Origin of the sequence: Limosilactobacillus urinaemulieris (assembly GCF_014838745.1) — a bacterium.
GTDB lineage: Bacteria > Bacillota > Bacilli > Lactobacillales > Lactobacillaceae > Limosilactobacillus > Limosilactobacillus urinaemulieris.
Window position 1 is genome coordinate 1 of sequence record NZ_JABUXR010000009.1, and the last position, 87,447, is coordinate 87,447.

General features: G+C 41.6%; 67 protein-coding genes, 3 pseudogenes, 1 riboswitch and 2 other annotated features. Of the genes and pseudogenes, 10 read left to right on the top strand and 60 right to left on the bottom strand.

Translation table 11 applies throughout. The features are described 5' to 3' along the window. Nucleotides 1–523 precede the first annotated feature (523 nt). The 14 genes from tyrS to purC form a co-directional block, all read right to left on the bottom strand. Nucleotides 524–1,777 carry a tyrosine--tRNA ligase gene (gene tyrS, locus HUK45_RS05550; RefSeq protein ID WP_191911475.1) on the bottom strand — a complete coding sequence of 418 codons (1,254 nt, stop codon included), beginning with the start codon at nt 1,775–1,777 and terminating at the stop codon, nt 524–526. A gap of 55 nt (nt 1,778–1,832) precedes the next feature. Then, nucleotides 1,833–2,035: a binding site (T-box leader), on the bottom strand. Nucleotides 2,036–2,130: 95 nt separating this feature from the next. Next, entirely contained in the window at nt 2,131–3,135 is a 1,005-nt protein-coding gene (locus HUK45_RS05555) for a hypothetical protein (protein ID WP_191911476.1), read from the bottom strand. A gap of 200 nt (nt 3,136–3,335) precedes the next feature. Next, nucleotides 3,336–3,884 carry a folate family ECF transporter S component gene (locus HUK45_RS05560; RefSeq protein ID WP_191911477.1) on the bottom strand — a complete coding sequence of 183 codons (549 nt, stop codon included), beginning with the start codon at nt 3,882–3,884 and terminating at the stop codon, nt 3,336–3,338. Nucleotides 3,885–3,942: 58 nt separating this feature from the next. Beyond that, nucleotides 3,943–4,036, bottom strand: a riboswitch (THF riboswitch). Between the two features lie 189 nt (nt 4,037–4,225). After that, nucleotides 4,226–4,654, bottom strand: a complete 429-nt coding sequence (locus HUK45_RS05565; RefSeq protein WP_191911478.1) for a hypothetical protein — start codon at nt 4,652–4,654, stop codon at nt 4,226–4,228. Nucleotides 4,655–4,991: 337 nt separating this feature from the next. Next, on the bottom strand, nt 4,992–5,678 hold the full coding sequence (locus HUK45_RS05570; protein ID WP_191911479.1) for a 2,3-diphosphoglycerate-dependent phosphoglycerate mutase: 687 nt from the start codon (nt 5,676–5,678) through the stop codon (nt 4,992–4,994). Nucleotides 5,679–5,809: 131 nt separating this feature from the next. Next, nucleotides 5,810–7,066 (bottom strand): phosphoribosylamine--glycine ligase, encoded by a 1,257-nt coding sequence (gene purD / locus HUK45_RS05575; protein WP_191911480.1) that lies wholly within the window; start codon nt 7,064–7,066, stop codon nt 5,810–5,812. 386 nt (nt 7,067–7,452) lie between these two features. Next, nucleotides 7,453–8,991 carry a bifunctional phosphoribosylaminoimidazolecarboxamide formyltransferase/IMP cyclohydrolase gene (gene purH, locus HUK45_RS05580; RefSeq protein WP_235972038.1) on the bottom strand — a complete coding sequence of 513 codons (1,539 nt, stop codon included), beginning with the start codon at nt 8,989–8,991 and terminating at the stop codon, nt 7,453–7,455. A gap of 3 nt (nt 8,992–8,994) precedes the next feature. Then, on the bottom strand, nt 8,995–9,573 hold the full coding sequence (purN, locus tag HUK45_RS09570) for a phosphoribosylglycinamide formyltransferase (RefSeq protein ID WP_235972040.1): 579 nt from the start codon (nt 9,571–9,573) through the stop codon (nt 8,995–8,997). A 9-nt stretch (nt 9,574–9,582) separates the two neighbouring features. Further along, a complete protein-coding gene (purM, locus tag HUK45_RS05585; protein WP_191911481.1) occupies nt 9,583–10,620 on the bottom strand; it encodes a phosphoribosylformylglycinamidine cyclo-ligase in 1,038 nt (345 codons plus the stop codon). Continuing rightward, on the bottom strand, nt 10,617–12,080 hold the full coding sequence (gene purF / locus HUK45_RS05590; protein WP_191911482.1) for an amidophosphoribosyltransferase: 1,464 nt from the start codon (nt 12,078–12,080) through the stop codon (nt 10,617–10,619). Before purF ends, purM begins: the two co-directional genes overlap by 4 nt. Then, complete coding sequence (gene purL, locus HUK45_RS05595) at nt 12,056–14,284, bottom strand: phosphoribosylformylglycinamidine synthase subunit PurL (RefSeq protein WP_191911483.1); 2,229 nt, start codon at nt 14,282–14,284, stop codon at nt 12,056–12,058. The genes purF and purL overlap by 25 nt, the downstream gene beginning before the upstream one ends. A 3-nt stretch (nt 14,285–14,287) precedes the next feature. Next, complete coding sequence (gene purQ, locus HUK45_RS05600; protein ID WP_191911484.1) at nt 14,288–14,968, bottom strand: phosphoribosylformylglycinamidine synthase subunit PurQ; 681 nt, start codon at nt 14,966–14,968, stop codon at nt 14,288–14,290. After that, nucleotides 14,969–15,217 (bottom strand): phosphoribosylformylglycinamidine synthase subunit PurS, encoded by a 249-nt coding sequence (gene purS, locus HUK45_RS05605; RefSeq protein WP_191911485.1) that lies wholly within the window; start codon nt 15,215–15,217, stop codon nt 14,969–14,971. Continuing rightward, on the bottom strand, nt 15,218–15,937 hold the full coding sequence (gene purC, locus HUK45_RS05610; protein WP_191911486.1) for a phosphoribosylaminoimidazolesuccinocarboxamide synthase: 720 nt from the start codon (nt 15,935–15,937) through the stop codon (nt 15,218–15,220). It abuts the gene before it with no gap. 295 nt (nt 15,938–16,232) lie between these two features. Next, nucleotides 16,233–16,483 (top strand) — a binding site (T-box leader). Between the two features lie 85 nt (nt 16,484–16,568). On the opposite strand from purC, the gene HUK45_RS05615 reads away from it, so the two are divergent. Genes HUK45_RS05615 through HUK45_RS05625 form a run of 3 tightly spaced genes read left to right on the top strand, consistent with a single transcriptional unit; the run spans nt 16,569 to nt 19,990 of the window. Further along, nucleotides 16,569–17,441 (top strand): homoserine O-acetyltransferase/O-succinyltransferase family protein, encoded by an 873-nt coding sequence (locus tag HUK45_RS05615; protein WP_191911487.1) that lies wholly within the window; start codon nt 16,569–16,571, stop codon nt 17,439–17,441. After that, complete coding sequence (locus tag HUK45_RS05620; RefSeq protein WP_191911488.1) at nt 17,438–18,727, top strand: O-acetylhomoserine aminocarboxypropyltransferase/cysteine synthase family protein; 1,290 nt, start codon at nt 17,438–17,440, stop codon at nt 18,725–18,727. Before HUK45_RS05615 ends, HUK45_RS05620 begins: the two co-directional genes overlap by 4 nt. 21 nt (nt 18,728–18,748) lie before the next feature. Next, nucleotides 18,749–19,990, top strand: a complete 1,242-nt coding sequence (locus HUK45_RS05625; protein ID WP_191911489.1) for a homoserine dehydrogenase — start codon at nt 18,749–18,751, stop codon at nt 19,988–19,990. Between the two features lie 62 nt (nt 19,991–20,052). On the opposite strand, the gene HUK45_RS05630 is transcribed toward HUK45_RS05625, so the two are convergent. Next, nucleotides 20,053–20,799 carry an alpha/beta hydrolase family protein gene (locus tag HUK45_RS05630; protein WP_191911490.1) on the bottom strand — a complete coding sequence of 249 codons (747 nt, stop codon included), beginning with the start codon at nt 20,797–20,799 and terminating at the stop codon, nt 20,053–20,055. 69 nt (nt 20,800–20,868) lie between these two features. Between HUK45_RS05630 and HUK45_RS05635 the strand changes: the two genes are divergently transcribed. Beyond that, the gene (locus tag HUK45_RS05635; RefSeq protein WP_191911491.1) at nt 20,869–21,621 is read left to right on the top strand and encodes an NADPH-dependent oxidoreductase; all 753 of its coding nucleotides are present in this window, start codon (nt 20,869–20,871) and stop codon (nt 21,619–21,621) included. 72 nt (nt 21,622–21,693) lie between these two features. Here the strand turns inward: HUK45_RS05635 and purB are convergent, their stop codons facing one another. The 4 genes from purB to HUK45_RS05655 form a co-directional block, all read right to left on the bottom strand. Then, nucleotides 21,694–22,989, bottom strand: coding sequence for an adenylosuccinate lyase (gene purB, locus HUK45_RS05640; RefSeq protein WP_191911492.1), 1,296 nt, complete (start codon nt 22,987–22,989; stop codon nt 21,694–21,696). A 57-nt stretch (nt 22,990–23,046) separates the two neighbouring features. Then, nucleotides 23,047–24,162 (bottom strand): 5-(carboxyamino)imidazole ribonucleotide synthase, encoded by a 1,116-nt coding sequence (gene purK, locus HUK45_RS05645; protein ID WP_191911535.1) that lies wholly within the window; start codon nt 24,160–24,162, stop codon nt 23,047–23,049. Between the two features lies 1 nt (nt 24,163). Further along, the gene (gene purE / locus HUK45_RS05650; protein ID WP_191911493.1) at nt 24,164–24,649 is read right to left on the bottom strand and encodes a 5-(carboxyamino)imidazole ribonucleotide mutase; all 486 of its coding nucleotides are present in this window, start codon (nt 24,647–24,649) and stop codon (nt 24,164–24,166) included. A gap of 402 nt (nt 24,650–25,051) precedes the next feature. Continuing rightward, entirely contained in the window at nt 25,052–26,224 is a 1,173-nt protein-coding gene (locus tag HUK45_RS05655) for an SAM-dependent methyltransferase (RefSeq protein WP_191911494.1), read from the bottom strand. 137 nt (nt 26,225–26,361) lie between these two features. On the opposite strand from HUK45_RS05655, the gene HUK45_RS05660 reads away from it, so the two are divergent. Both HUK45_RS05660 and pyrE read left to right on the top strand, forming a co-directional pair. Further along, entirely contained in the window at nt 26,362–27,417 is a 1,056-nt protein-coding gene (locus HUK45_RS05660) for an AI-2E family transporter (protein WP_191911495.1), read from the top strand. Between the two features lie 243 nt (nt 27,418–27,660). Further along, entirely contained in the window at nt 27,661–28,311 is a 651-nt protein-coding gene (pyrE, locus tag HUK45_RS05665) for an orotate phosphoribosyltransferase (RefSeq protein WP_191911496.1), read from the top strand. Between the two features lie 192 nt (nt 28,312–28,503). Here the strand turns inward: pyrE and HUK45_RS05670 are convergent, their stop codons facing one another. The 16 genes and pseudogenes from HUK45_RS05670 to rsmG form a co-directional block, all read right to left on the bottom strand. Next, on the bottom strand, nt 28,504–28,863 hold the full coding sequence (locus tag HUK45_RS05670) for an AzlD domain-containing protein (protein WP_191911497.1): 360 nt from the start codon (nt 28,861–28,863) through the stop codon (nt 28,504–28,506). A 15-nt stretch (nt 28,864–28,878) separates the two neighbouring features. Further along, a complete protein-coding gene (locus HUK45_RS05675) occupies nt 28,879–29,760 on the bottom strand; it encodes an AzlC family ABC transporter permease (RefSeq protein ID WP_191911498.1) in 882 nt (293 codons plus the stop codon). Nucleotides 29,761–29,897: 137 nt separating this feature from the next. Then, nucleotides 29,898–31,040 (bottom strand): sensor histidine kinase, encoded by a 1,143-nt coding sequence (locus HUK45_RS05680; RefSeq protein ID WP_191911499.1) that lies wholly within the window; start codon nt 31,038–31,040, stop codon nt 29,898–29,900. Nucleotides 31,041–31,073: 33 nt separating this feature from the next. Continuing rightward, entirely contained in the window at nt 31,074–31,763 is a 690-nt protein-coding gene (croR, locus tag HUK45_RS05685) for a response regulator transcription factor CroR (RefSeq protein ID WP_191911500.1), read from the bottom strand. 235 nt (nt 31,764–31,998) lie between these two features. Further along, entirely contained in the window at nt 31,999–33,036 is a 1,038-nt protein-coding gene (locus tag HUK45_RS05690) for an LCP family protein (protein WP_191911501.1), read from the bottom strand. Between the two features lie 80 nt (nt 33,037–33,116). Further along, on the bottom strand, nt 33,117–33,572 hold the full coding sequence (locus tag HUK45_RS05695; protein ID WP_191911502.1) for a DUF441 domain-containing protein: 456 nt from the start codon (nt 33,570–33,572) through the stop codon (nt 33,117–33,119). A 324-nt stretch (nt 33,573–33,896) separates the two neighbouring features. After that, nucleotides 33,897–35,039, bottom strand: coding sequence for an IMP dehydrogenase (gene guaB / locus HUK45_RS05700; protein ID WP_191911503.1), 1,143 nt, complete (start codon nt 35,037–35,039; stop codon nt 33,897–33,899). A gap of 217 nt (nt 35,040–35,256) precedes the next feature. After that, a pseudogene (locus tag HUK45_RS05705) lies at nt 35,257–36,450 on the bottom strand (phosphopentomutase). A gap of 17 nt (nt 36,451–36,467) precedes the next feature. Beyond that, nucleotides 36,468–37,139 (bottom strand): deoxyribose-phosphate aldolase, encoded by a 672-nt coding sequence (deoC, locus tag HUK45_RS05710; RefSeq protein WP_191911536.1) that lies wholly within the window; start codon nt 37,137–37,139, stop codon nt 36,468–36,470. Between the two features lie 114 nt (nt 37,140–37,253). Continuing rightward, nucleotides 37,254–38,021: a DUF1129 domain-containing protein gene (locus HUK45_RS05715; protein ID WP_191911504.1), complete on the bottom strand. Its 768-nt coding sequence runs from the start codon at nt 38,019–38,021 to the stop codon at nt 37,254–37,256. Nucleotides 38,022–38,376: 355 nt separating this feature from the next. Then, entirely contained in the window at nt 38,377–39,474 is a 1,098-nt protein-coding gene (gene ychF, locus HUK45_RS05720) for a redox-regulated ATPase YchF (protein ID WP_191911505.1), read from the bottom strand. A gap of 37 nt (nt 39,475–39,511) precedes the next feature. Next, nucleotides 39,512–39,712, bottom strand: a complete 201-nt coding sequence (locus HUK45_RS05725) for a DUF951 domain-containing protein (protein ID WP_003716214.1) — start codon at nt 39,710–39,712, stop codon at nt 39,512–39,514. Between the two features lie 15 nt (nt 39,713–39,727). Beyond that, on the bottom strand, nt 39,728–40,615 hold the full coding sequence (locus HUK45_RS05730) for a ParB/RepB/Spo0J family partition protein (protein WP_191911506.1): 888 nt from the start codon (nt 40,613–40,615) through the stop codon (nt 39,728–39,730). Next, on the bottom strand, nt 40,602–41,372 hold the full coding sequence (locus tag HUK45_RS05735) for a ParA family protein (protein WP_191911507.1): 771 nt from the start codon (nt 41,370–41,372) through the stop codon (nt 40,602–40,604). Before HUK45_RS05735 ends, HUK45_RS05730 begins: the two co-directional genes overlap by 14 nt. An 11-nt stretch (nt 41,373–41,383) precedes the next feature. After that, complete coding sequence (locus HUK45_RS05740; RefSeq protein ID WP_191911508.1) at nt 41,384–42,358, bottom strand: nucleoid occlusion protein; 975 nt, start codon at nt 42,356–42,358, stop codon at nt 41,384–41,386. 18 nt (nt 42,359–42,376) lie between these two features. Next, nucleotides 42,377–43,102 (bottom strand): 16S rRNA (guanine(527)-N(7))-methyltransferase RsmG, encoded by a 726-nt coding sequence (rsmG, locus tag HUK45_RS05745; RefSeq protein WP_191911509.1) that lies wholly within the window; start codon nt 43,100–43,102, stop codon nt 42,377–42,379. Nucleotides 43,103–43,530: 428 nt separating this feature from the next. Between rsmG and HUK45_RS05750 the strand changes: the two genes are divergently transcribed. Next, nucleotides 43,531–44,514 (top strand): aldo/keto reductase, encoded by a 984-nt coding sequence (locus HUK45_RS05750; RefSeq protein ID WP_191911510.1) that lies wholly within the window; start codon nt 43,531–43,533, stop codon nt 44,512–44,514. 75 nt (nt 44,515–44,589) lie between these two features. Here the strand turns inward: HUK45_RS05750 and HUK45_RS05755 are convergent, their stop codons facing one another. The 15 genes from HUK45_RS05755 to HUK45_RS05825 form a co-directional block, all read right to left on the bottom strand. Continuing rightward, nucleotides 44,590–45,621, bottom strand: coding sequence for a hypothetical protein (locus HUK45_RS05755; protein ID WP_191911511.1), 1,032 nt, complete (start codon nt 45,619–45,621; stop codon nt 44,590–44,592). A gap of 165 nt (nt 45,622–45,786) precedes the next feature. Next, a complete protein-coding gene (locus HUK45_RS05760; RefSeq protein WP_191911512.1) occupies nt 45,787–51,006 on the bottom strand; it encodes a mucin-binding protein in 5,220 nt (1,739 codons plus the stop codon). 338 nt (nt 51,007–51,344) lie between these two features. Continuing rightward, a complete protein-coding gene (locus HUK45_RS05765) occupies nt 51,345–51,644 on the bottom strand; it encodes a YSIRK-type signal peptide-containing protein (RefSeq protein ID WP_191911513.1) in 300 nt (99 codons plus the stop codon). Between the two features lie 355 nt (nt 51,645–51,999). Beyond that, nucleotides 52,000–53,112 carry a PTS transporter subunit IIC gene (locus HUK45_RS05770; RefSeq protein WP_191911514.1) on the bottom strand — a complete coding sequence of 371 codons (1,113 nt, stop codon included), beginning with the start codon at nt 53,110–53,112 and terminating at the stop codon, nt 52,000–52,002. Nucleotides 53,113–53,926: 814 nt separating this feature from the next. Further along, a complete protein-coding gene (locus HUK45_RS05775) occupies nt 53,927–55,267 on the bottom strand; it encodes an amino acid permease (protein WP_191911515.1) in 1,341 nt (446 codons plus the stop codon). Between the two features lie 747 nt (nt 55,268–56,014). Continuing rightward, nucleotides 56,015–56,713, bottom strand: a complete 699-nt coding sequence (locus HUK45_RS05780; RefSeq protein ID WP_191911516.1) for an amino acid ABC transporter ATP-binding protein — start codon at nt 56,711–56,713, stop codon at nt 56,015–56,017. A gap of 1 nt (nt 56,714) precedes the next feature. After that, nucleotides 56,715–58,175 (bottom strand): ABC transporter substrate-binding protein/permease, encoded by a 1,461-nt coding sequence (locus HUK45_RS05785; RefSeq protein WP_191911517.1) that lies wholly within the window; start codon nt 58,173–58,175, stop codon nt 56,715–56,717. A gap of 334 nt (nt 58,176–58,509) precedes the next feature. Beyond that, the gene (locus HUK45_RS05790; protein WP_191911518.1) at nt 58,510–59,352 is read right to left on the bottom strand and encodes an Rpn family recombination-promoting nuclease/putative transposase; all 843 of its coding nucleotides are present in this window, start codon (nt 59,350–59,352) and stop codon (nt 58,510–58,512) included. 309 nt (nt 59,353–59,661) lie between these two features. Further along, complete coding sequence (gene serS, locus HUK45_RS05795) at nt 59,662–60,957, bottom strand: serine--tRNA ligase (RefSeq protein ID WP_191911519.1); 1,296 nt, start codon at nt 60,955–60,957, stop codon at nt 59,662–59,664. Between the two features lie 297 nt (nt 60,958–61,254). Next, the gene (locus HUK45_RS05800) at nt 61,255–61,725 is read right to left on the bottom strand and encodes a mucin-binding protein (protein ID WP_191911520.1); all 471 of its coding nucleotides are present in this window, start codon (nt 61,723–61,725) and stop codon (nt 61,255–61,257) included. 229 nt (nt 61,726–61,954) lie between these two features. Next, a complete protein-coding gene (locus tag HUK45_RS05805; protein ID WP_191911521.1) occupies nt 61,955–64,234 on the bottom strand; it encodes an SEC10/PgrA surface exclusion domain-containing protein in 2,280 nt (759 codons plus the stop codon). Nucleotides 64,235–64,378: 144 nt separating this feature from the next. Next, nucleotides 64,379–65,143 carry a hypothetical protein gene (locus HUK45_RS05810; protein WP_191911522.1) on the bottom strand — a complete coding sequence of 255 codons (765 nt, stop codon included), beginning with the start codon at nt 65,141–65,143 and terminating at the stop codon, nt 64,379–64,381. Nucleotides 65,144–65,390: 247 nt separating this feature from the next. After that, nucleotides 65,391–66,311, bottom strand: a complete 921-nt coding sequence (locus HUK45_RS05815; protein WP_191911523.1) for an FAD:protein FMN transferase — start codon at nt 66,309–66,311, stop codon at nt 65,391–65,393. After that, on the bottom strand, nt 66,304–67,548 hold the full coding sequence (locus tag HUK45_RS05820) for an NAD(P)H-dependent oxidoreductase (RefSeq protein ID WP_191911537.1): 1,245 nt from the start codon (nt 67,546–67,548) through the stop codon (nt 66,304–66,306). Before HUK45_RS05820 ends, HUK45_RS05815 begins: the two co-directional genes overlap by 8 nt. Before the next feature lie 2 nt (nt 67,549–67,550). After that, complete coding sequence (locus tag HUK45_RS05825; protein ID WP_191911538.1) at nt 67,551–68,117, bottom strand: NADPH-dependent FMN reductase; 567 nt, start codon at nt 68,115–68,117, stop codon at nt 67,551–67,553. Nucleotides 68,118–68,382: 265 nt separating this feature from the next. On the opposite strand from HUK45_RS05825, the pseudogene rlmD reads away from it, so the two are divergent. Then, nucleotides 68,383–69,763, top strand: a pseudogene (gene rlmD, locus HUK45_RS05830) (23S rRNA (uracil(1939)-C(5))-methyltransferase RlmD). Nucleotides 69,764–70,037: 274 nt separating this feature from the next. On the opposite strand, the gene HUK45_RS05835 reads toward rlmD, so the two are convergent. The 3 genes and pseudogenes from HUK45_RS05835 to asp1 all read right to left on the bottom strand — a co-directional run bounded on the left by HUK45_RS05835 (nt 70,038) and on the right by asp1 (nt 78,001). Then, nucleotides 70,038–74,585, bottom strand: coding sequence for a mucin-binding protein (locus HUK45_RS05835; protein ID WP_191911524.1), 4,548 nt, complete (start codon nt 74,583–74,585; stop codon nt 70,038–70,040). A 379-nt stretch (nt 74,586–74,964) separates the two neighbouring features. Then, on the bottom strand, nt 74,965–76,458 hold the full coding sequence (locus tag HUK45_RS05840; protein ID WP_191911525.1) for a glycosyltransferase: 1,494 nt from the start codon (nt 76,456–76,458) through the stop codon (nt 74,965–74,967). Beyond that, nucleotides 76,458–78,001 (bottom strand): annotated as a pseudogene (gene asp1, locus HUK45_RS05845) (accessory Sec system glycosyltransferase Asp1). Before asp1 ends, HUK45_RS05840 begins: the two are co-directional and overlap by 1 nt. Nucleotides 78,002–78,121: 120 nt before the next feature. On the opposite strand from asp1, the gene HUK45_RS05850 reads away from it, so the two are divergent. After that, on the top strand, nt 78,122–78,523 hold the full coding sequence (locus HUK45_RS05850; RefSeq protein ID WP_191911526.1) for a hypothetical protein: 402 nt from the start codon (nt 78,122–78,124) through the stop codon (nt 78,521–78,523). A 60-nt stretch (nt 78,524–78,583) separates the two neighbouring features. On the opposite strand, the gene pyrF is transcribed toward HUK45_RS05850, so the two are convergent. From pyrF to HUK45_RS05870, 4 genes are all read right to left on the bottom strand, one after another. Then, on the bottom strand, nt 78,584–79,321 hold the full coding sequence (gene pyrF, locus HUK45_RS05855) for an orotidine-5'-phosphate decarboxylase (RefSeq protein ID WP_191911527.1): 738 nt from the start codon (nt 79,319–79,321) through the stop codon (nt 78,584–78,586). Nucleotides 79,322–79,436: 115 nt separating this feature from the next. After that, nucleotides 79,437–79,976 carry a bifunctional pyr operon transcriptional regulator/uracil phosphoribosyltransferase PyrR gene (gene pyrR, locus HUK45_RS05860; RefSeq protein WP_191911528.1) on the bottom strand — a complete coding sequence of 180 codons (540 nt, stop codon included), beginning with the start codon at nt 79,974–79,976 and terminating at the stop codon, nt 79,437–79,439. A 173-nt stretch (nt 79,977–80,149) separates the two neighbouring features. Continuing rightward, complete coding sequence (locus HUK45_RS05865; protein WP_206683786.1) at nt 80,150–80,956, bottom strand: DUF5011/hyalin repeat domain-containing protein; 807 nt, start codon at nt 80,954–80,956, stop codon at nt 80,150–80,152. Nucleotides 80,957–81,376: 420 nt separating this feature from the next. Further along, complete coding sequence (locus HUK45_RS05870) at nt 81,377–82,666, bottom strand: adenylosuccinate synthase (protein WP_191911530.1); 1,290 nt, start codon at nt 82,664–82,666, stop codon at nt 81,377–81,379. 200 nt (nt 82,667–82,866) lie between these two features. Here HUK45_RS05870 and HUK45_RS05875 point away from each other — a divergent pair, with 200 nt between their 5' ends. Next, the gene (locus HUK45_RS05875; protein ID WP_191911531.1) at nt 82,867–83,841 is read left to right on the top strand and encodes a GMP reductase; all 975 of its coding nucleotides are present in this window, start codon (nt 82,867–82,869) and stop codon (nt 83,839–83,841) included. Between the two features lie 332 nt (nt 83,842–84,173). Here the strand turns inward: HUK45_RS05875 and HUK45_RS05880 are convergent, their stop codons facing one another. From HUK45_RS05880 to HUK45_RS05890, 3 genes are all read right to left on the bottom strand, one after another. Further along, complete coding sequence (locus tag HUK45_RS05880) at nt 84,174–84,830, bottom strand: nitroreductase (RefSeq protein ID WP_191911532.1); 657 nt, start codon at nt 84,828–84,830, stop codon at nt 84,174–84,176. Between the two features lie 72 nt (nt 84,831–84,902). Next, complete coding sequence (locus HUK45_RS05885; RefSeq protein WP_191911533.1) at nt 84,903–86,054, bottom strand: M20/M25/M40 family metallo-hydrolase; 1,152 nt, start codon at nt 86,052–86,054, stop codon at nt 84,903–84,905. A 47-nt stretch (nt 86,055–86,101) separates the two neighbouring features. Then, nucleotides 86,102–87,259: a 2-hydroxycarboxylate transporter family protein gene (locus HUK45_RS05890; RefSeq protein ID WP_191911534.1), complete on the bottom strand. Its 1,158-nt coding sequence runs from the start codon at nt 87,257–87,259 to the stop codon at nt 86,102–86,104. Nucleotides 87,260–87,447: the final 188 nt, after the last annotated feature.

Sequence of the window (87,447 nt, forward strand, 5' to 3'; positions counted from 1 at the left end):
CTCTAATTCAAATTAATTAAGCGAATTGACTTCGCAAATGTTTTGCTTCAAATCATTATGATTGAAGACCCTACACATTTGATTCGTCGAAACTTTGTTCAGTTTTCAAAGGTCTACCTTAACCGTCACCTAAGTGACAGTTAACATTAATGATTATATCAGATGTCATTTTAGATGTCAATGATTAATTTCAATATTTTTCAAATTAGCTCATCGGTCATCCTCAACAGACAACTTTTATAATATATCATCTTGTTAAGAGCGAGTCAACATGTTTATTGAAATAAAAACAATTAATCAGATAAACAAATAACTTCTTGCATCTCTCAACAGGAACTATACTATACCTTCTTTTTATTTCTTCGTCAACAACAAATATGAAGAACTATTCATTTGTGCTTTGCTAATTCGAACATTAAATTTGAATTAGCAAATATAGTTAGCAAGTTTCAAAACAAAGTAAAAGAGTGCCCGCCGTTTTTTTGGCAAAAGCACTCATAAACTGAACAATTTATTTTTTAAATTATTTTACCCGAACCAAGAAGTAACGTTTCTTTCCGCGACGAACGATCACAAACTTGCCATCAAAGTGACTGCTTGGATCGATCTCTGCATCAACATCAGTTACCTTTTCACCATTAATATGGATAGCACCATTTTCAACATCTTGTCGTGCTTGACGACGTGATGGTTCAATCTTGGTGTCATCAACCAACCACAAAATGATATTCTTCTTTTCATTAGCTACTTCTACTGAAGGGACATCCTTGAAAGCTTGTTCAATTTCCTCAGTAGTTAAGTCAGCAACATCTCCAGAGAACAATGCCTTAGTAATCCGTTGAGCTTCGGCCAATCCTTCTTCGCCATGAACGAACTTAGTAACTTCTTCAGCTAAGCGCCGTTGAGCTTCTCGCTTCCATGGTTCTTTTTGAACTTTCTCGGCTAAATCATCAATTTCATCTTTAGATAAGAAGGTAAAGTATTTGAGGTATTTAACAACGTCACGATCATCCTGGTTAATCCAGAACTGGTAGAATTCGTATGGTGAAGTCTTCTTTGGATCAAGCCAAATAGCACCACCAGCAGTTTTCCCGAATTTTGTTCCGTCAGCCTTTAACATCAACGGAATGGTCAGCCCGTATACCTTTGCGTCCGGTCCTTCTACCTTATGAATCAAATCAATTCCGGCAGTAATATTCCCCCATTGGTCTGACCCACCAATTTCAAGCTGCACGCTATTATTTTGGTAAAGGTGCAGGAAGTCTACCGCTTGAAGAATTTGGTAAGTAAACTCAGTAAAGGAAATCCCTGAGTCAAGTCGACTTGCAACAACTTCCTTGTTTAGCATTGTATTAACGTTAAAGAGCTTCCCAAAATCACGTAAAAAGTCAATCATGGTAAAGTCCTTCAGCCAAGTATAGTTATCAACAATCGTAAAATTCTCAGTACTGAAAAGCTTCTTCATTTGTTCGGTAAGAGCCTTCTTATTGTGCTCTAACTGTGATTCAGTTTGAAGGGTCCGTTCTGTTTTCCGTCCAGATGGATCACCAATTGCACCAGTTCCACCACCAATAATAATAACTGGGTGATGCCCTGCTAACTGGAATCGTTTAAGAATCATGAAGGGAATTAAGTGGCCAATATGAAGACTATCCCCTGTCGGATCAGTTCCACAGTACAGACCAATGTTCTTGTTTTCAGTTAATTCCTTTAGTGCTTCTTTATCAGTGGTTTGGTTAATGGCACCACGCCACTCAAGTTCATCAATAATGCTCATCGTATTGCCTCCTATATCATGTTTCAGATCAAAAAATCCCCAACTCCATATTGAAGTCAGGGACGATTTACCGCGTTACCACCTTGAATTGCAACTACTAATCCAGTAATTGCCTCTCTAGTCGATAACGAGACGATCCGTTCAAAATTGAAAAGCTCCGTAAGTGTAATTCGTTAGCCAACCGCATTAAACTTTCAGCAACCGTTTAATCTCTAATCTACTAGTTGGCAAACTACTAAATTACATCAACGCCTTTATTATTGCCGTCATTGTACCTAGAGAGTTAGTACTTTGTCAAGATAAAAAGGAAGCCACCGAATCTATTTCTTTCGTGACTTCTCTTTAACTAACAATTATTTATTTTCTTGTTTCTTCTTATCCTGCTTTTGTTTAGCTTTCTTTACCTTTTTCTTTGGTGTATAAACTTCATGAACATAAGCTTCACCAGTTAATTCAGCAACTGGCTTAAACGTGTCAGCAAAGTCTTCATCCAAGTTAGCGGTTTTCTTTGCTTCTTCATAGTAAAGGGCCCCACTGGCAAAAATCACTGGCAAGTAAGCAGCAAAGCCAAGAATCATTAACAACAAGCCAATGTATATCAACGCGTAAGTGGCGGTATAAATACCCCAGTATGCTAAAGCACCAAAAATGACTTCCCAAACAACCATTGGGATAAAGATTACTACAAGCATGATCAATAGGTAGTTCCACTTGCGCCCGCCCATAAACCGTCGACTAGCAGTTAGGGCATGGCACATTGATTGACCAAGGAATTGTGGCTGACGATCACGGTAAAGGAAATTAGCTTGAGAATATTCAATTCCCTTCCATGCCATTACAATGTCGTTCAGTATCCGGCAAACAATTACTAATGCTTGGTTTTTAGCAACTAATCCGCCAATAATATCTAATGGCAAGCTCCACAGGAATACAAACAAGCCAGTGTAAAGAATGATCCGCCATAATTGATTCTTCCGCAAGTGTTTATAGTGCATCCATACTGAGCCAGCACTGACAATTTGTTCAGGGTGGCGAACCTTATCCTGATAAGTAAATTGTGCGGCCGTGGTAAAGAATGAATAGAAGAATGACAATGCCACTAAAATCACAATTGCAAGAAGCAATTCAAGCAAAGCCAATCCAATTGCAGCAGGTGATGCCATCCCGTACATAATCATCATGGCCATCCCCATTGAACTTAATATCCCCTGGGCAAAATAACCAACAATAAATGATAATGCGAGGAAAATAATCATCACTCCGCCAAGTGGCCACATTGAAGTTTGGTAATGTGGCTTAACTAGTTCCTTCAGATCATGAATGAACTGTTTTAAGGATAAATGATAACGTTTCTTCATTTAATACTCTCTCCAATTATTTCAGAATATATTTTTCATCATAACACAAAACGAACAAAGCTCAATTTTCATGGTGCTTTTTTCATAAAAAATTCAAAAAGTGCTCACCATCACAGTCAGCAAGCCGATTAATGATGGTCAGCACTCTAAATTATCTTCTATTAAAATCTTCGTCAAGATTCACCAAATTGCTACAGGAGTTATACCCTCAAATTAATCTTGCTCAATCGCTTCAAAATAAGGAAAACAATAATCCCTTCTAAAGGCCAAGTAATGACTTCTTTAGGCAATCGGATAAGCAAAAGCGCCCAGAATGTTTTTCCAGTACTTCCGGTATTTAAGCTCATAATGTAAAGCCAAAGCGTTGTAAAGATAACATTAGTTACTAAAATTTGGAAGAACTCATAAATTAGTGCCCGTTGCCAAGTAACTTTCTGGTTATACAGGAACATCCCCGCTAGTACACCAGAAACAAAGGCTGAGAAGGTAAATCCCGGAAAAAAGGCGGTTCCAGAATTAAGAATGGTGTTACTAATAATATCATTAACCACCATGGCCCAGCCACCAATCCACGGCCCTAAGTAATAACCAATCAAGGCCGTCGCAATAAAGCCAAAGCCAAATTTAAGAATTGTTGGATCACCAATTGAGATTTTCTCTAAAACAACCTCAAGAGCAATCAGCATTCCGGCAAGAGTTAGCCGCTTAGTAGTAAACCTCGGACCAGCAAAAGATAAAATTGATGACATCTCAATCCACTCCCTACTTAAAATTTATTCTGTTAGGGAACACATTGACAGGTGTCTCTGTGGTGAATGCGAAATTATCAAGCAGCTAATGCTTCCTTCCAGCGTTCACATTCCGTTCCGCTGGACAATAACTCGGTAATTCCTACCCTAACATCCAATAATATATCTCAATCACGGATAATATTCAATATATTTAGCAATATTATATGGAAAATACGCAATCATCAATTACAATCAATCGTCGTCGCTCGTATTTAACTTTATAAAGTAATAAAACACCGCGATTGATTCAAACTAAACCAATCGTGGTGGAATAAAATCTTAATTATATCTGACTAAAATTAATCGTTGAACTTTCCAGCACTCTTTAAAATTTCCTGAGCCTTTTCAAGGTAGTGGTGTTCAGCACGGAATGCCTTAATCTTACCGCCCTTACTCTCGTCTAAGCCGTCAAGTTGCTTTTCTAGTTCATCAAAGCCCTTCTTAAGATCTTTGATAACTGGTTCTTCATCTTCCATGTAAATGTAGTGATTCTCAGCAGGATCCTTATGTCCTTCACCTGCAACACGTTCGAGCTTATCGCTATCCTTGTCTACTTTTTGAGCGTGCTTAAGAATTGACTTGATATCCTTAATCGTTTCATGTTGAGCAGTACGATGCTTTTCGTTATCTACACTATCTTCAATCTTAGTTAAGTGTCCTTCAGCATCCGCAACCTTTTTAGCAATCCGATCTAATGCCTTTAATTGACGTTTTGCATAATCAGCCATAATAATAACCTCCTGATAAATATTTATTTACACTATTATTATATTTTTAATAATAGCGTTATGCAATTAATAGCACTTATTATTTTATGCTCATTGAAATAGTGATTAATATTTTTATCAGCATTTATTATATTAACTGAAAGATCGCACTTTGATTTTGTATCAAGGGGTTGTGACATAAGTCTTATTACTTAGATAAAACACGAACAGCGCAGTACACAAGTGAGCTCCAGTGTTCGGTAAGATCCGAACTCTGGAGCTCTATTTGTGCTTGCGGGGGCGTGAAGACGAAGTCATAAATGACTTCTGTCACGCTCCCCATTAAAAATATTTATTTTTAGTATTTTTCTTTGCTCAAAACGTTAAGCTTCTCGTCAAAGTCGTAGACAACTGGTTGACCAGTAGCCATTTCAAGGTTCATGATGTCATCATCAGAAATATTTTCGATGTACTTGCTCAAAGCACGAAGAGAATTACCGTGAGCTGCAATGATAACGTTCTTGCCATCAAGAAGCTTTGGAGCAATCTCATCTTGCCACAAAGGAATTACCCGTTCCAAGGTAACCTTTAAGTTTTCACCACCAGGAACTGTTCGTGGATCCAAGTTAGCGTAACGACGATCGTGTAATGCTGAACCTTCATCATCAGCAGTCAGCAATGGAGGTAAAACATCGTATGAACGACGCCAAATGTGAACTTGTTCATCACCGTACTTTTCAGCAGTAGCCTTCTTGTTAAGACCTTGTAAAGCACCATAGTGACGTTCGTTCAAGCGCCAAGTCTTGATTTCAGGAATCCAAAGTTGGTCACATTCTTCAAGAGCATAGTGCAATGTCTTGATCGCACGCTTCAATACTGAAGTGTATGCATAGTCAAATTGAATACCATGTTCCTTAAGGGCCTTACCAGCGTTCTTAGCTTGTTCAACACCCTTTTCGCTCAAATCAACATCAATCCAACCAGTGAACTTGTTAGCAAGGTTCCATTCACTTTGGCCGTGACGAATTAAAACTAGTTTTGCCATGTTTTAATGACCTCTTTCTTCTTAAAAATCGCTATACTACTATACAGCATTACCTAATCATTTTAATCCAAACATTGAAAAAATCCAATAGGTGAAGCAGTGATCTTGTGAAATTAATCGCGATTATCGTTTCATAATCCAGCCTTTGCACCAATATCATGACGATAAAAGCATTCCGGTTGGTTTAGCTTTTCTAAATACGTATAAACACGATCATGAGCTTCCTGAAGCGTTTCTGCTTGAGCAAGAACCATTAATAACCGTCCTCCCGCGCCTCGTAAATGACTAAGCGTCCCCGTCACATTAGCATAGTCAATTTCCACTTCGCTACTCTCAGGGAAGGAACCTAATTCTTGGTCATGAATTGGTTTCTGTGGGTAGCCTTGGGAGGCCAAAACAACACCAAAACTAGCGTCAGCGCTCTCATTAATCACCGGTAAAGGCTGATCATTAATTGCTGCATCAACAAGTTGATAAAGATCTGTATCTAAGCGTGGAAGAATCACCTGAGTTTCCGGATCACCAAGACGAACGTTATATTCGATCACCTTTGGTCCATCTGCAGTCAGCATCAGTCCAATATAAAGGACACCATGATAATGGTATTCACCCTTCACTAACCCATCAACCGTTGGCTTAACCACTTCATCAATCATTCGTTGGCGATCAGTTGCCGATAACTGTGGGAGCGGACTATATGCCCCCATTCCTCCAGTATTTGGGCCCCGGTCACCGTCATAGGCACGTTTATGATCTTGTGCCATTGGTAAGATCCGGTAATGACCATTGCTGATTACCACAAACATCGAATATTCAGGGCCATCCAAACATTCTTCGAGAACTATCCGGGCTTGGCCTGAAGCAAACATTTCTTTAATTGTTTGGACCGCAGCATTGTGATCCTGAGCAATTACAACTCCTTTGCCTCCAGCAAGACCATTTTCTTTAATAACAACCGGATAGCCAAATTGATCCACATGTTCAAGAATGGCCGTTTGGTCACGATAGGAAGCATGCTTAGCAGTTGGGACGCCATAATTATTCATAAAGTTCAAAGCGTAATCCTTTGATCCTTCTAATTGCGCTGCTCGAGCATCAGGACCAAAGATCTTCAATCCAGCTGCACGAAAGTCATCTACAATACCATCAACCAGGCAATCCTCAGGTCCCACAAACGTCCATTTAATATCATGATCCTTTGCAAATTTGATCAAACTGGCAAAGTCATTTTCGGCAATCGCCACTGGCTCAACACCCACGCTTGGCATCCCCACATTTCCCGGTGCACAGTAAACATGGTTGACATTAGCACTTTCCTTCAGCTTTTTGGCAATCGCAAATTCGCGACCTCCTTCGCCAATCACTAATAAATTAACTTTTTGCCCCATGATTTCCTCCTGAATTTGATGTTAGATAATCATTTTTGTTGCTGACTTGTGTTTGGGCAGCAGAGTCAAGATCTGCGCAGTAGCTGATTGACTTCTTTCATCAACAAGTTGATAGCAAGAAGTCTAATCAACCTTGCAGACGAAAACAAGTTTTCTGGTTCACCCCTTCACCGTGACCGCAATCTCCGCCTAACCTTCTACTGCAACATGGTCAAGATCTGCTTGCCAGGGACATGCTAGAGCTAACGCAAGTCCTCTGCTGGCTCGCACTCTAATAAACGTGCTCAGCCTAACCTTCCTCGAGCTAACAACCTCCACCTCCGACGACAAGACGTCGTTCGGTGGAGGAATCGTTAGCCACCGGAAGGTTTTAACGGCTTCGCACTCTAGTGTCTAAAATGCCTTACCCCGGTAGTAACCATGGCGATACCGTATTTGTTGGCCATCTCAATTGATTCTTGATCACGGATGGATCCGCCTGGTTGAACAACTGCTTTAATCCCGTGCTTACCAGCGTATTCAACACAATCACCGAACGGGAAGAATGCATCTGAAGCCATTACGGTTCGTTCATCAATATCATCCCCCGCGTGCTTAACAGCAATTTTGAGAGAATCAATCCGGTTCGGTTGGCCTTCACCAACGCCAAGCGTCCGTTCATCATTTGCGAGGACAATTGCATTTGATTTAGCATGTTTAACTGCCTTCCAGGCAAACATCAGTGTCTTTAATTGTTCTTCAGTTGGTTGAACATCAGTTACGCATTTCCAGTCGTGATAGTCTTCTTCGAGGGTATCCTGTTCTTGCATTAACATCCCACCCATTACAGAAACAACTTCATGCTTGGTTGGTTCATCCTTCTTACTGAAATCAAGACTGAGCAAACGAATATTTTTCTTCCTTGCCAAAATTTCGTACGCATCATCATCAAAACCTGGTGCAATCACGATTTCAAGGAAGATCTTGTGCATCTTTTGGGCAGTTGCTAAATCAACTTTTCGGTTTAACGCAATCACTCCACCGAAAATTGAAACAGTATCTGCAGCATAGGCACGATCCCAAGCTTGTTCTAGGTTCTCACCCCGACCAATACCACATGGGTTCATGTGTTTCATGGCAACGACTGTTGGTTCATCAAATTCCCGAATGCAACGAAGAGCTTCATCTGCATCCTTAATATTATTGTAGGAAAGTTTCTTTCCGTGAAGCTGCTTAGCAGACAAAATCGAGAATGATTTTGGTAGTGCATCTTGGTATAGCCAAGCTTTTTGGTGGCTATTTTCACCATAACGCATCGTTTCTTTCAAGTCCCACGTCAGAGTTAACTTTTCAGGATCTTCTAGGCCATTTTCTTTAGTTAGGTATTGAGAAATCAACGCGTCGTAAGCGGCAGTGTGGCGAAAGGCCTTGGCAGCTAACTTTGAACGGGTTTCTAATGTTGTCGTACCGTTTTCCTTAAGTTCACCTAATACCCGATCATAGTCGTTCCGGTCAACAACGATTGTAACGTCACGGTAATTCTTGGCTGCTGAACGAACCATGCTTGGACCACCAATATCAATATTTTCAATTGCATCCGCAAGCTTTACGTCTGGCTTTTCAATCGTCTCCTTAAATGGGTAGAGGTTTACACAGACAAGATCAATTGGCGTAATGTTAAGTTTTTCAAGAGTCTTCATATGTTCTGGTAATTCACGACGAGCCAGTAGCCCTCCATGAACATATGGGTTTAATGTTTTTACCCGACCATCCAGGATTTCAGGAAAATGAGTAACATCTTCAATACTGATCGTCTTAATTCCTGCATCGTCCAAAACTTTCTTTGTACCACCAGTAGAAACAATTTCAAAGTCGTTTTCTACCAGTCCCTTAACAAAGGGAATCAAATTTGTCTTATCAGATACGCTTACCAATGCTCGTTTCATAGGTTAATTCTCCTTCTCTAACTCTGTCAAAACTTGTTTTACTGCTTCGGGATATAACTGATGTTCAGTCTCATGAACCCGTTCTTCCAACGTTTCTACAGTATCGCTATGCAAAATCGGTACGTGCCGTTGGGCAATAATTGGTCCAGAATCTAACCCAGCATCGATATAGTGAACAGTTACCCCTGTCTGTTTTCGCTGGTCATTAAATGCCCGCTCAATTGAATGTAATCCTGGGTACTCTGGCAACCATGCCGGATGAAGGTTGATGATCCGATGATCATATTGGTCCAGGATTGTTGGACCAACTACCCTTAAGTAACCGGCCAAAGCAATAAAGTCAATTTGATACTTTTTCAACAACTGTAAAAGCTGTTCTTCGTACTCTTCCTTCCCACCACAGGATTTCACCGTGAAACTTTCGGCAGGAACATCAAGGCGCTGTGCCCGTTTCATTACCGGTGCATCTGGATGGTTGCAAAAGAGTAGCGATAATTCACCAGGAATATCACCGCTTTGAAAATGCTTTGCTAGCACTTCAAAGTTTGTTCCGTTCCCGGAAGCGAAAATGGCAACTCTCATTTTCAAATCTCACTTAATTTCAATCTTTTCAGCATTTTCAGGACGTTGACGCAGCTGACCAATTTGGTAACTTGCCTCGCCTGCTTCTTTTAACTTTTCTTGAACTCGTTCAACATTAGTAGGATCAACTGCCAACACTAAGCCAATCCCCATGTTGAATGTTTGGAAACAATCTGCCAGTGGTAACTGACCAAGCTGTTGTAAGTAATCAAAGACTGGCAATGTCGGCCACGACTTGTGATCGATTGCCGCCTGCAATTGATCATTAATCATTCGGGGAACATTCTCGATCAATCCGCCACCGGTAATATGACTTACCCCTTTAATCATTTTTTGATGAATTAAAGGAAGCACCTGACGGACATAAATCCGGGTTGGTTTTAAAATGGCCTCGCCAACCGTTTCACCATGAAGAGCTTCTGGTTTCTCGTCAAGTTGAACATCATGATCCTTAAAAAGGATCTGACGAACAAGGGAAAAGCCGTTCGAGTGGATCCCACTAGATGGTAATCCCAGAAGGACATCCCCCACTTGTGGTTGAGCCGTGGTTAGAAGTTCTTCTTTCTCTACGGCTCCAGTCACCGTTCCCGCTAAATCGTATTCATCTTCCGCGTACATATCCGGCATTTCAGCCGTTTCACCACCAATTAACGCCGCACCGGCATCACGACATCCCGCAGCAACACCGCTGACAATCTCTGCCATTTTTTCAGGCTGGTTATGACCGGTAGCAATGTAGTCCAAGAAAAATAATGGTTCCGCCCCTTGAGCCAGGACGTCATTAGCACACATCGCAACCACGTCAATACCAATTGTGTCATGTTTCCCCATTTGTTGAGCAATCATGAGTTTGGTCCCAACGCCATCCGTCCCCGAAACAAGAACCGGATGTTTCATGTGTAACCCTCCCAAGTCAAACATCCCACCGAAACTGCCAATACCACTAATGACACCTGGGCGATCAGTTGATTTAACAGCCGCTTTAATCCGCTTAACTAATTCGTATCCGGCATTTACATTAACACCGGCTTCTTGATAGCGATTCATGATCCCAGTTCCTTTCGTGCCCGTTTTTCTTGTTCATTTAGTGACTTCAAGTATCCTTCTTCATAATCGTAAAGCGGGGTTGGGTAATCGCCATTAAAGTAAGCTACCGTTAAGCCCCCATATGGTGCATCCCCCGCATCTGGAATATTGATTGCTTTAATCAAATTCTCAATACTCAGGAAGTGAAGGGAATCAGCACCGATCAATTCCTTCATTGTTGAAATCGAATAATGAGCTGCCATTAACTCTGATCGCGTTGAAATGTCAATCCCGTAAAAACACGGAAATTTAAATGGCGGCGAAGCAATCAGCATATGGACTTCTTTTGCTCCCGCATGGCGAAGCATTTTAATAATCTGTTTAGAAGTGGTTCCCCGAACAAGCGAATCATCGACTACAATTACTCGTTTACCAGCAACAACCCCGCGAACGGCAGATAGTTTTAGATGAACGCCCTGTTCACGAAGGGCCTGCGTTGGCTGGATGAATGTCCGAGCAACATATTGGCTCTTAATTAAACCCATTTCGTACGGTAACCCGGACTCTTCCGCATAACCTGACGCTGCAGATAGCGATGAGTTAGGAACGCCGATAACCATATCTGCTTCAATCGGGTATTGCTTTGCCAGTAACCTTCCCATCTGTTTACGGGCGTTATGAACTGTTACGCCGTGGATAATTGAATCAGGGCGAGCAAAGTAAATATATTCCATTGAGCAAATTGCCAATTGAGTATCCGTTGTGTAGTGATCTATATGGAGCCCATCGCGATCAATTACAATCAGTTCTCCTGGTTGAACATCTCGAATAAATTTAGCGTTAACAATGTCTAAGGCACACGTTTCACTAGCCACTACGTAAGCACCATTTTCTAATTGACCAATACATAAAGGACGGATTCCGTTTGGATCTAGTGCTGCAATTAACCTGTCTTTTTGTAGCAAGAGAAAGGCAAAGCCTCCATGGACAATGTTCAAGCTCTTTTTTAAAGCCGGAAGAAACCCTGCTTTAATATATTTTCGAATTAGATGAATCAGAATTTCAGTATCGGAATCTGATTGAAAAACTGCGCCATCATCCTCAAGTTGACGTCGTAATGTAACGGCATTAGTTAAATTCCCGTTATGGGCTAACGCAACGTCACCATCGTGGAAGTGGAATAAAAAGGGTTGGACATTGGCGATTGAATTATGACCACTCGTACCATAACGGACATGACCAATTGCTGCGTCACCAACTAGTCGTTTTAATTCATTCGGGTTAGCGAATACCTTGGCTAAAAGCCCCCGATCACGATGCTGGTAAAGTTCTTTTGAATCGGTCGAAACGATTCCGGCACCTTCCTGACCACGATGTTGAAGAGTATGGAGGCCATAGTATGTTAACTGACTTGCATCTTGAGCGCCAAAGATACCAAAGACACCACATTCTTCATTTAATCCTTTGATTTCAGCTGGCATGGGATCGCCTCCTCCCACAATTTTTGTAGTTCAGCAACGTTTTGATTGATCTCAGCATCTTGTAAGTGCGCTTCAAGCCAATGGGTATTAGTGATTTCCCCAACTAGCAGTGCATCCGCGCCCATCATTTTTTCAAAAGCAGCCGTCTTGGCAGTAGGGACTGTTACAACAAACCGTCCCGGAGTTTCGCTAAATAGTTGAGCAGCTGTCAGGTGACGAATATCAATATTCATCCCCAAATCAGTCTTAAATAACGTTTCCGCAAGGCCAACTCCAAGACCACCTTCGCTTAGATCATGAGCACTTGCAACATTTCCCTGCTGCATTGCGGTAAGAAGACGCATCATGTAGTCATGAACGTGTTCCATATCAAATGAGTTAAGGACACCATTAATATCACCGGTAAGCATCTTTTGAATTTCTGTACCCGCAAAGTCATTCCCGGTTTTGCCAACAAGGTATACCTTGTCGCCAGCATGCTGAACAAATGATGGAATAACATGTTGAATATCCTTAATTAGCCCAACCATCCCAACCATTGGTGTTGGGTGAATGGCTTTTCCATTATTCTCGTTATATAGCGAAACGTTCCCTGAAATAACCGGCGTATCAAATACCCGGCAAGCATCAGCCATTCCCTTAACAGATTGGTGGAGCTCCCAGAAAATTTCAGGATCATTTGGGTCACCATAGTTCAAACAGTCGGTAATTCCTAATGGCTCGGCACCGCTAGCCACAATGTTAGCTGCCGCCTCAACAAGGGCGATTTGACCCCCAATTTCTGGGCTCAAGTAGACGAAGCGGCCGTTCCCATCGGTTGTCATCGAAAGGCCTTTATGGGTTCCGCGAACACGTAAAACACCGGCATCGCTTCCGGGACCAACCACCGTGCTTGTCCGTACCTGCGAGTCATATTGTTGATAAAAAATACTCTTATCCGCGATTGTTGATTGCTGAAGAAGACTCCGTAATGTCTGTTCAGCATCATCAATAGTTGGTACCCAGGCGGTTTGCTTTTCTGCTGCTGAAATCCGTGCTGGTTTCTTTTCTTCACTAGCTTCTTCCAATACATCATCAGTCAAACTAGAAACAGGAATATTGCAGACTTCTTGCCCATCATGGTAGAGAACGTAATCGTGGCCGGCAGTAATCCGACCAATCGTCACTGCTTCTAAGTCATAAAAGTCAAAGATCTTTTTAACGTCTTCTTCATGGCCTTTATTTACACAGAGGAGCATCCGTTCTTGAGATTCACTTAACATAATTTCGTAAGCTGACATATTTGGTTCACGTTGAGGAACGAGGTCAAGGTTTAACTCCATGCCGCTTTGTCCTTCAGATGCCATTTCGGCACTTGAAGAAACAATTCCAGCTGCTCCCATATCCTGAATACCAACTAGCCAGTCAGGGTGCTTAGTGATTACTTCCAGACAAGCTTCTAAAAGGAGTTTTTCCATGAAAGGATCACCAACTTGAACCGCAGACCGCTGGGTAGCATTCTCATCACTAAAATCAGCAGATGCAAAGGTTGCCCCATGAATTCCATCACGACCGGTTTGGGCGCCGACATACATTACCGCATTACCAATTCCAGCCGCCTTCCCTTTCTGAAGATCCTTCTGGTCCATCAAACCCACACTCATCGCATTACATAAAAGATTTCCTTGGTAGCACGGGTCAAAAGTCGTTTCACCGGCAATTGTTGGGATTCCCATACAGTTACCGTAATCACCAATTCCCCGTACTGTTCCATCAACCTTCATTCGCATTTTGGGATCAGTTAGTTCACCAAAATGGAGAGAATCAAGTGAGGCAACTGGTCGAGCACCCATACTGAAAATGTCACGAAGAATTCCCCCAACCCCGGTAGCAGCACCTTGGTATGGCTCTACCGTAGTTGGGTGGTTATGACTCTCCGCCTTAAAAACTACCGCTTGACCGTCATCAATATCAATAACTCCTGCACCTTCACCAGGGCCTTGTAAAACACGGGAATTTTTATTCGGAAAAAGTCTTAAAACAGGTTTTGATTTTTTATAAGAGCAGTGTTCACTCCACATTGCGGAAAATAATCCGGTTTCGGTATAGTTTGGCAATCTGCCAAGAAGCTTTTCGCTAATGTAGTTATATTCATCTTCGCTCAGACTCCAGTCAAGGTATGGCTTTTGTTTTTTAATTTCTTCAGGGGTCATTGCCTGTTCCATTGTCTATTCCTCCACCTTTACGTTTCCATTTGCCAGTAATGATTTGAATAACCGCAGTCCGTCAGTATTACCAAGAAGCGCTTCAACAGCTCGCTCTGGGTGAGGCATCATTCCCAAAACATTCCCCCGTTTATTAGTAATTCCAGCGATGTTCCGTAGACTGCCGTTCGGGTTTTCTTCAGCATAGCGAAAAACAACCTGGTGATTCTTTTCAAGGCGGTCAAGCGTCTCTTCATCTGCGAAGTAGCTTCCGTCAGCATGAGCAATCGGTAAAGCAATTCGTTCGTGCTTTTCATATTGCCGAGTAAAGTTCGTTTCGTTATTAACCACTTCCAAGGGAACGGTTTTGCAGACGAATTTTTGACTGTCATTTCGTTTTAGTGCCCCAGGAAGAAGGCCAACTTCTGTTAAAATCTGAAAGCCATTGCAGGTTCCAAAGACTAGTTTCCCTTCTTCTGCCATCTTGATAACTGCCGGCATAATATTAGTAAAGCGAGCAATTGCCCCCGCTCTTAAGTAATCACCATAGGAGAAGCCTCCTGGTAACATCACCGCATCAAAACCCGCTAAACTCTTTTCTCGATGTGAAACATATTCCACATCAGCATGACAAACAGAGTGGAGTGCTTCATAGAGGTCAATATCACAGTTAGAACCAGGAAAAACAATCACCGCGATCTTCATTTAATCTTCCTCCATCACTTGGTACTTATAGGTTTCCATATTGAAGTTAACTAGAAGTTGATCCGCAATCTCCTCAATTGTTTTTTCAACTACTTTCCCAGTTCCCTCAACAGTTACATCGAAGAATTTACCAACCTGAACATCCTTCACTTCATCATGGCCCAAAGTATGAATTGCATCTTTAATAGTCTCCCCTTGAGGATCGAAAACCGATTGCTTATAGGTAACGAAAATTCGTACTTTTGTCATTTACTTATCCTCCGCAATAACATCTGTCAACCGCGCTAATACTTGGTCATAGGTTTGGGTTAAATCAGCTAACTTCCGCCGATAAACATCCTTATCCATGTGCTGATCAGTCTTAATATCCCACAACCGGCAATTATCAGGTGAGAATTCATCTGCCAGGATAATCTCGCCATTACTTAATCGACCGAACTCTAACTTAAAGTCAACTAGTTGCATTCCTGCTTTTTCAAAAAGCGGTGTCAACAGACCGTTAACTTCTCGACAAATGCTCCACATTTTTTCGAGTTCGGCATGGGTAGCAATTTCCAACGCAATCGTTGCCGATTCGTTAATAAATGGGTCATCTAATTCATCATTCTTATAAAAAGTTTCCTCAACCGGTTCTGGAAGCTTCTTTCCTTCATCTAGGCCATACCGACTAGCAAAGTGTCCCGCAACCACATTTCGGGTAACAAATTCTAGGGGAAACATCGAACATTTCTTAACCAAGTCCTCATTAGCTGACAATTTTTTGATAAAGTGAGTCTCAATCCCATGCTTGATCAAATATTGAAAAACCAAGCTAGAAATGGCATTAGCAGCCTCACCTTTCCCAGCAAAGTGCTCTTTCTTTTTCCCGTTCAGCGCAGTCGCTTGGTCCATATATACAACCCGCAATACTTCCGGATCGTCTGTTTGCCACATTTGTTTTGCTTTTCCGGTATAAAGTAACTTTTCCATTTCTAACCAAGGCTCCTTTTTTGTAAAAGACGAACTTTAAAAAGACTATTTAAGATTTTATTCGTTAAAATCTGTCATTAATATACTCTCGGCGATAGTAAATTGTCAATACAATTTACTAACTTTATATCTATTTTTCTTAATATAGTTCGTGTTTAACACTGCTTTTTTATAAAATTAACCTAATTCACCTCGCCGTCCATCGTTAATCATCCCCAAATAAATATTTTAAATTTCTCAAGATAATTATTGACTTTTTGAAAATTAAGATTAAACTAATAAACGATTAAATTATGATTAGGCTTTGAAGAGAAGAGTAGTACCGCGTCGTTTCTACAGAGAGTCCTTACTTGGTGAAAAAGGATATTCGGCAATAGTATGAAGATGAGCTCTGAGTCATCTAACTTGGTCGTTCCCGGCTAGGTTAGACGGATAGCAACCGTTACATTGCGGAGTATTCACGTCTTATAATGAGTACTTAACGAGGTTGTTATTGCAAGATAACAATAAACTCAGGGTGGTACCGCGAAAGCTTTCGTCCCATAGTTCTATTTGAACAACTGGGATGAAAGCTTTTTTTATTAAAATCTAATCTCCCCTAATCACATCACCTAAGAAAGGAGAATCAGTAATGACAGCAAATGAAAAAAATGGTTTCTTGCTCAGCAGCGGTCACTGGCAAAATCATTACCTCAACAATCCAGTATCAATCGTGGTGGTTAACCTAATGCCAACCAAGGAGACAACCGAACGTCAATTTCTTGAAAGTTTCAATAGGTTAACTCAAGATGTTGAACTTACCTTTCTTTATCCAGCAACTCACCATTTTAAAAGTGTTTCTTTCTCAACGATCACTAAGGCTTACGTTAGCTTAGCAGAAATTGAGAATTACTCGTTCGACGGCTTAATCATTACTGGTGCTCCCGTTGAACAGCTCGCTTTTCAGCAAGTTGATTATTGGGAAGAATTTCGCACAATCTGTGACTGGGCAGAACGCCATACCAAGCAAAGTTTGCTAGAATGCTGGGCTGCTCTTGGTGGTCTCTATAATGACTATCAAATTAATAAGCACCAGTTACCACGGAAAATTTTCGGGATCTATCAAGCAACAGAAATCAACAGGTGTAATCAATTAGCGGAGCACCTTACTAACCAGCAATTAGTCATTCCCCAATCACGCCACTCCAATCCCAACATTGATCCGAAGAGTCTTCCTGATGATCTTCAAATTGTTGCCGAAAATAATGAGATTGGTCCTTTAATCTATCACTCTCCCGGCAAACACCGTACTTACATTACAGGCCATCCGGAATATGAAGCAGATACGCTGGCACAGGAATATTACCGTGATCTAAAAAAGCGGTTGCCTATTCAGGAACCGCATAATTACTTCACTAACCGAAACACCGGTGAAATTAAATATTCATGGCAAAAATCAAGTACACAAATCTATCAAAATTGGTTAGACACATTTACACAACAGAAAGTAGGTACATTAGTATGAGTAATCAAGAACAATCACCAAAATACCATTTCGAAACCCTCCAAGTTCATGCTGGTCAAACCGTAGACGAGACCGGTGCTCGCGCGGTGCCAATTTACCAAACAACTTCTTACGTCTTCAAAGACGCTAAACAAGCCGCTGACCGATTCTCCTTAAAGGAACCCGGAAATATTTATACCCGGTTAACAAACCCGACCACTGATGTTGTTGACCGTCGAGTAGCTGCATTAGAGAACGGGACAGCTGGAATCACTTTGGCAACTGGTTCAGCAGCAATCACTGCCGCCATCCTAAACATTGCCCAACAAGGCGATGAAATTGTTTCCGCAAGTACGATTTACGGTGGAACTTATAACCTCTTTGCCGTTACCCTTCCTAAATTAGGAATTAAAACTCGCTTTGTCGATCCTGACGATCCAGCAAACTTTGAAAAACAGATTAATGAGCATACTAAAGCCCTGTATGTCGAAAGTATTGGGAATCCCGGAATTAACCTAGTTGACTTTAAGGCGATCGCTAAAATCGCCCATCAGCACGGAATTCTCTTCATCGTTGACAATACTTTTGGAACTCCCTACCTCGTTAAGCCGCTTGACCTTGGTGCAGACATTGTTGTTCATTCCGCAACTAAATTTATCGGTGGTCACGGGACAACGATGGGTGGTGTCATTGTAGAAAACGGGAAGTTTGATTACCGAGCAAGCGGTCGTTATCCCGGCTTTACCACGCCGAATGCGCAATATGATGGTCTTATTTTTGCCGACCTCGCTCCAGCGGCATTTACAACTAAGGTTCGTGCCGAAACAGCACGGGATCTTGGGGCAACAATCAGCCCATTCAACTCCTTCCTTCTCCTTCAAGGGCTCGAATCACTCTCACTCCGGGTTGAACGCCACGTTGCCAATACCCGGAAGATTGTCAACTTCCTAAACAATCATCCAAAAGTTGCTTGGATCAACTACCCAGAATTAGCAGATAGTCCATATAAGCCATTAGCAAATGAATACTTTCCTCATGGTGTCGGCTCAATTTTCACCCTTGGTCTCAAAGGCGGCGAGGAAGCCGGCAAGGAACTTATCAGCAACCTCAAGCTCTTCTCACTATTAGCAAACGTTGCCGATGCCAAGTCACTGATTATTCATCCGGCCTCAACAACTCATGCTCAATTAAGCCCTGAAGAATTAAAGGCCGCTGGCGTGACTCCCGATCTCATTCGGGTTTCCGTGGGAATTGAAAACGCGGATGATCTGATTGTGGATCTCGACCAAGCACTAGCAAAGATTTAACCAAGTAAAGGAGGTTCTGTTATGCAGACGATTACGATTGGCCTTCTCGGTCTAGGAACCGTTGGCGGAGGAGTTGTGAAGCTATTACAAGAACACGCTGCTAAAATCGAGCAAACCACGAACGTTCACTTCATCCTTAAGCGAGTAGCGGTTGCCCACCTAGATAAGCCGCGAAATGTATCGCTTCCTGATAAAACAATCCTCACCGATCAAATTGATGAAGTCCTTAACGATCCGGAAATTCAAATAATCGTTGAAACAATGGGGACTGTTAATCGTGCTCGTCAGGCAATCACCCAGGCAATTTACAACCATAAATCCGTAATCACCGCTAACAAGGATCTTCTCGCAATCGATGGCCCACGCCTTGCCCAGCTTGCCAAAAGTCGTCACGTTGATTTTCTCTATGAAGCAAGCGTTGCCGGTGGGATCCCAATTCTTCGGGTACTCAGCAGCAGTCTTGTAACGGATCAAATTAGCCAGGTCACCGGAATCATTAATGGGACTGCTAATTATATTCTATCGGCAATGACCAGTGAAAACGTTAGTTACGATAAAGCATTAATGAATGCCCAGAAAAAAGGCTATGCGGAAGCAAACCCCACTAATGACGTTAAGGGGATCGATACTGCTAATAAACTTAGCATTCTTAGTCAGTTTGCATTTGGTAAAGCACTGGATCCCAATAAGCTTGGTATCCATGGCATTGAGAACCTTACCGCGGCTCAATTAGCTAGTGCGAATCATTTTGGCTACACAATTAAGCTTCTCGCAATCGCCAAGCGACTAAACAACAAGCTTTATACCTTCGTTGGTCCAACATTAATTGAGCACAATGACCAGCTCGCTCAAGTCAATGGCGTGCAAAATGCCGTTGCGGTTAAAAGTAACGCCCTCGGTTCAAGCGTTTATACGGGGCCTGGTGCCGGTGCCAAGCCTACCGCTAATAGTATTTTAAGTGACCTTGCCGCAGCAGCAACTGATATTTTAGACTATGATTGCGGAAGCGAATTTAATAATTATCACAACGAATTAACGCCCTGTAGTTTAACTACGATTCCCCAATCATTCCTAATTACCACTTACGGGACATCAGTTAAGCCGACTAATGCAATTAACTGGCAAGGTGAAACCAATGGCAATAACTACTGGAGTGGCCTTACCCCAGTTATTTCCCGTCAAGAATTAGAATCATTTCTCAAAAGTTTCCCCAGGAGTTCAGCTGTTAGCTACTTGCCTGTTTATAACACCGCTAAATTGTAAATCTTTGGATATGAAAAAGCCCTCTTCAAGTATTTTTGCTCATGCTTAAAGGGGGCTTCTTATCACTCTTGAAGAAAGTTTGCCACAAGCTTAAGGATCGATGGTTTCTCTTTGCCCATAAACTTATGCCCTTCTCCTTCAACGAGATGCAGTTCACTATTCGGCAAAATAACATTATATTTTTTGGAAGCTTCAGGTGAAACTACTGTATCCGCAAGGCCATGAATCAATAACGCTTGTCCCATAAAGTGCTGAGCAGTTTCATAGATTGGAAGCAACTGAGCTGTCCGGAAGTACTCACCGCTCACTGCCTCACCATGAACATCAACCGTTAATGGAATATGGTTAGGATCATATTTGGTTCCCTGACAGGTTCCCAGTAACGCATCATCCTTTAATGTTGCAGCGGGAGCGAGGAGTACTTCCTTTGCAATAACATCCCGATAATAAGCGGCCAGCATCGAAGCTACTACACCACCTTGAGAATGCCCAATTAGGTAAATTTGTTGGGCGTTCATTTCCGAACGTGCAAAATCAATTATTTTCATTCCATCACCAATTTCACTTAACACGGTCATATCAGTAAAGGAACCATCGCTTTGACCACAACCAGCAAAGTCAAACCGCAGTGTCGGGATTCCCGCTTGATTCAATTCATGAGCCAAGTCATACAAAAAGTTACCTGCTTTATAACCCCGATCTCCTTGAAAGCCATGCATCAAAATTGCTACCTGCTTATTTTGCAATTGTTTTGTTCCCTCTAAAACTCCACGAAGAGTAAGCCCATCGCGTTTTACAGTTACGTCCATTTTACCGACTCCTTTTGCTTTGTCTTCTATTCTGTTATTTTACTATAATGAAATAGGAGGTGCTTCAAAATGATTCATAACTTTACAACAGACAATCAAGTTAACCACCGTTCAATTCGGCAGTTTAAAAACCAATCACTGACTACTGAGCAGATAACCACTCTGTACGAAGCGGCCCGTCACACCTCATCAAGTATGTTTCTGCAACAATTTAGCATCCTGCACTTGACCGACCCGAAAAAGCGAGCTGCCGTCCGCGAGATCTCAAAGCAGCCATATGTTGGTGCCAATGGTGATCTCTTTATTTTTATTGCCGATTTATATCGAAATCAGCAGATTCGTCACCAACTCGGCAATGATGACGGTCGACTCCACACCACAGATATTTTCATGCAGGCCGCTGAAGACGCAATTCTAGCTTTACAAAATGCGCTGACAGCTGTCGAAAGCATGGGTCTTGGCGGTGTTGTTCTCGGGTCAATCAAGAACGAGCCCGAAAAGCTAATTCAGGTATTAGACTTACCGAAAATGACCTTTCCTATTCTCGGTCTTCAAGTTGGGATTCCCGACCAAGAACCACAGCTAAAGCCTCGGTTACCCCTTGATCAAATCGTCTTTGATAATAATTATCCGCGTGACTTCAAATTGAGTTCACTGAAAGAGTACGACCAAATCGTAACGACCTACTATGACTTACGGGATGCTAATAAGCGAATCGACTCCTTCACTAAGCAAATCAATGGTGCTAAATTAAACCAACATGAAACAAGCCGTGATAAGTTGCTTCAGGTCCTTCACGAGCAGGGACTCGCCTTAAATTAATGGTTTAAACTACCAAACAGGTTTCAATGTTCAGCGATATTGAACATCGAAACCTGTTTTTCGTTCATTAAATTAGTCTAAGCCGACCCGCTTAAAGATATCGTCAACGTGACGGAGGTGCCAGTGGTAATCAAAGGCATCGTCAAGGTCTTTCTTAGAGAGTTGCTTTTGAATCGTTGGGTCAGCTTCAAGCAATGGCCGGAACGGAATCTGTTCTGCCCAGCACTTAGCAGTATATGGTTGGATTAAGTCATAAGCCGCTTCACGAGTCATTCCACTGTTAACTAACTTCAAAAGAACCCGACCACTGTAAATCAATCCAAGGGTCTTATCCATGTTTTTCTTCATTGTTTCTGGGAAGACATCAAGGTTGTCTAAGATCCGACCAAAACGACGAAGCATGTAATCAATTAGGGAAGTAGAATCTGGTAAAATCATCCGTTCAGCACTGGAATGGGAAATATCCCGTTCGTGCCAAAGGGTGACATTTTCCATCGCCGTAACAACATTCCCCCGAAGAACCCGAGCACAACCACAGATGTTTTCTGAGCCAATTGGGTTTCGCTTATGAGGCATTGCGGATGAACCCTTTTGTCCCTTAGCAAAGTGTTCTTCAACTTCATGGATTTCTGTCCGTTGCAATGACCGAATTTCAGTTGCCATATTTTCCAGACTAGTCCCCATTAAAGCAATCGCAGAAATATATTCTGCATGGAGATCACGTGGCAAAATTTGCGTTGAAATTTCTTGAGCCCGTAATCCTAACCGTTCACAAACGTACTTTTCCACGAACGGGTCAATTTCAGCAAACGTTCCCACAGCACCAGAAATTTTTCCGGCTTCAACACCACGAGCAGCGTGTTCGAACCGTTCCTTATTCCGCTTCATTTCGGAGTACCAACGAGCTACTTTGAGGCCAAAAGTTGTCGGTTCGGCATGAACACCGTGAGTCCGTCCCATGCAGACAGTGTACTTATACTTTTCAGCCAACTTTTTCAGGACTGCCATGAAGTCGTCGATATCCTTGCGAATGATGTCGTTAGCTTTCTTTAAACGAAGTCCCTGAGCAGTATCAACAACGTCAGTACTGGTCATCCCATAGTGAACCCACTTTCGTTCTGGCCCAAGTGACTTTGAAACGTCTCGAGTAAAGGCAATCACATCATGGTGAGTAACTGCTTCAATTTCAGCGATCCCGTCAACGGAAAATTTCGCGTTTTTACGGATCTTTTCCACATCTTCGGCTGGAATATGGCCAAGCTTACTCCAGGCTTCATCCGCCGCAATTTCAACTTCTAGCCAACATTGGTATTGGGTTTCCAAGCTCCAAATTTTCGCCATTTCTGGACTAGTATAACGATCAATCATTAGTTAAAAATCCTCTCTAATTATTTCTCTCAGTAACAATATACCATGTTCTGGGAATTATTTATCCCAAATATGCGTATCGTCAATCTCTTTCAATGTCTTAGCAAAATCATCAGTCAAAATCGTCACATGCCCCATCTTCCGGTTATGACGAACTTCAGCCTTTCCGTAATCATGAAAATGCCAATTAGGCTTCTTAGCAATTTCATCGCAAACTCCCGCAACGTGTTGACCAAGAACATTCACCATGACGACATGGTGAAGCAATTCAATCTTCGGCAACGGCCAATTACAGATTGCCCGATTGTGGATCGCAAATTGAGAAAAATTGCAGGCTTCAATCGAATAATGACCCGAATTATGTGGCCGTGGCGCTAATTCGTTAATATAAATTTCACCATCATTACCAACAAACATTTCAACACCAAGGATTCCCCGTAAGTCAATTGCATGGGCAATCTTAACTGCCATTTGCTTTGCCTTTTCTTGCAGTTCCGAACTAATCCGTGCTGGGACGATACTAAGGTGTAATATTTCGTCATGGTGAATGTTTTCGGAAACCGGAAAGACCGTTACTTCCCCGTTCTCATTCCGCCCGACCATTACTGAACATTCTAGTTTAAATGGCACCCAGCCTTCAAGAATTGCATCACCGGTGGAAAGAATTCCCGAGCACTTTACCAAATCAGCATCATCATGGAGGACTTCCTGACCATGACCATCATAGCCACCTTCACAAGTTTTTAGAACTGCCGGGTAGCCAATTTTCTTAACAGCCCTTTCAAGATCGCCACGATTCTTCACCGCCATAAACGGAGCGGTCTTTAACCCTGCATCTCGCAAAAAACTCTTCTCACGAATTCGGTTCTTCGTCGTGTAAAGTAAGTTAGTCCCTTGCGGAATGTAAACTTGATCAGCAACATCACGTAATGCATTCAAATCAACATTTTCAAACTCATAAGTTAAGACGTCTGAACGGTTAGCCAGTTCTTCAATCGCCTTTACATCTGCATACTCCGCAACAATTTGCTCATCGGCAACCTGACCAGCCGGACAAGCAGGAGTTGGATCAAGCACAATGACCTTCATCCCCGTATACTTAGCATCTAGGGCCATCATTTGCCCCAACTGACCGCCACCAATAATCCCAATCGTCTGTCCCTGTTGAATCATCCTAGTCAAGGTGTGCACCGCTTTCTACTGATTGATCGTGCATTGCTTTCCGGTAATTAAGAATTTGCTGCTGAACTTGCGGATCGTTAATTCCGAGAATCTGGAGTGCTAATAACGCAGCATTCTTTGCCCCCGCTACCCCAATTGCCTGCGTAGCAACTGGAATTCCCGCAGGCATTTGAACAATTGATAACAACGAATCCATCCCACCAAGTGCCTTTGTTTGTCCTGGAATCCCGATTACCGGTAACGGAGTATTTGCAGCAATCATCCCCGGTAAGTGGGCAGCACCACCTGCGCAGGCAATAATTACTTTTGTTCCGTTTTTAACCGCGTTTTGCGCAAAAGCGAACATTTCATTTGGCATCCGGTGAGCAGAAATAACATTCTTATCATAGTCAACGCTAAACTGATCAAGGATCTTGCATCCCTCTTTAACCGTTGGCCAATCTGACTTACTACCCATTACAATACTGATTGCACTCATAATTGGACCTCCTTAAAAACTGTTTTAAGGATAACAAATAGTCAAGTTAAATACAATGTTTTTACGAACTAAATATGATTTTAATTAAATATAGTTCGTATATGTTGAGTGAAAAAATAATCTGACAATGAATATGGTATTCGTTGTCAGGTTATTTTTGGTTCTACTACAAAATAGTCTAGATCTGTTCGCCGTGACCGCAACTTCCGCCTGGGGTTATAGACAAGATTACCAAAACGTGCTCGCCAGGAACTTGCTAGAGCTAACAGTCTCTTCTACTGCTGCATAGTCAAGATCTGCTCGCCCTAACCTTCCTCGAGCTAACGACCTCCACCTCCGACGACGAAACGTCGTTCGGTGGAGAAATCGTTAGCCACCGGAAGGTTTTAACGGGCTTGCACTCTAATAAATATAATCCCTCGTCATCGGCAGGTTGTTGCCAGAAGGACCCTTGGTAATCAGATATTGAATAACATCAATATTGCCAGACTCAAAGGAAGCTGCACATGCTTGAAGGTAGAGATCCCACATTCGAGTGAAGCGATCTCCCATCATATCTTCAATTTGGGAACGGTGAGCATTAAAGTTCATGTCCCAAATTTCTAGTGTTCGTTGGTAATGACGACGAAGCATTTCAACATCCGCAATCTGCATGTTATTTTCAACGATATGGCCGATCATTTCTTCTAACCCAGGAACATAACCGCCAGGGAAAATATACTTATTGATCCAGCCATTATAAGCACCGCCCTGTTGACGAGTAATTCCGTGAATTAGGGCGACACCATCCTGAGTAAGGTACTTGTAGACATCCTTAAAGTAAAGGCCAAGATTTTCCTTACCAACATGTTCAAACATTCCAACAGATGTAACATAGTCCCACTTGCGATCTCCTAATTCACGGTAATCAACCAAAAGGACTTCTGCAACATTTTCCAGTCCCTCATCCTTAATCCGCTTTTGAACGAGGTTAAACTGTTCTTCACTCAAGGTTACCCCAGTGACCCGAAGGCCGTATTCCTTGGCTGCGGTAAGCATTAGAGTTCCCCAACCACAACCAATATCCAATAAGGTCTTCCCGGGCTTTGGATCAAGCTTCTTCAAGATATGGTGAACCTTATCAATTTGAGCCTTGGTTAAATCGTCACAGTTACCATGATCAAAGTAAGCACAAGAGTAGGTTAATGTATCATCAAGCCATAATTTATAAAAGTCGTTTCCAACATCATAGTGGCTTTGAACATCACTTTCACTTTCCTTTTCAGAGTATCCCTGCTTGGGTAAAAACCGGCGAAATTTAGAATTCCGCATAAAACTACCGGCACTTTCATATGCAGCGGTAATTAGCTTTTGAATACTGCCGTCAATTTCAATCTTGCCGTCCATGTAGGCTTCCCCAAGAGCAATGGAGGCGTTCTTCGTAACGTCACGGATCGGGAGTTTTTCCTTAAAGGTAATAGTTACTTCTGGTTCGCCATCACCATAAACCGCACTCTTACCATCCCAGTAAACAACCTTAACCGGGATATTAAACGAGTGGCTTAACAGTGACTTATAGAACGTCTTTTCTAACATTTCTACGAATCCCTCTTTCAAAAAAGTATGAGATCATTATAACACTCCATCGTAAAATACAGTGATATTATTGTTCAGCCCCTTAATTATTTGCTAAGATTAGGGTAACTGAAGCATAAAGCAGAGGAGGAGATATAATGACCGATGCCTGGCACCGCTTCATTGCTAATGTCAAGTTACGTCGTTTTGTAGTCTTAGCACTAATCATCTTTGTACTATGGCTTCTTCGGCCAATGATGAACTTGATCCTGTTTACATTTATCTTAACGTTCATTGTTATTAGCTGGGTTCGGTGGGTTCAACGTCACATTCCCAAACTATCGACAACATTTACTGTAATTATCACGTATGTCGCATTAATTGTTGCAATCTACTTTGGCGTTACTCGCTACCTACCAGTTCTGGTTAACCAAGTTATTAAAATGGTTAATTCTGTAGTTAAATTCTATAGTTCTCGACAAGCAACTGAAATTATGCACTACGTTAACCATTACATTAGCTGGGCAACAATCATGTCACAGATGAAGCATGGTGTAACCCTCGCCGTCAGCACATTAACCAGTATTGGCTCAATGACAATCACCTTCTTAATGTCGTTTATCCTAAGTTTCTTCTATACTCTTGAGTTAAAACAGATGAACGAGTTCTCGCGAACATTCCTCAACAGTGACTTCGGGTGGTTCTTTAGCGATATTGATTATTTCGGCAAAAAGTTTGTGAATACTTTTGGGGTTGTATTGGAAGCCCAGTTTTTCATCGCCATTTGTAATACTGTCATTACATCAATTTGTCTTGTGTTCATGCACATGCCACAAATTTTTGCTTTAGCGCTAATGGTCTTTATTTTTAGCTTAGTACCAGTTGCCGGAGTAATCATTTCGTTGATCCCTCTATCAATGGTTGCCTATTCTGTTGGCGGGCTTCGAGATGTCATCTATATTCTGATTATGATTTGCGTGATCCACGCCCTAGAAGCCTATGTTCTAAATCCCAAATTCATGTCTAGCAAGACCGAATTGCCCATTTTTTACACCTTTATCGTCCTTCTAGTCGCTGAACATTTCTTCGGTACCTGGGGATTAATCGTTGGTGTCCCAATTTTTACTTTCTTGTTAGATATTCTGGGGGTTAAGTCAATCAAGAAAAAGTCGCATTTGCTTAAGGCCCATCAGCAGAAGAAAAATGAAAATTGAATTTCCCCTTGACATTTAGGAATAAGCCAACTATTATAATGACCAATGAAATACCTTTAACTTAGTCCAGAGAGGCTAGGAAGGATCTAATTGAACGTCATAAGTACTCGATCTACCTTTCTAGTCCATTGCTAGAAAGGTTTTCTTTTTATGCAATGGATAAGGCAGTACGAAACAACGTCAATTATTTCAACTAGGTATTTTGGAACAAGTCACTTTTGATTCACCTAGGAGGAAATATTCATGACATACTCACAACGTGTTGCCAAAGCACTTTTAGACATTAACGCCGTTACCCTTAGTCCAGAAAAGCCATTCACTTGGGCTAGTGGAATGAAAGCACCAATTTACACCGATAACCGGCTAACTATTTCATACCCAGATGTTCGTCAAGCAATCGTTAACGGAATGGAAGAACAAATTAAACTCCATTTTAATGATGTTGATGTCATTGCCGGAACCGCAACGGCAGGAATTCCTCACGCTACCGGAGTTTCCCAGGAAATGGGTCTGCCAATGGTTTACGTTCGTACTAAGCCAAAAGACCATGGTGAAGGCAAGCAAGTTGAAGGAGTTCTTCACCAAGGCGAAAAAGTTGTCGTTATTGATGATCTAATTTCAACTGGTGGTAGTGTTTTGAATGCCGTTCATGCTGTTGAAAATGAAGGCGCAGAAGTAATTGGGGTTGTTTCCATTTTTACTTACCAACTACAAGCTGCTGAACAAAATTTCTTAGCCAATGACCTCCAATACTTCTCAGTAACTGACTACACCACTCTTATTAACCTTGCAAAGAAAACCGGCCTCATCAGCGCTGACCACTTAAAATCACTCCAACAATGGCGTGAAGATCCAATGAAGTGGAGCAACAGCCAACAATTACAAGCGATTTAATACATCACATTCTCTTGGATAAAAAAAGTGGTTGTGACATAAGTCCTATTACTTAGATAAAACACGAACAGCGCAGTACACAAATGAGCTCCAGTGTTCGGTAAGATCCGAACTCTGGAGCTCTATTTGTGCTTGCGGGGGCGTGAAGACGAAGTCATAAATGACTTCTGTCACGCTCCCTTTTTATTAAGTCTACAAAACCATGTTTAGAAGCCAGACACCAACCAATCCGGCAATAACTGAAATTGACATCGATCGAGTAAAGTAAGCAATTACCATAACAATCAATGCAGCAACGATTTGGTCTGGATGATCATAGGGGACAAAATGGTAGCCCTTAGTAGTGATAAAAATATTTTTGATTACTAGTGCCGTAAACAAACTGATCGGTACATACTTCATCCATTCATTGAACCATTCAGGAATCTTCCTTGAGGAGAAGAAGTGGATCGGAAAATACCGTGGAATAAATGCCGCAAATGCTGCAAAAATAATTACAACGATATGATAAAGAATTTGATTACTGCCAATTCGGGATATTAAAAACTCCATATTACTAGTCTCCAATTATTCATGCTGACTCGATTCAGGTGCTTGTGAATTTGTTGATTGTTCCTTTGACTGCTCCTTCTTTTTCTCAAGAACCTGCTCTTCCTCAGCTTTTTGATCCTCAACCGTAATTCGAGTAGCCCGCGGACGGAAGAGTTTGGATAAGAACCAGTTATCATCTGGTTTCTTCGAGTGCTTACGAACAGCATTTTCAATCAAGAAACCAATAAATGAAGCAATCAAAGTAGCAATTACAACACCGATAATACTATGAGTAATTACCATGAAGAAAACAGCAAGCACTGCTGAAAGTAGGCAAATAATAAGGGTTAGGTGACTTCGCATCTGCATCACAATCATGTAAATAAAGAGTGCAGTCAAGGCAAAGTCAACTACTTCAAGATTAATCGAAATCGTACTTCCGATCAGTCCTCCAACCATATTGGAAACAGACCAAGAAATTAATGAGTAGTGTTCAACCAGCAACGCATCTTTTGGTTTCCATTTTTTATCGGTTGCAAATTTTAAATAGTTAACAGCATAGTTTTCGTCGTTCATTGACACAGCAAATAGCCAAATGAAATGCTGCGATTCGGATTTGATATATTTTGAAAGACTTGAGCCGAGCAAAGCATACCGCAATTCAAGAAAGAAAAGAGTCACGAAGATCGAGGTTAATGGTGCATGAATCGTTAACAGCGATGCCAAAATAAACTGGGCACCACCGGAAAAAACCACAATCGACACGATCAGCGTCATAATAAAGTTAAAGCCCGCAGCATGCAATAAGATACCACAAGCGACCCCAATCGGGATATAGCTCAAACAGAGTGGCATTGCAATGCCTAAAACTTCTAGCCAGCGTGCTTTTTCGGGATTAATTTGTTGCGCTTTAGCCACAGAATTTCCTCCAATAAAATGTGTTTATTGACTCTACAGCGAGAGTTAATACAACTAATTTTCAGTTTAACACATTCAAAATCAACTGAATATAAAAACACCAGGATTTAATTGATAAGTCCTGTTGTTTTTTCTTGTTAATCTTTTTTTTGCGGTTGTTCTTGTTTTAACGGCAAAGTAACAATGAAGCTTGTCTCATTGTCATCAGAGGTTACTTGGACGCTTCCGTGGTGTAAATCAACAATGCTCTTAACGATTGCTAACCCTAATCCGGTTCCGCCTGTCGCCCGCGATCGTGAGCCTTCCGCCCGATAAAAGCGTTCAAACAAGTGATCAATTGATTTGGCCGGGATTGGTGTTCCGTCATTGCTGACTTTAACCACAACCTGATCTCGTTCTTGACGTGCCGTTACTCTAATATAACTTGCACCATTGCCATACTTTAAGGCATTAGCTACAAGGTTACTAAAAACTCGCCCTAATTTTTCTGGATCCGCTTCGATCATCAATGGGTTAGGCTTAACCGATGACGTAATTTCAATTCCCTTATGCTGAGCTTCTAATTCAAAGCTTGCCGTCAATTGTTCCAAAAGTTGGTTAAGGTCAATCTTCATTATATTAATCGGACTACCATGTTGCTGAACCTTAGTATACTCAAAAAGGTCTTCAACCAAGTTTTTCATTTGCTTAGCTTTTTCGTAAGCAATATGAGTATATTTAAGAATATCGTCTTCACTTCGGTATTGCTTATCCTCGATTAACCCTAAATAACCAATAATACTAGTTAACGGCGTCCGGAGATCATGACTAACATTCGTAATCAGTTCGTCCTTTGACTTTTCAATTTTCCGTTCATCATCCATTGACTGAACAGCACTATCCACCAGAGCGTTAACACTGGTAATCACATGTTGTTCACTTCCTTTTAGGCGAAACGGAATTCGGTGATCTAAATGTCCCTGAGCAATGTAGTGCAATTCCCGAATAATGTGATTCATCTGGTACAAGTGATATCGTCTGCGTAATCGCCACCAAACAACCCAGATATCGATCACTACCAAAATAGCAATCAAAATCCGTTGGTAGCTCCAGATCTGCGCTTGCATTGGCCCAATTCTCATTGACTGCTTAATCATAAAGATACCACTAGTAATTCCTGGGTTACTCTGAATAATATCCTGAGCAAGAATGATAATGGCCATATCCAATAAGACAAGCAGGATGACCGTAATAACCCCTTCCAGGATTAATGAACTTTTCTCCCGTCCTGTTAGCTTCAAAGTTTCTCCTCCATAACCTTAAGCATACTAATTCTAGTGGTCTTCAACCTTATAGCCAACACCCCAAACTGTTTGAATCACTTTTTCACCATTGGTTGCTTCTTCAATCTTATCTCGAAGGTGACTAACGTGAACCATAACCGTCTTGGCAGAAACAACGCTTTCTTGTTGCCATACCCGTTCAAAGATGTCATCCGCAGAAAATACGCGGTTAGGATGGCTAGCCAAAAGGTAGAGAATACCAAATTCCAATGCAGTTAGTTGAATAATATCTCCCTTAATCGTCTTAACTTCATGGGAATCCTTGTTAATTGTTAATGGACCGACATTTAAAATATCAGGAGTATCATTAGTTACCTCACCCTGACTCCGTCGTAAAAGAGATTTTACTCGTGCCATCACTTCTAGCGGATTAAACGGCTTAGTAACATAGTCATCAGCGCCACTAATCAATCCTTGAATCTTATCCATGTCCGCTGTCTTAGCTGAAAGCACAAGAATCGGAATATCTGAATCCTTTCGTACCTGCTTAATCACCTGCATCCCATCCATTTCAGGCATCATCAAATCCAAGATAATTAAGCCAATATCAGGATTAGTATTTAGTTTTGTTAATGCTTCCTTACCGTCATAAGCGGTGACCGGCTCGTAGCCTTCATTGCGGATATATATTTCTAACAATTGAACGATTTCTTTATCATCATCGACTACTAAAATCTTCATTCTTTATCCACCCCTTGAGAACATTCTTCTTAACTAACTATTATAAGCGTTTATTAATCCTAGCGGTGGTATTTCCAGGAATAGTTTAAAGAAAATTAGAAGAAGTTAGGAAACAACCTTCTTGAGAGCCTGGTAGGCTAACCTAGAAGGCTCCGGTTATTTCCCGCGATTAGACTATTTATGTTTAAAAAATAAGTTTGGAAAGCATATTCCTTCCAAACTCTCTTAATTTTAGTTATTCCCCTTCATCAATATCCATTGGCTCTAACCCAAGACTCTTTCGTAAAGTATTCGATACCCGTTGCCGTTCATTATAGGAAACATCTTGGAATGACTGACCATCGGAATCGTCATCAGTTCCTTGAACGTGGCCCTGCTGGATATTCTTTGTTGCCTTTCGATAAGACTTAGCAAGGGTCATCATGTTCTCAAAGGTTAAGTCAGTATGAGCATTCTTTGAAACCGTCTTTAAGAATTTTTGGTTAAGAACCGTCTTATAGGATGCGGATTTCTTAAGCAATGCCATGATAACCATCTTCTGTCGTTGCTGTCGACCGTAGTCCCCTTGCGGATCGTCGTATCGCATCCGGCAAAACTTTAGTGCCTTGGCTCCGTCCATGTGCTCAGGAACGCCCTTTGTAAAGGAATATCCTTCATATGTAAAGGTAAGCGGTGAGGTAACAGTTACCCCGCCAACTTGATTAATAGCTTGCTTCATCCCTGCCATATTGACCAGAGCATAGAAGTCGATTGGGATATTAAAATACTTCTGAACGGTATTAATAGTTTCCTTAGTACCACCATACGCGTAAGCCGCATTAATTTTTGCTGGCGACTCATCTTCATATCCTGGCAAGTTAACCTTCATATCCCGGGGAATACTCATTAACGTGGTCTTCTTGGTTTGCGGATTGATAGTCATTACCATAATGGTATCAGTCCGTCCCTTATAAGTCCGTCCCAAATCGCCCGTATCTATTCCCAATAAAAGGATTGAGACTGGTCGTTTTTGTTCGAGGACCTTTTGCGCATTCCGCCGTTTATTTGCCCCAGCTGATGTAAACATTTGATCGCTTGTTTGCTTGGCGTTATACCAAGCAAGGCCTCCAAAGATCGCAACAAGAATCACCAAGATCAAAATAATAATTCCAAAGATCTTTCTTCCCCGGTGATGTTGTGGTCCGTTACCATTACCTTGATTGTTACCACCACGAATCCGGCGCTGATACTCTGCACGAGTTAATGGAAATTCGCTTTCTGATTGATTACCCATCTTTTTCTCCCCAAATTAATTACTAATTTCAAAATTTATAAATCGATTCTAACACGATCCTTAGTTACAAGCACATTTCATTAATAATGCAAATTAAATAAACTAACGATTAAGTAAGTCATCCCACTTGCAATCACGGACCCAGCAGCAACTCCCTTAAAGAGGACTACACCAATAATTGTTCCTAATACTAGCATTACCGTAATTTGAGGAACATTTGCTAGCTGATCAATCCCATATTTTGAAAGGATCGCAACGGCAATCCCGGCGATAATTGCAACCCAACCAGGAATTGATTTAAAAGCGGCTGTCAAATCAGCAAACCCAATTTGGCCTAACGCAATCGGCACCAAAATAGCAACTGAAATAATCGTAACGCCCCAATTAATTCCCTTTGAACCAATCAATGATAACCACTTGGTAGTTACCGGCGTCAATTTCATAACCATCACAATAACGGTCGCAATTATTAATGACATGTTTCGTCCCCAATATGCAATCGCTAAAATTAAGAGCAAGAACAACCAACTTTCCATCTACTTTTCCTTCTTTCATTTAGACACAAATAATCTCCAAATATTCGTTATCAGCGAACATTTGGAGATTTTATTACTTAATTAAGCTGATTACATAGAACTAAATTCCTTAGAATTAACAATACACTTGACTCAACGTAGAAAAATATACTCACCAGAAACTTGCTAAAGCTAACGACCTCCACCTGGATGATATTCTACTACAACAAAGTCAAAACGTGTTCGCAGGGAAGCCCCTATAGACAACAAACTCCCTCCCAGATGCTTCCAGCATCCATTCGGGAGAAATTGTTGTCTTACGGGCCTTCTATACCTGCTCACACTCTATTTGTAATTCGGAGCTGCCTTCGTGATTTGAACATCGTGAGGGTGAGATTCACGGAGACCAGCGTTAGTAATTTGAACAAATTGAGCATTTTCAATCATCGTTGGAATATCTGGAGCACCAACGTAGCCCATTCCTGAACGAAGACCACCATCAATTTGGAAGAGGACATCAGCAACATCACCCTTGTAAGGAACCCGTGCTTCAATCCCTTCTGGAACCAACTTGTTAGCCTCGTTAACGCCACCTTGGAAGTAACGGTCTGATGAACCATGAGCTTGAGCCATTGCACCAACAGAACCCATTCCACGGTAAGCTTTGTACTTCTTACCGTTATCTTCATAGATCTCACCTGGTGCTTCAGTAGTTCCAGATAGCATTCCACCAAGCATCACGGCATTTCCACCAGCAGCTAAAGCCTTAACAACATCACCGGAGTACTTAATTCCACCATCGGCAATGATTGGCTTACCGTATTCACGAGCAACTTGGGCGGCATCGTAAATTGCAGTGATTTGTGGGACACCAACACCGGCAACAACCCGAGTAGTACAGATTGAACCAGGTCCAATACCAACTTTAACTACATCTACTCCGGCATCATAAAGAGCCTTTGTAGCTGAACCAGTGGCAACATTTCCGGCAATTAATGTAACATCTGGGAAGTGATCACGAATTTCCTTGATCTTACGGAGAACACCAGCAGAGTGACCGTGGGCAGTATCAATAACAATTGCGTCTGCACCAGCATCTAGCAAAGCCTGTGCCCGTTCGAACGTATCACTAGTCACACCAACTGCGGCAGCACAAAGTAACCGGTGTTGATCGTCAACTGCAGCCTTGGTTGCGCTAGCTGGTACAACCACGCTCTTAACGTTAGCTACTTCGCCTGCTTGGGCTTGAATGGACATGTTCTTGTGAACAACCCCAAGTCCACCTTGTAACGCCATCGCAATCGCCATTGCTCCTTCAGTAACGGTATCCATTCCGGCACTAATAATCGGAATGTTCAACTTAATGTTGTCTGCTAACTTCGTACTAAGGTCAACCTCATTTGGTAAAACGTGACTTTCTGCAGGAATCAGAAGGACATCATCAAACGTTAAACCCTTCTTGACAAACTTAGTATCCCAATTTGACATGTGACTAGACACTCCTTTTTTGAATTTTGATTAGGTATACTTTACTAGTAATTTTTCTAAAAATCAACAAAATCGGTAAATTATTTCTTAAACTAGCGAATAATGTTCGCTATTCATGGGGGGATTACGAATTATTTACCTAAATCAACCGGTTTTTAAAATTAAAGTTCGGTTATTAAGTGGTTACACATTAGTTCTCACTTTGGAAATCCGCCTTTTATTCATTTCGAATTTCATGATAGAAACTCGTCCCGTTTTCTCCTTGAACGTTAAAGTTATCCAGAATTATCGCACCAAGATCAGCAAAGGTCTTTCGAATCCCTAATGACTGATTTTTCTCCTTCATCGTTGGTGAATAGACAAGGAGGGGAACATTTTCCCGAGTATGATCGGTTCCCCGGAATCCCGGATCATTCCCGTGATCAGCCGTAATGATCAATAAGTCGTTCGGCCGCATTTCATCAAGAACCCGACCAAGTCGTTGATCAAACTCCATTAATGCCTGACCAAAACCTCGAGGATTCCTTCGGTGACCATATTTTGCATCAAAATCAACCAGGTTAGTAAAACAGAAGCCAGTAAAGTCTTCGCGCATTACCTCATCCAAGTGATCCATCCCATCCGCATTGCTTTCATTATGAAATCCCCGATCAATCCCTTTGCCGGAGAAAATATCATTAATCTTACCAATCCCAATCACATCGTAACCGGCCTCCTGCAAGCGTTCCAAATCAGTTTTTTCCGTTGGCGCTAAGCTAAAATCATGCCGGTTAGCAGTCCGGACAAAGTGCTCGCGATCTGGACCAATGTAAGGACGGGCAATTACTCGACCGACCGTATATTCTGGACCATTTAATAATGTTCGCGCATATTTACAAATCTTATAAAGCTCATCAACCGGAATTACCTTCTCGTGAGCTGCAATTTGCATTACCGAATCTCCCGAAGTATAAATGATTAATTCTCCGGTTTTCATTTGGCGTTCACCATAATCGTGGATTACTTGGGTTCCAGAATATGCTTGGTTAACAATTACTTTTCTCCCGGAAAAGTTTTCAATTTGCTTAATCAGTTCTTGTGGGAAACCATTAGGAAAAGTGGTAAGCGGTTTAAGCAGTGGTAACCCCATCATTTCCCAGTGACCATTCATGCTATCTTTCCCAGCTGAAACCTCTGCCAGTCGTCCGTAATCACCAATTGCTGGAGTAGCAACGGGAACTCCCTCAATTGGGGTTCTTCGAAGATTGCTTAATCCCATTTAACCTAAATTTGGTAGTTGGAGTTTCTCCTGGTAATATTCCCCAACATGGCCAAGGGTATCAGCACCAACATCATCAAATTTAGCTGCATCGTCTGCCTGTCCTGTCCCTACTGAATCAAGGACGATTACAAATACTCGTTGATATGCCATTATTACACTCCTCCTTATTATTCTGGTGCTTCATCAAGGATCTTAACAGACGCGGAAACTCCCAGGCGGTCTGCGCCGGCATCAATCATTGCCATTGCTTCATCATAACTATGAATCCCACCAGCGGCCTTAATCTTAATCGCATCACCAACTGTTTGACGCATCAATTCAACATCTGCCACTTGGGCACCAGAAGTTGAGAATCCCGTAGAAGTTTTTACAAAGTCAGCTTGACCAGCAACTGTTAACTGACATGCTCGAACCTTTTCTTCGTCAGTTAGCAAAGCTGTTTCAATAATTACTTTCAAAATCCGGTGCTCACGATGAACTTCATCCGCAACAGCCTTAATATCAGCTACTACAGCATCATCGTGCTTGGCTTTCAGTTCACCAATATTAATCACCATATCTAATTCGTCTGCACCATCTTTAATTGCCTGACGACTTTCAAAAACTTTACTGGCTGTCGAAGTAGCACCAAGCGGAAACCCAATCACTGTGCAGGTATTGATTCCCGTTTCAGATAGTTTCTGGTGAACATGCTTTACCCAGTACGGATTAATACAAACAGAAGCTGTCTGGTACTCAATTGCTTCAGCTACAGTTTGATCAATCATTGGTGCAGTTGCTTCAGGTTTAAGCATTGTATGGTCCAAATATTTTGCTAATTGACGTCGCTTTAGTTTCATCATTTTCCACCTCAGTCTAATTTATGTATCCGCTTACATAATATCAAACAAAAAAGCGAGCGTCCATTGCTCAGTATTGTCAGTATGCAACGAAAGCTCGCTAATATTATTTGACTATTTTCTTCTGTTCCCATAGAAGGAACCAGTAATGTGATATTTACGACGGAAGATAAGATCGCCCGCAAAGGCAATTACCCCAAGGATAATGTATGCCCAAGCATTTAATCGAGGGTTAATTGCATTAGGTAATAGGCTGGAAGCCATGTAAACGGCCAACCAAACAACCAATCCGAAAGCAATGGTTAAGATCCGGAACCAAAGTGGTTTTGCTTGAACCCACTTGCCGTTCTTCTTTACTGGTTGCAGTTGTGAAGCAACATAACCAAACAGAAGTCCACCAGAAACTGCTACCAAAATAATGGCAAGTAAACCACTGCTACCATAATGAGTCATCTTCATTGCTGCTGGTGAGATCCAGAACATTAACCCAAACATAAAGGTAAAGATACTGAAGAAGATCAGCATATTATCAATAGCCAGTAACTTAATCGACTGCTTAGTCATATGGTTGGGCTGGTTATTTTTCTTCGGATCCTTTAATTCTTTAACATACTCAGTCGGTGTACCGAAAAGTGCTTTAGCAGTTTTACCGGTCTTTTGCCCTTCTTTAAGTTGAGTAATAGTATCCTGAATAATTTCAGGACGCTTCTCCTTAGCAACTCCTTGACGTTCAAGCTGCTTATTTAGCTGAAAAACGAACTCTTCATTCTTTTTTGTTAAGTTATGCTTACTAATTGCATTTCCCGCTTCTCGCCGGTTTTCTTTTAAATGTTCTTTTTGTCGTTGACCGGCTTGAGCGTTTCGTGGTTGATTTTCGCTCACAATGAGACTCCTCTCTTTATCTCTTAGTATGGGGTTGGTTGAAATGGGTTCGCCGTGACCGCAACTTCCGCCTAGCTAACTTCTAGGCAACTAAGTCGAGATCTGCGCAGTAGCTGATTGACTTCTTTCATCAACGAGTTGATAGCAAGAAGCCTAATCAGTCTTGCGAGGGTTCACAAACGAATACAAGTTTTCTGGTTCACTCCTTCGCCAGGGCCTTGCTAGAGTTCTAGGCTACATAGTCGAAATGTGCTCGCCCTAACCTTCCTCGAGCTAACGACCTCCACCTCCGACGGCAAAACGCCGTTCGGTGGAGAAATCGTTAGCCACCGGAAGGTTTTAACGGGCTCGCACTCTAGACATTGAACCTAAATTCCACAATGTCGCCGTCTTGCATGACGTAATCTTTTCCTTCAAGGCGGAGTTTACCAGCTTCCTTGACAGCAGCTTCGGATCCAAGTTTGTCGAGATCGTCAAAGCTCATAACTTCAGCACGGATAAAGCCCCGTTCGAAGTCGGAATGGATGATTCCGGCTGCTTGTGGTGCCTTGGTGCCCTTCTTGAAAGTCCAGGCACGGGTTTCGGGACCACCAGCGGTAAAGAAGGTTTCAAGACCAAGAAGCTTGTAGGCAGCTCGGATTAACCGGTTTAATCCAGGTTCCTTAACACCTTCCATTTCAAGGAAATCAGCCTTGTCCGCTTCATCCATTTCAGCAATTTGTTCTTCGGCAGCAGCGGCAACTCCAATTACTTCACCATCACCCTTAACATGTTCTTTAATTTGATCCATGTACTTGTTAGCATCTGGATCTGCCATGTCATCCTCAGAGATGTTAGCAACATAAAGAACTGGCTTACTGGTTAACAAGAAGAGGCCCTTAACGATCTTCTTTTCATCATCACTAAAGTCAATTGACCGAACGCTCTTCCCGTCTTCAAGAACTGGTTTGATCTTGTTAAGAACATCCAATTCTGCTAGGGCATCCTTGTCACGACCCTTAGCAGCCCGTTGAACCTTAGAAAGACGCTTGTTAACAGCATCCAAGTCAGCCATTACCAATTCCAGGTTGATGGTATCAATATCATCGATCGGGTCAACCTTCCCGGTAACACTAGTAATGTCATTATCATCAAAGGCCCGAACAACGTGAACAATCGCATCGGTTTGCCGAATGTTTTCCAAGAACTTGTTACCAAGACCTTCACCCTTGCTGGCACCCTTAACAATCCCGGCAATATCAGTAAATTCAAACGTTGTTGGAACGATCTTCTTGGCTGGAATAATTTCATCAATTCGTTTAAGACGATTATCTGGAACTTCAACCATCCCCACGTTTGGATCAATCGTGGCAAATGGATAATTAGCCATTTCAGCTCCTGCTTTAGTAATCGCGTTGAATAGGGTTGACTTACCAACGTTTGGTAAGCCAACAATCCCTGCAGTTAATGACATAAGTTGTTCACTTTCCTTTTCAATTTAATTTTTATTTCTAATCTTCAGACTCAGCGGCTTTTTCCAGAACCTTCTTAAAGCCCTTATCAAACTTTTGCCGCGTCATCATCACAATGTGGCCGCAACCGGTGCACTGAATTTTAATATCCGCACCGACACGTGTGATTAACCACCGATTGGTACCACACGGATGTTGCTTCTTCATCATTACAATATCGCCCTTATCATATGCTGCCATCAGTGATTATCCTCCTTAATCTAACGAAATATTTAATACTTCTAAAATCCGGTTAAAGTCATCGGCGGAAGTGTACGGAATTTCAATTTTCCCAGCATTTTTCTTCCGACTCGGTGCCACCGCAACCTTTGTTCCAAACTTACTTTGTAATTGGGATTCTGCTTCACGAACATAGGCTGGTTTTCGTTGGCGACGCTTTGCCCGTTTCTTTTCAGCTGTCCCGTTCATTTGGGCAACTAATTCTTCAAGTTGACGGACAGTTAAATTCTTTTCAACTGCCTGCTTAGCAAGTTTAACCAATTGCTTACGATCTTTCAAACCCAATAACGTTCGTGCTTGACCCATTGATAACTTCCCGGCTGAAACCAGTTCCTTAATCTCACTTGGTAAGCCTAGCAATCGCAGGTAGTTAGCAATATATGGCCGGCTCTTCCCTAATCGTTCCGCAACCTGAGCTTGAGTAAGGGACAGTTTATCCATTAATGTCTGGTAAGCTTGGGCCTCTTCCAGCGGTGTTAAGTCTTCCCGCTGCAGGTTTTCCAAAACAGCAACTTCCATCATCTTTTCATCACTCATGGTTCGAATGATGGCCGGAATCGTTGTTTGTTTAGCAAGCTTAGATGCTCGGAAGCGCCGTTCACCAGCAATTAATTCATACCGTTTTAACTTTGGATCTGGCTGACGAAGAATAATCGGCTGAAATACTCCCGATTCTTGAATTGAGGATGCCAACTCCCGGAGCGCCTTTTGATCAAACGTCCGTCGTGGCTGATATGGGTTAGGGCGAATCAGCGATAGTTTAACATCTTGAACCGTTTCGTTGTCGTTAATCTCATTAAAGTCATTTTCTTCGAAGAGCGCTTCAATCCCGCGTCCTAGTCCACTTTGTTTATTTTTCGTCATGACGAGCTAACACTTCCTTTGCTAATTGTTGATAAACTTTCGCCCCCGTTGACCGTTTATCATAATCAACGATCGCTTGTCCATGACTTGGTGCTTCGGATAAACGAACATTTCGTGGAATAATCGTTTCATAGACCTGGTCACCAAAGTACTTTTTGACCTCCGCATTAACCTGCTGACCCAAGTTTGTCCGCTTATCGTACATCGTCAGTAATACTCCTTCAATCTTCAAGGCAGAATTGAAGTGTTTGCGAACCAGCTTAATGGTATTTAATAACTGACTTAACCCTTCAAGGGCATAGTATTCACTTTGAACCGGAATCAGGATCGAATCACAAGCGGTAAAGGCATTAATCGTCAACAGGCCAAGAGAAGGCGGGCAGTCAATCAGAATATAGTCATATTCATCCTTAACATCACCGAAAGCATCCTTCAGCCGAGTTTCCCGAGCCATCAGGTTAGTTAATTCAACTTCCGCACCAGAAAGAGCAATTGTCGTTGGAACGATATCTAGGCCCTGATGACTTGAGTGCAAGATCACGTTTTTTAAATCAACATCATTGATTAGAACATCATAAACACTCTCATTGATATCTTTCTTATCAATCCCCAAGCCACTTGTGGCGTTTCCCTGAGGATCAAGATCAATCAGGAGGACTTTTTTGCCAGCATCTGCTAAACAAGCTCCTAGGTTAACGCTTGTTGTTGTCTTACCGACGCCGCCTTTTTGGTTTGCTAATGCAATAACATACCCCATTTTTCTGCCTCCTACTGCTTCTTCGGAATTTCAATAACTAATTGGTAAGTATCATCATCATCTTTTTCATGAGTTGTAATGGTAAAGCCATTATCAGTAGCTAGCTTAATAGACTTCTTAATGGTGTTTAAGGCTAACCGGGCATCACTAGCCATAGCTGACTGTTTTCCTGCAACACCCTTCTTTTTACGCTTACTAGTCTTCTTTTTCTTTGGAGTCGCCTTCTTTGGACTTTCAACTACTTCTTCATTAACTGGTTCCGTAGTTGGCACCCCTTCAAGATCAGCTAATTCTTGCCGTTTCTTCTCGGCCCGTTGCTTAGCTAGTTCTGACGGTAATGGTCGCCCAAGAGTCCGAGCAACTTCATCTTCAGTCTGGCGAACTGTCAGCCGTTCATTAACGACTCGCATTAACATTTCTCGTTGTTGTTTTTCATCCAGATCCAGCATTGCCCGACCATGCCGTTCAGAAATCCGGTGATCGAGAATTGCTGTTTGGACCGGTTTAATCAGCTTCAGTAAACGGAGCTTGTTAGCAACAAAGGACTGACTCTTCCCCATCCCCTTTGCTAACGCTGCTTGTGTCAGGTGGTTCAAGTCCATTAGTCGACGGTAAGCCTGCGCCTCTTCAACGGAACTTAATTGTGATCGTTGCAGATTTTCAATCAATGCTAATGAGGCAGTCTCTTTATCGCTCATCTTTTCAACAATTGCTGGAACGGTATCCCAGTTTAATAATTTCACTGCACGATACCGCCGTTCACCGGCAATAATTTCATATTTTGCTGACTCATATTCACGAACAACGATTGGTTGTAGCAACCCGTGTTCATCAATTGTTTGCGCTAATTCACGGATTGCATCTTGATCAAAGACTTTCCGTGGCTGATACCGGTTTGGGATGATTTGATCAACCTTAATCTCAACAACCTTATTCTTTGTATCGCCAGAGTGATCCTTACCGATACCGAATAATGAAAACGCCATATTCTCTCTCCCTCACTTTTATTGAATTGGTTTCTTATTTGGCAATCCAGGACGTCGTGGAAACTTCTTGGGAGTAGCTGCAACCTTATCAATAACAACAATATTCCGTTCTTCATCAGTTTCCGGCAATTCCAATTTAACCGTCTTTCGAATTTGCCCGCCAAGCTTCTTGATTGCTGTTCCGCCTTGTTGAATTTCTTCTGGAGCGGCACTTGCTTTGTAGGCAATAAATTCACCACCAACTTTTACTGCTGGCAAACATAATTCACTCAGAACCGCTAACCGCGCAACCGCCCGTGCCGTGACAATGTCGTATTGTTCACGATGATCGCTTCTTTTATCACTAAAAGTTTCAGCGCGATCGTGAACAAGGGTGACATTAGATAACCCTAGTTGAGCTACTAATTCTTGTAAAAAGATAATCCGCTTATTTAGTGAATCCACTATCGTAACCTTTAGCTGTGGAAAAGCAATCTTTAATGGAATCGATGGGAAGCCAGCACCAGCACCAATGTCACAAAGTGTTAATTCATCAGTCATTAACTTTGACTCTGCAAATGCTCCGCTGATAGAATCAAAAAAGTGCTTAAGGTAGACTTCCTTCTTCTCAGTAATTCGTGTTAAGTTAACATGCTCGTTAGTTGCGACTAGTAAGTCGTAATACTCAGCAAACTGCTTCATTTGCGCGCTACTAAGGTTAATTCCCCGTTCCGCAAGCGCCTGCTGAAATTGTTCTGGATTCATTTTAACTTCTCCTTTCGTGAAACAATATTGTTTCACGTCTTTTACTACTGTAACTTAATTACTAGGTTTTTTCAAGGGGAAAATAGAGTGCGAGCCGTGACGAACTAGCAACTGAGCACTAGGAAATCCCGGACGATGATTGTTTTACAATCAAGGACGGGATAGCTAAGCGGAAGTTGCGGTCACGGCGAACACGTTTAGACTCAGCCACAGCAGTTCCTCGTTCACCACATCCATCAACTCTACCCAAAGAAAAAAGGCCAACATTTTACTGCCAGCCTTTCGCCCCTGCCAAGGATCACCATTCTATAATTTTTCTTAAACTGACGCAATTGCCCCGCTCTCTAGTCGCCTTTCTACATAATTCACGATATAATAATTATAGTTGTATGTATTCGCTTCCAAGTAAATTGAAAGGGGCTTATATAATGGTAGAATCTGTTAAAATTGGTCATTCTGATGTTGTCGCAAACCCGCTTGGTCTGGGCACTAACGCGGTTGGTGGGTATAACCTTTTCCCCGATCTCAAAGATGAAGATGGGATCAAATTGGTTAAGGCTGCTCTTGATAACGGGATCAACCTCTTAGATACGGCCTATGTTTATGGTCTTGGTCACTCAGAAGAATTAGTTGGTCAAGCAATTAAGGGCTACGATCGTCATAAAATTGTCATTGCCACTAAGGGCGCCCATGATTTTTCTACTGGGGAAGAAGTGATCAATAACGATCCAAAATTTTTAACCGACCAAGTAAACAAGAGTCTTAAAAGATTAGGAACGGATTACATTGATATTTACTACATTCACTTCCCTGATCATGACACGCCAAAAGCTGAAGCCGTGGGTGCCCTGCAAAAGCTGCGAGAAGAAGGAAAAATTCGGGCGATTGGTATTTCTAACTTTAGCCTAGACCAGATCAAGGAAGCTAATGCGGATGGTTACGTTGATGTCGTTGAAGACGAATTTAGCCTCCTTCACCAGGATCATCTGACAGAGGGAATGCTCGATTACCTGCATGATAATCAAATCAGCTTTGTTCCGTACTTCCCATTAGCTTCAGGATTATTAACGGGTAAATATGTTAAGGATGTTAGTTTCCCTGAAGATGATATTCGGAGTCAAATCGCTGACTTTAAAGAACCACGATACAGCAGCATTCTTGATGCCGTTGATAAAGTTCGTGACATTGCGGATGCTCATCACGCTACCGTTGCTCAGACCATTTTAGCTTGGTACTTAAAGAATCCGCTCATCTCTGTTGTGATTCCTGGCGCCAAGAAGGCCAAGCAAGTTATCGCTAACGCTAAGGCAATGGACATTACCTTAACGGATGATGAGTACCAGACCATTGAATTAGCTTTCAACCACTTTAAAAATACCAAGAGCGGTAAATCACTAAAAGATCCAGACTAATAAATAATTGGTAATAGTTAGAGGTCGAGAAAAGACAAAACGTTTTTCTCGACCTCTATTCTGTTTACTGACTTATTATTCTTCTTTTTGGCCAAATCCTAGCATCGCTAAAAAGCTCTTGCCAAGGACGCCTGATTGCTTTTTCGGTTGATGGTTATTGGTTCGACGACTAGCACTCCGCGAATGGCTTGCCATGGTTTGCTTCCGCGATGAAGGATGCATTTCAGCACGTGATGGCTGCTGTTCTTTTTTTCTTTGTACCTGGGGACCGTTCCATTCAACCTTAGGCTGTTTTGCGTTATTTTGCTCTTCTTCGGAAGTTGCAAAGATTGGCTTCACCTTTTCACCATCAATCTTTGGTGGACGTGGTGGTTGTGGCCGAGCAACCTGACTTTCTTGCGATTGTGCTACCGTAGATTCGTTTGTCTCAATACTTTCTTGCTCGTTTTGCGTTTCACTTACTGAGCTTCGGTATGCTTCACGGGTTAGCGATTGCTCAACATTCGTTGTTTCAATTTCGCTATTATTAGATGCCAGTGAAAGTGAGTTAGCATCTAACTCCTGTTGAAGCTTGGACAATTCTTGATTCAATGCCATCAAAGAGTCAAGAGGACTTTCCGTGTTTTCAGAATTCATTTCTGAACTTTGGACTTCTTCCTCTTCTAAACTTTCTGATGTTTGAGTACTAGCTGACGAAAAATCCTGAGCTAATGTTAAGGACTGCTTCAAATCATCACGGGTTAATGTAATTGCTTGTGACCCCAAATCAGTAGCAGATGAATCTGGCACCTTACTTTGAACCGTAATTTGTGGTGCTGATTCAGCATTCGTTAATGAATTACTTGCTATTGATACTGAATCATCCCCATTTTCTTGTTCAGTATCAGTATGGATGTCAAATACCGGTTGCTTGCTAACAAGCGCTTGCTTACCGGATGTTTCTAGATTTTCTTCATCTGTTCCTACTTGATCAGTTTGACCACTTTTGATCGAAAAAACGAGGCGCTTTGCTGAAGAACCCTCCTCAGTATTAGCTGTTTTTTTGACATTATTAATATCAAACGAAATCTTTGCTTTGGCATTGCTTCCTGAATCGTTATTGCTCACAGTGATTAACCTCCCCATAAACTTCCAATATATTTTATCACTCTTTACAGGCTTAAAAGGAATCTCCAGAAAATTCTTAAACATCCTTTATGATTCAAAAAGCTCCATTCAGAAATTCATCAAACTTCTAAATAGAGCTTCTTCAGTTAAATCTTTAATTTAAGGTTAGAACTTTTTCTCATTATCATGACGCTTCATCAAAGCGCCTAAACTAAGCGCACTTAATAGACTAGCAAATCCTAATCCAATTAAGCCAGTCTTTTGTTCATTACCCGTTTGCGGTAATGCCTTAGTTGTCGACTTCGATAAAACTGGACTAACCGTTGCAGCCGGTTGACTAACTTGTTCCTTAGTTACCTGAACTGAATTAGTCGGTTGAACTGCTTGGCTTGACGTTGCTGGTTCATTTGGTAATTCTGGTTGAACAGGTTCGGTTGGTGTTACTGGTTCAACTGGAATTACTGGCTTTTCAGGAGCTGTCGGTTGGGCTGGTACTGTCGGTTGCTCAGGCTGCGTTGGCTGTGTAGGAGTAGTTGGTTGTTGACTCTTAGTATAGATCACCGTAATTACCACATCACCGCTATTAGCAGAAACTGTTTGTTCAGCAACCTGTGATTGATCTGGTGTTGCTCCAGCGATAACTGGAGATTGAACTGCCTTAAATTCAGCACTAGCCGGTGCCCATGCATTCCAGGTCGTCTCCCCTGTTGTCAGATTCTTCGTTCCAGTTCGGGTAAAGACTTCACTAGCAACATAATCTTCATGAGCCTTAGTTCCGTCACTGTAAACGTAGTGAATTGTTTCCGTGACGGTCTTACTGTCTAAAACCTTTTCTGTCGTTGGTGTTACTGGTTCGTCCTTTGCGTAGGTTACGGTAACTTCAATATTGTTAGAGTCACTCTTAATCCCGTCAAATGCCTTAACTTGGTTGCCTTTAAGGGCATTCTGAGCATCACTCGTTACTGCTGAAACTACATGGTAACCATTAACTTGTGGGTTAGCGACACTTGCAAAGCTACCTGTGTCAGTAGTATCACCATTAAGGTGCCAGCCGCTAATGTGATCAAGTTTTGAGTCAACCAAATCACGATAACTACCATCGTTTGCCACAAATGTTAAGCGTGCTTGATGAGCAGAAAGTGCGGTTGGCGTGCCAACATAGTGGATTGTTTCGGTAATGATCTTGTTAACAACTGGACCATGATCATGCTTGAAATGCAACGTAAATACTTGGTTAGTATTGTCGTCATCATCAAAATTGCCAAAGACCGTTGACCAATCAGTATTATCGGAAATCTTTACCTGGTTATTACTAGTTGCCAACAGAAGCAATAGCAAGGCAGTCTTATTAAGATTTTCAGTTCCGCTGGTCATATTTTCTAGAAGGTAGTGTTTATTCTCTAGTTCCTTAATTGAACTAGCAACATCCCCAAACTTAATTGGCGTGCCACTGAGACCGGTAGCTGTAACTGAATTATCAATTGCCATACCTTGTTCATCATCGTCAACGAGATTCAAGATAGCGGTTTGCTTAGTCGCATTCTTGGTGTAGTAAACGTTGATTGGAGTAAGAGTTACATTCCCCTGATCCTTCAAACTAGTCGTATCAACCTTTGGTGCGGCAACAGTAGTCTTGTCTGCCGTATAACCATCAATTGTAGGTGAATCAACATCAGTCAGTCCATCCTTGGTTGCCCAACCATCTTGATTCCATTGTGTTTGGTTGCTTACAAGATCCTTAGTTCCTGTCCGGGTATAGGCAACCGTCTTGGTATATTGAGGAGCTGCTACCTTATTTGTATCTTTATAAAGATAGTTAATCGTCTCAGTTACTTGGGCGTTTTCCGTTACTGATTGTGTCTGGTGCTTCAAGTAAATTGTAAATGATTGATTCTTGTTCTTGTCCTGATCAAAGTTACCAAAAGCAGTAATCCAATCTTGGCTTAGGTTCTTATCAGGATCCGCGTCATTAACAACTTTAGCTACTGTATATCCTTTACTGCTTAAAGCATTAATAATCTGGGTAACAGTTTGATTCTTAGCGTTCTTAAAGCTAATTGGTGTATCCGAATTACCTTCAACAGAAATGGATTCTTCTGGATTCTTAATTTCATCCCCAGTAGCATTCTCATCGACAAAGTTAAGCGTTGCCTTTTGCTGATCGATACTGTAAGTAACGGTAAAGGTATTTCCTTGATCTGCTCCCTTCTTTAATTCGTTAAGTTTAACCTTAGGAGCTTCAATTTTTGCATAATCAGGCGTGTACCCAGGAATTTTTGGCGAAGGCACATCAACAAATGCCGTACTATCAGTCATCTGCCAACCGCCAGGATTATCTTTGGTTGCACCGTTCCACTTAGTCTTATTCGTTACAAGGTCTTTAGTTCCTGAATGACTATATTTAATCACACATTCATATGGTTTATGAGCCTGTTGTTTACCATCACTATAAACATAATTGATCGTCTCAGATGCTGTTGCATTTTCTGTTACTGGCTGAGTAGCGTGGGTAAAGTGGATGGTAAATGATTGGGTAGTTTGATCATCAGAATCGTAAGTACCGAAGATCGTTGTCCAATCAGTTGAAGATGGATTAGTTACTACACCGCCTTGTGCAAGAACATAATGGTCGTTTTCAAGTCCTTCAACAATCTCGGCAACCGACTTTTCCTCTTGATTTTTAAAGCTAATTTCACTCCCAGCATCGCCTTGTGCAGAAATTGAAGCTGGCATCTTGGTGCTGGAAGGATCATCGTCGTCGACAAAATTAAGCTGAGCTTGTTGAGCGGCATTTGGAACATAAACATAATTGATAACAATATTTTGTGCTCCAGCAGTTCCTGTTGCGTTAGTTGGTATTTCCTGCAAATGATAATTTTGTGGAATTTCAGCTGTACTTAACGGATCTGTACTATAGTCCCTTCCTGATTCTACATTAACATTTACTGAACCTTTAATTGGTGTTGGCGTACCATCCGCATTCTTTTTCAGCCAATTAGTAGTTACTTGAACATAACGATCAACATGAAGTGGCATTACCCCATTATTATCAAACGTGGATCCTTTATGATCACCCGTAAAGAGATTTTGCAGATCATAATCAACCGATTTCTTGCCATCTTGCATTCCACTAACAGTGAATGGGATATAAGCATTAATAACCGCACCATTCGTCAACTTATTAGACTTAAGCAATACCGCACGAACTTTTGACCAGTCAGTGATCTGATCAGCAGTTACAAAATTAGTTAGATCAGCTTCGGTTAGACCGTTTTCTTTTGTAACCGGCGTTAATGAATACAGTAATTCTGAACTACCAGTATTATCACCAATCATGGTTCCCTCGCCAGTCAGGCTAAGAGTGATTGAATCACCGTTTGCAGCAGCTGGTAAATTAATAACGTTATACGAGTAATTTGAAGTTCCGCCATCAGTTAACATATTAGTTAACCGAATCTGACCATTAGAATATGTTGCGTCAGGAACCCCATTTTGATTAGCACTGTAAGTAAAGTTAGTTGATCCAGTTACAAAAGCGTCATGGTAACTAGCTTCATGGTTATTTTTAATCCCACTGTCTGAACCATAACGGGATTGTCCAAGAAAAGTGTAGGTAGCATCAGCATAACCTTGATCCCAATGCCAAGCATTACTTTCTGGCATTACCTCATAGGTTTCCCCACCTAATGTAATTGTTCTAAAATCAGCTCCTTGATTATTATCATGTGGTACTAGTGTTCCCTTTTTTGCTATTTCCATTGTTAATGCAATTCCTTGAGGGTATCCAAAATTATGCCCATATTGATAAGTAGCAGGGCCTTGATCAACATTAATGCCTAACGTAATTGGAACATTATCAGCCTTTTGAACATATACCGGGGTTCCATTGCCGTCATCTCCTGGTGTAAATGATAGATCCAAGCGGTAAACATATTCCCCTGCCGGTCCAATAGCCCCTAAAGCGGTTATCTTTGCCTGAGGAGCAGTTAAGTACTTACCTTTGTACATCACTCCCATATCACTTTCTGAAGCAACATGGAAGCCAACCGGAATCACTAATAGGTATGAACTAGGCCGAGTAAGATCTTCTTTAGAATGAGAAATCTTATAACCAATTTGTCCTGATTTCAATGCAGCCGTACCAGTAGCATTTTTATCATAATTGCCATTAATGAAGCCATAACTTTGGCCAGCAAAGCTCAAATCCAGTTCAATCGGGTCTGGAGCAACAATCTTAATGTCCTTCATATCCGACTTTACAAATCCCTGGTCAGAAGTAACCTTATAACCATATTCAGCATGGTCGTTAACTTTCTTGGTGGTTGCTGCCGATAGGATTGCCCCTTTACTGTTTAGGCTAATATTAACCCCTGATCCAGCTTGAATTTGGTCAAAACTAATATCAATTGCTTTAATATTTGAACCATCACTAGCGTTCGGATCGTTAATTTTTGCATTATAACTATTATTATCACTACCTGGAACAGCAGCAGTATTGAGATTAATCTTTGAACCATTTACTAATGTTGCTGTTACTGTAAAGCCTTTATTTTCGCTAGTGGTTGTTAAGTTAATCGGTCCCCTAAAAATAGTCCCTGGTTCAACATCAAGGTGTAGTTTGACATTAGTTTGTACAATGTTACCGTCATTTTTAAGGTTAAATGACCAACCATCAGGATACTTATACTTATCAGTTTCATCTAATTGGTGTTTTCCGTTAGCCGTCCCATTATCAGTTGCTACCTTTTCAGGTAAATTCATTGTTGGTGTAATTCTAGACCGTTGTTCATCAGTAACTGGTAAATTAATTGCTTGAGTCGTGCCATTAAAGGTATGGACAAGTGCCTCTAACTTCCCATTATTTTCAGTTTGGTATTTAACATCAACCTTAAAATTATTTTGCTCAGCAGATAAGGGTTTCGTATATGTTCCCCAGAAAAGGATCAGGTTGCTATTTAAAAAGCCCTTCCCGTTATCAATACCAATTATTACTGGAGTACCTGCACCATTCGGTTGACTAATCGAAGTAAGTCTTTCATTAGTCAAAGTTTGATCTGTATTTCCATAATCAGTTGGAGAAACGAACCCATAAGCACCATTTGATTCTAATTGAAATCCCTCAGGAACCTGAACAGTAACTGTCCCCTTAAAGTTATCCCCATCATTAGCACCGGTATTAGGAAGGTTAACCGCAATTGCATATTTCTGTCCTTGAACTAAATTACCATGTTGGTTGGGATCAACTGAAACTTTAGAATCCGTAATCACAGCAGGCTGATCAATCGTATAAACTAATTGAGCAATTTTATTACCATTTTTTTCAACATTAACAGCGTACTTATTTCCAGCAGGTAAAAGTGCCCAGTCATTGACTAACGGCTTCAAAATAATATTTAAACTATATGAATTATTAGACTTAGCAGTAAAACTGTAAGTAAATGATTGTCCAGAGTCAACCTTATTTTCAACGACAGATACTCCTACTGAAGGATCACTATCTGCAGAAGCGTCAAAGATTTCTGGAGTAGTTACTGTTACATTATCGCCCGCTTTTGCAATAATGCTAAAAGCTAACGTACGTCGGTCTTGTTGTTGACCATGCGTTAGAGTAACCTCGGTCTGTCCATTATCAGTTATTTGAGCATCGGCAGTCTGAACTAACTTGGCTTGAACCTGCTTGGCATTAACTTGATTAGTGGCAGATTCTTGTACTGCCTTTACATTTACCGCCTGGGTAGCAGAATTATGATCACTAACGGGAGTGGTAGATTGACTAGTTGTTGACCCCCCTCAGTAGAGGTAGCAGTCGTTTGCTTAGTCAGTTGAACAGCGTTCCCAGTTGTAGCAGGTTGATTTTCCCCTGTTGAAGTTACCTGTTGTGATACTGGCTGTTCTTCTGTTGAGGAACTTGCCAAAGTATCAGCCTGTGCCACTTGAGTTCCCATAAAGAAAGTTGTTCCAAGCAGAACAGAAGCCACACCAATCGATAATTTGCGTAAACCAAACCGTTGACATTGATTCATGTTTTTTCTGTTAATATTTTCACATTATTTTTCGATAACATTTCTGATACTCCCTCAAACTATAACTCAATTACTCCATTTTCTTATTATTGTAAATCTCTTAAAGCCAAAACTAAATTAATTAAATCGGTATTTATTAAACTTTTGTTCACAAATACTGAAACAACAATACTAACTCGCCTTATCAGTTGAAAAACATATGAAATATTCTTCCCATGTTCTTCTAAAACTGTTATCCGCATCACTTATTTTTATAAAAAGGGAGTTTTAGCCACAGCCAAAACTCCCTCTAACATTATGAACGTTTATCTAGGATCGTAATTTTACACAGTTATGATTTGCTTTTCCTTTATTGTTAAACAAGTTTCAAGTGAAGTTGGTTATCACCGATCAAGCCCGACTTCTTCATGAAGAAGTAAAGTGCCACTGACATTACAGCTGGAGCAACAACCCCGAGTGCCATGTAAGTTGCGAATTGATCCCATCCCCGAGAAAGGTAAGCGATCGGGGCAATCAATGAGTTCAATCCCAAACCACCAAGCGTGTAAGTTGAGCGGAAGTTAAAGAGCACGGTTGCTAGTGGTGCACAAACCGCTGCGGAAACAACTGATGGTACTAAAAGGTATGGGTTGATCAAGATATTAGGGAACTGAACTTTAGGGGTAACTAATCCTTGAGCAATATTAGCTCCCAGGTTATTTTGACGCCAGGACATTGCGGTAAAGGCAACGAACTGAGCAGTTGTTCCGATTAAAGCAGCCGCAGAAGAAACAGGGTCAAGAGTTAGAGCAACGGCTAGGGCAGCTGAAGAAGCTGGGGTCATTAAGAACAAGGCCCAAACAACAGAGATAACAGCGGAACCAAGTACTGGTGATACTTGCATTGAGTGAGCGATGTAAGCAGAAACGGCTAACAATGCTGGAGTTACTACCGCCGCAACCATTAAGCCAAAGCTAATTCCAACTGCTAAGGCGCCAAATGGTACTAATACCATATCCAATGGTGTTTTCCCGGTGAGGTATTTACCAACAAGCACTGCTACTACCGCTGCCAAAACAGCGGAAACAGGTTGACCAGTTGTAAATACTGGTGCGCCAACTGCAGCAACAGCAGCTTGTCCAGTAGCTGTTGCGCCCTTAACGGCTGTAGTTGTAAAGTGAACAGCATTAGCACCAACAGTAGCTGAAATCATCGAAGCAAAGGTTACCAACGTGTTAGTGTTCATCTGTGAAGCAACCGCAACTCCGATCGCAGGCGCTAAGAGGACTTGGGCTTCTGCACCAACCAAAGTTAATACATGCAGACCAGACAGGTTACCAATCGTCTGTACTAAAAGTCCTCCTCCCAAGATGACTAAAATGGCATTGGCCACCGCCGCAAAAATTCGGTAAGCCGCCTCTTTCACTACTGACGAATTGGCATAAGTTGCATTTGCTTGTCGCGCATTAACTTGAGTATTTTCCATCATTAACGCCTCCTTAAATATTTTTGATGTTGTTGATTCTACATGGAGACGTTAACGAAATCAATAGTTTTTCTAATCATTTTCTAATTTATTTTTAATTTTAATATTAGACCCACAATTTTAGTCACTGAAAACGAATTCACAATTTAAAATAAAAAGCGGAGACTAATTAAAGTCTCCGTGCTTCCGCTGAAGAGATGATTAAGTGACACTGTTATCAAGATCCGTTAGATTGTATTCTGCAGTTCTTCAAAATGGGAGAACTAAACTGAGATTATTATCGTAAGGGCTCTGTAAATATGGCCTTCTAATTAAGTAATTAGCTAAACATGCTTTTCAAGGAAACTAAATTGTTTTCATGTGGAGTGGGGTGTGTTTTTGTTAACTTTTTGCAGATTAATATCAACATACTTTCAAAGTAGTTTATTAATGAGAAGATGTTCGATGAAAATCACTTAATATCTCTTCACACCTTTAGTATATATCCCCCACCCGCAAAGATCAATTTAACCGCGTCGTATCAATGATGAAAGCACTTTTATTAATCAAACATATTCAGGATATTTGTTCTAATACTCATAAATAATAATTCATTTTTGCCCTCTTAGAATCAAAAAAGACCAGAAAAATTTTCTGGTCTTTTTTCTGATTAAGTTAGGTTTCAGTGCAGCATGGCTAAAGAGATCATTCTAGGCAACATAGTAAAAATGTGCTCGTCGTGACCGCAACCTCCGCCTAGCTATCCCGTCCTTGATTGTAAACAATCATCGTCCGGGATTTTCTAGTGCTCGGTTGCTAATCCGTCACGACTCGCACTCTATTTTTTTAACCCATATCCCCAAGCTAATAGAGCAAAGATAATCACTGATAAGATCAACGGAATTCGTGTTGAATCAATGAATAGTAAAATTACCAAGACAGCCAGGAAGAAAATAATCGTTAACCAACTAGTAACGGGGAAACCTGGCATTCTAAAGTAGCTGACCCCTTTGGGATTTCTCTGTCGGTACTCGATATGTGCTGCTAAAATAATGATCCACGTAAAGATAAAGGTAATCGTGGAAATCCCAGCAATCACATCAAAAATTCCGGCTGGCATAATGTAGTTCAAAATTACGGTAATAAAGAGAATCAGTGATGAGAAAGTTAAGGCGTGATTAGGAACCGCCTTTGCACTTAACTCACCAAACCGCTTTGGTGCATTCCCGCTTCGGGCAAGCGAGTACAGTGACCGGCTTGTACTGAAGATTGCACTATTTGTAGCGGACATCGCGGCGGTTAATACCACAAAGTTAATGATTCCGGCCGCACCTGGAATACCAATTGCAGCAAAAACTTGAACAAATGGACTAGATGTCGTCTTAATTTGTGTCCATGGATAAATTACCATCATCGCAATCATTGAACCAATGTAGAACAAACCGATCCGCACTGGTAAAGTGTTGATTGCTTTTGGAATATCCTTTTGTGGATTCTTAGTTTCACCAGCAGTTAAACCAACCATTTCAATTCCAACAAAGGCAAAGACAACCATTTGGAATGACATCAAGAAGCCCATTGGTCCGGTCGGGAAGAAGCCGCCGTGATTAACAAGGTTGCTTAGTTCCACTGTCCGATTTTCAATGTGACTATGCATTAGGAGCATTACCGCACCAATCACGATTAAGACAATGATTGCCAGCACTTTAATCATCGAGAACCAACTTTCTAGCTCCCCAAATAAACCGACATTCACCATGTTAACCAACATCAAAAGAACAACAATTAATAACGGACCAACCCACTGAGGCATTGACGGGAACCAGTATTTTAAGTAAATTCCTGTCGCGGTTAAGTCGGCCATTGCCAACGTTAACCAACAAGCCCAATACATCCACCCGGCAACGAATTCCATTCGGTCACCAAGGTATTCTTTAACTGAATCAATAAACGAGTGCTTAGAAGTATCAGCGAGGATTAATTCCCCCAACGCACGCATCATAAAGAAGCAAAAGATACCGACGATGAGGTACGAAAGGATAATCGCTGGTCCAGCTTGTTGAATCGCCTTCCCTGAACCAAGAAATAGTCCAGTACCAATTGCACCCCCGATGGCAATCATCGTTACGTGTCGACTCTTTAATGAGCGCTTTAACTTCTGTTGTTGCTGTTCGTCCATAATCTGCCTCCTTAAAATTTAACTTCTATCTTTTGCATATATCGCTTTCACAAAAAAAGGACGTCCCTGGCTTTTATACCAGGGACGTCCTTTTAACGCGGTTCCACCCATCTTTATAGCTCAAATTAATGAACTACCTCTCAGTTGATAAAGGAACCACCCATTTCAAACGTACATGCCATTTTGTTAGTCCCGAATTTCAGCTAATATCGGAATCTCTATTCACTAACATTAAAGATTACTCATAATTATAATGATTTTACGTCTAATGTCAAACAATATTTTGAATTTTTATATAATCTTTCGTATTTTGAAAGCCTAATCATAATGATGAGGTTAGGCTTCAATTACTTTTTAAAAGTTTACGGTAGTATAGTTGAGATGCGTTCGCCGTGACCACAACTTCCGTCTAAAAGTTCTACTGTTACACAGTCATAACGTTGGAGTGAACCAGAAATTGATTTATCAATTTCGTCTGTGAACCCACGCAAGGATAAGTAGGCTTTTGACTATCAACTTGTTGATGACAAAAGCCACTTAGCTACTGCGTTCGGCCTAACCTTCCTCAAGAATGTTCCACTATTACATAGTCATAACGTGTTCGCCAGAGACTTGCTAGTGCTAGCAACCTCCTTCCTAGGCGCTAATCGCCTTCGTCAGGAGAAATTGCTAGCTTTCCGCAAGTCCTCTGCTGGCTCACACTCACACATTCAGCACCTTATCCAAGAAATTCTTGGTGTCGGGGTGTTAAGGATGATCGAAGATTTGGTCAGGTGTACCTTGCTCACGAATATCACCATCATGAAAGAAAACAACCCGATCGGCAACTTGTTTAGCAAAGCCCATTTCGTGAGTAACAACAATCATCGTCATCCCCTCACGAGCTAACCGTTTCATAACCTCAAGAACGTCCCCAACCATTTCAGGGTCAAGGGCACTTGTTGGTTCATCAAACAGCATCACATCCGGTTTCATCGCTAACGCACGAGCAATTGCCACCCGTTGTTGCTGCCCACCAGAAAGTTTAGTTGGGTTAGCATCTGCCTTATCACTGAGACCAACAAGATCAAGGTAATGCATTGCCGCCTTCTTTGCTTCGTCCTTACTCATTTTCCCCAGTTCAACTGGAGCTAATGTAATGTTTTGCAAAACATTCATGTTCGGGAAAAGGTTAAAGTGCTGGAAAACCATTCCGATATTTTGGCGAACCTGGTTAATATTTACTTTGGGATCCGCAATGTCATAACCATCAACGTAAACATGACCGCTGTTTGGTTCTTCCAATTTGTTAATGCAGCGTAAAAAGGTACTTTTTCCAGAACCAGAAGGACCAATCATACAAACTACTTCACTCGGCTTAACATTGAGATCAATTCCCTTTAGCACTTCGTTACTGCCGTAGCTCTTGTGTAGGTCCTTAACTTGAACTTTGTAATTTTTATCCATATTAAGCCATCCTCTTTTGTACGTAGTTTGATAACCATGTTAATAGGGTAATGATAATGATGTAGATTACCGCAATGATCGTCCACATTCTGAACCCTTCCATGTTTTGTGAAATAATTACTGTCCCGGTTTGGGTTAATTCCATGACACCAATTGCCGATAAAATTGAAGTATCCTTCAGGGTAATGATGAACTGGTTAACCAATGAAGGCACCATCAACTTGAACCCTTGTGGAGCAATAACCTTAATCAAGGCCTTGCTGTATGGTAATCCTAAGCTTCGAGCGGCTTCCCACTGTCCTTGGCTAACGGATTCGAAGCCACCCTTAACAATGGCCCCAATGTAGGCTCCTTCATCAAGAGTTAATGTCAAAATCCCCGCAAGGAATAGTGGCACCTTGTGACCAATAACGTTTGGAATCCCCATGTAAATAAAGAAGGCCAAAACGATCATTGGAACACCACGGAAAATGTAAATTAACGTACTTGAAACCGCGTTAGCAAATTTATTTTCCACGACACCAAGAACACCAAGGATAATTCCAAAAATCATTGCGAAGATAATCCCGACAACGGTTAACTCAATCGTCATCCATAAACCACGGAGCAATGCATCCTTGTTAGTCTTTAGCAGACCCCAAATTGTGTGATCAGCCGCTGTTGTCTTGGTTGTCCCGTTTCCTTTAGTATACTTATCAATAATCTTATCTAACTGACCAGTATCCTTTAACCATTTGATTCCGTTATTAACCTTCTTTTGCAAAGCAAGGTTCTTGCCTTTTTGGAAACCACCAGCAACAGGTTGTGCATCAATTGGCTTTTTAGTAACAATCTTTAGCGGAACCCCGGTCTTAATCCCATATTCAAGGACTGGCCCATCATCAAAGGTTGCTGCAGTATTACCGTTTTTCACATCGTTCCACATGGTGTTCGATGAGTCGAAGTACCGAATTTTGTAACCATATTTATCCTGATTCTTCTTCAAGTACAATGCAGCACTAGTTCCCGACTTAGCTGAAACGGTTTTGTCTTTCAACTGCTTCATTGACTTAATATTGCTATCCTTGGCAACCGCCATAACGACACCATCAGTGTAGTACGGAGTTGAGAAATCATACTTAGCTTTCCGTTCATCAGTAACACTCATCCCGGCGATAACCGCGTCAACCTGACCTGATTCAAGTGCCTGTAAATCACCGTTAAAGCTCATTGGCTTTAGTTTGTAGTTAAAGTGTTCGTGTTTAGCAATTTTTTTAAGAATTTCAATTTCAATCCCAGGATTCTTCCCAGAATACCCACCCTTGCTATCCTGAATTTCAAAGGGTTCAAACGTGTTGTTCGTTGCAAAGGTATAGGTTGGGTCAGCAGATGCCGGTTGCTGTTCGACGACCACCCACCCAATTACAATTCCAACAATCGCAATAAAGGCAGTGATTAATTTTTTCCAATGATTGCTTTGCATCTATACCGACTCCTCTTTAATCAAATTTTAACGTTGGTAATACATTATCATTCAGACAAAAAGAAGTGAATAGTTTTAAGTGAACCGTGTGTTTATCCAAGATGAAATCGGTTTAAACTAATCTTTTTAAAGGATAATACCCATGATTTGGTTAACTTAATTAAGTATAATTTTTGATGGATGATTTCTGATGAGAAAGTTCTCATTTAAGTAAATGTCATTTTATATTCTTTTATACTTTAAATCTGTTTTTATACTTCTTTATACTTTAAACCTAAAAAGCAGGTCTAATTGGTATTACCACCAGCTAGAACTGCTAATTTTTATCTACTCATTATTTCAAACACCGTTTATAGTATTGCTCAGCTTCCTCATCCGTTAAGTCATACGCTTCTTTCAAATTAGCAATGATATTTTCTTTTGGCAATTGCTGTTTGACAAACAAGCTTGTAACTTGTAAAATCGCTTCTTCTTTTCCTTCCTCTATCCCCTCTTGCCGTGCAACCTTCAATCCATGGCGACGATCCATTTCATATAACGATAAACGCATATATTCCGCCCTCCATTTCTTATTATGTTTGACGAATGTAACTCTTTCTTTTAATTGTACGATGAAATGATCATCACTATCAACTTTACGATTAGCAATCACATCCAAAAACTTTTGTAAAGGCTGATTAACATCTTTCCGCAAGCTCGGAATATTTAAGAAAATTGTTGTTGTCCCATCGTCTGCAATATGTTCTGGACTTTCATCAACATGTCGATGAATGGTATATTGCTGTAAACCTAAACCAAGCGGGTCAAAGCAACAAAAGAAAATCACATATGAATTATTAGCTTCTTGGTAATTTTTTCCTTTTTCGTACGAATCAAGTGATGTCATTGCCTGATAATATCGTGCTCGTTTCAGCAGATCTTTTTCATCTGCAACCTGCATTTCTATGTCATAGCAATTATTTTTTGTATCCCGAGTGAATACATCAAAGCGAACTCCCTTTGCATCTGGAGCAAAATTAATCTCTTCTTGGCTATTTGGTAGTTTGATATGATCAATTTTCAATTCCGGTAAAACACGTTGAATTACTTCCTGACAAATCTTTGGATCAATCATCACCTTACTGAAAACAAAGTCGTTTGATAATCCGGCATCTTCCCATTTCTGAATTAAGTTCATGTTTTCGCCTCCTACTAACTAAAGAACGGAAAAAATGAACTTTTTAACTAAATTCAAAATAAAAACCAGGAGCAACCACCTATTGGAGGTTATTCCTGGTTTAATTATGTTTAAATGTAATTTAGCTTCTAGGCAACATAGTCGAAACGTGTTCAGCCTAAACTTCCTCGAGCTAGTGGTTCTAGGCAACATAGTCAAGATCTGCTCACCGCGACCGCCACCTCCGTCTAACTATCCCGTCCTTGATTGTATACAACCATCGTCCGGGATTCCTTAGTACTCGGTAGCTAGTCCGTCGCGGTTCGCACTCTACTTTTTAAACGGTACCGCGTTTTCTTTGGTGATCTTAGTAACACCATGCATGTATGGAACTAAGACTTCTGGAATAGTAACAGAACCATCTTCGTTTTGGTAGTTCTCCAAAATAGCGGCAACGGTCCGACCAACGGCAAGACCTGAACCATTTAAGGTGTGAACGTATTGCAACTTACCGTTTTCATCCCGGTATTGCGTATGCATCCGGCGAGCTTGGAAGTCCAAACAGTTTGAACAGCTGGATACTTCACGGTACTTGTTTTGAGCAGGCATCCAAAGTTCAAGGTCATGGGTTTCAGAAGCAGTGAAACTCATGTCACTAGTAGTCAAAGTGATGACATGGTATGGCAAACCAATCTTCTTCAAGATGTTTTCAGCATTGGCAGTCATCTTTTCCAATTCATCCCATGAATCTTCTGGTTTCGTGTACTTAACCATTTCCACCTTGTTAAATTGGTGCATCCGGATCAAACCACGAGTATCACGGCCGGCTGCCCCAGCTTCGGAACGGAAGCATGGTGTTAAGGCTGTAACGTAAACTGGCAATTCTTCAGCTGGAATAACATCACCACGGTAGTAGTTAGTCAATGGTACTTCAGCGGTTGGAATCAAGGTCATATCTTCGCCGTTAACCTGGTAAACACCCTTCTTGAACTTTGGGAATTGACCAGTCCCGTACATTGAAGCAGCATTAACAATGTATGGTGGTAATACCTCAGTGTAGCCGTCCTTCATGTGTTCATCGAGCATGAAGTTGTAAACGGCACGTTCGAGCTGGGCACCTAAGCCAAGGTAGTAGACGAACCGGGCACCAGATACTTTCCGTGCACGGTCAAAATCTAAAATACCCAGATTTTCACCGACATCCCAGTGGTGCTTTGGTTCAAAATCAAAGTCACGAATCTTACCAACTTTTCGTAATTCAACTGCCCCTTCTTCAGTTAAGCTTACTGGAACACCATCGTGAGGAATGTTTGGCAGGCGAGACATCTTATCGTGGAATACTTCGTCGTTAGCTTCAACCTGTTCATCAAGCTCCTTGATTTGGTCACCCAGTTCACGAGTTTCCTTGATTGCCTCGTCAGCGGATTCACCATTTCGTTTAGCTTCACCAATCTTCTTTGAGGCTTCATTCCGTTGGGCCTTTAAAGCTTCAGTTTTTTGAAGTAAGTCCCGCCGCTTTTGATCAAGTTCGATTACTTCATCAATTTCTTCAGCCTTAACGCCCCGAGTAGCTAGTTTTTGCTTAAAGAATTCGGGATCTTTACGAATTTTTTTAATATCTAACATTGTATCCTCCTAACAAAAAGAGCCATTCCATCCTCAAAATATTTTGGGACGAAATGGCTCTTAGTTCCGCGGTACCACCCAAGTTTGACATCTAAATGTCACCCTCGCGATGGATAACGGCCATCAACCGTGCGGCATTACCCGCCCACATTTACTTGCACCGGAGTTTCGATCAACAACTTGCACCTACCGTTGTCTCTCTGAACGATCTACTTGAAATGCATCCGTGTTTAATATTCGCCATTATCATATTACATCTGGCGTTATTTAGCAATCGATATTTTAATAAAAATTATTTTAATTTGCATGGCGCAAACCAAATAGTGAAGTTAGGCCAGCGATCCGTAGTCCAAGGCCATGAAGAATATTCGTCTTTTTTGGCTCAGCCGGACGATGGATCAGCGGTGGCCGTGAACTTGTCTTGGTATACCGGTCATCAAGGCGTTCATTATCAAACTTATTGTAGACAATTACGATCTTTGAATCAGGTGTCCAGGCATTGACCTGCTCACTTGGTAAAAATGCTCGATCAGGTGCGCATCCCTTAATCTCAGGGGCATCAAATTCAGCCCATTCCTTTGGTGAATCAGGTTGAATAACCCATTGACTATAAGTTACTTGCCCATCCGCTGTTGGTACTTTACTGCGTTGAAAACGAACAGTTTGTTTGATTTCTTGCTGAGTACCATCAACGTCCACTAAGACGATCGTTCGTGTTGACTTTGCCGTCAGCGCATCAGTCAATTGTTGTTCTTCTACAGTAACCATCTGCACCTAACCTCACTTTACTTTTCAATAATTTATCGAGTATTAATTTAATCCAAGACAACTATTACAGTGCCATTTAACATGTAATTGTAGACCCTAATATCAAAAATGTCAAAACTCGTTTATCAAATTATAAGTATTTATCTAAAAAATATTTAAAAAAAGCAAGCCTAAGCATTACCGTAAAAGCGTTTAGGTTTGCTTTGAATCTATAAATAACTGAATTTAACTAGTTTTCACGGCGAGCAAGACCAAACGTTGCACCAAGTCCAGCAAGGCCAAGACCTAGTAATGCAGCTAAGTTATGTGAATCACCAGTTTGTGGTAACCGTGATTGAGCCTTGTGACTAATAACAACACTTGGAGCTTGTTGATGGGCAACCGAACTGTTAGCAACTGCTACTGGGAAGGCTACAGTTTCAGTTGTACCAGTAGTCGGTCGATAAATAGTAGTCCCTGCAACTTTTTGACCCTGAGTTGTCATTTCTTCAGAGCCGTTCACACCGGTTTCACCAATTGTTTGATCCACCGTTTGCGAACCAGTAGTTGCTGGTTGTAGTCGTGCAAGGGCTGCTAAATCATCCTTAACAGCTTGCTGGTACTTAGCCAGAGTTGCTTGATCCTGAGCTAACTGTTGCTGATCCCTTTGAAGTTGGGCCTTCAGATCCGCAATTGTAGTATCACTAGTAGCCTGTGCGAGTGCAGCATTTGCGGCATCTAATTCAATCTTCTTGGTAGCTAAAGCATTTTGACTGTCCTTCAGCGCTGCTTGGTCACTACTCAATTGCTTTTGAAGTTTCTCAACACGAGCAGATAGTTTACTTATTTCATCTGGAACCGCAGCAGCAAATTTTGCATATGATTGCGCAAAGAGTTGTATTGCCAGACTGCCCTTCAGGTTACCTTCTTCCAGTTGGCTCAACTGCTCTTTGGCACTTGTTAATGCTTTATTAGCGCCATCCAAAGCAGCCTTCTTAGCAGTTAAGGTCTCCTGAGCCTTCTTCAAAGCTGATTGGGCATCTTGAGCTGCTTGTTGCTTAGTTTGTTGAACCTTTTGATCAGCATTCAACGTGTTCTTAGCTGTTTGTAAGTCTTTTTGAGCCTGTTGCAATTCTTTTGCTTGGTCATCCTTTGACTTGCCAGCAGCGTCTAAAGCAGTCTTCTTTTCGTTAACTTGGCCTTGGGTTGCATCGGCTTTAGTTTGCGCATCAGTAACTGCTTGTTGCTTAGCTGTCACTGTTTCTTGAGCTGTTTGCACTGTCTTCTTGGCTGAATCAAGTTTTTGTTGAGCAGTTGCAACGGCATCAGAAGCAGTCTTTACCTCTGCTTGATCGTTTTCAACAGTTTCTGATGCATTCTTGGCATCTGGCTCAGCCTTATCAGAAGCAGCCTTCTTTTGGTTATATTCATCTTGAGCAGACTTAATATCATCTTGGCTAACGCTAGACTGTTGGTCAATCCCTGGAGTTGTAGCACCTTGAGCTAACTTAGCCTTAACCTCAGAAGTAGCATTGGCATCACTAATGAAGTTGAAGTGGAGATATCCGTGATTATCAAATGAAACCGACAGGTATTGGTTGGCAATCACTTTACCTGTTGAAGGATCAAGTGAAATTGCATTCCCACTAACACCATTGTAAGTTGGTCGATAACTAGGATCATTGAGCAGGGCAGTTGTATGTCCTCCAAAGCCAGGCTTCATGTTACTATCCATATACATCATCGTCAGAATTGTATCATAAATACTATGCTTTAAAGTATCCATGTTTTTCTGACCAGTAAGTTCTATTGGAATAAGTCCAAAGCCAAGATTTTCACCAACAAAAGCATTATTTACATTAGTTGCCAAGTGTTCATTAACCGCTGCCTGCTCTAATCCTTTCATATTATGACTATTTTGAAGAGCATTCCATCCTGTATTATTGTATGCCGCTTTCATTACTTTCCAACCAATATCAGTTGCTGAGTTCGAAACCTTCAAATATCCCGCACTATATTTATTACCATTTATTTGAGATTGTACCTGCTTACGAATTCGATTAATAACGTTAGCGGTCCAACTATTAATTTCATTTTTTTGTTGATCAGTTAGATTTTGAAGATCCACTGGTTGCTTTGCATCTTCAGGATTAGATACAAAGTTATCAGGAAATGATGAAAAGCCATTTAATAAATCAATATTAGGATTTCCACCATTCTCGGCAAATGCATTTCGAGCTGCCTCAGTAGAATCTTGAGAGTTCGTCATTGCATGCGGATTAAAGCCCGCAAAAGCATCAGTAAACCCTGCTGGCACCTTAGCTGGAGCTTGTTGAGCAATTGGATCACTCTCACTGGTAGTGCCGTTCTTCAGTGCATCTAATTTAGCCTTAGCTTGATCCATTGCTTCTTTGGCACTTTGAGCTGCCTGTTGCTTTTCTTGGGCCGCCTGTTGATCAGCAGTGAGTTTACCCTGAGCAGTCTTGGCAGCCTGTTGGGCCTTAACTAAGTCACCATTAGCTTTATTCACTGCCTGCTTGGCTGTTTCTAAATCAGCTTTAGCTTGGCTTAGTGTGTTTTGTGCATCTGTAACTGCTTGTCGATCATTCCGGAGTTTTTCTTGAAGTCGGTTAACTTCTTGTTGGAGGGCGTCAACATCAACATGAGAAGCATCTTAAAGATCAGTTACCTTTTGTTGAGCAGCCTTAATAGCGGTTTGATCTGCATTTACTTTTTGATTAGCCTGATCAGCAGCTTGTTTAGCTGTATCAGCCGCAGTACTCTTCGCATCTACATCATTGCTTGCCTGATTGAAGGCTGTTTGAGCTGCTTCTTGCTTTGCTTGAGCATCCCGAACAGCAGCTTGAGCCTGTTGAAGAGCAGCTGATGAACTAGCTGATGATGAACCGGATGTAGCACTGGAACCAGCGGAAGAAGCACTGCTACTAGTACTTGCCGAAGAACTAGTGGCTGAGGAACTGCTTGTCGATGCTGAACTAGATGCTGAACCAGCACTTGACTGAGCGGCACTCAATTCATTTTTAGCAACAGATAGATCCTTCTTAGTTTGATCAACTGTAGCTTGCTTAGCCTGAACATCAGCGACTTGTTGATCATATGCACTTTGAGCTGCTTGTTGCCGTTGCTGAGCAGCTGACAAAATTGATTGGCCTTGTTCTTGAGCAGTCTGGGCATTCCGCAATGCCGCTTCATCACTAGCAACATTTTGTTGACCCTGAGTAACCTTTTGTTGGTAATCATTAACAGATTGTTGATCGTTAGCTAACTTAGCTTTCAATTGATTAGCGGTTGACTGACCAGTAACGTTTGTTTCTTGCAGATTATCAGCCGCATGAGCAGTATTCGTTGCCCCAACCAACGTGATTCCTGCCAAGACAGCAGTACTAATTAAAAATTTATTTTTGAAACCGTCTTTCACTAGTTAACCCTCCAAATAGTTATTTCTAGACATAGTCGATTTTATTGTACCCCTCTTGTGTAAATACGGACAAGTCATTTTAAAGGTGATTAGCTATCCACTCCCCAAACATTAATTAAGGTATATCAACTGTGAAATTTTCATAATCATTTTAGATCTTCCGTCCAGATTTTAGATCTCTTTAGATCTTCAAAATATTTAAATCCAAAAAGAGCTACCCATCTAAATGAGTAACTCTTAGTATTAACTAGTTAACATTTTTAACAGTACCATCTTGCGCAATGAAAACAGCACCTAAATTCCCTGACTGTTCTTCCCAACCATTTATAGGAGCGCCATTAAAGAACAATCGTTTAGCCTCGATTTCTCCCATTACCGACTGCTCAGTAAATACAGTCACGCTAGAAAGATCCGTCTGTAAAGGATAACCGGTTCGTGGATCCAGCAGGTGGTGATACTTCTTACCATTTACTTCCAGGAAACGCTCGTAGATCCCTGAAGTAACGGCAGAACAAGCTGGTTTACGGACGATTTCAATGTCATCCCCCCGCTTCAACCGCGGATCCTGAACGCCAATTACCCATTGACCATCTTCACGACGCGGTGACTTTCCCACAAACAGAAGGTTCCCGCCAAGGTTAATAATTCCCGCTTGAACTCCCTGCTCAATCCAAAAGTCACGAACTCGATCAGCAATGTAGCCCTTGGCAATTCCACCAAGATCTAACTCCATCCCCGCTTCTTCCAAGAAAACGGTTCGGTAGTCATCATCCAATAGAACCTTATAGGGATCGATTAATTTGAGCCGTTCTTGAATATCAGCATCTTGAGGGACATTTGCTCCCGTAAAACCGATCTTCCACAGCTTCACCAATGGCCCAATCAAAGCGTTAAAGCCAAAGTTTTCCCGACTATACTTAACGGCTAATTTGATTAACTCATAAGTTGATGGTGAGACAACTTTGGGCCCTTTTCCTGCTGCATGATTAACACTCATTACCTCTGATTGCGGACGGTTAACCGTTAGCCGATCCTCGTATTCATCAATCAACCGCATTGATCTCGCTAGTAACGGGTAATAGCGATCACCAAAAAGCGTTAGGACAATCTTTGTTCCTAACGCATGGTGGACCATTGAATGGCGTTGATTTACTAATTCGCTAGTCATCGTTCTCTGAAGCCCCGGTTGATGCATCAGCGGTATCGTCTTCCGCATCAACGCTACCAGTTTCGGAGGCACCAGTCGTAGCGTCAGTTTCCTCTACTGGACGTTCATCGGCAGCTACTGGCGTATTTTCTTCATCATCACTGTCATCGCTGCTTTCTGAAGCACCTGTTGAGGCATCGACTGCTGGTTCTTCTTCCTCTGGCGCAGGTTCATTAGTGTTCTTAGATGCACCAGTAGTTGCATCCTTACTCCAAGCACCATTTTCAAAGAGGTTCAAAATGTATTCAACGCTTCCGGTAAATTCAATTGTACCGAGGTAATGACCATTGATGTCCCGTAAAGCGTAGTATTGGATCAGTGAACGGTGACCATTCATCCAGAGTGGTCGCGTAACGACGTCTTTCTTTCCTTCACGGAAGCTGTTGATAATGCTCATTACTGCTGGAACAGCCATTAGTGGATGACATTCTTGGACAGTTTCACCGAGGGATGCAGTATTCCGAACATGTTCCCGGTTTGGTTTATCTGAGAACCAAGCAAAATGATCAGTGCTATCGATTAAATCAATTTCAAACGGAATCGTACTAAAGATTTGTTGAACTTCCTTTAATGACAACCGACCAGTTGGAAATTGGATATATGCATCACTGATCGTTGGTTGTTTAACGGCCATATTATGTTCCCCCTTATCAACATCTTGGAAAATTTGAATGTATTCAATAAAGTGTTCAAAGCACTTTTCTAGGTTATCAATTGCTTCTTGGTCTATCAAACGGCCGTCCTTAGCAAAGGTGTTCCGGACATTCCCAATCAAGACCTCATTCCCTGGAATCAGATTAGTGTTACAATCCGGTGAAATCAAAATTTGTCGCATCTGAACTTGGGAACGAGCAGAGGCTTGACGACCATAAGCAACCCCAACGATCATTGCTGGCTTTTCTGAAAGCACCTTAGTCTTGTAAGAAAGCCATTCAATAGCTGACTTAAGAACTGCAGGAATTCCGTGATCATATTCGGGAGTAGAAAATACTAGCCCATCAGCTTCCTTGACTTTTTGCTTTAACTTCCAGACTTCTGTTTGTTCTGATAATGGAGTATCAACACTAAATGGTGATAGCTTACCAACTTCGTAAATCTCAATATCAGCCATTTGCTTAAAGTGCTTCTTCATGAACCGTAACAGTAACCGGTTATATGAAAAATCAGCATTAGTACCGACAAAGGCGAGAATTTTCATCATTACTTACTCATCTCCTCGTTCATTCGATCAATTGCTTTCGCATAATAACGGAAGCCGTTCATACATTTTTCTAAGAAGCCAATTGTTCCCTCATCAGTAATGTTCCCATTTTCGTCCATTAGGCTAGTCACGTTACTCATGAAAAATTCATCGCCTTGATAGACACTTGCATTAATCCCTGGCGAAATTAAAATATCGCGTAATTGAACCTGGGACCGTGATGCCCCCTGATCATGCGTTGAGGCACCAATTGTCATTACTGGCTTCCCAGTAAGGGGGTGGACACTGTAAGACAACCATTCAACAATACTCTTCAACGCTGAGGTAATTGAGTGATTGTACTCAGGACTAGCGATGATCACGGCATCGGCATCCTTAATCCGGCGGTCAATGTCCTTGATTACTTCGGGAGCATCGCCCTTAAAGCTTTCGTTAAACATTGGTACTTGGCGAATATCAATCACGTCAATCTGATCTTGATCCTTAAAATGTTGAGCCATAAATTCTAATAGCATCCGGTTATACGAATGATTAGCATTTGACCCAGCAATTGCAGCAATTTTCAAGTATGTCACTTCCTCTTTAAGTTTATTCATTAATTCACAACCATTTTACTATATTTTAACTGATCATAAAATAGATTATTAGTATTTTGCTTATTTTTAGATAATTTTCAAACTTTTGATTATAATCAAACCATTTAAACCAATAAAGATTAATTATTGTTAGTTTAAATAATATTCAAATAATAACATTATTGTTCAGCAGTCATTTATTAAGAGCGGTATGCTAAAATAAGACAATAATCTTTGAAAGGATCGAAATTATATCATGGTTCAATCACGACAACGACAACAAAATATTGAGATCCAGGTTGGGGATCGTTTTCCGTTAACGATTCGGCGGCTTGGGGTTAATGGTCAAGGAATTGGCTACTTTAAGCATAAAGTGTGCTTTGTCCCTGGCGCCCTTCCGCATGAAGTTGTTGTCGCTGAAGTAACCCGGGTCCATCCCCGCTTTCTTGAAGCCAAAATCCATCGACTTCGCAAAACTAGTCGAGATCGGGTCGAACCCCGCGATAGCTATGCCGAGGTTGCGGGTGGCTTTGAATTAGAAAAGCTGGCTTATCCAGCCCAATTGCGGTTTAAACGGCAGGTCGTTTTGGATAGTCTCGAAAAATTCAAGCCATATGGTTACCGGAACTATGACGTTCGCCCTACCATTGCGGCACCACATGAATATGGCTACCGGAACAAGGCCTCATTCCAAGTACGGATGGTTAACGGTCACGTTGCGGCTGGTCTGTACAAGGCAAATAGTCATGATCTCGTAGACATTCAAGAATGTGCCGTTCAAATGCCGAACACAATGAAGGTTATCAGAACAGTCGTCCAAGCAATCGAGGCTCTTCAAATCCCAGTATACGACGAAGAACGTAACAGTGGAATTATTAAGACCCTAGTTGTTCGTGAGTCAGCTGCAACCGGCGAAGTTCAATTGACACTAATTACTAATACGCCTAAACTCCCCCACAAGCGTCAACTACTGGAAACCATTCAAGAACAGCTCCCAAAGGTTGTTTCCGTAATGCAAAACGTTAATCCGGGCGATACTCCACTAATTTGGGGTGATCAAATGATCCACTTAACTGGGCAAGAATATATTACTGAGAGTTTAATGGGATTGGACTTCCATCTCTCCGCCCGCTCCTTCTTACAGCTAAACCCTGAACAGACGGAAACCCTGTATGAAGAAGCAGCTAAGGCACTGGAACTTTCTCCTGACGACACTTTGATCGATGCCTACGCGGGGGTTGTCTTTGGCTAACCGGGTGAAGGAGGTTTGGGGGATGGAAACAATTCCCGAAGCCGTTGAAGACGCTAAACAAAACGCTGACCTTAACGGTATTACAAATACCCATTATGAAGTTGGCTCAGCAGAGGATGTTATCCCGCAATGGCGAAAGGAAGGCCATCACTTTGATGCACTTGTGGTCGATCCGCCACGAACCGGTTTAGACAATGATCTGATTGAACAGATCATCAAAGAACGCCCTGCCAAGTTCGCCTACGTTTCATGTAACATGGCCTCCCTTGCGCGGAACCTCGGTCGATTAACCAGTGTCTACCACGTTGACTATATCCAACCAGTTGACATGATGCCGCAAACCACCCGTTGCGAAGCGGTGGTGAAGTTGTCACAAAGAGTGTGAGCCGTGACGAACTAGCAACTGAGCACTAGAAAATCCCGGACGACGATTGTTTACAATCAAGTCCGGGATATCTAGGCGGAAGTTGCGGTCACGGCGAGCACGTTTCTACTCTGTTACGGTCGGACACGTTAGCTCTAGCAAGTTCCTGGCGAACAGTTCTCGACTCAGTTGCAGTAGAACCAATTTAGCAATCCCTTTTAAACAACAATTTCATTTCCTAACTAAAAAGCGGTCCGCGGATTCCCCGTGGATCGCTTCTTTATGTTCTAAATTACTACTTATTATCGCGACGACGATTTGGTACAAAGCCTGCTACCAAGGCAGCCAGTCCTGCTGAAAGAGCACCGAAAATTTGGGCGTTCTTTTCACCAGTATTACCAGTTTGTGGTAATTGCTTATCCTTAGCAGTCGTTGATTGAGACGTCATTGTTTCCCCTGTTTGTACATTAGGAACATTACCTTCTAGTTTGCCAGTAACATCATTCTTGTTTGGAGTGGTGTTCGTAGGCGTATTAGTAGCTGGTGTTCCTTGTCCTTGATGATCACCAGTTATTGGTTGACCACCATTAGTTGGGATCAGGGCCACTTTAATAATTTGATCAGAGTTACCATCCTTAAAGGTGTAAGATGTTGGAACACTCTCACCAGGAACTAATTGATAACCATCAGGAATGTGGATATTAACTGGGACTGTTTGCCCGGTCTTGCCAGGCACTGTCTGAACGCCGACAACCTTGCCTTGCGGATCGACAAACTTATACTTAACCGTTTGGTCGGTTGGGATATAAGTAATGACGATTGGGGTAAAGTCGCTGGTGCTGGTAACCAAAGCAACTGCTGGTGCATTGCCACTTGGCGTATAACCAGGAATTTCTGGAGCATCGTATTCAGTGAAACTCGATGTTGTCCAATCACTGTAGCCGGTAACTTGACCCGTAACTTCATCAACGGTGGCAGTCCGGGTAAGGTTGACTGTTTGGTCATGAGCTTCCTTTGTCCCATCAGGCTTGATAACCGTAATCTTCCGCGTGATTGTCTTATTCAGATCAGTCGTGTCAACACCCTTTGGATAGTTCTTACCAGGATTGTCTGGGAGCTTATCACTTGGTGTTTTCGGATCGGTTGGTGTTACCGGAACGATCTTGTGTTCAACGTTAACTGTAACAGTTGGAATACCATCTGAAGTAGCGGTGATCGTTGTTGGAATATCTTGACCAGGAACGATTTGCCAACCTGCAGGAACGTTTGGTGTAACTGGAATCTCTTCATCCGTCTTTCCTGTTAATGGGGTAGTACCAACTTCTTTGCCGTTTGGATCAACGTATGTGATCTTCCCAGTCTGTTCGTTTGGCGTGTAGGTAATCTCAACCTTTGGATCTGTGTAATCAGCTGTTACCCGATCAACTGCAGGGACCTCTGCTTGACTTGGAGTGTAACCAGCTACTTCTGGTGCGTTAACCTTATCAAACTTAGAGGTAGTCCAATCACCAAATGAAATAACTTTCTTCGTAACCTCATCATATGTTCCAGTCCGAGTTACTTCAGTATGTTGACTAAGATCAACATTCTTAGTTGGTTCTTTAGCAGTAATTGTCCGGGTAACAGTCTTGCTGAAGTCACTTTCATGATAACCATCTGGAACATTATTCTTATCAACTGTCTTAGTATTATGGGCAACATGAACAGTGATTGCTGGATGCCCTTGAGCGCCAAAGCTAATCACATCTGGCACGGTGGTATCCGTGATATGCCAGTTCGTTGGTACGTTGTTCTTAATATTAGTTGGCACATTCTTTTGGTCGGTAACTCCAGTGACATCGTAGTGACTACCACTGATTGAACTACCATCTGGATTCTTAATTTCATTCCCGTTTTCATCAACATAGGTTACGGTTGTCTGTTGGGCATTTGGTGTGTAAGTAATTACAACTTTAGGATCAACATAGTCAGTTGTTACTCCTGTTACGGCAGCTACATTTGCTTGACTTGGGGTATAACCTGCAACTTCTGGAGCCGTAACTTCGTCAAAATTACCAGTTGTCCAATCACTATAGGAAATAACCTTCTTAGTTACTTCGTCATAAGTTCCAGTTCTCGTCAATTCAGTCTTTTGACTTAGATCAACATCACCAGTTGGCTCTTTAGCAGTGATTGAGCGTTTAATCTCCTTAGCAAAATCATCTTTAGTGTAACCATCTGGAACATTATTTTTATCCACAGTCTTAGTTGCATGCTTCAAGTGAATATCAATTGTATTGTTAGTATCACCAAAAGTTACACTAGTTGGTAAAGTTTGACCAGGAGCTAAAACATAGTTAGTTGGGACAGTTAAACTAATAGCTGAACTTTCACCATTAAGACCTGTTTTACTTACGGGAGTACCTACTTTACTACCATTATCGTCATCATCTACAAATTGGTAAGCTGTAGTCGTCTCAATCGCAAATGTTGCTTGACCAGCCATATCATCAGTAGAAATAGTTACATTACTTAAAGACTTAGTAGGATCGTCAGGATCTGTTCCCATACCTGCTAAATCAACCAAGCAATCTTGCAAGTGAGCTAAAATCTTGTCCTTATTTAAATTAATGGTGTAAATACCACCCTTAGTTGGAGCAGTTCCATTAGCCCAAGTATAGTCGCCATCTTGCAGAGTATATTTTCCTAAATCAACGGTTCTTAATAATTGTGGTTCATCGCCTGGTTCATCTGCTCGTTTATAAACTGGTAAAGTTAAATCAATAGTAATCTTGCCATCTTTATTAACTTCAGCAGTAGTTACAGCATTACCATCATAAAGTTTAGAATTGTTACCACTTAACTTAGCCTTACCGGTTGCTTGATAAATTTTATATTGAGCAGTTTCGTATTCAGGACCATAAGTCCACTCGTAGTTATTTCCATTATTACCATCAGCATCTTTAACTTTTTGAATAAAGGCATCAGTTAAACGAAGATCGTATGTGCCAACACTCTTAGCTTGGTCTTTAGTAACTTTCTTCCCATTAAGCCAAAATTCTACATCATTAGGTGTTAATTGAATTGTCTTAAGAGTTCCGTCAGAATTATAGATTGATATCTTACCTTGATCATCATCACTAAGGCCTAACCCTGAATAGAAAGTTCCCTGATCTGGAAGAGTCGAAGTATTATCAAATACCTTCATATCTCCTCCCATAAGATCAATTTCTTTATTTCCTTTAGCTATAATAAAAGTAGCCTTACTTGTAACATCCTTAAGATCTGGATAAATAAAGTTATCACCCAATTGATCTTTAATGTCATTAAGACCCTTTTCAGTTAGACTAACTGTGTAAGTTCCGGCATCTCTATTTTCATTATACGTTACATCGCCATCAGACAATTGTACTCTAGCGTTAGCATCATTAAAACCAACATTATAGCCACTAGCAGGAAGTTCATTAGTCTCAACTAAATTTTTCCAGTTATCATCCGCATAATTAAATGTACTTTCACCTGAAAAAGTGATTGTAAGCTGATGCTTTACAGAAATTGGAATAGTTTGATCGCTATCAGGAATAGTAACACTAGTTGGAAGGCTACCAGAAGCAAGTTGATAACCATCTGGAAGAGTTAACTTAACTGGTTGACTACTGCCATCTTCTCCGCTTACTGCTACTGGAGTACCTACTTGATTACCAAATGGATCTTCAAATTTGTAGGTTACAGTGTTAGTAGCAACTTTTTTATAATTAACTTCAATCTCCACTGAATTAGCATTAAGTGGATCAAATGTCCAATCACCTAGATTACTATTAGCTGGTGAAATGGTATAAGTATATCCTGGTACCTCAAGCTGACTTTCATCAATGGCTGGTAAAGTTACTTTTATATCTGGATTTGTCGCAAAAGCCATAAATTTCTCATAGGCTTCCTTATCAGCCGCACTTTTAAAGAAAGTCGTCTCACCACCATCACTTGATTCAGCATTTACAGTGTTTTGGTATACCCAGTTATGTGTAGTTTTACCATTATTATTAATAATAGTAGCAATTTTCAGACTATTTATATACTTAGTTGGCCAACCCTGATAGGTAGTGTTCATGTTAATACTTCTGATTGAACCAAACTGTGAAATAGTCTCATCTCCATCTGGCTTATGCATTATTACAGTTCGAGAAACTTTACGTAAAACATGATTAGCAACATCAGTATAGGTAAAATAGTTACTTTTGTCACTAATGCTTTTTTTATATTCATCTGCCGTCATACCCATTGATAAAGAATTATCAGTTGCAGCCTTACTCTCCTCTAAAGCCTGTGCACTTCCAACTCTTACTCCTAAAGAATGAATTTCAGCTGTGGTGGTATTCATATCTTTTGAATTATCTACCATTTCAGAATTTTTAACTTCTTTTTTACCAGTAGTTACATCATTTTTAATAACTCTAACATCACTATTAGATATAACTTTCTTACTATCCGATGTGCTTTCAGCAACTTTTTCGTTAGTTGAAGAGGTTGCTGCCTTATTAACAGTTTTTCCATTGGCTGTTTCGTTATTTACTTCTTGATTACTATTTGCTTTTACAGCCACAGCTTCCTTATTATTAGCACTAGCTGTTTTAGGTAATACCGCTGTCTTATCATTAGTTGTTGGTGTTTCACTAGCAGTTTCTGCAGTTGCATTATCACCTGTATTTGTATCAGCTAGGACTGAGGAATTTTCCCCCCCCATTGAATATAAGGTAAAGCCAATTAAAACAGACGCTACCCCAACGGACAATTTCCGCAATGAATATCGTTCTTTACGTCTTGCCATTTTACGCATTTGTTCATTTAAATTATTCTTCGATAGCATTTTGCTTGCTCCTCCCCTGAAGCATTAATTGATATATCAAATAAATTATAGAACTTATCTACTGATAAAAAAAGGAAGATTGCTAATTAAACACGCAATCTTCCTTTTTCAAGATTTAGATGTATATTAAATTTAACTAAAATAACATTAAACTGAATAGCGTACAGCAATAACTCACTGTTCAGTTGCTATATGCTTTCGACTGCGACTGAGTCGAAAGCTGTTCGCCGCGACCGCAACTTCCGCCTAGCTAGGCATTCTACTGCAACCGAGTCGAGATCTGTTCGCCAGGAACTTGCTAGAGCTAACAACCTCCTGCCTAGGCGCTAGTCGCCTTCGGCAGGAGAAATTGTTAGCTTTCCGCAAGTTCTTTGCTGGCTCACACTCTCGACCACTGTTTCCACGTCTTCAGATTACTAATGTTATCGAGAGAATCGTAGGCGCCGGTGCTGAGTTTTTGCAGGAGTTTTGGATTAGTTAGGATATCTACGGCGGCCTTTTCCATCTTCTTCGCGTTATTTAATGGTACTAGCTCACCGTTGACGCCAGATTTGACCATTTCGCTTGGGCCATACATGTAATCGTAGGTCACGACTGGGACACCGTGGGATAATGCTTCACCCATTGCTAATGGCTGGGCGTCGATTCGGCTCGTATCCATGAATAATTGAGCAGTATTATAAACTGGATCCAATTTTACTTGGTAACCAGCAAAGACAACGATTCCGGTCAAGCCAGCATCTTCAACCTGCTTCTTGTACCGGTTAACATCGTCAGGATTGCCATAGCCGTAAAGAGTCAGCTTAGCAGTAGGTACCTTTTTATGAATCCGGGTAAAGATTTCAATTAACTTCCCAGTCTGCTTATCTTCACCAAGACGACCAACATAAATGATTTGTCCCGCAATCCGGTACTTCATGTCAGTCCGTTGGTTATTGCTCTTAACTGGAACACCGTTAACTGCGTAAACTGGCTTCTGATCACCAATCCGTTCCCGAATCATCTCTGCCTGAGCTTCAGTCATGGTAATGATGCCGTCCCACTTATCAAGGTCAGTAGTAAGCGGACCTTGGAGCATTGGGTTAAGCGGGCCACTCTTAAGGTTATTACCATCGTTGACGTGGTTCATTGCCATCCAAAGGTACTTCTTAGCGGCAGTCTGCATATTCATCACTGGCTGAATTGCGACTGCTGGCCGGTCAGCAATAAAGACATTATTTTCACCGTTTGCCTTATTCACTTCATCAAGGAAGAAAGCGAAAAGATCTTCTTCACTATCAAAGAACCGGTCATGTCCTTGGTAGTTTTTGAGGACGTTCAACGAGTTAATCGGTGTATTCTGAACTGATTTAACATAGTACCGTTCCATGTAAATGGTTTGATCCGGACGGTAATACCGCTCAAAACTAATTTGACCGTCTTCACCGATAAATTGATCAACCGACTTGAATCCCCGAAGATCATACTGTTGACGAAGGGTCACGTTCCCGGCAACATCAAACCAATCAACGTGATTTACTAGGCCGACAGTTCCACCAGTAAAGTAAACGATGCAGACTAGGCGATCCCCGTCCTTAACTTCTTGGTAGTTATTCCCGGTCCCTACCTGGTATTCAATCGGCAGGTTCAGATCACTAACATGGAGATCATGCCCCACATAATCGGTTGTTCCCGCAAAGAAGTCATACATATTAACAAGCTGGTCGTCAGTTAAGCCAAACCGTTGCAGAGTTGCGTGAATAATTTGGTCATAGTTCCGCGTAACTAACTTGGCTTCGGCATTGTGATCCTTAAAGAGCTTCAGCCGCTTCATTTCAGCGTGTTCAATACTTGAATCGTTGCTCAATAAGTATTGGTTAACGAAAAAGAACATTATTTAGCGGCCTCCTTTGTTTTCATATCATCAACTAATTTATTCCATAGTTTCATGACATTTGGTTCAGAGTAACGTTCACTATCTTGGTAGGCATTTTCACTGAACTTTGCCAATTTCTCTTGGTCTGTCAGGAGGTCAATAATTGCCTTAGCTAGGCCATCAACATCCCCATTTTGGGTAAGGAGCCCATCTTGGCCGTCAATCACAACGTCAGCTGGTCCATACTTAATGTCGTTCGCCACGATTGGCAAGCCATGTGACTGTGCCTCAACTAATGATAATGGCAATCCTTCAGCATGACTTGGCAAAATCAATAGTTGGGCGTCGTTATAAACCGCATTCGGATCATTAGTGTAACCATGGAAAGTTACGGAATTACTGAGATCTTCATCCTTTACGATCTTCTTTAACGTCTTATCGAAGTTGTCATTTGCATATCCCCAGAAGTCCAGTTTTGCCGTCGGAACCTTTTCTAAGATCTTCGGCCATGCCTTAAGCAGTGATCCTGTTGTTTTTCTGGTGAGAGCCGCGCAACCATTACGACTTGGTTCTTTGTCCGCTGTTCAAATGGAATGTGCTTAGCTTCCAAGACGGCCTTAGGAACAATTGGTCCTGGAATCCGGTAAATCTTTGTCCCGTACTTTTCAAACCTGTCCTTAACATCTTTCTGTTGTTGAGGGGTCAAGGTGATGATCCCATCCCAATCTTTGACGTGGTTAAGTCCCCAAGTATAGTTGTAATTTAAGGTTGAGTGCAACATATCACTGTTATCATTAACGTGATCATTGTGCAATTGCATTGTCCGGAAAACCCGGTGTTTCATGTGGAGTACCGACCAACCAACTTCGTATGTCCGGTCAACTACCAAACCAACTGGGCCATTCCCAACTAATTCAGGATCAGTTACGATTTCATCATAGAAGAACCGTGTCAGTTCATCGAGATTAGCAAACTGGCAGTCCTGTCCCTTATAATTGAAGAGGTGGTAAGTATCAACTCCCTTATCCCGCTTATTCTTTTGGTGTTCCAACTGAATAGCAATCGAGCCATCCGGACGAAGGTAGTTTTCAGTTGCAATGTTGCCATCCCAGTCGTAAACTTGTTCAACCGAGATAAATCCACGGTTATCATACCAGCTAACCTTCAATAACTTGCCAAAGTGATCAAAGTACTGAAGGTTAATGATATGCTTTTCCTTATCATTACGCCGCCGAACATACATGATCCGGTTACCATTTCGATAGTAGTTATAGTTGATTCCGTCAGCTTTACGGTCCCAGGTAGGATCGACATCAACATCCTTAATGGTGACATCTTTTTGCGGAAAAACCCGTGCTTCTTGGAAATAATCAAATAAGTTTACAAAGTCTTCATCAGCAATCCCCGCTTCTTCAGTTACCATGTGAAGTTCGTTTGAATACTTCCGGGTAACGATCTTAGCTGGTTCGTCAAACATCTCGAACAGGTGCAACCGCTTAATTTGCGCGTGTTCAATGCCTGACTTATTATGCTGAATATTATCATTCAGAAAGAATAACATTGCTTTTCTCCTTTTCTACGTTAACAGGTTAAGTGTACCATAACAAAAGCAGTGATATTAGGACTTGTAATCAATTTGTGTTAAAATTTATATTTATAATATGAAAGAAGGAGAAGATTAATGCAAAACCCATTTGGTAATAACAATAACAATGACCAAAACCCGTTTGATCTCAATAATCTCCCATTACCGCCAAATTATGCCAAAGTCGTTAACGATCAGGGGCAAATTAAGATCGCCAAAGTGGGAATTTCATGGACAACGCTGTGGTTCGGTCCCCTACCAGCACTATTCCGGGGCGACTACTATAACTTTCTCTTAATGATCGTCCTTGACCTTGATTACGCATTAGTAGTTCTCTTTTTCGGTTTAAACTGGTTAATGCAATTCCCGTGGCCTTCACTTGTGTTTGCAATTTTCTACAACATGATGTACTTCAAACACTCCTTCAACATTGGCTACCGTCCCGCTGACCAGCGTTCACGCGAACTACTAGAAAGATTTCATTACCTTAAAAAATAAAAATAAGGAACTGAGAAAAACATAATTTCCTCAGTTCCTCATTTTTATTAGAATAACAGCCTAATCAGCGTTTTCGCCTTCAAGGAATTCATGACGAATCTCCTTGTATGCTGCTACTGGATCATCACTTTGGGTAATTGGCCGACCAACAACAATTCCGTTGCTCCCCATTTCAGCAGCTTGTTTTGGTGTGACAACCCGCTTCTGGTCATCATGAGTATTCAAGTCAGGGCGAATTCCTGGTGTGATGCAGAGAAAGTCTGGGTTGGTAACTTCTCGAATTGCAGAAATTTCCTTAGCGGAACAAACCACTCCTGCTAAGCCACTTTCATCGGCCAACCGGGCATAGTTTTGAACAGATTCCATTACGGTACCGTTAATCTTCTGCTCGTTGTGAAGAATTTCCTCGTCAATTGATGTCAACTGGGTAATTGCCAACATCTTAGGAACCGAATTACGTGCTTCAGCAGCTCCCTGCTTTAAACCGCGTAAACCAGCCTTCATCATTTCACTTCCACCAGCAGCATGAACGGTAACAAACGCAACGCTTAGCCGGCCAACCTGTGCCATTGCCCGTTCAACCGTGTTTGGAATATCATGTGCCTTTAGATCAAGGAAAATCCTAAATCCCCGTTCCTTGGCTTGTTTAATGATTCCAGGACCAAAAGCATAGAATAGTTCCATCCCAATTTTAATAATTGGCATATGATCAGTATCGTTAGAAAGGCGATCAAAGAGTTGAACAGCCTTCCGCTTATCAGGGACATCAATAGCAACAATTGGTTCAAAGCGTTCCATAATTTTCCTCCTAAAAAAAGCACCAGTGCTCCTCAGAAAAGGGAGACTGGTGCTTTCGCGTTCTCGCTTATAACACCGTTTCGCCCTCACTGGAGCAGATTAAATGGTTAATAACTTATTCGTGATGTTCGATTGTAATATCTTCGTGACCGTCATATTCTTCAACGGCAACATGAACTGTTTCATTCATTGCGGTTGGAATGTTCTTGCCAACAAAGTCAGGCCGAATTGGTAATTCACGGTGACCCCGGTCAACTAGCACAGCAAGTGAAATTTGTTGTGGTCGTCCCATATCCATCAAGGCATCTAGGGCCGCCCGTACTGTTCGCCCGGTAAAGAGAACATCATCAACAAGGATGACATGCTTATCGTTAATATCAATTCCAAGTGAAGATGTCTTGACCGTTGGCTCCTTATGATGATCAGGAATGTGCCGATCATCCCGGTATAAGGTAATATCAAGCGCGCCAACTGGAATTTCAACGTTTTCAAGTTGGTTCAACCGATTAGCTAGCCGTTCAGCAAGATAAACTCCCCGGGTCTTAATCCCAACAAAGACAAGGTTTTCGACTCCTTTATTCTGTTCAATAATTTCGTAAGTAATTCGTGTTAATGCCCGTTGCATACTTGATCCATCAACAATTTCATGGGCCATCCTGGTCACTTCCCCTTAATCAATTTATTTTTACAAAACCCTTCTTCACTGAAACTGTGAGGAAGGGTTTAATTACTTATTTGTTCCTTCTTGATTTCACGGAATCAGGTTAAAGGCGATATTTCTCTTATTACCAGTATTTTAAGCGTCTCGCCTAAGCCTGTCAATAATTATCATTGGTTACTATTACTCTGACTAGCGTGCTTACTTAACCAATTTTCCATCATGGAAGTGATATTGTCCCAAATCTGACTGAAGCCATCCTTGTTTTTAAGGTTATTAACTGTGCTAGTAGCATTATCAGGGTCTTGTTGAACCTGAGTAATAGTCTGGTCAATGTCATTCAGTTTTTGCTTAGCGGAATTACTGTTTAGCTGATTCTCGATCTGTTGATTTTGGTTTGAAATATTATTCAAATGGTTTTGGAGTTCTTGCTGGTCATGATCTTTCTCGTATTGCCGAGCAGCTCCCCGAAGCGCGGCAACCTGTTCCGCAAGTTTTTGGTTATCAGAACTCAGCTCACTAATGCTACTGGAGTTATCGCTAATTTGGCTGCTTTGCTCAGCATTATTGGCTTGTTGATTTTGATTGCGGTTATGTGCCGAAACCGCCCACCATCCAACAATTATTGCCAGTAAAATGATCAATGCTACTAACCAACCACGATGATGTTTTCTCGGTGCAGTTGATTGATGACTCCGATTCGATTGTGATTGAACTTGTTCTCGAGGCTTAATATTTAAGGTTAAGTGATCTGACGCGGTTTGACCATCACTATCCATTACTGTAACGGCAATTGGATATTCACCCTGCTGGTTAATGTTAACTTGGGTTAAGTTAAATGTAATCTTATCGGTTAGGTCACGACCATCACTCGTTGCTTTAATTCCAAACTGGTTAATCAATTCTGAATTGACGATTGACTGTCCCAGTGGCCAATCAAGATAGTGTCGTTGAATCGTTAAAACTGGTTTTGCCATAGTATCCTCCACATTTTCTTGTTAATCCGTTTGCATTATAGCACATGAAAGAAAAAGCTAATCGTAGGTTTTCCTAGCGATTAGCTTTTTAGAATGTTTATTTGAATTATGTGGGTGAGCTAGCGTTCTATTGCTATACAGTCAAAACTGTCGCAGTAGCTGATTGACTTCTCGCATCAACAAGTCGATAACGAGAAGTCTAATCATCCTTGCGGGGGTTCACAGACGAAAACAAGTTTTCTGGTTCACTCCCTCGCTCGAGTTTTCTAGAGCTAGCGTGTCCGACTGTAACAGAGTGGAAACGTGCTCGCCGTGACCGCAACTTCCGCCTAGCTATCCCGTCCTTGATTGCAAGACAATCATCGTCCGGGATTTTCTAGTGCTCAGTTGCTAGTTCGTCACGGCTCACACTCTATACTCTTATAACTCCCATGGATCCTTTACAATGATGGTTTGGATCCGGTCGGCACCAACGGAAACAGTTGCGAGTGGGGTTTCGGATAACTCGCTAATCCGCTTAAGGTAGTTTTGAGCGTTAACTGGTAAGTCTTCGAACTTCTTTACACCAGTAATATCTTCATCCCAACCTAGGAGTTCTTCATAAACTGGTTCGCACCGGTCAAGTTCCTTTAAGCTAGCTGGGTAGTAATCAATTTCCTTCCCGTCAAGCTTGTAAGCTTTACAAATCTTAACGGTCTTCAAACCAGTAAGGACGTCTAACAGGTTTAAACTAAGGCAGGATAAACCTGAAACGCGTCGTGCATGACGCATTGCCACACTGTCAAACCAGCCAACACGACGAGGACGGCCAGTAACAGTTCCGTATTCATGACCGGTTTCACGAATTTGATCACCAATTTCATCGGTTAATTCTGTTGGGAATGGACCAGCACCAACACGGGTTGAGTAAGCCTTACAGATTCCAACAACAGTATTAATCTTGTTTGGACCAACACCGACACCAGTACATACACCACCAGCGATTGGGTTGGATGCAGTAACGTATGGGTAGGTACCTTGATCAACATCAAGCATTACCCCTTGAGCTCCTTCAAAGAGAACCTTTTTGTTACTATCAAGGGCATCGTTAACGATCCGGGAAGTATCAGTAACATACTTCTTTAACTCTTGACCGTATTCATAGTAACTTTCGAAAATATCGTCGAAGTTAATTGGATCAACGTGGTACAACTTAGTGAACAATTCGTTCTTTTCAGCTAAATTCCGGCGTAACTTAGTTTCAAAGGTATCCTTTTCTAACAAGTCGCACATCCGAATACCAACACGGGAAACCTTATCCATGTATGTAGGTCCAATCCCATTCTTGGTAGTTCCAACTTTGTGATCACCCTTAGCTGCTTCTTGGCACTTATCCAAAAGAATATGGTAAGGGAATGTCACGTGGGAACGGCTGGAAATCCGCAAGCCAGAGATGTCAATTCCGTTATCTTGAAGGTAGTGTAATTCCTTCAATAATGCAGGCGGGTTAATAACAACACCGTTACCGATAACCGCTAACTTATCTTTACCAAAAATTCCGGATGGCACAAGCCGCAAAGCAAACTTCTTGCCATCGAACGCAATTGTGTGACCGGCATTATTTCCACCTTGGGAACGGACAACAACATCCGCTTCTTGACTAAGGTAATCGGTCATCTTACCTTTCCCTTCGTCTCCCCATTGACTACCTACAATCACAACTGATGACATTATTCTTTCACCTCAAACTATTAATTTGTAAAAGACGTTTTTACTTCACTATATTACCGGACTTCAGGATCTTCGTCAAGGAGATAACGAACAATTTTTCTGAACATTTTTATAAATGTCCGATGTTTTTTATTGACGATAATCAGTAAACAGTGCATAATAGCATACGGAATTTTTAAGAAAGTAAAGGAGCTGTTCTCGTGCAAACATTCGATTACGATGACATCCAACTAGTCCCAAACAAGTGCATTATTAAGAGTCGGAAAGAGGCTGATACCAGCATTAAGTTTGGGCCAAAGACATTCAAGATCCCTGTTGTACCAGCAAACATGGAAAGCGTGATCAACGAAGACCTTGCTATTTGGCTCGCCCAAAATGATTACTTCTATGTGATGCACCGCTTCGAACCTGAAAAGCGTGCTGAATTCGTCAAGCGGATGCATGAGCGCGGGCTCTTTGCTTCTATTTCAGTTGGAATTAAGGATGCTGAATACGACTTTATCGATCAATTAAAAGCCGAACATTTAGATCCAGAATACATTACAATTGATGTTGCCCATGGTCATTCCGATTTTGTTATTAAAATGATTCAATATATCAAGAAAAATCTTCCCAACGCATTCGTGATCGCTGGAAACGTTGCAACTCCTGAAGCAGTTCGTGACTTGGAAAACGCGGGGGCAGACGCGACTAAAGTTGGTGTTGGCCCTGGTAAGGCCTGCATCACTAAGCTAAAAACCGGCTTTGGAACTGGAGGCTGGCAGTTAGCCGCAATCCGCCTTTGTGCTAAAGCCGCACGTAAGCCAATCATCGCTGACGGTGGGATCCGTCATAATGGTGATATTGCTAAGTCTGTCCGCTTCGGTGCTTCAATGGTAATGATCGGTTCAATGCTTGCTGGTCACCTTGAATCACCAGGTCACGTCATCACAATTGACGGTAAGCGTTATAAACAGTACTGGGGTTCCGCTTCTGAAGTCCAAAAGGGGGCTTACCGGAACGTTGAAGGCAAGCAAATGCTCGTTCCTTACCGGGGTTCAATTAAAGATACTCTTCGCGAAATGCAAGAAGATCTTCAATCATCAATTTCATACGCCGGTGGTCGTGACCTTGAATCAATCCGCCGCGTCGATTACGTAATTGTTAAAAACTCCATCATGAATGGGGATTATTAAAGAAAGAGTGTGAGCCGTGACGGAGCAATCGAGTACTAAGGATCCCGGACGCTGATTGTCTTGCAATCAAGGACGGGATAGTTAGACGGAGATTGCGGTCACGGCGAACACGTTTAAACCAGAGTGCGAAGCCGTTAAAACTTTCCGGTGGCTAACAATTTCTCCCGACTTGATGCTGAAAGCATCTGGGAGGGAGGTTGTTAGCTCTAGCAAGTTCCTGGCGAACAGATCTCAGCAAAGTTGCAGTAAGAACACCACTAACTTCTAATAAAAGCCAAAAGAGATCATGAAAAATTAGCTAATTTTTCATGATCTCTTTTTTGCTATATGCATTAATCACTAAAATGCAAAATTTCACCCAAAGGACGTCTCTCGGACCGGTAAGAATTAATCTTCGCTTTTTTCTCGTAGCCTAGTGAAATTCCTTCAATAAAGCGCTCGTCGTCAGGAACATCCAGAATCTGGTGCAAAATATCAGGAAAACGAACGCTGTTATAGGTTGGAATTGAACCCAAGCCCAGATCAGTTGCCGCTAACATTAGTGTTTGACCAAATGCTCCCGCGTCCAGAATCGACCAATCAGGTGAAGCCTTTGGAATCGTAATGTAGAAGATTACTGGAGAATTGTAGAGCGTTTGACTAGCTTCGGTCATTTGCTGGTGAGCCTCGTCAAATGTTGCAAAGTGGTGAACGATACCGTGTCGCCACTGCTTCATATTAGCCTGCGTTCCATCGCTCCAGTCTTCCCGTGACATCACTGCCAAATCAGGATGACCGTGATTCCCTGCTAGATCTTCCTCATGATAGGCTGCCTTAATTTGCGCCAATGACTTGCCCATCGCACAGTAAACCTGCCATGGTTGCGAATTAACCCACGATGGGGCCCGTTGTGCTAATTTCACAACTTTCTTAATGAGATCTTGATCAACAGGCTGATCTGTAAACTGCCGAACTGAATGACGAGAATTAATTGCTTCCGTTAGTTTCATTCTGATCGCTCCCTAATTGCTTTATTCGTTAGTTACAGTTTACCCCATTTTTATTAACTAACGAAATCAGCACTAGCCTCTTTGAGCAATAAAGTTAGCAATCAGTGATGACCTCGTTAGTAGCGACTTCGCACTGGCCCGTTCTTCTTTACTATGCGCGCCATCCCCGACAACCCCTAAAGCATCAATTGTCGGGACATCCCGAGCAACCATAATTCCCGCATCGGATGCCCCACCGCCACCAACAGCTTGAAGTTTACCGTAACCAACCTGTTGAGCAACCTGATTCAACTCAGCAAAAAGTTCGTTAACCGCCAGCGTCTCCTCCATACTATCGATCTTCGTCCGCATTTTTACCGTAGTGGTTGTATCTGGAATGGTTGGCGTAGCAGCAATTGATTTAATTCGCTCCAGTAACCGATCTCGTTGCTGATTCGTCCTAAACCGAACACCCAAGCTAGTCGTTGCCCGATCCGGAATAATATTCTCACTAGTCCCGCCCTTAATCATTCCACAATTCACGTGGACACCCGCTTGCAAATCACTGAGTGCGCTTAATTTAATAATTTGGTGAGCCAATTCAATAATTGCACTTCGCCCTTTCTCCGGTTCCGCTCCAGAATGAGCAACTCGACCATGAACAATAACGTCGACAATCATCCCACCACGATTATGGGTTCCAACATGACTCGGATCATCCTTCGCTCCTTCAAGATTAAGACCATAGGCACCCCCTTGGCACTCATCTGCAATAATATCGTACGTCCTTGAATCCATATGAAGCTTTTCTTCATCACCCACAACGATCATTTTAATTGGACGACGATTCAATTTCAGCTTTACCAAAGCTTGGATAGCAAACAAGCCAATCACCAATCCTGGCTTCATATCAAAGATCCCCGGACCCGTCATTTGATCCCCCTCAACCTTAAATGGGCGTTGCTTTACGGTTCCTTTGGGGAAAACAGTATCCATGTGACCAAGCAAAATCACTGGCTGAAGGTCTTTTCCTCCCGGTAGCTCACCGATTAAGACCATCCCCTGCTTTCCGCTATCTCGCTGCCGAGTCTCCATCCCCAAGCTTTTCATTTTCGCACTAAGAATATCCGCTACTTTTTGAACGCCAGCAACGTCATAAGATGGACTATCAACATTAATAATCTTCTCTGTTAACTCAGTCATCGCTGAGAATTGTTCTTGTAAATAATTTGTAATTTGATCCATCGTCATTTCCTCCACTTAATTAACCTAATTTCGATCTTGATCGTTTCCTATAAATAATTAATCGCGAAACCAGCAAAGAATACTGATACTAAAGTAACGGTGACTAATCCAGCAGTAATCATTTTTGGTAAGAAATAATTCTCTAGTGCTACTTGTTCCGCTTCTGTTTGTCCAGCGCTTGCTGCTATTTCCTGAGATAAAATCATTGTAGTTGGGAAGCCGAAAGTACATGTCATTCCCAACGCAATTGCCATTTCACGTGAAACATTAAAGATTCTTGCGGTAAAGAAAGAAGTTATCACTACCCCAATCGTTCCCACAATCAGGCAAACTAATAATGGGAGCAAAACAGACATCACAGTTTGTGGCGTCGTATTCGCAAGGCTTGCCAAGATCACGATGGTTACTAAGAATGTAATCATGCCACTAGAGGCTGTTTTATCCATAATATGATCGTCAAGGAAACCTAATTGATTGAAAATAATCCCTAGAATAAAGCACAGAACCAGGTAATTAATCGTGCCGTGAATCAAAAGGCTAACCCCATAGCTTAATGAGGCAACCAGACCCAACTTAGCAAGGTTAATAATTGGTGTATCAAAAAGTGCTGATAATTGTAATGGGCGGCGCCGCGTGGTAATTTCAGTTCGCCCTTCCTGAAGCTCTGATCCGCTACCCTGAAGAAGACGGTGAGCTTCCCGCCGCATCGCGTAAGTAGCGATTGGAATTCCGATTATGTTTTGGAATGTTAGCACTGCTAAGGCGTAGGTGGACAGCATTTGCATATTCTTTGCCCGCATAGCATTTAACAAGACCAATGTTGCAGCATTTCCGCCAGCAAAGATTGGGGCACCGACAATGCCAAAGTTCTTCTGTTTTACTAATAAGGCAACAACGACAATCAAAATACACGAGCCAATTGCACCAAGGATCGCAATCACAACCACTTTCCATTGACGCTTTAGCTCAGCAAGGTTAATCGTGGTTCCAAGTGAGGCTAACATCAATCCAACAATTGCCATCCCGAATTCTTCAACCCTGCTATTTGAGAAAAGATCTTTCGGCAAGACTCCGGTCCAGAAACCGATTAACGCTAAAACTGAAATTGTTAGGACCGTATCAATAATTCCGTTAGTCTTTCGGGAAATATATTCGCTAGCGGCATAAATCACCAGCAGGATTGTTAAAGAAATTACTCCAGACATAAAAAATCCTCCAATATCATTTACTGTTCAAAAACCGATCTCGAAGCGTAAATGGTTTGGAAGATCCAAAAAGGGGCTGTGACATAAGTCCCTAATAATAAGCGGAGTTAGATGAAATCTTCGGATTTCATTTAACTCCGTTTTCCTTTAAAATATATGTTAGTAAAAGAAAAAGACACCGACCAGCC

What these genes read in the sequence shown, in the direction of transcription:
- purF (WP_191911482.1), bottom strand. Translation starts at nt 12,080, where the DNA reads ATGCCAGCTGAAATCAAAGGATTAAATGAAGAATGTGGTGTCTTTGGT.
- HUK45_RS05765 (WP_191911513.1), bottom strand. Translation starts at nt 51,644, where the DNA reads ATGAATCAATGTCAACGGTTTGGTTTACGCAAATTATCGATTGGTGTG.
- pyrF (WP_191911527.1), bottom strand. Translation starts at nt 79,321, where the DNA reads ATGGAACGCTTTGAACCAATTGTTGCTATTGATGTCCCTGATAAGCGG.
- pyrR (WP_191911528.1), bottom strand. Translation starts at nt 79,976, where the DNA reads ATGGCCCATGAAATTGTTGATGGATCAAGTATGCAACGGGCATTAACA.
- deoC (WP_191911536.1), bottom strand. Translation starts at nt 37,139, where the DNA reads ATGAAACTAAAGCGACGTCAATTAGCAAAATATTTGGACCATACAATG.
- HUK45_RS05740 (WP_191911508.1), bottom strand. Translation starts at nt 42,358, where the DNA reads ATGGCGTTTTCATTATTCGGTATCGGTAAGGATCACTCTGGCGATACA.
- HUK45_RS05565 (WP_191911478.1), bottom strand. Translation starts at nt 4,654, where the DNA reads ATGGCTGATTATGCAAAACGTCAATTAAAGGCATTAGATCGGATTGCT.
- HUK45_RS05620 (WP_191911488.1), top strand. Translation starts at nt 17,438, where the DNA reads ATGAGTAATCAAGAACAATCACCAAAATACCATTTCGAAACCCTCCAA.
- tyrS (WP_191911475.1), bottom strand. Translation starts at nt 1,777, where the DNA reads ATGAGCATTATTGATGAACTTGAGTGGCGTGGTGCCATTAACCAAACC.
- HUK45_RS05820 (WP_191911537.1), bottom strand. Translation starts at nt 67,548, where the DNA reads ATGAAAATTCTCGCCTTTGTCGGTACTAATGCTGATTTTTCATATAAC.
- HUK45_RS05670 (WP_191911497.1), bottom strand. Translation starts at nt 28,863, where the DNA reads ATGGAGTTTTTAATATCCCGAATTGGCAGTAATCAAATTCTTTATCAT.
- HUK45_RS05790 (WP_191911518.1), bottom strand. Translation starts at nt 59,352, where the DNA reads ATGAACTTAATTCAGAAATGGGAAGATGCCGGATTATCAAACGACTTT.
- HUK45_RS05660 (WP_191911495.1), top strand. Translation starts at nt 26,362, where the DNA reads ATGACCGATGCCTGGCACCGCTTCATTGCTAATGTCAAGTTACGTCGT.
- purB (WP_191911492.1), bottom strand. Translation starts at nt 22,989, where the DNA reads ATGATTGATCGTTATACTAGTCCAGAAATGGCGAAAATTTGGAGCTTG.
- HUK45_RS05730 (WP_191911506.1), bottom strand. Translation starts at nt 40,615, where the DNA reads ATGACGAAAAATAAACAAAGTGGACTAGGACGCGGGATTGAAGCGCTC.
- HUK45_RS05770 (WP_191911514.1), bottom strand. Translation starts at nt 53,112, where the DNA reads ATGATGGAAAATACTCAAGTTAATGCGCGACAAGCAAATGCAACTTAT.
- HUK45_RS05840 (WP_191911525.1), bottom strand. Translation starts at nt 76,458, where the DNA reads ATGTTCTTTTTCGTTAACCAATACTTATTGAGCAACGATTCAAGTATT.
- HUK45_RS05570 (WP_191911479.1), bottom strand. Translation starts at nt 5,678, where the DNA reads ATGGCAAAACTAGTTTTAATTCGTCACGGCCAAAGTGAATGGAACCTT.
- HUK45_RS05625 (WP_191911489.1), top strand. Translation starts at nt 18,749, where the DNA reads ATGCAGACGATTACGATTGGCCTTCTCGGTCTAGGAACCGTTGGCGGA.
- serS (WP_191911519.1), bottom strand. Translation starts at nt 60,957, where the DNA reads ATGTTAGATATTAAAAAAATTCGTAAAGATCCCGAATTCTTTAAGCAA.
- HUK45_RS05800 (WP_191911520.1), bottom strand. Translation starts at nt 61,725, where the DNA reads ATGGTTACTGTAGAAGAACAACAATTGACTGATGCGCTGACGGCAAAG.
- HUK45_RS05655 (WP_191911494.1), bottom strand. Translation starts at nt 26,224, where the DNA reads ATGTTAGAAAAGACGTTCTATAAGTCACTGTTAAGCCACTCGTTTAAT.
- HUK45_RS05850 (WP_191911526.1), top strand. Translation starts at nt 78,122, where the DNA reads ATGCAAAACCCATTTGGTAATAACAATAACAATGACCAAAACCCGTTT.
- HUK45_RS05880 (WP_191911532.1), bottom strand. Translation starts at nt 84,830, where the DNA reads ATGAAACTAACGGAAGCAATTAATTCTCGTCATTCAGTTCGGCAGTTT.
- purS (WP_191911485.1), bottom strand. Translation starts at nt 15,217, where the DNA reads ATGACAAAAGTACGAATTTTCGTTACCTATAAGCAATCGGTTTTCGAT.
- HUK45_RS05635 (WP_191911491.1), top strand. Translation starts at nt 20,869, where the DNA reads ATGATTCATAACTTTACAACAGACAATCAAGTTAACCACCGTTCAATT.
- purQ (WP_191911484.1), bottom strand. Translation starts at nt 14,968, where the DNA reads ATGAAGATCGCGGTGATTGTTTTTCCTGGTTCTAACTGTGATATTGAC.
- HUK45_RS05735 (WP_191911507.1), bottom strand. Translation starts at nt 41,372, where the DNA reads ATGGGGTATGTTATTGCATTAGCAAACCAAAAAGGCGGCGTCGGTAAG.
- HUK45_RS05785 (WP_191911517.1), bottom strand. Translation starts at nt 58,175, where the DNA reads ATGCAAAGCAATCATTGGAAAAAATTAATCACTGCCTTTATTGCGATT.
- HUK45_RS05815 (WP_191911523.1), bottom strand. Translation starts at nt 66,311, where the DNA reads ATGACTAGCGAATTAGTAAATCAACGCCATTCAATGGTCCACCATGCG.
- HUK45_RS05780 (WP_191911516.1), bottom strand. Translation starts at nt 56,713, where the DNA reads ATGGATAAAAATTACAAAGTTCAAGTTAAGGACCTACACAAGAGCTAC.
- purM (WP_191911481.1), bottom strand. Translation starts at nt 10,620, where the DNA reads ATGAATCGCTATCAAGAAGCCGGTGTTAATGTAAATGCCGGATACGAA.
- HUK45_RS05885 (WP_191911533.1), bottom strand. Translation starts at nt 86,054, where the DNA reads ATGGATCAAATTACAAATTATTTACAAGAACAATTCTCAGCGATGACT.
- HUK45_RS05750 (WP_191911510.1), top strand. Translation starts at nt 43,531, where the DNA reads ATGGTAGAATCTGTTAAAATTGGTCATTCTGATGTTGTCGCAAACCCG.
- HUK45_RS05690 (WP_191911501.1), bottom strand. Translation starts at nt 33,036, where the DNA reads ATGGGTAATCAATCAGAAAGCGAATTTCCATTAACTCGTGCAGAGTAT.
- HUK45_RS05695 (WP_191911502.1), bottom strand. Translation starts at nt 33,572, where the DNA reads ATGGAAAGTTGGTTGTTCTTGCTCTTAATTTTAGCGATTGCATATTGG.
- ychF (WP_191911505.1), bottom strand. Translation starts at nt 39,474, where the DNA reads ATGTCATTAACTGCAGGGATTGTTGGCTTACCAAACGTTGGTAAGTCA.
- HUK45_RS05630 (WP_191911490.1), bottom strand. Translation starts at nt 20,799, where the DNA reads ATGGACGTAACTGTAAAACGCGATGGGCTTACTCTTCGTGGAGTTTTA.
- purE (WP_191911493.1), bottom strand. Translation starts at nt 24,649, where the DNA reads ATGAGTGCAATCAGTATTGTAATGGGTAGTAAGTCAGATTGGCCAACG.
- purL (WP_191911483.1), bottom strand. Translation starts at nt 14,284, where the DNA reads ATGGAACAGGCAATGACCCCTGAAGAAATTAAAAAACAAAAGCCATAC.
- croR (WP_191911500.1), bottom strand. Translation starts at nt 31,763, where the DNA reads ATGAAGATTTTAGTAGTCGATGATGATAAAGAAATCGTTCAATTGTTA.
- purH (WP_235972038.1), bottom strand. Translation starts at nt 8,991, where the DNA reads ATGAAACGAGCATTGGTAAGCGTATCTGATAAGACAAATTTGATTCCC.
- HUK45_RS05555 (WP_191911476.1), bottom strand. Translation starts at nt 3,135, where the DNA reads ATGAAGAAACGTTATCATTTATCCTTAAAACAGTTCATTCATGATCTG.
- HUK45_RS05870 (WP_191911530.1), bottom strand. Translation starts at nt 82,666, where the DNA reads ATGTCATCAGTTGTGATTGTAGGTAGTCAATGGGGAGACGAAGGGAAA.
- purN (WP_235972040.1), bottom strand. Translation starts at nt 9,573, where the DNA reads ATGAGAGTTGCCATTTTCGCTTCCGGGAACGGAACAAACTTTGAAGTG.
- HUK45_RS05865 (WP_206683786.1), bottom strand. Translation starts at nt 80,956, where the DNA reads ATGGCAAAACCAGTTTTAACGATTCAACGACACTATCTTGATTGGCCA.
- HUK45_RS05835 (WP_191911524.1), bottom strand. Translation starts at nt 74,585, where the DNA reads ATGCTATCGAAGAATAATTTAAATGAACAAATGCGTAAAATGGCAAGA.
- purD (WP_191911480.1), bottom strand. Translation starts at nt 7,066, where the DNA reads ATGGGGCAAAAAGTTAATTTATTAGTGATTGGCGAAGGAGGTCGCGAA.
- guaB (WP_191911503.1), bottom strand. Translation starts at nt 35,039, where the DNA reads ATGTCAAATTGGGATACTAAGTTTGTCAAGAAGGGTTTAACGTTTGAT.
- purC (WP_191911486.1), bottom strand. Translation starts at nt 15,937, where the DNA reads ATGGAAAAGTTACTTTATACCGGAAAAGCAAAACAAATGTGGCAAACA.
- pyrE (WP_191911496.1), top strand. Translation starts at nt 27,661, where the DNA reads ATGACATACTCACAACGTGTTGCCAAAGCACTTTTAGACATTAACGCC.
- HUK45_RS05725 (WP_003716214.1), bottom strand. Translation starts at nt 39,712, where the DNA reads ATGGCAGCATATGATAAGGGCGATATTGTAATGATGAAGAAGCAACAT.
- purK (WP_191911535.1), bottom strand. Translation starts at nt 24,162, where the DNA reads ATGATTCAACAGGGACAGACGATTGGGATTATTGGTGGCGGTCAGTTG.
- HUK45_RS05615 (WP_191911487.1), top strand. Translation starts at nt 16,569, where the DNA reads ATGACAGCAAATGAAAAAAATGGTTTCTTGCTCAGCAGCGGTCACTGG.
- HUK45_RS05890 (WP_191911534.1), bottom strand. Translation starts at nt 87,259, where the DNA reads ATGTCTGGAGTAATTTCTTTAACAATCCTGCTGGTGATTTATGCCGCT.
- HUK45_RS05775 (WP_191911515.1), bottom strand. Translation starts at nt 55,267, where the DNA reads ATGGACGAACAGCAACAACAGAAGTTAAAGCGCTCATTAAAGAGTCGA.
- HUK45_RS05560 (WP_191911477.1), bottom strand. Translation starts at nt 3,884, where the DNA reads ATGTCATCAATTTTATCTTTTGCTGGTCCGAGGTTTACTACTAAGCGG.
- rsmG (WP_191911509.1), bottom strand. Translation starts at nt 43,102, where the DNA reads ATGAATCCAGAACAATTTCAGCAGGCGCTTGCGGAACGGGGAATTAAC.